Genomic DNA, 114,386 nt, shown 5'->3' with positions numbered 1-114,386 from the left:
CCTTCTGGACCGCGGGCGCCCACTGGCCCATCAGCTCCATGGCGGCCTTGCCGTCGCCCATCGTCGCGGCCTGGCCGCCCGGGTCGCCGTACGTCGCGCCGAGGTAGCCCTTCTGGAACGGCTGGAGATCGGCCAGTTCCTTGAGCTTCTGCCCCGCCTGCACGAAGGCGGGACCCGTGAAGTCCTTGCTCTCACCGGCCTGCTTGAGGGCGTCGAGGCCGCCGATCCGCATGGCGAGGTAGGCCCAGTAGTAGTGGCCCGGCCACTTGTCCTTGCCGCCGAGCGCGATCGGGGTGACCCCGGCGGCCTTCAGCTTCTTGACGTCGTCGATGAGCTGCGACCAGGTCCCCGGAGGCTCGGCGATCCCGGCCTTCTTGAACAGCGCCTTGTTGTACCAGAAGCCCACCATGCCGATGTCGTCGGGAATGGCGTACTGCTTGTCCTCGACCTTGTACGCCGACAGCGCGGCGTCCGTGAACGTGCCGAGCCAGGAGCCGGCGTCGGAGGTGAGGTCCTTGACCAGGCCCGCGTCCACCTGCTGGGCGAGCACGCCGCCGCCCCAGGTCTGGAAGATGTCCGGCGCCTTGCCGGACTGGGTGAGCGTCGTCAGCTTCGCCTTGAACGCCTCGTTCTCGTAGGGAACGCTCTTGATCGTGATGTTCGGGTGCGCGGCCTGGAAATCCTTGATCGCCTGAGCGCCGTAGCTCTTCAGGGGTTCGGTGGTCCAGATGTTCCAGAACTCGACGGTCACCTTGCCGCCGGCTGAGCTCTTGCTCTCGCCGGCGTCGTTCCCGGTACTACCACATCCCCCGAGGACCAGTGCCGACGCCGCTAGGAGCGCCGCACCTCGCCGACTCAACTTCACGGTGGTTTCCCTTCTGGATTCCGACCGAAACTTTCGGCACTCGCCCGATAGTTTCTGCGATGGGGCCGAGGTTACAGGGGGGTTAGGTTCATATCAACGGCTGTTGTGCACCTGTTACGCATGGTCGACGGCGAAGGAAAGTACGGCCGGTCCACGAGGCCCAAAAGGGACGGATGGGGAGCAATCAGGCGGCATTAACGGGCGGCCGAAACCGAACGGGCGCCCGCTCGGGCGCGGGCCGCGCGCGAACCGAGGTACGCAAACGCCACCCTGCCACGAAACGTAAATCGTACGCAACGGTAGAAAAGCCGCGCACGCCAAGAAACCCGGACACTCCCGGGTGAGGAGCCGGCGAAAGCGTCAGCGGGTGGCGGCGGTCGGGCGCTTGCCGTACGCGTGCTTGACGAGCTCGATCAGGACTTCCTTGCCCGACTCCCGCTTGCGCGCGTCGCAGAGCATGATCGGCACGTCCTGGCCGAGGTTGAGCGCGAGCTTGACCTCGTCCAGATCGAAGACCGGGGCGCCCTCGAAGCAGTTGACCGCGACGACGAAGGGCGTGCCGCGCCGCTCGAAATAGTCGACGGAGGGGAAGCAGTCGGCGAGCCTGCGGGTGTCGGCCAGCACGACCGCACCGAGCGCTCCCCGGGCGAGCTCGTCCCAGACGAACCAGAACCGCTCCTGGCCGGGGGTGCCGAAGAGATAGAGGACGAAGTCCTGCCCGATGCTGATGCGGCCGAAGTCCATGGCGACCGTGGTGGTCGCCTTCGCCTCGACCCCGGACAGGTCGTCCACGCCGACGCTGCGGTCGGTCAGCGTCTCCTCCGTGCGCAGCGGCCGGATCTCCGACACCGCGCCGACCATCGTGGTCTTGCCCACCCCGAAGCCTCCGGCGATCAGCAACTTGATCGCCGTGGGCATCTTCGGCGGGTTCTTCGCCGAATCAGAGCGCCCGAAGGCCATCGAGCACCGCCTTGTACATCCGCTCGTCGAGCACGTCCATCTCCGGTTGGGGCTGCTGCACGGCCACGAAGCCCCGGTCGAACAGGTCGCCGAGGAGGACCCGGACGATCCCGGCCGGCAGGTCCAGATGGGCCGCGATCTCCGCGACCGACAGCGGCCTGCGGCACAGCCGCACGATCGCCTGATGCTCGGGGTCCAGCCCGATCTCGGCTCCCGTGGTGGGCCGGATGGTGACCGCGAGCGAGATGAGGTCGAAGCGGTCCTGCGCCTCCGTACGGCCGCGTGCGATCACGTATGGCCGGATGGTCGGCGCGTCGAGTAAGCGCTCCTCGTCCGGGCCCCACTCGGCGTTCACCGGCGAACCTCGCTCCCGGTGGCCCGGTCCAGCGCGGCCCGGTCGATCGTGGTCCGGGCGGGCGAGGTGAGGTACTGCCCGACGCGCACGACGAGCATAGCCATCTCGTACGCCACCAGGCCGACGTCGGCGTCTCCCGAGCAGAGCACGGCCAGGCAGGCGCCCTGGCCCGCCACGGTCACGAGCAGGTAGGCCGACTTCATCTCCACGATGGTCTGCCGTATGGACCCGCCCTGGAAGCGCTCGCCGACTCCGCGCGCCAGGCTCTGCAGGCCGGAGGCGACGGCGGACAGGTGCTCGGCGTCCTCCACGCGAAGTCCCTGCGAGCCGGCCAGCAGCAGGCCGTCGGTGGACAGCACGATGCCGTGCTCGACCTCGCGGACCCGCGCGACGAGATCGTCGAGCAGCCACGCGAGGTCCGCGGAGGCCCCGGTCTTCTGCGTCACAGGTTGTCCTCCTCGTCACTCAGCAGCTTCGCGGCCTCGGATCTGCCGCGCCTCGTCCCCGACTGGAACGAGCCCATGATCTTGCGGATGTCGTCCGGCGATCGATCCTCCCGGTCCTCCGCCTCGTCCGCGTTCCTCGACTCCTCGGCGAGCGCGGGGGCGAGGTTGGCCTGCGGCACCCGGAAGGGCAAGCCTGACGGGGTGAACCCGGCCGAAGGCTCAGGCCTGTCCGGATCCGCGCCGCCGGGTGGTGGGACGCTCTGCACGGGCCTGGGCGGCTCGGGAGCCCTCGGCACGGGAACCACCTCCTGAACTGGTTCGGGCGCGCCGACCAGCGCGATCCTCCGGGAGCCGGGCTCCCGCCGCGGGAGGCCGGAAGCGGTCTCCTCCCCGGGCAGCTCCTCCCCGCCCTCGATGACGAGGTCGCGCGGCAGCAGCACGACCGCGGTCGTCCCGCCGTACGGCGACGCCTTGAGCGACACCCGGATCCCGTGCCGTTCGGCCAGGCGGCTGACGACGTACAGGCCGAGCCGGGCGGTGCTCGACAGGTTGAACTCGGGCGGGTCGGCGATCCGCTGGTTGGTCGCCTCCAGGTCCTCGGCGCTCATCCCGAGGCCGCGGTCCTCGATCTCGATCGCGTAGCCGCTGGCCACCGCCTGGCCGCCCACCTGCACCATCGTGTACGGCGGGGAGAACGACACCGCGTTCTCGATCAGCTCGGCGAGCAGATGGATGACGTCGCCCACCGCGCGTCCGATGAGCGCGGTCTCCCCCATCGGCATCACGGTGACGCGGGTGTAGTCCTCGACCTCGGCCAGCGCGCCGCGTACGACGTCGACCATCGGCACCGAGCGCCGCCAGGCACGGGCGGGGGACGCCCCGGACAGGACGATGAGGTTCTCGGCGTTGCGGCGCATACGGGTGGCGAGGTGGTCGATGCGGAACAGGTCCTTCAGCTCCGCCGGGTCCGACTCGCGCCGCTCCATCACGTCGAGCAGCGTGAGCTGGCGGTGCACCAGCGACTGCGTACGCCGCGCGAGGCTGAGCAGGATGTCGCGGATGCTCTGCCGGAGCTGGGCCTCCTCGACGGCGGTGCGGATGGCGGTCTCCTGCACGGTGTTGAACGCCGCGCCCACCTGGCCGATGACGTCGGGTCCGAAGTCGAGCGGCGGCGCCTCGGCCTTGACGTCGACCTTCTCGCCCTGGGCGAGGCGGGCGACCACTCCGGGCAGCCGCTCGTTGGCCAGTTCGAGCGCGGCCTCGCGCAGCTTCTCCAGCTGACGCACCAGGGCCCGGGCCGTGGTGACCGACAGGACGATCGACGCGATGACCGCCACGAGGCCGAGCACGCCGGCCAGCAGGAGGCGGGCGACGACCGCGACGGCGACCGGGATGGTCCGTTCGACCAGACGGTCACCGGCATCCAGGACCGTCTTCTGCAACTGGGCCAGGGCCGGTTCGGTCGCCGATCTCCACTGCTCCGCGCCGATCGGTGGCAGCCCCCCGGGCCGGGTGCTCTCCATGACGGTCTCTTCGAGCATCCGCAGGCGGGCGAAGGTCTGGCTCCGCTCCAGGCGGTCGAAGACGGCACGGTCGGCGTCGGGCAGCGCCTGCACGGCCTCGCTGCGGTGGAAGCGCTGGGCACCGACGATCTGGGAGAAGCGGGCGCGCTCCGACACCGTCAGCCGTCCCGACGACAGAGCGCCGGCAAGCAGGGCGTCCTCCTCCGAGAGCAGTTCCCGCGCCTGGCTCAGCTCGATGAGCGCCCGCGTGTCCTCGGCGACACCCTCGTCGTCCAGGGTGGCCAGGGCGTCGTACGTGCGATAGACCGAGTCGATGACGGTGGTGTAGCCGTCGAACGACTTGACGCGATCCATCTGCCCGCCGTCGACGAGACCGCGGTTCTTGCGCAGACCGTCCAGCTGGCGGATCATCTCGTCGATGCGCCGCTGAAGCACCTCGTCCGCGGCGAACTGCACGTCACCGCCTTTGGAGAGGCGGCGGAAGTCGGCGGCCGCGGCGTCGGTGCGCACGCGCTGGGCCGTCAGGGCGGCGCGGTCGGCGGACGAGGACTGAGCCAGGACGACGGCCGTCAACCGCCTCTCCTGCTGCAACTCGACCAGGAGCGTTTCGCTGGGCTGAGCCACTCCCTTGTCGTAGACCGCGACCCAGACGAGATTCAGACCCTCCCGTAGCGTCACCCACGCGGCGAACGCCCACAGCGCGGCAAGGGACACCAGCAATGCCGTCACCTTGGTCCGCACCCTGGAATTACGGAAGCGCATGAGACCACCTTGCGAAATCGGCGATACGCGAGGTTTTCGCGACGATTAACACTCGCACGACGTCATGGGTCGCAAGCGCTGCTCACCCCACACCCGCGCTATATCTCGGCCACCTTAGCAAAGGCGACGAAAAGCCCTCAAGTCGGGAATATAGTGGCGAAAAGGTCCACTTTTCCGAATTCGACGGATTTCCCGTGCCGAGATCATACTTGACTGATGGGCCTCACACCAAGTGATCGGGACTGTGCGAGATGGATCGCGGCGAGGACGGCCGCACGGACGACCGCCAGCGGCCGGTAGAGGTCCTTGTCGTGCCACAGCGGCGGCCCTTCGGCGACGTCCGCGACCCGAAGCAGGTAGGCGTACCCGCGCGCCGCCGCGTCCCGTACGCGTTCCCCGCTTCCGGCGAACATCAGGAGCTGCAGGGCGTAGGCCGTCTCCTCCGCCGTACCGGTCCACCGGCCCCATGACCCGTCCTCGCGCTGGGTGTCCAGCACCCATTCGACCGCGGCACGCACTGCCGGCACCGCTCCGGGGCCGCCGAACTCGTGCAGCGCGAGGGAGCATGACACGGTCGCGTAGTAGGGCGAGGCATGCCAGCGGTCGTCCCAGCTTCCGTCCTCCCGCTGCCGCTCAAGCAACCAGGCCGACAGTTTGCCGATCGCCGGGGCGTACCGCGCCGACTCGGCCGGCCGCACCGCGACGTACTGGCCGAAGGTGTCCAGCACGTGAGCGTTCACGCTGACCGAGGAGCCCTCCTCACCCTGCCAGGTGCAAAAGTGCGTCGGCGTCTCGAAGGCCCACAGGCTGTCCGGCTCGTACGGTACGCCGAGCAGCGCCAGCGCGTACAGCGCGACCGAGGTGGTGTCGGCGTCGGGTGGCAGGCCCGCGCCGGCGGGCGTGCCCTCGGGGCCGATCGCCGCGCGAAGGTCGGCCAGCATCTCGGGCGGCACGTCGAAGGGAATGCCCGCCCGGGCGAGCCAGCTCAGCACCCAGCCGCGCTCGAACACGGTGATCGGCAGCCCCACCGGCACCGGGCCGCCGTGCCTGCGCACGATGGCCTCCAGGTGCCAGCGGACGGGATGCCCGGGCTCGCTCGGCCCCCTGTCTCCCAGCCACGCCGCGCTCGCCGCCGGCGAGGCGCCGACCGTGCCGATCTCGGTCACGTGGACCACGGCCGCCCCGTTGGCCGCGTCACCGGCGATCTCCAGCGCGTGCAGGAGCTTCTGTGGGATCTCCGCCTCCGATGCCAGCCAGGCGCGGACCGCCTTCAGCGGTGCGGCGCTCATCCCCGCGGGCAGCGCCAGGGCGGCGCTCATCCCGTTCTCCTCGATGTGCTCGTTGATCAGCGTGACCAGGGACGGGACAATCAGTTCGATGGCCGGCATGTCGGGCAGCGACATCCGCGCGCCGCTGAGGCAGCGCGACAGCCGCCGCAGCCCGCGCGCCGCAGCCTCCCGCAACGTCTCTTCGTCCACGCCGGCGTCGTCGCCCCGGCGCAGCACCGACAGGAGGGCCTCGGTCGCGCTGAGGCTGGGCACGAGCCCGTAGCCGTCCGGGGCTCCCCAGCCGCCGTCGCTGCGCTGAGTGTCGATCAGCCAGCGCACGCGCTCGCCGTGCCCGGTGAGCCAGGGTGCCAACGTCACCAGACGGCCGGTCTCGTAGACGGACGGCGAGACCTGTCCCCAGGGCATCGACATCAGCCCGAGCACCAGGTCCTGAGCCGCACCAGTGACGTCGATGGCCGCCTGCGGGGCAAGGTCGTTCACGCTCAAAGTCCGCCCCAGTAGTCCGCGAGCCCGTAGAAGCCCGTGCTGTAACCGATCTGCCGTTCGAGGTACGCCGACTCGTCGGGACGGGTTGCCCACAGCGGCTCGAGCATGGCGTGGCATTCGCCGGTGAGGGCGGCGACGCGCGCGACCACCTCGTCCCGGGACACGCCGAGCATGAGGGCGTTCAGGTCCCCCCAGCCGACGTCGCGTTCGTACGTCGCGAGGTCGTTGAGCAGGCGCAGCACGCGCTGGACGGCGCCGCTCGCCCGGAGCAGTTCGTCCAGGTGGGGAACGAGGAGCGGATCGCCGGAGTGGATCCAGTGCCCGACGTTGACCAGGGTGGAGCCGAAGTTGTCGGCGTTGCCGAGATACTCCTCGAACGTCGGCAGCGCGGGCTCGCCGCCCTGCTTCCACTCCCACTCGCGCGCCATGGCGCCGAGCATGCGTTCGAGCTCGGCGCGCCAGACCGCGTGGAGGCTCGGGAACAGCGGGGACGCGGCGAGGTCGTCGCGGATGACGGCGAGGAACCGGGTGAGCGACGTGTCCGGGACGGCCCCGCGGCCGTCCGCCACCGCGAGGCAGCCCCGCACGATCTCGTCGATCTCTTCATGCGAGGCGGCCTCATGGTCGATCAGCCAGTCGACCGCGAAGATCCACAAGGACGTGCGGTTGGCGATCCTGAGCTGCTCCGCGGCCGCCCACGGAGAGCCGAACGCGTTGGCGAGGGAGACCGTGGCGAACAGCGTCGCGTCGAACGGCCCGGCCGAGAACAGCTCGGGGAATGCCTGCACGCATTCCTGCAGGTCTCGCTGGCAGCGCGCGGCGAGAGCGCTGGTCCTGCCACTTGCGGCCGCCGCCGCCAGGTGCGCGGCGTCGCGGCTTCGTGCCATGCTCATGCCGTGGCGCCCCCGGCGAGGGGGACCAGGCGCACCTCGACCAGCTCCTTGGGCCGCAGCGACGCCGCCGGGAACGGCGTGAGCGGGCGGGGAGCGCGCACCTGCGGGCGGAAGCGGGCCAGGAGGCCGGCCACCATCAGCGGCGCCTCCGCGTAGAAGAGGTGCTGGCCGATGCAGACGTGCGGACCCCCGCCGAACGGGAAGTAGGCGTACCGGTGCCGGCGTTCCTGGCCGCCCCCCTCGGCGAACCGCTCCGGGTCGAACTCCTCGGGACGGTCCCAGAACCCCTCGAGACGATGGGTGGCGAAAGGGCTGATCAACAGCGTGGAACCGGCCTCGATCGGCACATCGCCGAGCCGGCTCGGTTTCGCCGCCATCCGGGGCAGGATCCAGCCCGGCGGGTACAGCCGCAGCAGTTCGCTGAACACCGTCTTCATGTACGTGAGCCGGGGCAGGCACTCCGCGTCCACCGGCCCGCGTCCGACCACGGTCTCCACTTCCTCGTACATCCGGGCGGCGACCTCGGGATGGTCGTGGAGGGTCGGCCACAGCCAGGTCAGCGCCACCGCCGTCGTCTCCACGGACGCGCCGTAGATGCTGACGAGGTCGTCCCTGATCCGCCGTTCCGCCGCCGCGTCCTCCTCGTCGCGGCGGGCGCGGGCGAGCGCCGAGATGATGTCGTTGCCGTCCCCCGGCTCCCTGCGGGCCTGCCTGACCAGTGGCATCACGACCTCGTCGATCGTCTTCACCGCTCGCATGAAGGCTCGGTCTCCCGGCAACGGGATCCAGTCCGGCGCGAACGGCAGCAGCAGCCGGGAGGCGAACGAGGTCGCCGCGATCCCGTACGCCGGGCCGAGCCGCTCGGCGTCCGAGAGCGAGATCTTGCTGCCGAACAGGACGCGGATGACGGTCTTGCTCACGAGGCGGCTCATCTCCTCGTAGATGTCGATCCACCGCCCCGCCCGCGCGTACGGCTCCCACGCCGTGAGGCCCTCATTGATCGTCTCGGCCATGTCCCGGGTCAGGCTCGCGACGTATCTGGTGGTGAAGAGGGGCTGCATGATCCGCCGGGCGGACTCCCAGTCAGGGCCGTCGCTGATGATGCTCCTGCCGGCGAGCCGTTCCACCGGCTTCCACAACATCCCCTCGCGCGGATGGTTCTCCCAGTCATGGCGCAGGACGTGCTGGACATGGTCCGGATGGCTCACCAGGTAGGGACGGAACGGCCCGAGATTGAACCGGACGACCTCACCGCGCGCCTGCCGGGCGAAGCCGGCGAGCGCGTTGACGGGATCCCGCAGCAGAGGACGAAGGGTCCGGCGCAACGGCAGGGCGGAACGCCTCGCGACCCGGTGGATGTCGATCGCCTCGGAGGTCACGGCCGTCTCCCTCTCGCGGTACCCGTGTGGCCGGACGCCCCTCGCCAGGGCCTCGTCCAGCGACCACACCGAACATCACTCGCGGAGTATCACATGATCCGGTCGAAATGATCAAGATTCCGGCCTAGTGATACTTTTGTAGGCATTAGTCACCAGTTGAGACGTGAGTGGCGTTTAGGTTCCTGGCCAGGGCTGAGTTGCCGCACCGTGGCCGCACCGTGGGGAGCGAAAACAAAAGGGCCGGGCCTCCACGGCCCGGCCCTTCACGACGCGTCGTCAGGAGTGGCTGGTCACCAGCAGCGCGATGCCCACGAGGATGACGATGGGGATCAGCCACACCACGACCTCGCCGAGGAACTCCTTGTACATGGGGACCGAATCCTCTCGGTGACGTGCGGAAAGTTAATCCCGAGCAGCATATTCGCTCGTGCCCGGCGGCGGAACACGGCACCGTTCAGTGGCGTCGGACGGCAGGGGCTCCTGCGCCTGCGGAGACCGCACGCGCCGGAAGCGGCGCTCGCCCGCGCCGCAAGTCATCGGGTGAAACGTACATACATCCCCGCTGGTCAGGGCTTTTTCCGTGCCTCGCCCCTGGGCCGGGCGGCGGGCCGCTCTCTACCATCGCGCCGGACGGCACGAGGGAGAGACGCGATGTCGAAGAGAAGTGCGGTGATGGCCGCCCTGCTCGTGGTGCTCGGGCTGCTCGTCGCCCGCCCCGCCGAGGCGGCCGCGGTGCGGATCATGCCCCTGGGCGACTCGATCACCGGATCGCCCGGCTGCTGGCGGGCCCTGCTGTGGAACAAGCTGCAGAACGGCGGCTTCACCGACATCGACATGGTGGGGACGCTGCCCGCCCAGGGGTGCGGGGTGCCGTACGACGGCGACAACGAGGGCCACGGCGGCTTCCTCGTCACGAACGTCGCCGACCAGAACCAACTCCCGGCCTGGCTCTCGGCGACCCGTCCCGACATCGTGATGATGCACTTCGGCACCAACGACGTGTGGAGCAACAAGCCGACCGACACGATCCTCGCGGCGTACGGCAAGCTCGTGGACCAGATGCGGGCGAGCAACCCGAACATGAAGATCCTGGTCGCCCAGATCATCCCGATGAACCCGAGCACCTGCCCCGAGTGCGCCCAGCGGGCCGTCGCCCTGAACAGCGCGATCCCGGGCTGGGCCGCCTCGAAGACCACGGCGGCCTCCCCGATCGTGGTCGTCGACCAGTGGACCGGCTTCAGCACGAGCACGGACACCTACGACGGCGTGCACCCCAGCGACAGCGGCAACCAGAAGATGGCGGACAAGTGGTATCCCGCCCTGTCGGCCCTGCTCGGCGGCGCGCAGCCGTCCCCCAGCCCGAGTCACAGCCCCAGTCCGAGTCACAGCCCCAGCCCCTCGCCGACCCGGTGGCCCTCTCCGTCGCCCTCCCCCTCCCCCTCGCCCTCGTCCGGCCCCTCGGGCTGCGGCGCGACCTACACGATCACCAACCAGTGGGGCGGCGGCTTCCAGGGTGAGGTCACGGTCAAGAACACGGGCACCGCTCCCATCAGCGGCTGGACCGTGACCTGGACCTTCGCCGGCGGACAGCAGGTGACCCAGGCGTGGGGCGGCAAGGCCACGCAGAGCGGGGCGAGCGTGACCGTGAAGAACGAGAGCTGGAACGGCTCCCTCGGCGCCGGCGCGAGCACCACCTTCGGCTTCATCGCCTCCTGGGACGCCGCCAACCCCGCCCCCACGCCCGCCTGCGCGGCCGCCTGACCTCGATCGGGCCGGGCCTGCTATCGGCGCGGTCGGCCCGCCCGGCAGGCGTGCGTCCCCCGGTGTCCCCCGATGCCCCCTATGCGGGCCCGGGGGACGCGCGCTTACGGCCCGATGCACGTGTTCCGAACTGTTCGTGACAGCCGCCGTCTCGCGGCCGCCCACCGTGTTCCCTGGGACAAGTGATCCCCTCTGACCGGCCGTGGCCGGATATCGACGTGGTCGGCGCCGCCGTCCGCGACCCCGTCACCGTGTACGGCGGCACCGGCTCTGTGCGCGAACTCGCCCACGAAGGCAACCGCGTCCCCGACGTCGCCGCCCTCGACGCCCGCCGCCTCGTGGTCGCCTGGCGGGCCGGGGCCGCCGACCCGGTGGACCCCTCCCCCACCGACCAGGGCGCGATCATGTACGCCCGGTCCGGGGACGGCGGCCGCACCTGGACCACCGGCACGCTCGCGGCGGCCACCCCCACCCATCGCTACCACTACGTGGTGTTCCTCAAGGACGGCGACGCGCTGCTGGCGCTGCTCGGCCGGATCACGATCGCGGCCGACCGCGACGCCGAGGGGAACGTCGACGGCTTCCCGGTGACGATGGTCGCCAGGAGGAGCACCGACGGCGGCCGCACCTGGGCCGATCATCCCGTCTCCGTCGCCGTTCCGTCCAACTCCCGGGGGGTCGTCGTGGCCGGCAAACCCCTCAGCTATGAGGGCGTCTGGCTGGTGCCGTACTGGCAGGCGGCGGGTGGCACCACCAGGGCGGGCGTGCTGCGCTCGGCCGACCTGGTCACCTGGACGCCGGGCGCCCTGGCGGACAATCCGCCCGGCCTGTCCGTCGAGGAGCCGCAGGTCGTCGTGTCACAGGACGACCCGCGCACCCTGCTCATGGTCGCGCGCACGCTGCGCGGCGGCACCGCGGCGGACAAGGACGCCCACTACCGCACCCACGCCGCGTACGCCGCGACCGCGACCAGCACCGACGGCGGGCTGACCTGGTCCGCCTTCGCCGTGGACCCCGAGCTGCCGAACTACTACGTCAAGACCTTCTTCACAAAGGACTCCCTCGATCGCTACCTGACCGTCTACAACACCCTGGCCGGGCCGTTCACCGGCCCGGCGTCCGCCAAGCCCGACCAGTATCGCGAGGTCCTCCACTACAAGGTCAGACGTCCGGGTACGCCCTGGGGCCCGGGGCGGCTCTTCGCCGACGGCAGGCGGCTCACCCAGAACGCGGCCCGCGGCTGGGACGTCTACGCGTCGGCCGACGAGTACGAGCCGGGCCGGTTCTTCGTCGTCTGGGAGCACAATCAGGTCGAGATCAAGCTCGCCCGCCTCGACCTGGCCGACGTCTTCACCGGGGTCGCCCCCGGCTGGGGCGGGTGGACCGTGAGCGGCGGCGCCGAAGTCATCGGGTCATTCGGCGAAGGCGGCCCGGCTTCGGGAGGCTCCTCCCCCGATGACACCCGCGGTCTCCGCCTGACCTCCGGGCGGATCAGCCGCCCGTACGGACCGCCTGAGGGCTTCGTCCTGACCTTCCACGGCAGGGTGACACGCTTCCCGGGCTCCGGCGACGGCCTGGCGATCGAGGTGAACACGGGCGCGCGCCTCCTCAGGATGGCCGTACGGCCCGACGGCCCGCACGCCCTGACGGCGGGCGGATGGGTGCCCGTCCCCGGGGTGGGAGACCGGTGGCGGGTGATCGTCGACGCGGCGGGCACCGCGACCGCGCAGGCCGTCCCCCCGGCCGGCCCGCCCGGAGCGGGGTGGACGGTCCCGGCGGCGGACGGCTCGCCGGGCGTGTCGGTCGGCGGCGACGGGGAGGCCGTGCTGGAGCTGGTCGAGGTGACCGACCACGTGGCGGGCGGCTCCTGGACGGGATGGACACTCGACCGGGGGGCGACACTCACGGACGGCGGCCTGCGCCTGCGCAGCGCCACGAGCGGGGTCGTCTCGGCCGTGCTGCCCCTCGACGTGACCAGGGCGTGCGACTTCACCGTGGAGTTCCGGGGCCGGGTGATCGACGACAGCGCCCTGGACCCGCGGACCGGACGAGGGGTCAGCCTCGGGACGAAGGTCGCCAACGGCGCCCGGCGGCTCATGCTGACGGTGCAGCGGGGCGGCGTGTGGACGATGACGAAGGGATCCGGCACCTGGGAGAGGGTCCTCACGCTCCCCGAGGCCGGGAGACCCGCCACCTGGAAGGTGACCGTGGACAGCGCCGGAGTGGCCCGCCTGCACCGCGACGGCGCGGACACGGGCGCGACCTGGGTGGTGCCGGACAGCAGGGAGACGCCGCAGGTCGCGCACTGGGTGGCGGGGACGACGGGCGGCAACGCGGCCGAGGCTCACATCGACTGGACCCTGGTCACGGCCACCCTCGGCACCCGTTCGCCCCGGACCGGCTCTGTCATCGGTAGCCGGTGACGTCGGCGGGGCGGCCGGGGTCCTGGACCTCCACGAGATATCGCCAGCAGTCGGGGCGGCTGCCGTCCACGTCGGTGAAGCCGTACACCTGGGCCAGTTGGCCGCTGGACAGCGACTGCCCGTTCCAGCGGCTCACCTCCGGGTCGGCGGCCAGGGCCGCCACCGCGCGTCCGACGAAGGCCGGGGTCTCGGAGATGGCGAAATGCGGCACATTGGCCAGCGCGTCGCGCCAGTTGGCCTCCGTCACCCCGAAGTGCTCCAGCATGAGCTCAGAACGCAGCCAGCCCGGGGTGAGCGACACCGCGGTCGCGCCGTGCGGCGCCAGCTCCTTGGCCTGGGCGAACGCCATGCGGTTCACGGACGTCTTCGCGAGGTCGTAGAAGAACGAGACGCGGTAGTTGGCCGCGTTGTACTCCGCCGTGCCGTCGGTGACCTCGACCACCAGACCACCCGGCTTGCGGATCAGCAGCGGCAGCGCGTAATGGCTGGTGATGATGTGCGTGTCGATCGCCAGCCGCAGGATGCGCAGGCCGTCGTCGAGCGAGTGCTCCCAGAGCCGGTCGTTCCAGCTGAACAGCAGCTCGCCGCCCCAGATGTCGTTGACCAGCACGTCGAGCGCGCCCTGCTCGGCGTCGATCCGCTCCACGAGGGCCCGCACCTGCTCACGGTCGAGGTGGTCGACCGGCACCGCGATCCCCCGCCCGCCGGCGGCGGTCACCAGCTCGGCCGTCTCCTCGATCGTCTCCGGCCGGTTCATCTCCGAGCGCCGCTCGCGGGTGCTGCGGCCGGTCACGTAGACCGTCGCCCCCGCCGCGCCCAGCTGGACCGCGATGCCGCGCCCCGCGCCCCGGGTCGCTCCGGCGACCAGTGCGACCTTCCCTGTCAGGCTGCTCGTCATGAGACGGCATGGTGGCACACGCCACCGACAAAAACCGGGCCCTGCGGCTTGGCCGCGATCCCTGGGGGCAGCGCGTGCTTTCAGCTAGGGTGCTGATCGCGATTCCGGAGGAGGACGGCATGAGCGAATATGCGGCGACTTTTCAACTTATTGACACTGACGGGGACGGGCGGATCTCCGCCGAGGAGCTCGTACGCCTGATGGAGGTGCTCGGCCGGCCGCTCACACCGCAGGGAGCGCAGGGCGCGATCGACAGGGTCGACGCCGACCGCGACGGCCTGATCGATCTGGAGGAGTTCGGCGCCTGGCTGAGCAGCGCCGAGCAGCGCTGAGCAGCGTTCAGCGGGCGTTGAGCGGGCGTTGAGCGAACGCTGAAAGGCGACGACGAGTTCTGGGGCGCGGTGCCGGCGGGCGTCGCGAGGCTGCTGCGTCCCCGCATCGGCGACGTCGCGGACCGGATGATCAAGGAGATCCAGCGGCGGGTGCCCGAATACGCCCGCCCGGAGGACGAGATCTACATCAAGGTCCTGCGGCTGTCGGTCAACCAGGCGCTGCGGGGGTTCCTGGAACGCATCGAGAACCCGCGGGCGCCGTGGGACCCCGAGGTCTTCCGGACGATCGGCAGGGGCGAGGCCGCCGAGGGGCGCGACCTCGAGCCCTTCCAGACCGCGATGCGGCTGGGCGCGCGGGTGGCGTGGCGGCGGCTCACCGAACAGTCCGAGCAGCTCGGCCTCGACCCGCGGACGCTGTACGACCTGGGCGAGGCCATCTTCGTCTACCTCGACCAGCTCGCCGACGCGGCCGCGGAGGGCTTCGCCGAGGCGCGGGCGCACGCGGCAGGCGAGATGGAGCGCCGTCGCCGGCGGCTGCTCGACCTGCTGCTCACCCGTCCCGCGGCCTCGCCGGAGGCCGTCGCCGACGTGGCCAGGGCGGCCGGCTGGCGGCTTCCCCGCACGGTCGCCGGGGTGGCCCTGGAGGAACGCGACGGCGGTTCTCCCCTGCCGGTGCTGCCACCGGACGTGCTGACCGGGCTCGACCGCAACGTCCCGTGTCTCGTGGTGCCGGACCCCGGCGGCCCCGGGCGGGTGCAGGCGCTGGAGAACGCCCTGCGCGGCTGGCGGGCGGCGATCGGCCCCGCCGTGCCGCTCGCCGCCGCCGCGAACTCGCTCGGCTGGGCCAGGGAGGCCCTCGACCTCGGCACCCGCGGCGTCCTGCCCCGGCGGGGACTGCTGCGCTGCGCCGACCACATGGCCACGCTGGTCGTCTTCAAGGACGAGGACCTGGTGTCCGCCCTGGCGGAGGTGCGCCTCGCGCCCCTCGCCCACCTGCGCCAGAGCCAGCAGGACCGCCTGGCCGAGACCCTGCTCGCCTGGCTGCGTCACGGCAGGGGCGTCGCCGAGGTCGCCGCGGCGCTCCACGTCCACCCGCAGACCGTGCGGTATCGCCTGCGCCAGATCGAGCAGCTGTACGGCGACGCGCTCGCCGACCCCGACGTCCGGTTCGAGCTGGAGATCGTCCTGCGCGCCCGCCAGGCCCGCCAGGACCCGCCCGGCTAGTCCTCCCTACGGGATGGTGCCGCCGCTGGTGCGCAGGCCCCGGGCCGCCGGCCGCTCGTGCAGGCCGAACCGCGCCTCCGGCTCCCGCGCGCCGTCGAGGATCTCCGCCACGTGTCCGGCCAGGGCCGGGGCGTGCTTGAAGCCGTGCCCGGACTCGCCGCCGAGCAGCCAGACGCCGTCCTCGATCTCGGCGATGATCCACTCGGCGTCCCTGGTCAGCGCGTACTGGCAGACCTGGCTGAACACCACCGGCGCGCCCACCAGCGAAGGGAAGCGCCTGGCCAGGTAGGCGCGCGCCTGCTCCTCGGTGTGCCGCAGCACCCGCCTGCCGCCGCTCTCCGGGTCGTACGGCTCGCCCTCGGCGTCGCCGGTGACCTTCATCCCCATGCCGTCCAGGTCGCCGTGCCCGTACGCCGACAGGTCGTAGTCGCAGAACGCGGGTAGCGGCGGCGTGGTCCAGTCCCTGGGCACCCCGAAGTGGAAGGTGTCCTGCCGCGTCACCTCGACGTGTCCCGCCTCGTGCGGGAACAGCCGCGGCAGCCACGCGCCGCACGCCCACACCACGCGGTCCGCCGTCAGCACTTCGCCGTCCGCCACGACCCCGGCCCCGCGTCCGTACGGCACGGCCCGGGCGCGGACCTGCCGGACACCGGCCGCGCCGGCCAGGCGCGCGGTCACCTGCGTCGCCCGCCGGGCCCGCAGCACTCCGGCGTTCGGCTCCCACAGCACGAAGGCGAGGTCGTCGCCCCGCAGGCCGGGAAACCGCCGCGCCGCCTCGGCCGGGTCGAGCAGCTCGCAGGGGATGTCCAGCCGCTCGAGCACCCGGGCGCTGCGCGTCTCCCAGCCGTCCGGGTCGCGGGCGAACCACATCAGCCCCGACTCGACGTACAGCTCCTCGCCGGTCCGCTGTTCCAGCCGGCGCCAGGCGTCGCGGGCCTGCCAGGCCAGCCGGGGATACCAGTCGTCCGAGCCGTGCGCGCAGCGCAGCAGGCGGGTCTCCCCGGCGCTGGCCTGACGCACGTGACCCGGCGCGTACTGCTCGACGAGCGTCACCCGCCAGCCCTCGTCGGCCAGCCGCAACGCCAGCGACGCCCCCCAGATCCCCGCCCCCACGACGATCGCCGACTTCATCCACCACTCCTTGATCGCGGGCGAAACCTACATCCGACGTAGGCTACGTCGAATGGAGGTTTCGCCTACAGGCGCACCGGTGCGGCCATAATCAGAGCATGATGGCGGCCGAATCCGCGCAGACGCTCGAACGGGGCTTACGGCTGTTGCGACTGCTCGCCGACGCGAACAGGGGCCGCACGCCGACCGAGCTCGCCCAGGAGCTGGGCCTGAGCCGGCCGATCGTCTACCGCCTCCTGACGACCCTGCAGGCCGAGGGTTTCGCCCGGCGGGACGCGCACGGCCGCGTGCATCTGGGCTTCGGGGTGCTCGTGCTGGCCCAGGCCGTGCACCCCCTGCTGCGGGCGGCGGCGCTGCCGGCGCTGCGCGCGCTCGCGGAGCAGGCCGGGGCGACCGCGCACCTGACCGTGGCCGAGGGCGACGAGGGCCTGGCGGTCGCGGTGGTCGAGCCGTCGTGGACCGACTTCCACGTCGCCTACCGGGAGGGCTCGCGCCATCCGCTGACGCGTGGCGCGGCCGGGCTGGCGCTGCTCGCGCTGCGCGACGGCCGCGCCGAGCCGCCCCTGCACACGAGCAGCGGACACCTCCAGGAGGGCGCGCAGGGCATCGCCGCGCCGATTTCGGGCCTGCCGTGGCTGGAGGCGTCCGTCGGCGTCGTCAGCTTCGCCGACCTCGACGCGGACAAGGTGGGCCCGCTGGTCCTGGAGGCCGCCGGCCGCCTCACGTCCGCCCTGTCCGAGCCCCCGCGCTGACGGTCACCACCCCCTCGATAAGCGGTCGCATGGTGGTGCGGCGATCGGACGTCACCTGCTGCATCTCCTCGGGGTCCTGATCATCGTGCGGCCGTTCTCGTAAGCGGCCAAGCAAGGGTGAAACCACCTCATGCGGCAAACGTGACCCGTATGCTCGCTTACGGCGAGCGCCGCGCCTTGCCCTGATCACGCTCGCGGCCAATGCCGGAACCGGTCTTATTCGTGGACCGTCCAGGTCTTTTCCCGGCAGACCGGCGGATCGTACGTATACGTCTTTCCCGTCTCCGTGCGACCAGTCCGTCGTCCGGCTGAGGACTGGCGCACGCGCTGTCCGACACGCCGAAGCGCGTGGCCGAGTTCGGTGAAACAGTGGTGAAGGGCTGTTGATAGCGCTTCCACATCACCTCTATCGGCTCGCGGCTCCGGTTGACGACATGGAAGAAGTCACTGTCGACAGGTGTGCATCCAGAAAGGAGGAGCGTGAGCAGCCCCGCGAGCGCAGTCGCGTGGAGGCGCAAGGACCAGAACCTCGCCCTCTTTAGAACACGTCCGGCGCTTACGCGCGATGCCCGGTCAGCGATATGGAGACAAAGAGCACGCTCACCGTCACTCGGACGAGACTGCAGGAATGCTCGCCCCGACCTCCAGCCCCCGTCATCTGGGGTTCGCCCTGCTCAGCCGCGACAGACGACAGATACACCTACATCTACGACTGGACCTGTCCAGTGAACAGGTGTAACTCGGCTTCGGTTTGTTTAACGGCGGGTTGCTGACAGTCGGCCTTCGGTGGTGATCTCGAAGGCGTTCAGGGCGGCCTTCCATCGGTTCATCCAGCGTTTGCGGCCCTTGCCCGTCGGGTCCAAGCTCATGATCGCCATGTAGACGCACTTGAGTGCGGCCTGCTCGTTGGGGAAGTGGCCGCGGCCGCCCCGCGGGCCTTGACCGCCCGGCGGATCCGGGCGTTGACCGACTCGATCGCGTTCGTCGAGCAGATCACGCGGCGGATCTCCACATCAAAGGACAGGAACGGCACGAGCTCCGCAGGCTGGGACCACTACTACAGCACGTACATGCTCACTGTTTCCCTATCAGCCAGGATGTCCCCTTGCAGATCCGCGGGCCGTAGGTATAGATCTTTCCAGTCTCACTCGTCGCAATCAGGATCGCGTCCGGCTCCGGATTGGTGCAATCGCTGTCCGCGACGCCGTAGGGATATCCTTCCCCAGGATCGAGGGTCAGGAAAGAACCACCGTTCGACTTCCACCCAACCGTGACGGTTTCCTGACTGTAGTTGATGATGTGAAACATCGCCTCGGCGCGAGGTTGACAGGCACTCGAGGCCAGGGCGCCCACGATCACCAGCCCCACGGTCAACACCCGAGCTCTGGAGGTCGCGCAGGCTCCATCCGTATTTCGCATAATCACTCAGTCGCTCCGTACCCGCTCGATCTCTGGCCCTCCCAGCGTACGCCGGAAATGCCGATCTCAGGGGACCGGCCCTGGTACGCTCGCTCGTTCTCCGATCCGGCCGGCCTGCCAGTTCCGGCCGGATCGGAGGATCCGCATTTCTCGCGCCGCCCCGACTTATGGAAGCTTGGTGGCGACGAATTGACTCAGCGGAACGTCAACGAAGCGGGGGAACTGGTTGTCGGGGAACGAGTAGCCGCGCGTCCAGCAGCTCAGATTCACGGCGCTCGTGCTGACCGTATACGAGACGACTATCTTGCTAGGGTCCGAGAGCAGGCCCGGCTGCACCCTCGCTCCGTAGACACTGGAGTATTGAGGATTGGTCTTCGTCTCCGGGGGCGTGTACAGGTCCACCTGCTCGGAGCCGAATCCCCACGGGCTCTTGGCAGGCATGGCGACGATCTTCCCGGGCGCCTCGGACGCCGGCGTGTGCCGCACCAGCCAGAACAGGCCGTTGATCTGGACGACGCTGAAGTCGATTTCAGCCTTTGGTTGCAGCGGCTTCGATTGGGCACAGGATGCCGTCCACTGAGCGGATCCGTCGCCCCCCACACCGGCGTAGTAACGCCACTTGCTCTGGCCGACAAGGTCCGAGTCGTCGACCGTGCGTGCGAGGTAGACCGATTTTTCCGCGTCTGTTCCGCTCGCCTCCCAGCCGTATATGTAGGTGTACCCGCCGTAACTGAGGAGGGAGGAACCCCAGATGACAGGGGCCGGAGGCCGGGGCGAGCATTCCTGTAGTCTCGTCGGAGTGACGGTGAGCGTACTCTTCGCCTCCAGATCGCCGACCGGGAATCTCACGTAAGCGCCACGGGTGTTCTCGTCCCCTACTCCCTCGTAGTAGAACTTGACCACTTCATCTCCGTTGACGACCTTCGAGTCCCCGGTCCAGAACTGGCCGCCCTCGCCCACCGGAGTCTTCGCGTATCGCGACCAAAAATCGGTGCTCGTGTCCGTCTCCCGGCATGTGCTTCCCCCCGTGATGGTGCGTAGCGCGGACCCGTCCTGGATGACCACCGAGTTGCGGATGTAGCTGGTCTCGCTTCCGGTCTGCCGCTTGCTCGGGCTGCCGAGGAAGGTGTCGGAGAAGAACCATGCTCGCTTTCCCGAAGGGAGCTTCACGGCCTGGGCGGCGTCCCCGCCGCTCCAGTCGGCGCACCCGGCGTTGCTCGCGTATCCGCCCCACATTGCGTTCAGAGCAGTGTCCTGCTCCGCATCGGCCTCCTTCACCATTGAGGCGGTCCAGTTCACGGGCTGCTTTATGGAATCGTCATTCGGGATTGTCAGCGACAGCAGCCAGAGTTCCGGGCGAACCACGATCAGCGTCGCGACCTCCCCCGCGTTGATCTTTATGCTCAGGTCGCGTGGACCCTCCCCTTCTTTGGCCTCGACACCAGCCCACCGCAATGGCGTCCTCGACACCAGGTTGTCCCATGCGATGAGGAAGTAGTGCAGATTGGCCACTGTGGGCCTGCTCTGAGAGGGCGCGTCGACCCGGACGGACACCCTTCCGCTCCCGGTCGAGGATGGGGTCAACTCGATGTAGGAGGCGCCGCCGTGCCATAGCGCGGTGCTTCCATTGGCCGAGTCGCCCCAGCTCATGGTTCTCTCCGCCGATCGCCTGGGCCGCCTGACAGACGTGTCTTTGAGCTTGGCATTGTCACGCCAGAGAGTGGACGCGTGTGTGTGGGCATAGCCGTCCGCGCTGCCGATGAAGGCTGACAGATTCGCGGTCTTCCCGGTCAGCCGGTAGTTGGCCACCGCGAAACCCAGCAGCTCGTTTTTCAGATTGAGGCCGTAGCCGGCCAGAACCTGTTCGATCGCCTCGATCGGGTGCACGATGAGCGTGCTGTCAATCGCCTCCCAGGTCTTCCTGACGAAATCGACCGTACCGGTGCGCTCGGTCAGATATTGCGCGAGTATGAAGGCTCCATATTGTCGGCTTCCGGCCAGGCCGTCGCTCGAGTTCACCGCGCTTTCCGGATTGCTCAGAAACGCGTACAGGAGCCTGGCATAAGCCTTCCAACCCGGCCCTTGAGGGTCGTTCCGCTGGTACACGACATCAGCAGCCCACTCCGCGGTCGCCTCCATCCACCAGTTGACCGTGGTGAGGCTTCCGAGCAAGTTGAGGTTCGGAATGTAGTGGTATTGAACCGCATGGAACAGTTCGTGTCGGATAAGATAGGTGTACCAGTCCTCGTCGCGATAGGGATTGCCTTGGCCATCCACTTTCGCTGCAGGGTCTGTCGGCAGGAAGATGACCGCCCCGCCGTCAATTATGTCCCCGAAGGGGAAGGTCAGGCCAGGGTTGTTGTTGATATCGAAACCGATGTACACCTCGGTCTTGCTTCCGGTCAGGCCGTACCCCATCGACTGATATTGGGACCAGGCCACTCGCATTGACGACTCGATCTTGTCGATCGCGTCGGGAACGCCGTTCATCGGGGCCAGGTCGACGTCCGGAAGTCCGTCCATTGGCGTGCCATAGTCCGGATTCACCGAGAACCCGTCGATGTTGTAGTAGATATCAAACTGATGGTTCATTGAGAACGACCGTTTACAGGTGAACCAGTACGTGAACCCGGTATACGGTGTGGCGCAGTCGACCCAGGAGGAGGCCGACTGCGATGAGACGCGGCTTTCTCCGGGCCGGACGGCGAGACTCCGCACCCAGGCCTGCGTTTCCGGCGACGCCTGCTTAACCAGCGAAAGCGCATACGTTAGCGTCAGACCGTCCTCATGGGTCGTTTTCGCCTCCGACTTGAATCTCTTCGGGAGCCGGCTCGGATCCGCGACTCTGAGAATGGTGTCTCGGACGTACTCGTCGACGCCGATCTCTCCTCGAGACCAGGCCTTGGAGATTTTATCGTCATCGCCGAAGTCGGGTTTCCGGGTTTCCGGCTGCTTGCGTAGTTCGCTCTCTGGCCGCTCTACCGGTCGATAGGGCCGGGGCGACTCGTTGCCCAGGATCGGATCTGGTGTGGGCGAGACGGCCGCCGGTGTCGGAGCCGACATCGGCGTCTGGGCGCTTGAGGGCGTGGCCGACTGGAGAACCGATGCGAGTACGCCGATCACCGTCAGCGCCGCCAGCCGCATCAGGAGACGGTTTCGATGTGGAGGTAACAATGCTCCGCCTATCGTGGGACACGACGAACAGGTGAACTGGGCAGCCTTGTCGCAACGCAAGCTTCAGCCACGGCCTTCGCGGCTCCGTCGACTGACGTGTGCGTTTACGGACAGGTGGTCGGGAAGAAGGCCACGGCGTCGAAGACCACGCTCTCGTCTCCCACGCCCTCGCCGTTGAGCGTGCTCAAGGAGACCTTCGGCGTGCCGGAGAAGGCGAAGACGCCGAGGGACACCCAGCGGTTGGCCTGCTGCCCCGCATTCGCCTTCACCGGCCGCTGGGAGATGACCCTCGATCTGATGCCCTGGGCGGTGTGCACGTCATAGCGCGCCTGCCTGGTGTAGCCGTAGTGGTCCGGCAGATGCACGAACACCTGTGCCGGTCCGTTGATCTGCTGGTTCAGCGTCCAGGTGCCGATGACTCTCATCACGGCCCCGTTGTGGCTCGCGTTCCGCGCGTAGCCGAACCACTCGTGGCCGCCGAAGCCGTTGCCGAGTTGTTGGAAGTCCGCCTTGGCAGGCACGCGGCCGGCGGAATCACGGCCGAACTCGAGAGAGAAGGTTCCGGAGTTGGTCCAGCCGCTGTTGTCACAGCCTCCGCGGAACGCCGGCACCGTGCTGGGGACGTCATCGACGATCTTCGCGCCGGACGGTAGCCCTGGGGTCTGGCATGGATACCAGTAGTCCTGCGGGTCCTCTCGTTCAGTGCTCCTCCACTTGTCATCCGAGTAGCGGATCGTGCCCTCGTTCCCGCACTGCGTCGTGCAGTCGGACTTCCAGGTCTTCGGCATGTGCCACCAGCATTTGAAGTCCGCTCGCAGGCAGGTGCCCGCCGTACTGGTGGCGGGCGATTCATAGTTCGTGGTGCCGGGCTGACAGTTGTTATCCGCGGTGCAGAAGGCGTTGACGTCGACCGCGAACAGGTTCGCCTTCTGGATGACGGGGACGACGGCCGAGCGGTAGTCGTTGTGGTTCCACCACGCGGCGTTGTAGCCGGCCTGCTCCACTGTCTTGCCTTGGGCGGGGTCCCAGTAGGTCTTGGTGATGGGCCAGGCGGCCCAGCCGAGCACCTTCTCCTGGTAGGGCCAGTACTGCGGCGTCGCCGCGTCCGCGTACGTGTTCCCGTCGAGGAACGGATGCCGCCCCGGCTTCCAGTAGGAGTTGGAGGGGTTGTTGGTCCAGCCGAGTCCCCAGGCGCCGTTGTTCGGGTCGCCGTTGGCGTCGGTGCCGTTGGCCTCCTTCTCGGGATGCCAGCCCGAGTTGTAGGCCCAGATCGCGTAATACCAGTTCTCCAGCTTGGCCGCGTTGCCGTCGTTCGCCTTCATAGCGCCGCCGGTGTCGATCCAGATCTGGTTCCACTTCTCCGTCAGGGTGCGCAGCCCGGCGGCGATGTTGGTGACGTAGTCCAGGGCCACCGCCTTCTGCTTGTCCGCGGGCCACGCCGTCTCCCCGGGCCGTTCCGACCCGGCCTTGCGCATGTGGTCGGTCTGCTGCGATATGCCGTACCCGCAGTCCGCCTTCGAGAAGTCGATGGCCCAGTCGTTGGAGGGGTCGTCGTCGTAGATGTCGACCCCGTAGTAGTTGCCCACGAGAGGGTTGCCGAGTTCGCCTTCGGCGACCCTCCGCTGGGCCTGCCAGAGATTCGACTCCTGAGCGAGGATGCCAAGCATGATGTTCGTCGGCACCCGCCCTTTCCCCTCAAGGTCGTAGGCGGGGAACTCGGCCTGCGGAGACCAGTTGGTGAGCTTCAGGCTCTTCCAGTTGCTACGCGTCACCTGCAAGCGCTTCTGGACCAGCTGGTCGACCGCCCATTCCACCTGCCGCCAGTGCGGCTGATAGACCTGCAGGTTGGGATCATTACGCGGGACCGCGCAGGTGTACCCGTCGTCGATCGGGCTCTCCGCCGCCAGGGCCGCCCCACTCGCAGACGTCGCGGCCGGCTTCTCCGCCGCGCCGACGGTCTTCTTTGCCCTGCTTTTCGCGATGGCCGCGAGACGAGGGTTCAACACGCTTCCTGTACGGATCTCAGGGGCCTGCCTCGCCGCCGGTGAGACCTCGAAGTTCAGGTTGGCCTCTGTCGCCGGGACCTCTGCCGCCACGTCGATCGCTTCGGGTCCCCCGCTGTCCTTGCCAACGCCCGGGATGCGTGTGTCCCTCGGGTCACCGCGCAGTCCTTGCCTGAGGCCGCTCCGAGCCGCGCTCTTTACGACCAGCTTTCCGTCCGAAGAGATCTGCCCGGCGGCAGGGCCGGGCAGGAGGCTCGTCTTCCCCGGCAGGCTCCGGACCTCGTCCGTCTCTCCCAGAAGAAAGACCCGGCCGTCGCTCCCGGAACGGACCGATAACGCCCCGAGCGGGCCTTTGGCCAGCATGCGCGTCTTGCCTTCCGCGTGGTATCGGACGGTGACGTCTCCTGTGGCCTGCTCGGCGAACGCAACGCCTCCCTGTGCGTCCACGTGTACGTCGAAGGGCACGGAGGCCGCGACGGCCAGGCTCTTCATCTTTCCGGTAGTGGACAGCGACACCAGCGCATTACCCCGGGCGGCCACGAAGCCGTCCCGGTAGGGCACGGCCGAGGTGATCTGTCCGGGGATCACCACCGAATCGGTGACTTTCCCACCGCCGGTCTCCACCCGGAGAAGCCGGCTGGTCGGGTGCTCCTCATCCGCCCCCTGGGTCAGCGCGACCGTACCGTCCGCGCCGCAGCCCGGATTGAAGTACGCCAGCGTGACCTGATCCTTGAGCTTCGTCACCGCACCGCTGTCCACGTCGATGATCGCGGCGAAAGCTCCCCGGGCGAAGAGCTGAGGCCGGTTGGTGAAGTGCCGCGGTGCGTAGACGGCCATTACACGCTTCCCTGACCCCGTCAGACATGCGTTCCCAATCCATTGGTCGGTGTCCATGCCCGGCTCGCTGAGCGTGGCCAGCGTCCGCCACTGGTACCCGGTGCTTGCCTCGGCGACGAGCAGGTGGAACCCGGTCGAGTCTCCGGCGGTGGCTAAGGCCAGATCCTTCGACTCCTGCCATCCCTTCGGCAGTACGCGGTCGCGCTGTGATGCCTCCACAGACGAACGATCCGCCGTACCTCTGACCGGCTCCGCCACAGCTTGCATCGACGGCGGCGAATTGGTTCCCGCGCCGGATGCCGCAGTCTTCGCCTGCACCGCCTCCACCCCGCTCACGATCGAGGCGGCGATGACCACAGACATCACAAGAGCGGTACACGACAGTCGAGCGGTTGCCACTCGAACCTCCGTCTCCGTCGCTTCTACAGCCGCTAGGGAACAGGCGGGAGAGTCGCTGTTCGACACGCCCGCAGGAGGGCCTCTATGCGAGACCGTTCAGCTCGATTCCGGCATGGACCGGCCGGAGTGAGAAAACAGACGACTCTCCTTCTCCGGGAGACTCACCCGCAGATCAAATAGATGTGGGTTATGACAATTTGCGTCATCGGTGGAGGTCTTTTCGACCGTGTCATCAGCGGAGTTAATTTGAGAACTCGTTGCTCAAGGGCTCGGTTGATCGGGGCCGGACTCCGTGGCCACGGCAAAAGTGACGGTCAACAACGGAAGCACCAGCGAGACGAGGCCGTGATTCATGCGAGTAAAGGACCGCGTGTGATCGCTTATCCCCCCATCTTGGATTTCTAGCGGCTCAGCTTAAAATTTCGCGGCACCCATGAACGCTATTAGGAGCCGGATACCCTTAGCCACCGCGCGATTTCCAAGGGATAGCTAATAGTTGAGCCGCAGCAGGTGCTTTTATCGTGCGCGGTCGCCGCAACGACCCTGGCACCGGATCGCCTGTAGCTGCATAGCACGACACGCCGCGTATCGCAATATGCGCAGATTTCCTAGGCACTTGGGATTGGAAGACGGCCTTTACGCTACAAGATTTCACGGTGCATCAGATCGGATGCCACAGCAACAGTCATACAATGTGATCCAGCTCACATTACGGAGTGAATGCACCCGTGTAATTTGCGTGAGTAGCTCTCATGCCATCTCGCACAGAACGCTGGTCCGGACAGCGCCGGCACTCTACCCTCCCGCCAACCGGCCATCCATTGACGTCCCGGGCTTGACCGAACAGGACGGCAGCGTACACAAATGTCCAATAACCGTGCAGGGAAAGTCAAAAGACATCTCCCCCAGCTCACGTACGCTGCTCGAATATGGCAACTGAAATCGGAATCATCCGAGCGAGCGCCTCTTGGGGCGCCACCGTCATATGCCCGCCGTCAGGGCGTAGCTGCGCGAGGCCATCGGTATCTCGACCAACCACGGGCGACGACACGACGCGGGGCGCCCGGAGCCGACCGCCGATGCGGAGCGGGTAGGCCGAGTAGTTGTTTGACCCAAGGCAAAAACCGCTCACTTTGTAGGCGAGCTCGCCCGAACCAGCCAGCCAACCAGGTAAAGACCAAGTCAGGGTTCATTGCCGGCCACTGCCATGTAATTTATATCAACCAACGATCTTGATTGCCCCAACCGGTCACGTCTCAGACGCCGGAAAAGATTTCTTGCATCCAGCCATCCAATAAGTGACGATCATTCCGACGAACAATGGGCAGCGAAAGAAAGCGAGGCCGACTTGCGGCAAGCCGGAGTTGCGAGCAGAGCACTGTTCGCGTCACTGCTGGCCGTGGTGGCAGCTGTTTCTGTCACCACGCCGGCCAAGGCCGGGCATGACGGCAACTGTCGAATCGACTACGAGGACGGCGATCTCTGCCTCTACCAGGACATCAATAACGGCGGAGGCATGCTGGACTTCACGCGGACCGACAAGGATTACACGTCCGCGGCGGACTACTTCTACGAGCCGGGCCAACAGGGCCAACCCACGGGCTGGAATGTAAACGACGCGGCCAGTGCGCTGAAGAACCGAGAACTTACTTGCGAGTGGTATGTCTTCGAGGACATCGAATGGGGCGGAGATGGATTCCGCTACCCATACGGTCTGGATTTTCCGGATCTCCGTTATCTCAACATCGGAAACTGGAACGACCGGATCAGCTCACACTACAAATGGACTGGCACTCAGGAGTGCACGAACGGTTCCACCGGCCAATGAGCGCGGCATGTAGCGAGGAGATAGATTGGCTGCCAACAAGCGAGGATGGCGTTACACGACATTCTTCACGGCACTCGCCGTAGCCGCTGCGACGGTAGTGGGCGCTCCCCGACCAGCCCTGGCCGGCCACGACGGGTACTGCGATGTCGCGGCCGAGGACGGCAACCTGTGCCTGTACCGGGATTCGGACTACACGGGCGGCATGCTCGACTTCACCCGGACCGACCATAACTACACATCGTCAGCAGATGTGTTCTGGATAGATTTCTCGGAAAGCGGAATCAACATCAATGACCAGGTCAGCTCGATCGTCAACGCCGAGACCCGGTGCGTCTGGTACCTGTACCGCGACATCGAGTTTGGCGGCGGCGGCTTCTGGCTTCCGATAGGGACCAATATCAGTAACCTGGCCTTGGTCAGCGGCAACTACAATGACGCGATCAGCTCACACTATAAGTGGACCGGCACCAAGGAATGCACGAACGGATCCACCGGGCAATGAAGCGACGTAGAGCATGGAGAGTCAGATGAAGCAGACGTTGACGCGTCGTATGGCTCGCATCCTGGCGGCAGTCGCCCTGGGGAGCGCCACGGCGGTGCTATTGACCGCACCGGCGAAGGCTGGGCCGGCCGGCGCCAACGGATATTGCTTTGAGGGAGAGTTGTGCCTGTACCGGTTGCTGGCTGGCGGCGAGCGGGTGGACTATTACATTCCCGACTCCGATTTCACCGACGACAACTACTGGTACCTCAGCGGGTCCACTTGGGCTCAGTCGTATCTGACTGTCAACAACACCGCGAGCCGTGCGGAGAATCTCGACCTATCATGCAGCGCAGTGCTGTGGCAACTCGTCGGCGGAAGCGGGACCTCGGTCGTCATGTATCCGGGGATGCGTATCTCGGACATGGCCAACGTCGACTTCGACAACAAGGCGAGCGCCGTCACGTGGCGCTGCCCCTGAACCTGCGAGTTTCCCAAGGCTCTGCCCAGACGAGAAGAAAGGCAGCTAGGTGAGCATTCCTATCTCCGGTAAGGTGAAGGCCGCCGTCACGATTGGTTTCGTGTCACTGGCGACCGCATGCGGAAGTGCACAGGCCGCATCAGGAGCCCAGTCGGGCACCATGGAGGTGGCGGCCCGGCTGGACACGATTCAGAACTTCTCCTTCCCTTTGGATCAGTACAAGGAAACCCCCGCCCAGCGGGCCCAGCTCACGAATGGGCTGCGCTCGGCTCTCGGCAAGTGCATGGAGAGGTTCGGCTTCGCCAACCGCTTCACAGCGAAGGTTCCCGTTGGTACCGATCCCTTCCCTCGTGACCGGCGCTACCTGTTCATCGATCCCGATCTCACTGCCAAATACGGGTACGCCGGAATGCCGCAGAAGGACGACTCGGACAAGGACGCTCCCGACGCCGGCAAAGCACGCTCCGACTCCGCCCCCTCGCGCGCCCCCATGTCGGTCGAGGAACAGTCCCTGCTCACAGGACAGGGCCAGCAGACGGTGAACGGCAAGAGCATGCCCTCGGAGGGCTGCACGGGAGAGGCGCGGCGGGCGGTCTCCGCCAGCACCTCGGCGGACGACGAGTGGCTCCTCACCAAGCTGGAGAATCTCGCCTCCGATCAGTCCGAGCAGGCGCCGGGCGTCGTCGAGGCGACGAAGGCGTGGAGCCAGTGCATGCGGCGGGCAGGCTACGCCTACGACACTCCCCAGCAGGCATGGGAGGACCCCCGTTGGGGACCGCGCCGTGACGGCGGAGCACTGTCCAAGGAAGAGATCGACACGTCCACGACGGACATGAAGTGCAAGCTCGAGGTCAACTACCTCGGCCTGCGGGCACAGGCGGAGGCCGACGCGCAGCGTCGGCTCATCACCGAGAACCAGGAAGCGCTCCGCGCCTACCAGAAGAACCTTCAGATTAAGGTGCAGAACGCAGACAAGCTCCTGGCTGGGTGAACGGCTCACGCATCACGCGCTAGCAGGCGTGCATAACCCGATCAACCGCGGCAGCCGGTAGTACCGTCGGAACACCAGGAAAGGCGGCGCGCCGAAGCCAAGCGAAACCGCGATGTGCGAGCCAGGAACTCGACGGTGGAGCGGCTGATCTCGAGTGTGGCGGCGTATGTGACAAGGGTGGACGCCTGGAGTTCCTGGTAGCGAAGTTGATCCGTCCCAAGACACTTCCTGCCAGGGGCTCCACCCTTGCTGATCACCAGGGGGTGCACACCTCGACGATCATATCGGTCGCAAACGGCTATAGGACAAGGCCTCTTATGACAGCCTGCGATCAGTCCATCACCAATCACAATCTTGACTTTAATATGTCAATAAGAGATGATTTATCCTTAGCTTGTTGTCCAACCTGCCTGCCGACGGCGTTCACGCAACATGCCAGCGGGTGTGACGGTTTTGCCGACGTCAGGATGGTGAGCCGAGGTCCGGTTTCTCGACCCGGCGGTGGTCCAAGACCGGCCACGCTGTGGCGGGCAGGACGGGTCCCGGGCGGAGATTGCGAAACCCCTTGGGGACCTGAAGGACGCCGGCCGTCCCTGGTGACCCTTATGCGGTCGCGTCATGGATGTCTTGCCGGTTCTCCCTGGACCCGGTCGGTAAGCGGTCACCCTCCACCTTGACATCCGGCCACTCATGGCGAATCGTCGTACATATATAGGACACTGACGTCCGATTAACGGACAAGAAATCTAAAAGACGAGCAGAGGAGGCGTCATGCCGTACTACCGCGTGGTCGGTGAGGTGCCGCGCAAGCGCCACGTGCAGTTCCGCGCGCCCGACGGCGGGCTGTACAAGGAGGAGCTCATGGGAGAGGAGGGCTTCTCCTCCGACTCCTCGCTGCTCTACCACCGTCACGCGCCGACCGCCATCGTCAAGGCCGAGGCCGTGGACGCGGGCGCGCCCGGCCTCACGCCCAACCTGCCGCTGTCCCCACGCCATTTCCGCACCCAGGACCTGACGCCCGACGGCGACCTGGTCTCCGGGCGGATGCTGCTCGCGGGCAACTCCGACGTCCGCATCTCGTACGCCGCGACGCGGACGCCCAGCGAGCTGTACCGCGACTCGATGGGCGACGAGTGCGTCTACATCGCGCGCGGCAGGGCCCGGTTCGAGTCGGCGTACGGCGCGCTCGACGTGGCCGAGGGCGACTACGTGGTGATCCCGACCGGGACGATCCACCGGTGGGTGCCCGAGGGCCCGGTGACCGCGCTGGTGATCGAGGCGGCCGGGCACATCAGGCCGCCGAAGCGCTACCTGTCCCAGTTCGGCCAGTTCCTGGAGCACGCGCCCTACTGCGAGCGCGACCTGCGCGCGCCGGCCGAGCCGCTGCTCGTGGACGGCGAGGAGGTCCAGGTCCTGGTCAGGACACGGGGCGGGCTGACCAGGCTGACCTACGCCCACCACCCCTTCGACGTGGTGGGCTGGGACGGCTGCCTCTACCCGTACGCGTTCAACATCCAGGACTTCGAGCCGATCGTGAAGCGCACCCACGCGCCGCCGCCGGTCCACCAGACCTTCGAGGGCCCGGGCTTCGTCGTCTGCTCGTTCTGTCCCCGGCCGCTGGACTTCCACCCGGAGGCCGTGCCGATCCCGTACAACCACCACAACGTGGACTCCGACGAGTTCATGTTCTACGTGGGCGGCGACTACACGGCCAGGAAGGGGTCGGGCATCGACGTCGGCTCGATCTCGCTGCACCCGGCCGGCTTCACGCACGGCCCGCAGCCGGGCGCGGTGGAGGCCGCCGTCGAGGCCGTGCGCCAGGGGCACACCGAGACGACCGAGATGGCCGTCATGATCGACACGTTCCGCCCGCTCGACCTCGGCCAGGCCGCCCTCGCCTGCGAGGACACCGGCTACGCGTGGACGTGGGCGAGATGAGCTTCGGGCTCGACAACCTGCCGTACGGCGTGTTCTCCCGGCCCGGCGAGCCCCGCAGGGTCGGCGTCCGGGTCGGGGACCAGGTCCTCGACCTGGCGGCCGCCCTCGGCGGGGACGTCTACGCCGCGCCCAGCCTCAACCCGCTGCTGGCCCTGGGCCGTGCGGCCTGGCAGGAGACGCGGGCGCGGGCACGCGAGGCGGCGGCCACGGGCGACCACCTGATCCCGCTGGCGGAGGTGACCCTGCACCTGCCGGTCGAGGTGGCCGACTACGTGGACTTCTACGCCTCGCTCGAGCACGCGTCGAACCTCGGGCGGATGTTCCGGCCGGACGACGAGCCGCTGAAGCAGAACTGGCGGCACCTGCCCGTCGGCTACCACGGGCGGGCGGGCACCGTCGTCGTCTCTGGGACTCCAATCAGGCGGCCGTGCGGGCAGCGGCCGTCGTTCGGCCCCTCGCAGAAGCTCGACATCGAGGCGGAGGTCGGCTTCGTCGTCGGGGTGCCGACGCGGCTCGGCGAGCGCGCGGGCGCGTTCGAGGACCACGTCTTCGGGGTGGCGCTCGTCAACGACTGGAGCGCCCGCGACATCCAGGCGTGGGAGTACGTCCCGCTCGGGCCGTTCCTGGGCAAGTCGTTCGCCACCTCGATGTCCGCGTGGATCACGCCGCTCGACGCCCTGGAGGAGGCCAGGGTCGAGGGCCGGTCGCAGGAACCGGAGCCGCTCACCTACCTTCGCCGCCAGGCGCCCTGGGGGCTCGACCTCACCCTGCACGTCGAACTGAACGGCGAGACGGTCTCGACGCCGTCGTTCCGCGACATGTACTGGACGCCCGACCAGATGCTCGCCCACATGACCGTGAACGGCGCCAGTCTTCGCACCGGCGACCTGTTCGCGAGCGGCACGGTCTCGTCCCCCGGGCAGCCCGGCTCGCTCATCGAGCTGACCTGGAACGGCGCGGAGCCGGTCAAACTGCCCGGCGAGACCCGGACCTTCCTGGAGGACGGCGACACCGTCACGATCACGGCGTGGACCTCGCACGGCATCAGCCTCGGCGAGGTCTCGGGAAGGATCCTTCCGGCGACTTAGCGTGTTCTTGTCGTCACCCGTCGCTATCTTGGGTGCCCGTGAAGCCACGCACCCTGCCTCCCGCCGCCCGCGCCCTGCTCGCGGCGCTGCTCGTGGCCTGTCCCGCGCTTGTCGCGGGCTGCGCCGTCCGCGTGCCGCCCGCGCCGCGCATCACGATCAGCCCGGCCTCCGGCGCCGTGGCGGTCCCGCCGGATGCCGGGCTGGTCGTCAGGGCGGAGGGCGGCACGCTGACCAGCGTGCTGGCTTTCGCGGGGCGCGACCCGGTGCCCGGCGCCTTCGACCCGGCCCGCACCGTGTGGCGGTCGTCGCGGACGCTGCGCCCCGGCACGCAGTATGTCGTCAACGCGGTCGCGACCGGACCCCAGAATGTCACCGCCCAGGTCGCGGGGCGGTTCCGCACGCTCACCCCGCGCCGTGAGGTCGCCGTCGCCTCGATCGTCCCGTACGACGGGGAGACCGTCGGGATCGGCATGCCGATCATCGTGACGTTCACCAGACCGGTCGAGGAGCGCGCGGCGGTCGAGCGGGCGCTGGTGGTCCGGGGCCCGACCGAGGGCGCCTGGCACTGGGCGAGTTCCACCCAGGTCGTCTACCGGCCGCGGACGTGGTGGCCGGCCGGCGGCGAGGTGCGCGTCACCGCCCATCTCGCCGGCGTCCGCGCCGCCCCCGGCACGTACGGCTCCGCCGACCGGAGCGTGGCCTTCACCGTGGGGCGGGCCATGGTCAGCACGGTCGACACCCGCGCCCATCAGATGGTGGTGCGGCAGGACGGCAGGGTGGCCCAGCGCCTGCCGATCAGCGCCGGCATGGCGACCACCAGGGAGTACACGACCACGAGCGGGATCCACCTGACGATGGACAGGGGCAACCCCGTCCGCATGGTCTCGCCGGGCCGCCGCAAGGGCGACCCCGGCTACTACGACAAGCTCATCGACTACGCCGTGCGGATCTCCAACAGCGGCGAGTACGTCCACGCGCTGGACAACGTGTGGGCGCAGGGCCGGGCCAACGTCAGCCACGGCTGCGTGAACGTCCGACCCGACCAGGCGCGGTGGTTCTACGAGCACGCGCTGCGCGGCGATCCCGTCATCGTCACGGGCACCACACGCCACCTGGAGTGGAACAACGGCTGGAGCTACTGGCAGCTCTCCTGGCCCCGATGGCTCGCCGGCAGCGCCCTCCGGCACGACGCGGCCGAGACCCCTTCCGCCGTCTCTTGACAGAGATGGCCGCGTCCAAGTCAGCGTCCTGCATTACGGTCGAGTCATGGCAGTAGCAATTGATCTGACCCTTTACTGCGACAACGCGCGGCTCCTCGCCGAGTTCTGGAAGACGGCGCTCGGCTACGTCGACGAGATCCCGGCAGCCCGGTACGCGACCAGTGAGGAGTCGTTCGCGCGGTTCGACCTGCCGGCCGGCGGCACCGAGGACGACGGCGCCTGCCTCTGCGACCCCGAGGGGGTCGGCCCCCGGCTCTCCATCCTCCGGGTCCCCGAGCGGAAGACGGCGGAAAACCGGCTCCACATCGACGTCCGCGTGCCGGGGGACGGCACGGCCGCCGACCGGTGGGAGCGGATCAGGGCGGAGGCGGCCCGGCTGGTGCGCGCCGGCGGCACGATCCTGGAGGCGTTCGACGACCACATCCTGATGGCCGACCCGGAGGGCAACGAGTTCCGCGTCACCGCGTCCCCTGTATGAAACCCGGCGTGATACCGGGCTCTCTGGGAGACCGCGGCCGTACGCGTTAGGTTTGAGGAGGAGGAACCCGACCCGAGCGGTGTTCGTTCATTGCTATGGAGGCGGCAATGGACCCCTGGATCGTATGGCTCATCCTGGCGGCGGTGCTGGGTGCCGCGGAGATCTTCACGCTGACCGCGGCATTGGGCCTGCTGTCGGTCGCGGCCCTGCTCACGACCGTCGTCGCGGCCGTCGGGCTGCCGCCCGCGATCCAGCTCGCCGTGTTCGTCGTCGCCTCCGCCGCCGGCCTCGCCGGGGTGCGCCCGATCGCGCTCCGGCACATCAAGCAGCCGCCGCCGAAGCGCTTCGGGGTGTCCGCGCTCGTCGGCAAGTCCGCGTACGTGACCAAGGAGGTCACCGGCAGGGACGGCCGGGTGCGGATCGGCGGCGAGGAGTGGTCGGCCCGTGCCTACGACGAGACGCTCGTGATCCCGCCGGGGGCCACGGTCGACGTCATGGAGATCGAGGGCGCCACCGCCCTCGTGTACCCCCGGGAGTGAGCAATGGACGCAGCAGTGATCGCCGGAATCGTCATCGCGTTCGTCGCGATCCTGACGGTGCTGCGGGCGGTCCGGATCGTGCCCCAGGCCAGAGCCGGCAACGTCGAGCGCCTGGGCAGGTACTACCGCACGCTCGGCCCCGGCCTGAACTTCGTCATCCCCTTCATCGACCGGGTCCGCCCGCTGCTGGACCTGCGCGAGCAGGTGGTGTCGTTCAAGCCGCAGCCGGTCATCACCGAGGACAACCTCGTCGTGGACATCGACACGGTGCTGTATTTCCAGGTCACCGATCCCCGGGCGGCGGAGTACGAGATCGCCAACTTCATCCAGGGCGTCGAGCAGCTCACGGTGACGACGCTGCGCAACGTGGTCGGCGGCATGGACCTGGAGAAGACGCTCACCTCGCGTGACATGATCAACAGCCAGCTGCGCGGCGTGCTGGACGAGGCCACCGGCAAGTGGGGCATCCGGGTCAACCGGGTCGAGATCAAGGCGATCGACCCGCCGAAGACCATCAAGGACGCGATGGAGAAGCAGATGCGCGCCGAGCGGGACAAGCGCGCGGCGATCCTCACGGCCGAGGGCCAGCGGCAGTCGCAGATCCTCACGGCCGAGGGTGAGAAGCAGAGCGCGATCCTGCGCGCCGAGGGCGAGCGCACCTCGCAGATCCTCAAGGCCCAGGGTCAGTCGCAGGCGATCGACGAGGTGTTCCAGGCCGTGCACCGCAACGACCCCGACCCCAAGCTGCTCGCCTACCAGTACCTCCAGGTGCTGCCCCAGCTCGCCCAGGGCCAGGGCAACACGATGTGGGTGATCCCGAGCGAGGTCACCTCGGCGCTCAACACGCTGTCGAAGGCGTTCACCGAGTCGCTGCCCGCGAGCCGGGCCACCGTGACGGACGGCAGGGAGCACGAGCGGAGGACGGCGGGCAGCGAGGCCGTCGCGGAGGCCGAGCGCGCCGCAGCCGAGGCCAGGGCGGCGGCCGAGGACAGCGAGCTGGGACCGCGCCAGATCGAGGCCGGCCGCCCCGGCCTCGGCGCGGACGGCGTCCCCAACCCCGACCCGGCCCACGCCGTGCGCCCGGACGAGCGGCCGTAGCCCGGCGTCAGACCATGGCCAGGAAGGCGGCGAGCTCGTCGGCCGAGGACGTGGAGATCCCCACGTACCCGTCCGGCCGGACGAGGGTGTGCCGCTCGCCGCCGTACGGCCCGGCCGGCGCGTACGCGCGCGCCTCGGGACCGCCGGGGACGCGCGGAGCGGGGTCGGGGGACAGCAGGGTGAAGTGCGGGCCCCGCAGCAGGTCGAACATGCGGGCCCGCGTCCCGTCCGCCAGCGGGAGCGGGCCGTCCGGCACCCGGTCGCCGCCGCGCCGGGCGAGCGAGCCGCCCCGGTAGCTCAGCGAGAGCTGGTAGGTCTCCTCTCCGCGTTTGCAGGACTTCTTGTCGGCGAGATCCACGCTGAGGCCGAGCACCCGGGCGGCGACGGGCCTGCGCTCCTCCTCGTAGGTGTCCAGCAGCGCCTCCGGCGCCCCCGCGAGCACCCGGGCGAGCTTCCAGCCCAGGTTGTAGGCGTCCTGGACGCCGGTGTTGAGCCCCTGCCCGCCCGTCGGCGGGTGCACGTGGACGGCGTCCCCGGCCAGGAAGACCCGGCCGGACCGGTAGCGGTCGGCGAGGCGGATGTTCACCCGGTAAAGGGAGGACCACAGCAGCTCGGTCAGGCGCACCCGGCGCAGCATGGACCTCTCGGCGAAGATCCGCTGATATCCAGACAACGTCTGCTCCGGCGTGACCCCCGGCTTCAGCGAGGCGAGCATCTGGAAGGTGTCGGTGCCGGCCATCGGGTAGAGCGCCACCATCCCCCTGCCCGGCCGCACCCAGACGTGGATGTGGTCCCGGTCGAGCCCCTCGACCCGTACGTCGCCGAGGGCCATCCGCTCCTCCTCGCGGGTCTCGCCGATGAAGCCGATGCCGAGGGCCTTGCGCACCGGGCTCCTCCCGCCGTCCGCCGCCACCAGGTAACGCGCCCGCAGGCTCTCTCCCGTGCCGAGCCTGGCGGTCACCCCGTCCGTGTCCTGCTCGAAGCCGATCAACGCGCTGCTCTGCGCCACCTTCCCGCCCAGCCCGGCCAGGCGCTCGCGCAGCACCGCCTCGGTGCGCCACTGCGGGTGCATCAGCACCGTCGGGTACGGCACCGCGTCCGTGGCCGCGGCGGGCCTGTGCATGCGGGCCTGCCAGATCGGCACGGCGCCCATCCTGACCCGCAATGGCGGGTAGGGCGTCGCCGCCGCCAGGATCGGGCCGATCACCCCGAGGTCGTCGAAGACCTCCTGCGTGCGCGGTTGCAGGCCCTTGCCCTTGGAGCCGGCCGCGGGCTCGGGCGCCTCGTCCACGATGCGGAAGGCGACGCCCCGGCGGGCCAGGTCCACGGCGAGGGTGAGCCCGGTCGGACCGGCTCCGACGATCAGTACGTCCGTGTTCTCATGCATGTCCCGACCGTGACAGGCGGCTCTGCCAAACCCCTGTCAGGCTCCTGCCGCGCCAGATCCCTGTCAGGCTCCTGCCGCCTGATGTCGGGTCAGGACGCGGCGACGGCCACGCGGTCGGCGAAACGGGTGTAACGCGACAGCTCGTCGCGTGTCGGGGCGATGATCAGCTCTCCGGCGACCTGTTCGATGCCGGCGCGCAACGCCTTGGCGGCTCTGCGGGCCCTGCGCCGCCCTCCGGCCCAGGCGAACACCCGGCACAGTGCGGCGATCAGCACCCCGGCCAGCGCGCCGCCCAGCAGGAGCACGGTCGGCCACGGCGCCCGGCCGACCGTGGGGGTGGGAAGTCCGGGCAGCATGAGGTAGTCCAGCGCGAAGCGCACGAGCAGCCAGATCGCGCCCGCGGCCATCGCGGCGACGGTCAGCCACTGTGCGGTCCCCGCCACGCGCCACCACCGAGGGGCGCTGGAGACGCGGCCCGAGGTCGCCGCGGCGACCGTGCGGTCCAGGGCGTCCTTCAGCTCCTCCGACCGCGACCGCGCCGCGTGCCGTACGGCCGTCGCCCACGGCTCGGGCACCGAGGCCGAGGCCGCGGCACCGACGTCGCGCAGGGCGGTGTCCACGGCCGAGACCTCCACGACGGTGGCCGCGGGCAGCGAGGAACGGGCGCCCTTGGCCAGGTGGAGACGGCGCAGCGGATCGGGCCGCAGCCTGCGCAGCCAGCGCGTCACCGGCCAGCCCGTCGCGGCGATCGAGCGGTGCCGGTGCGACTTCGCGACGGCCTCGACCGCGGCAGGCACCCCCGCCGCCTGTGCCAGCGCCCGCGTCAGAGCCCTGTTCACGGCGACCTCCGGCACCGCGGCCTGTCCCGGCGCGGGCGGGGTGTCCGCCCAGAGCGCGGAGGCGGCCGAGGCCACGTCGGCGGCGAGCCGGGACGACCAGGCGCGGCGGAGGGAGACCTGACGGTCGAGCAGCGCCCGCAGTTCGGGGACGCCCTCGCCGGTGCGGGCGGAGACCCCGAGCACCGGAACCCCTTCGAGCCCGTCGGCCGCCAGCAGGCCGCGCAGGTCGTCGAGACAACGCTTGACGGACCGCTCAGGCAGCCGGTCCACCTGGTTGAGCACGACGACCATGACGTCCCGGTGCCGGGCGAGCGGGCCCAGGTAGCGCTCGTGCACGGCCGCGTCGGCGTACTTCTGCGGGTCGAGCACCCAGACCAGCAGGTCGACAGCGGCGACCAGGCGGTCGACCTCCCTGCGGTGGGACAGCTCGATGGAGTCGTGGTCGGGCAGGTCCAGCAGGATCAGCCCGGACGCGTCGCCCTCGACCCTGTGCCGCAACGGGACGTCGAGCCAGTCGAGCAGCGCTCCCGAGCCGTCCGGGCCCCACAGGGCCGCCTGCGCCTTGGCGGTCGTCGGCCGGGTCACCCCCACGGTCGCCAGCTCGGTCCCGGACAGGGCGTTGAACAGCGACGACTTGCCGCTCCCCGTCGCCCCGGCGAGGGCGACCGCGGTGTGCTCCACCGACAGGCCGCGCCGTGCGCCGGCCCGGGCGACCACACCGCGGCAGTGGTCCACGGCCTCCTGACCGAGCCGGCCCTCCGCCAGGTCGGCGGCCTCCGCGAGCGCCTCCAGGCGGTCGTCCAGCGACACCTCCGCCTTCCTGCGTGGGAGCTTCAAAGGACGCCTCTCTCCTGTACGGCCTTGGCGGCCTCCCGCAGCCGGTTCGCCGTCTCCGGAGCCGGGCCCAGCCCCTCCACCAGACAGGTGAATCGGGTGCGTTCCTCGTCGAGCAGCGCGCGGACGCGCCGCCGCAGGTCCTCACGCGCCTCCTGGGTCAGCGTGCGTACGGCCTGGTCGCCGAAGACGGCTTCGAGCAGCTTCTGGCTGAGCACGCCGGTGCCGCCGGCGATGCCCAGCTCGATGCCGGTGATCCCGCCGGTCGTGGAGAACACCGCCAGCATGATCAGCACGCCGAGGCTGTTCACGCCGAACGACGCCGCCCGGGCGAGCGTGCGCCGGTCGGCGCCCTCGGAGCGGACGAGGTCGAGCACGTGACCCTGCCAGTCGCGCACGGCCACGCCGGCCCGGGCGGGCAGATCGGCGGACGCGCGGCCGAGCCGCCCGGAGACGGCGACGCCGGACTTCTCCAGCAGGTCGCGCCCGGCGGGCAGGGCCAGCCACGCCTCTACGGCCCGCTCCGCGGCGGCGTCGGCGGTGGCGCGGATCAGCGACTCCACCCCGCTCTCCAGCGCGACCCGCAGCTCCCTGTCGGGCGCCGGGCGACCGCGGAAGGCGGCGGCGAGGCGGTCGCGCAGCCAGCCGATGCGGGACTCCAGGGCCCGCATGAGGTCGCCGGTGCCGACGAAGTCCTGCCAGCGGGCCAGCACCTCGCCGCGCAGCAGCCTGCCGTCGCGCATCCCCTCGTCGAACGCCGACATCGCCACGTCGTACGCCCTGCCCGCGATGTCGCGCAGCTCGGCGATCCCCGCCCGCTGGCGCTCCACCCGGTCGGCCAGGTCGGGCACCCGGGTGCCGAGGCTGTCCAGGGCGCCGGACAGGGTCCGCCGTACGACCTGGGCCCGCGCCTTGGCGTCCACGGACAGGTCGGCGAGCCAGGTCGCGATCGGCTGCACGACGTGGCCGGGCAGCCGGGCGCGCTCCGACGGCAGCTCCAGTTCGGGTACGGCGAACAGCGGTGTGCCGCCCAGGCCGTTCTCCCGCAGGAGCCGGGTCAGGTCGGCGGCCACGGGTTCGCGTGCCTCGGCCGGGACCCGCTGGAGGATCACCGCGAGTGCCGTGCTCCGCTCCCGGGCCAGGCGCAGGAAGCTCCACGGCACCTCGTCGGCGTACCGCGCGGCGGTCGTGACGAACAGCCACAGGTCTGCCGCGGCGAGCAGCTGCGCGGCCAGCTCGCGGTTGGCCGTGACGACGGAGTCGATGTCGGGGGCGTCGAGCAGCGCCAGCCCGGGGGGCAGGGCGTCCACGGGGGCGAGCCGCAGGGTGCCGGGCTCGCCGCGCCCCCCGCCGGCCGGCCCGCCCGTCACCCTCGCCAGCCCGGGCAGGACCGTCGTGGAGGTGAACCAGGCGGCGTCGGCGGGGTTGCACACCAGAGTCGGCGCGAGCGTGGTGGGCCGCAGCACCCCAGGCTCGGTCACGAGCATGCCGGCCAGCGAGTTGACCAGAGTGGACTTGCCCGCCCCAGTGGAACCGCCGACCACGGCGAGCAGCGGCGCATCGATGGCCGACAGGCGGGGCAGCAGGTAGTCGTCGAGCTGCCCGAGCAGCTCCCTCAGGACGCGCCGGTCCGCCGCGGCGTCCCCGATCTCCAGGGGGAACAGGTCCTGATCGAGGTGACGCCGCAGGCTCTCCAGGGCGGCCCGCAGCCTGTCGTTCCCCGCCATAATTCCGACCTTCCCTGTGGAAGGCCGCCGAATCAGCCGCTCCGGTCCGTCAGGCGGTGGGAGTGGGCGCGGGCAGCAGCACCTTGCACTTGTCGTACGCCTTGGCCGCCTTGGGGTCCGTCGTGGCGAGATCGCGCACACGCCCGTCCGCGGGCAGCTCGGCACCGTTGTCCTTCATGCAGGTGCGGAACGCCTGCATGGCCTGTGGATCGGCGCCGCGCCGGCCGCCGAACCCGCCCCGGCCGCCTTGCGGCATCAGGGCGCGGCACGCCTCGAACGCCTTGCTCATGGCGGGGTCCATCGACCGGAACCCGCCGAAGCCTCCACTCGGTCTGGCGGTCGGTCTACCGGTGGGCCTGCCGCCGGGCATCCCGGACGGACGCCCGGTCGGCAGCGTGACGCCGTTCTTGCGCAGGCACTCGGTGAACGCCGCCCGGGAGCCGGCGCTCGAACCGCCGCCGGCGGCGGCCTGCGGGGTGGTCGTGGCGGCGGTGTCGTCACCGCCGCCGCAGCCGGTCACCGTGACCGCCAGGGCCGCCGCGGCGACCGCGATGGACAGGTATCGCAAGGGGGATCACCCTAGCCTTTCTTCGGGAGCCTCTTGTCGAGGGGCCTCTTGCCGAGGGGCCTCTCGTGGAGGAGGGCACGCGGGGAGTCGGACGCGGAACACCGCGCCGCGGCCGGGCTCGCTGTCGGCCGTGATGGTGCCGCCGTGGGCCTGGACGAGGGCGGCGGCGATGGACAGCCCGAGCCCCGTGCCGCCGGAGTCCGACCGGCTGCGCGAGGGATCGGCGCGGTAGAACCTCTCGAAGACGCGCTCGGCGTCGCCGGGGGCCAGGCCGGGCCCGTCGTCGGCCACCTCGATCAGGGCCTGCGATCCGGACACGATCCCCACGCCGACGCGGAATGCGGTGCCCGCGGGGGTGTGCCGCAGGGCGTTGCTGACGAGGTTGCCGACGACCTGGCGCAGCCGCGCCTCGTCGCCGAGCACCCGCACCGGCTCGTCCGAGTCGTCCAGCCGCAGCAGGTCGATCTCCCGGTCGGGCGCGAGGGTCTGCGCGTCGAGCACCGCCCCGGCCGCGAGGCTGAGCACGTCGACCGGGCGGCGTTCGAGGGGGCGCTGCTGGTCCAGCCGGGCGAGCAGCAGCAGGTCGTCCACCAGCAGGCCCATCCGCACGGCCTGGTCCTCGATGCGGCGCAGCAGCAGGACGGGGTCCTGCGAACTCTGCTGCCGGTACAGCTCGGCGAAGCCGCGGATCGAGGTGAGCGGGGTGCGCAGCTCGTGGGAGGCGTCGGCCATGAACCGGCGCATGCGCTCCTGCGACGCCTCCCGTTCCCGGAACGCCGTCTCGATCTGCGTGAGCATGCCGTTGATGGACCGGCCGAGACGGCCCATCTCCGTGCGCCGGTGCCGGAGCGGGACGCGCCGCGACAGATCTCCGGCCGCGATCGCCTCCGCCGTCCGTTCGATCTCCCCCAGCGGGCGCAGGCTGCGCCGTACGAGCCAGTAGCAGGCGATCCCGAGCGCGACGAGCACCGCGAGGCCGACCCCCAGGACGATCACCACCAGCCGGGAGACCGTGCCGTCGATGTCGGCCAGGCTGATGGCCGCGACGCGGAAGCGGGTGCCGTCCTCCTCGCGTACGGCGATCACCCGCCACAGCGCTCCCGAGGGGCCCTCGACCGTGAACAGCCACTGCCCGCGGTCCTGCCTGGGCCTGGGCAGCGCGGGCAGCGGATCGGCGTTCGGCGGCTCCTGGACGGTGCGGACGACGCCGCCGTTCCGGTCGAGCAGGACGATGTAGAAGGAGCCGAACTGCCGCGGCGGCCGGGACCCGTTGCCCGTGGCCTGGAACGGAGGCGGCGGTTCCGCCGGGCGCCGGCCGACGGCCGTCAGTTGCCCGTCGACCCGGTCCACCAGATAGCCCCGCAGGAGCTGTACGGCGAAGCCGCCGGTCAGCGCGATCGCGAGCGCCACGAGCAGCAGCGTCCCCGCCACGAGCCGCAGCCAGAGCGGGGTCCTCGCGGCCCGCCGCCGCAGCTCGCGGATGCTCAGCAGGCGCAGCGCGCCCAGCGCGCGCGACAGCCGGGGCCACCGGCGGGTGCGGGTGGGCTCACCGGCCTTCGCACCGGCGTCGCGGGCCGGCCCGCCGGCGTGGAGCAGGTCACCGACGCGGCGCACGGAGGACATAGCCCACGCCGCGGAGCGTGTGGATCAGCTTCGGCTCGGCGGTGTCGATCTTGCGCCGGAGGTAGGAGACGTACGACTCGACCACGTTGTGGTCGCCGCCGAAGTCGTAGTGCCAGACGTGGTCGAGGATCTGCGCCTTCGACACCACCCGGCCCTGGTTGACCATGAAGTAGTGCAGCAGCTTGAACTCGGTGGGCGACAGCCGTACGGGGACGCCGTCCCGCCAGACCTGGCGGGAGTCCTCGTCGAGCTCCAGGTCGGCGACGTGCAGCCGCGCGGGGACGGCGTCGCCGCCGCGCGTGCGCCGCAGCACGGCCCGGATGCGCGCGAGCACCTCCTCGAGGCTGAACGGCTTGGTGACGTAGTCGTCGCCCCGGCCGAGCCCGGCGATCTTGTCCTCGTTCGCGTCCCTCGCGGTGAGGAACAGCACAGGGACCCGCCGCCCGGAGGCATGGAGCCGGTTGGAGACGGCGAAGCCGTCCAGATCCGGCAGCATGACGTCGAGCACGATCAGGTCGGGACGCACCTTGCCGGCGATCTGGACCGCCTCGCGGCCGGAGGACGCGGTGATCACCTCGAACCCGGCATACCGAAGGCTCGCCGACAGCAACTCCCTGATGTCGGGCTCGTCGTCGACGACCAGCAGACGGCCTTCCGCGATCACGATCCCGCCCTCCGGCCCATGGCCGAGCCCTCGGTGACGGATGTCGCCGCCACCTGGCCCTGGGCGTCGGCGGTCCCCGCGACGGTGACGAAGCTGCCCGGCTTGAGGTCGGAGACCTTCCCCGACCGGGTGACCCGCACCTTGGTGTCGCCCGAGGTCGTCACCGTGACCACGCCGCCGTTCACGGTCTGGACGTAGATCTTGTCGCCGTCGACCAGCTTGACCGTGCCGAAGGTCATGCCGCCGGGCCCCGCTCCTGCCCCCGCGCCCGCTCCTCCTCCTCTTCCCGCACCGCCGCCCGCGCCCGCGAAGCCGCCGCCCCCGCCCGCGTCTCGGGCGTACCCGCCGCCGAGCCCGCCGCCCGGTCCGCCACCCCCTGGGGCCTGACCGGCACCGGCGTACGCACCGGCACCGGCCGCGCGGGACGGGAACCGGCCCGGCGCGGAGCCGCCCAGGAGCTTCTGCACCTGGATGCCGAGGAGCAGCCCGGCCACGAGCAGGACGCCTCCGGCCAGGGCGAGCGTCAGCTTCGACCCGCCCGCGCGAGCGGGACGCGCCGCCAGCACCTCCTGGAGGTCGTCGTCGAACGGCGAGGTCTCCAGAAGCTCCTCGGTGTCGTGCCTGCTCACATCCATCTCCCTTCGATGGGGTCCGCCTCGATGGGTCCGGCCGTCATTCGAAGCGGAGGGCTTCGATCGGCCGCAGCCCGGCGGCGCGGTTGGCGGGGTAGCTGCCGAAGAACAGGCCGATCGCGACCGAGACGCCGAGCGCCAGCGCGATCGACGTGGGGACGATCACCGGCCGCACGCCCGCGATCGTGAACTGGGCGCCGATCACGGCGATCAGGACGCCCAGCAGGCCGCCGACGAGGCTGAGCATCGTCGCCTCGGCGAGGAACTGGCCGAGGATCGCGCCCTTGGGCGCGCCGATCGCCTTGCGGATGCCGATCTCCCTGGTCCGCTCGGTGACCGTGACGAGCATGATGTTGGTGATGCCGATGCCGCCGACGAGCAGGCTGATCGCGGCCACCGCGCCGAGCAGGACCGTGAACGTCCCGGTCGCCGCGCTGACCGTCTCCTGCAGGGTCGCCTGGTTGAGGATGCGATAGTCGGCGCTCGCGGAGCCGGTGATGCCGTGCCGCTGGTTGAGCACCTCGGTGACCTCGGTCTGCGCGGCGTCCACCGCCTCGGCGCTCTTGGCCTGGACGAGGATCTGCCCCAGCGGCCCGAAACCGGTCAGGCTCTGCTGCACGGCGGGCAGCGGGGCGACGGCCACGTCGTCGGCGTCCTGGAACCCGGACGAGCCGGCCTCCTTGAGCACCCCCACGACGGTGAACGGCACGCCCGACACGGTGATCTGCTTGCCGAGGGGATCGACCGTGCCGAACAGGTTCTCGGCCACCGTCTGCCCGATCACCACGACCTTGCGCGCGGCGAGCACGTCGTCGTTGTAGAAGTAGGCGCCCTTGACCACCGGCTTGTTGGACGCCTCGAAGTAGCTCGGGTAGGTGCCCACGAGCTGGCTGATCGAGTGGCTCGCCCCTTCGTACGTCGCGGTCTGGGACTGGGCCGTCACGACCGGCGAGACGCTCTTGACCGAGGGGGCGTTCGCCGGGTCGGCCAGCGCCCGCGCGTCGTCGACGGTCAGGTCCTTGGCCTGGATGCGCGGCCCGCTGTTCTGCCGCCCGGCCTGGCCACCGCCTCCCCCACCGCCTCCCCCACCGCCGAAACCGCGGGCGAAGCCCCCGCCGGGGCCGCCCCCGCCGCCCGAGGTGGACGGCGTGACGGTCAGCGAGTTGGCGCCGAGCCGCTGGATGTTCTGCTGGATCTGCTGGGAGGATCCCTCGCCGATCGCGACCAGCAGGATCACCGCGGCGACGCCGATCAGGATGCCGAGCATGGTGAGCGCGCTGCGCATCTTGTTGGCGGCCAGGCCGCGCAGGGCGAAACGCAGGACCTCCGCGGCGTTCACGAGGCCACCTCCGCGAGCCGCGGGGGCAGCCCGCCGACCGGCGTGGTGCGCACGTCCTCCACGATCTGGCCGTCCATGAGGCGGACGACCCGTTTGGCGTGCGCGGCGACCTCCTCCTCGTGCGTGATGACGACCAGGGTCCGGCCGCTCGCGCTGAGGCGGTCGAAGATGTTCATGACGTCCTCGCTGGACTTGCTGTCGAGAGCGCCCGTGGGCTCGTCGGCCAGCAGCAGGGTCGGCGCGGTGACGAGCGCGCGGGCCACCGCCACCCGCTGCTGCTGGCCGCCGGACAGCTCGTTGGGCTGGTGGTGGACGCGGTCGGCGAGCCCGACCCGGTCGAGCGCGGCCAGCGCCCTGCGGCGCCGCTCCGCGGCCTTGACCCCGCCGTACGCCAGGGGAAGCTCGACGTTGGCGACCGCGCTCATCCTGGGGATGAGGTTGAAGGACTGGAAGACGAAGCCGAGCTTGCGGTTGCGGACGACCGCGAGCCGTCGTTCGTCGAGCCGGCCGACGTCGGTGCCGTCGAGGCGGTAGGTCCCCCCGGACGGGACGTCGAGGCAGCCGATGATGTTCATCAGCGTGGACTTGCCGGAGCCGGAGGCGCCCATGATCGCCACGTAGTCGCCGCGCTCCACCCTGAGCGACACGCCGCGCAGCGCGCGCACTGTGGTCTCGCCCTCGCCGTACACCTTGGTGACGTGGCCGAGATCGAGTACCGGCGGCGGGCCGGCCCTCATCGGTTGCCTCCGCCGCCACCGCCGCCGAAGCCGCGGCCGAACCCGCCTCCGCCGCCGGGGAACTGGATGCCGCCGCCTCCGCCGGTCGTCGACGCCTGGGGCCGCACCACCTGGTCGCCCTCCTGGAGTCCCGACTTGATCTCGGTGGTGGTGTCGCCCTTCAGGCCGACCTCCACCCGCTTCACGACCTGCCTGCCGTTCTCCAGCACCGTCACCGTGGTCTGGCCGCCCGCCGTGGTGACCGCCGAGGACGCCACCGTGAGCACGTCGTCGGCCTTGCCCACGGTCACCTGGACCGTGGCCGTCTGGCCGAGCCGTACGGTGGACGGCACGTCGGTCAGCGAGATCGTCACGGCGTACTGGACGACGTTGTTGTTCGTCTGCGGCTGCGGGTCGACCACCGTCACCTTGCCGGCGGCGGTGACCCCGGTGAGTGCGTCGAAGGACACGGTCGCCGCCTGGCCGACCTTGATCCTGCTGACGTCGGCCTCGGTGAAGTTCCCCACGATCCGCAGGTGGGCGGGGTCCGCGATCTCGATGAAGCCGCTGGACCCGCCGGTGCCGCTCGACCCCGCGGACCCGCTCTGCGACTGCGCCTGGCCGCCCTGGGAGGACCCGCCGGATCCGCCGGACGCGCCCGAGGAGCCGCCCACGGCTCCGTTGACCGCCGTGACGACCCCGGCGAAGGGCGCCTTGATCACCGTGCCGGCCAGCGCCCGCTTGGCCGACCGGTAGGCGTTCCTCGCACTGATGTACTGCGAGTAGCCCGAGGCGGTCGAGGTGTCGGCCTCCTCGGCGGCGTCCAGGCTCGCCTGGGCCGCCTCCAGGCTCTCCCGGGCGGCCGTGTCATCGATGCGCGCGAGCGCCTGTCCCTTCTTGACCTTGTCGCCGCTCTCGACCAGGACGGACTCGACGGTGCCGTTCGCAGCGAAGTCGAGAGCGCGCGTCCTGGCGCTCTCGACGGAACCGGAGGCCGATACCGAGGCGAGCACGGTCCCGCGGGTCACCCGGGTCGTCAGCGGCACGGCGCCGTCTCCGGAGGAGTCGCCTCCCACGGACGCCCAGGCCGCCGCGATCCCGCCGAGCAGCAGTACCACCAGGACACCGTTGATGATCAGCGTCCTGCGCTTCGTCGACAGCTTCACGACGTCGAACCATGGCAAACCCCGCTTCGGGCAACCTAGGCCGATGCTGAGGATTTGCTGACAGTCCGTATCAGGACGCGCATCCACAGACAACTCTCAGGTACGGCCAAGCCACCGGTCACGTGGCGTCAGCAGGATGTCCGCCATGAGATCGAGCACTCCACTCAGCATCGGAGGGCTCGCGCTGGCGGGGATCGTCATCGCGAGCGTCGCCGTGGTCGCCGCCACTGGCGGCGACACCTCCGTGGCCGACCGGATAGCGCTCGCCTCGGTCAAGCGGGGCACGGTCGCGTCGTACGTCTCGGCCGCGGGCAACACGATCGACACCGGCGTGCGCGATCTCGCGTTCGGAGCGGAGGGCAGGGTCGAGAAGGTCTACGTCAAGGTGGGCCAGAAGGTCCGCCGCGGCAAGGTCCTCGCCCGGATCGACGACACCATCGCCAGGGAGAACTACGAGGCCGCCAAGGCCGCACTCGCCGCCGCCCAGGAGACCCTCGACGACGTCGAGAACGGCACCGCCACCACGAGCGGAGCCGCCGCGCCGAGTGCGGGTGGCTCCGGGGCCGGGGCGTCCACCGGCGGCTCCGGGGCTGGGATGTCAACCGGCGCGACCGGCTCCGGAGGCGCGGGAGGCGCGGGCGGGGCCAGGACCCCCGGCGGCGGAACGGGCGCTGGAGCGGGGTCGGGAAACGCGGGCGGCACCGGTGGCGAAGCCGGAGCGGGGAACACGGGTGGCACCGGCAGCGGAGCCGGAGCGGGGAACACGGGCGGCACCGGCAGCGGCGGCCCGGTCTCGTGTCCGGCCCCCTCCCCCCGGCCTTCCGGGCAGGCGTCCACGCGCCCCTCATCGCAGCCCTCGTCACGGCCTTCCGCGACCACCCGGCCTTCGAGCCGGCCTGCCGCCGCCGGGGCGAACAAGGGCGCGAGCGCGGCGAGCATCAGCCTCGTGGCGTACCGGGGTGGCGACCACGGAGGCTCCAAGCCCGAGCCCGGTCCGGCGCCCACGGTCACGCCACGCCCGCATCCACACCCGAAACCGTCCAGGCCGCACCCCCCGGCCCCCACGGACGGCGCGACCGCGCCGAACCCGGAGGTGAGCGTCTCGATCCTGCCCACGGCGCCGTCGCGGCAGCCGTCCGCCACGCCGAGCCCCTCCCCCGGCGGTTCCTCCTCCGCCTGCGCACCCGGACAGGGCGGCCAGGGACAGAACTCGCAGGGACAGAGCGGGCAAGGGCAGGGCGGACAAGGGCAGGGCGGCGGCGCGCAGGGACGTGCGGGCTTCGGCGGCGGCCAGACAGGACAGGCAGGACAGAGCGGGCAAGGCGGCCAGGGGGGCGGTGCCCGGCTCACCGAGGCACAGGCCGAGGCGCAGGTCAGCCAGGCGACGACCGAACTGGCCGAGGCCAAGGAGGCGCTCGCCGGCGTGAGGATCAAGGCTCCGGCGGACGGCACGATCCTGTCCGTCGCGGGGACCACCGGCTCCCGCTACTCCTCGGGGACCTTCATCACCCTCGGCGACCTCGACGACCTGCAGGTGCAGGCGATGTTCACCGAGTCGGACATCCGCTTCCTCAAGGTCGGTCAGGCGGCCACCGTGACGCTGCCCACGCAACCGGGGCAGGAGTACCCGGGAACGGTCGCCCACATCGACCCGACCGCGACCACCAGCAACCGCCTGGTCCGTTACGGCGTGACGATCGTCCTGAACAGCCGCCCCGCCCGGCTGCTGCTGGGCCAGAGCGCCACCATACGGGTGACGACCGGCGAGGCGGCGGACGCGCTCTACGTCCCCTCGCAGGCCGTACGCGCCCAGGGTGACGGCACGGCCGTGGTCACCGTGGCCGACGGCGGGACGCAGTCGCGCCGTACGGTCAAGGTCGGCGTACGCGGCGACAGCTACGTGGAGATCACGGGCGGCCTCTCCGAAGGCGACCAGGTCGTCCTGCCCGCCGCCTCCACCGCCTTCCCCGACGAAGGCTTCCCCGCCGCCCGCTGACCCCCGGCTTATGGCCCCCGTTCGCCGGCGACAGGCGTGTGGAGGAGGGGCAGCCGTTCGCTCAGCGCAGGAGAAGATCGCATGAACAGAACGTTGTAGTGCGGCAGCCCACCCGCGGAGCGGAGTCGCCCGAAGCGGTGCGCGTGAACCTGGTTCGTGGACGGCGACGACGTACACTGTGCCCATGACCGCGGCGCACGATTACGAGGATCTGCACGCTCTGGTGGACAGGCTGCGGCCCGAGCAGGTCCGCGATCTGCATGCGGTCGCGCTCCGGCTGGTCGAGGCCAACGAGAGCCCAGACAGGTCAGATGTGGAGCAAGAGGGCCGACGGCGGTTGTCGTTCATCGGCGCGATGAAGTCGGGAGTCGGCGATCTGGCGGAACGCCATGAAGAGGTGCTCCGCGAGGGGTTGAATCGTCCGATGTGACGATCCTTCTCGATACGGGCCCCCTGGTCGCAGCGCTCGACGCCGACGACAAGGATCACGCGCGGTGCGCCGATCTTCTACAGACCGCCCCGGGGCCGTTGCTGGTTCCAGTGACCGTGGTCGTGGAAGTGTGCTGGCTCGTAGAGAAGTACCGGGGTGCCTTGGCAGAGGCCGCCTTCCTGACTTCGATCGAGAGCGGCGATCTGGAGTTGATCTCCCTTGAGCAGAAAGACGTGACACGTATCGCGGAGCTGGTGCGGCTCTACAAGAATCTCCCGCTGGGCGCGGTGGACGCGTCCGTGATCGCCATCGCCGAGCGGCTCGGCCTGCCTGCGGTCGCCACGTTGGATCGGCGTCATTTCAGCATCGTGCGGCCCCGCCACGTCGCCGCTCTGCAACTGCTTCCGTGAAATTGCCGTCCACCGGTCAGGTGCGGGCCTCGGGGGCGAGGGGGAGGGTGACGCGGAAGGCGGCGCCGGCGCCGGGGGCCGTCTCCACGCCGACCTCGCCGCCGTGGGCCCGGACGAGGGACTCCACGATCGCGAGCCCGAGGCCGCTGCCGCCGGACGGCCGCGTACGGGAGGGGTCGGCGCGGTAGAAGCGCTCGAAGACCCGGCCGGCCTGCTCGGGGGTGAGGCCGGGCCCCTTGTCGGCCACCTCGATGAACGCCGTGCCGTCCTGGCTGCCGACGCGTACGGTGATCGGCGTTCCCTCGGGCGTGTGGGTCGTGGCGTTGCTCATCAGGTTGCCCACGACCTGCCTCAGCCGCACCTCGTCCCCCGAAACGATCAGCGCAGCGTCCCCCTCCACCACCAGCGACACCTCGCGGCCGGGGCAGAGGGTCCTCGCGTCGTGGACCGCGTCGGCCGCCAGGGCCAGCAGATCCACGGGCTGCGTGCGCAGCGGGCGCTGCTGGTCGAGCCGGGCGAGCAGCAGGAGGTCGTCCACGAGCAGGCCCATGCGGGCGGCCTCGCTCTCGATGCGCGACATCAGCCGCGTGGTGTCGGCGTCCGGCACCTGCCGGTGGAACTCGGCGAAGCCCCTGATCGAGGTGAGCGGCGTACGCAGTTCGTGCGAGGCGTCGGCCACGAAGCGGCGCATGCGCGCCTCCGACTCCCTGGCCGCGGACTCGGAGGCCGCCCGGGCCTGGAACGCGGCCTCGATCTGGGCGAGCATGCCGTTCAGCGCGCGGGCGAGCCGCCCGACCTCGGTGCGCGGGTCACGGTCGGGGATCCGGCTGCCGAGGTTTCCCCGGGCGATGGCCTCGGCGGTCGCCTCGATCTCCGCCAGGGGCCGCAGGCTGCGCCGTACGATCACGACGCCGACGACGGCGAGCAGGACCATCAGGGCACCGCCGACCAGCGCCTCGATGAGGGCGAGCCGGCCGGTGATCTGCCCGACCGAGGCCATGTCCACCGCGACGACGACCGTGCCGAAGCCCTCTACGGGCACCACCTGGGCCCGCCACTGGCCGTCACCCGACACGGCCGACACCGTTATGGGGTTCCGGGAGGTCACGGCGCCGGGACCCGGCAGAGTCTCCACACCCATGCCCGCCTGCGCGAGCAGCGTCCTGCCGGTGGCGTCACGGATCTCCACCCGGCCCTCGGGCGGCAGCCTGAGCCGTGCGAACGCCGCCGGACCCCGGTCGAGCCGTCTTTCGGCCTCGTGCGCCAGCAAGGCGACCTTCCGGTCGACCCGGCTGACCAGGTAGTCGCGCAGCACCGAGACGCTGCCCACGCCGATGACCGCGAGGGCGACCGCGACCAGCGCGAGCATGGCAGCGCTGAGCCGGATCCGCAGCGGCGTGCGCCCCGACACGGCTCAGGCGCCGCTGGGTGGTGTCCGCATGACGTAGCCGACGCCGCGCAGCGTGTGGATGAGCCGGGGGTGGCGCCGGGATTGGGCGGTGTCGAGCTTGCGGCGCAGCACGGACACGTACGACTCGACGATCCCGGCGTCACCGCGGAAGTCGTAGTCCCACACGTGGTCGAGGATCTGGGCCTTGGACAGCACCCGGCCGGCGTTGCACATGAAGTAACGCAGCAGCTTGAACTCCGTCGGCGACAGGGGCACGGCCCGGCCGCCGCGCCACACCTCGTGGGACTCCTCGTCCAGTTCGATGTCGGCGAAGGTCAACCGCGGCGGGGTGATCATCGGGTCTCCGGCGGTGCGGCGCAGCACGGCCCGGATCCGGGCGATGACCTCCTCGAGGCTGAAGGGCTTGGTCACGTAGTCGTCGCCGCCGAGCGTCAGGCCCCGGATCTTGTCCTCGGTGGCGTCCCGCGCGGTGAGGAAGACCACAGGGGTGTGGGTTCCACCGCCGCGCAGCCGACGCACGATGTCGAACCCGTCCATGTCGGGCAGCATGACGTCGAGCACGATCAGGTCCGGTCGGTGCCGCTGAGCCGCGGCGACCGCCTCGCCGCCGTTGGACGCGGTGTGGACCTCGAATCCGGCATACCGGAGGCTGGCCGCGAGCAGTTCGAGGATGTTCGGCTCGTCCTCGACGATCAGCAGCCGGGCTTCGGGAGATTCAGCGACCATGGCGGGAGCACTCTAGACCTAGAAAGTTAAGGGAACCGTTAAAGCGATGTGCCGTGCGATCGCCAGGCTGCTCGTCGCCGCAGGCGAGGGCGCGTTTCGCACCAGCACGATCCGCCCGCGCACGTCGATGACGAAGTCGTCGAGCAGCCTGCCGTCCCGCGCCACGGCCTGGGCCCGCACGCCGCCTCCGGCGCGTACGAGGTCGGCCGAGGCCAGCTCGGGCACATACTTCCGGGCGGCGGCCACGAAGGCCCGTTTGACCAGCGAGCCGTACACCTCGCGCAGGCCGGTGCGCCAGTGCTCGGCCGCCATGCGCCGGGCGCCCGGCCAGGCGACGATCCGCCGCAGGTCGCGCAGCGACGCCGACCGCCAGGAGTAGCCCTCCAGGGCGAGCGCAGGCACGGCGTTGGGCCCGACCAGGACCTCCCCGTCGATCCTGCGGGTCAGGTGGACGCCGAGGAAGGGGTAGCGGGGGTCGGGCACGGGATAGATGAGCCCCTTCACCAGGCCGCGTGCCGGGTCGGCGAGCCGGTAGTACTCACCACGGAACGGGACGATCCGCACGTCGCCGCCCGCTCTCGCCAGGTCCGCCACGCCGTCGGTGCCGAGGCCGGCGCAGGAGATCAGCCGGTCGAAGGTGAGCCTCTCCGGCCCGGCCGCCACCGCCACCCCGTCGGTGGTCTGCCTGATCGCGCGTACGGGACGCGAGAGCCGTACGGACCCGCCGGCCTCGGCCACGTCGGCGGCGAGGCGGCGCGCGACCGCGGAGAAGTCGGTGATCGCGGTGTGCGGCGAGTGGACGGCGGCGACCCCGACCGCGTGCGGTTCCACCTCCCGCAGGCCGATCGCGTCGAGCTCGGCGATGCCGGGCACGCCGTTCTCCCTGGCCCGCTCGGCGATGCGGCGCAGCCCGGGCAGTTCGGCCCGGGTGGAGGCCACGACGAGCTTGCCCGCCTCGTCGTACGGCAGGCCGTGCTCGGCGCAGTACTCGCGCAGCATGGCGGCGCCCTCCCGGCAGAGGGTCGCCTTGAGCGAGCCGGGCTGGTAGTAGATCCCGGCGTGCACGACCCCGCTGTTGTGCCCGGTCTGGTGGGCGGCGATCCGGGGCTCCTTCTCCAGCACGGTCACCTCGGCGCCCGCCCGCGCCATCTGCCGGGCCACGGCCAGACCGAGGATCCCGGCGCCGACGATCCCGATCCTCATGTCCGTGCGGTTGTCGACAGCATGCCGGACATTGTCGCAGCCGGAGCCGCTCCACGGTGATCGAACCTGTGTTCGGTACGATGGCGGCGTGTACGTGCCACCCGGCTGGCCACCGGAGGTGCGCCCTCCTGGCAGCCCCGACTGGGAGGTCTCGGCCGTGTCGTGGCTGCTCGACGCGGTGCCCCCGGACTACCGCGCGTACGGCGTGCTGCGCCGTCACCCGCTCGCGCTCGCCCGGATGGCCCGCCAGCAGGTGGCGGCCTCGATCCAGGCGGCCAGGGAGGGTTACCGGGGAGCGGCGGTGGACCTGAAGGAGCACCTGCCCCCGCACGCGATCGAGGCGGTCCTGGACGCCTACCGGCAGGAGGGCCCCCGGCTCGTACGGCTGGCCGAGTCGGTCGCGCTCGTGGAACGAGCCCTGCGCGGCGAGCACTTCCTACCTCGCCTGTGACCACGCTCTTATCTCCGGACAAATGGGGCATAACAGCCTAAAAGAGGGAATCGGGGGTTAGCCATGACCACAGAGGGAGTGAACAAGACCGCCGGCCAGGTCATGCACGAGGGCGCGGAATGCGTCGGCGAGCACGAGAGCCTGCGCAGGGCCGCGGAGATGATGCGGGACATGAGCGTCGGCGCCCTTCCCATCTGCGGGGACGACGACCGGCTCAAGGGCATCATCACCGATCGCGACATCGTGATCAAGTGCGTCGCCGAGGGCAAGGACCTCGACCAGACCACGGCGAGCGAACTGGCCCGCGGGCTGGTCTGGGTGGACGCCAAGGCCAACGTCGAGGAAGCCCTGGCGAAGATGGAGGAGCACCAGATCAAGCGCATGCCGGTGATCGACAACCACCGGATCGTCGGGATGATCACCGAGGCCGACCTGGCCAAGGAACTGCCCGACAGCAAGCTCGCGGAGTTCGTCCACCGCGTCTACGCGCGGGGCTGACTCTCGCGGCGATCTCCGGGCCGGGTGTCGCCGGGAACGGCGGCCCGGCCCTCCGTCTGCCCGCCCCCCGAGGTCGCCGGAGGGCCTTCAACGACCCGCGCGGTAGGCGATGAACGCGATGATCCCGATCGCCCCGAGAGCGACCGTCACCCATAACAGCGGCATCGGCACGCCGAACACTCCGTCGCCCGCGGTCGCCCCGCTCGTCGCCTTGACCGCCCTCGGCCGGGCGGAGGTCGGCGCCGGACTGGGCGAAGGAGCCGGCCGGGCGGCGGCGGGCAGCGGCACCCGGTAGACCGGGCTGTCCTTCCCCTCGCTCCCGGTGAGCAGGGCCGTGCCGTCCCGCGTGTACGCGATCGACTCGGCCTGGTCGAGCGGCGGCATCACGACGTGCGCGATCAGTTTGCCCGGCGAGCGGTAGACGGACGCCGAGAAGTACGTGCGGACGACGAAGCTCGACCCGTCGGGGGCGTACGCCGCGTCGGTGGCCATGAGGGGCGCGGACCCCACCCGGCGCAGGACGTTCACCTTATCGGTGCGCAGCTTCGCCGGGGCGGCGTAGACGCCGCCGGAGAACTCCTTGCTCACGATGTACAGACGGCCCGTGCGGGGATCGACCATCACCCCCTCGGCGTTGCGGGGGCCGTCGGCGTAGCGGAAGCGATACCGCACGGCCCGCAGCGTCGCGTCCTCCATCGTCCTGGGCTCGACGACCTTGTAGACGGACACGTCCGGCCAGGCGCCGTCCATGTTGTCCCCGATGTCGGCGATCCAGAGCACGCCGCGCCCGGTCGCGCGGTCGGTGGAGGCCGCGATGCCCTCCCAGTCCCTGGCCTCGGCGTCGCCGATCGTGAAGGTCGCCCGCGTGCGGCCGTCCGGGCCGATCGCGTAGATCTGCGGTCCGTGGCCGCTGTCGTTGTGCGTGTAAACGATGCCCTTGTGGGTGGGCGAGACGGCGAGGCCGCTCGACTCGCCGACGCGCTCGTCCCTGATCCGGAACAGCAGCCGCTCCCCGTCGTCCGCCCGCGTCGTTGCCGTCGCCGCCGTCACCGTCGCCGTCGCCGGTAGCACCGCGCCCGCGACCGCGAGGAACGCCAGGACCGCCCGCGGAATCCTGCTCGTCCGCGTTCGCCCCGTTGCGCTCCCCATGCGGTCATCATTCCCGATGCCCGCCCCGTGTGCGGCGGGCGACATGCCCTGGTCGTCCCGGAATCGGTCAGGAGCGGGTCTGCAGGCGGCCTGTCACCGCAGGGCCGCGTAGAAGTCGCGCAGGTCGGCGGCGAGCACGTCCGGCCGCAGGTGGGCGGCGTAGTGGCCGCCCGCGTCATAGGACCGCCAGTGGACGATGTTCTTGTGATCGCGCTCGGCGAAGGTGCGCATCGACACGAAGTCGCCCTCGAACATCGCCAGGCCGAGCGGGACCGTCGTCGGCTCCTTGGGATGCTCGGCGTGGGCGTCCTCGTAGTAGAACCGCGTGGCCGACGTGGCAGTGCCGGTCGCCCAGTAGAGCATCGTGTTGGTCAGGATGAAGTCGTCGTCGACGTCCTCACCGAACAACTGGGCGTTCCAGCCCAGCAGCCCGGCCGGCGAGTCGAAGATCCCGTACGACAACGTCTGCGGCTGCTGCGAGTGGACCATGTTGAACGACATCTTGTTCTCGTAGAACCACTGCAGCACCTCCAGTCCCTTCCGCTCCTCGTCGGTGAGGTTCGCCATCTCCGCCGGGTCGCCGGAGGGGAACGAGTAGATCTGCGTGACGTGGACGCCGACGACGTGCTCGGGGTCCACCCGGCCCACCTCGGGCGAGACGAACGAGCCGCCGTCGTTGCCCACCGCGCCGTACCGGTCGTAGCCGAGCCTGCGCATGAGCTCCGCCCACGCCCGGGCCGTACGGAACCGGTTCCAGCCCCGCTCCCTCGTCGGGCCCGAGAAGCCGAAGCCGGGCAGCGACGGGATCACCAGGTGGAACGCCTGCGCCGGGTCCTCGGGGTTCGTCAGCGGTTCGATGACCTTGAGGTACTCCACGATCGAGCCCGGCCAGCCGTGGGTGAGGATCAGCGGAAGGGCGTCCTCGTGCGGCGACCGCACGTGCAGGAAGTGGATGTCCTGCCCGTCGATCTCGGTGACGAACTGCGAATAGCGGTTGATCTCGGCCTCGTGGGCACGCCAGTCGTACCCGTCCCGCCAGTATTCGGCCAGCCGCTTCACGTACGCGACCGGTATGCCGTACTCCCACCCGGCGTCCGGGATCTCGTCGGGCCAGCGGGTCCGGCCGAGCCGGTCCTTCAGGTCGTCGAGGTCGGCCTGCGGGACGTCGACACGGAAAGGCCTGATCTGCGTGTTCTCGCTCATGGCACCGACATTACGGAGCCTTCAGGACAGGTTCTGTCCTGAAGTGCCGCCAGACTGAGAACATGCTGGAAACCTCGGCGCGGCTGCTGCGCCTGCTGTCGTTGCTCCAGGCCAGACGCGACTGGCCCGGCGTGATTCTGGCCGAACGGCTCGGCGTGAGCGAGCGGACGGTACGCCGCGACGTCGACCGGCTGCGCGAGCTCGGCTATCCGGTGGAGTCCTCCCGCGGCACGGACGGCGGCTACCGTCTGGTCGCCGGGGCGGCGATGCCACCCCTGCTCCTCGACGACGAGGAGGCGGTGGCCGTGGCGATCGGGCTGCGGGCCGCCGCCGGCGTGGCGGGCGTCGAGGAGGCGGCCGAGCGCGGCGCCGCCAAGCTCGAACAGGTGCTGCCGTCACGCCTGCGCCGCCGCGTCGGCGCCCTGCAGGCCTACACCGAACCGGTGCCGCCCGACCGGCCGGGTCCGGCGGTCGACCCCGCCGTGCTGAGTGTGCTGGCCGCGGCGTGCCGCGACCGCGAACGGCTGCGGTTCGACTACCGCGGCCACGACGGCTCCTCCGGCGTCCGGGTGGCCGAGCCCTATCGGCTCGTGTCCTGGGGCCGCCGGTGGTACCTCGTGGCCTGGGACGTCGACCGCGACGACTGGCGCACGTTCCGGGTGGACCGGATCGCGCCGCGCACTCCCACCGGCCCGCGCTTCCCGCCCCGTGACCCGCCGGAGGGCGGCGCCGCGGCCTACGTCGCCCGCGGCGTGTCGTCGGCGGCCTGGCGGCACCGCGCCCGGGTGCTCGTCCACGCCCCCGCCGAGGTGGTCGCCGCGCGGATCAACCCCGCCGTCGGCGTCGTGGAGGACGTCGACGGCCATACCTGCGTGCTCGCGACCGGCGCCGACACCGTGAACTCGCTCGCCGTCCACCTCGGCCTGCTCGACCTCGACTTCGAGGTCACCGGCCCGCCGGAACTGGTCGACCACCTGCGCGCCCTCACCGCCCGCTACGCCCGCGCGACCGCCACGGCGGCACAGGGGTCAGGCTGAGGCGCCGCCGTCGAGCACCAGGTCGAGCCCCACCGCGAAGCCGGCGTCGTCCGAGGCGAGCCAGAGCACGGTGCCGGTGATCTCCTCGAGGGCGCCGACGCGGCCGATCGGCAGCGCTTCCCGCACCCGGGCGGCCCGGTCGTCCTCGGTCTCGCCGGGGCGCATGGACATGCCGGTGTCCAGCGGCCCCGGGCTGACCGCGTTGATCCTCACACCTGCCCTGATGTTCTCCAGCGCGGCCGTGCGGGTCAGGGCGCTCACGGCGGCCTTGGACGCGGCATAGGCGCCCACCCCGGGTATCCGGATGTGAGCCCCGATGTTCGAGGCGATGTTCACGATCACGCCCGATCCCTGGGCGCGCATCGCGGCGATCTCGTGCTTCAGGGCGAGGAAGACGCCCGTCGTGTTGACCTGGAGGACACGCGCCCAGTCCTCCTCCCGCATGTCCACGACGGTCCCTCCCGCGAAGATCCCGGCGTTGTTGACCGCGACGTCGAGGCGGCCGAACCGGGTGACGATCTCCCTGACGAGCCTGGCCACAGCGGCCGAGTCGGTCACGTCGACCGTGAGCGCGGCGGCTCGGCCTCCCTCGGCCTCGATCACCTCGACGGTCTCCTCCAGCGGCTCCCGCCTCCGTCCGGCCGCCACCACGGTGGCGCCCTCCCGGGCGAACCCGCGGGCGACCGCCCGGCCGACGCCGGAACCCGCACCGGTGACCAGCACGACCTTGTCCGCGAACCTCATCTATCGCTCCTTTGTCCGGGCGAACGCGACGGCGACCGTCGCCGCCGCGAGAAGGAAGGCCGGGGCCATGGCGGTGAGGGCGAATCCGTAGCCCTCGGTCATGGCCCGGGCGCCACCGGCGGGCACGTCGCCCGCGCGGGCGGCGGCGAGCGCCACGAGCACGGCGAGGCCCACCGTCGGCCCCGCCTCCATGGCGGTGTTGACCAGTCCCCCGGCCGCCCCGGCGTCCTCGGCGCGTACGCCGTCGAGGGCCGCCACGGTGGCGCCGGAGAAGGCCAGCCCCGAGGCGACCGGGAAGACCAGCAGCCCGGCGAGCACGCTTCCCCCGGACGCGACACGGCCGAGCAGCAGCATCGACACCGCCGCGAGCAGTAACCCGGCGACCAGCACGCGCCGCACGCCGAGGCGGCGCAGCAGGCGGCCGCTCACCGGGCCCATCACGACGACCAGGAGGAAGGGCAGGAAGGCCAGGCTGGTGGAGATCGGCGACAGCCCGCGCACCTGCTGCATGTAGAGGCTGAGCAGGAACGTGGTCGTCGCACTGGCGGCCGCCGTGACGAAGACGACGAGCAGGGCGGCGCCCCTGCGGCGGTGCGTCACCAGCCGGAGCGGCAGCAGCGGATGCGGCGTCCTCGCCTGAAGGACGACGAACCCGGCCGTCAGCAGCAGGCCGGTGGCGGCGACGGCCGTCGCGCCCTCCAGCAGGCCGTAGGCGAACGCGACCAGCCCGGCCGTGGCGAGCAGCGCGCCGGGCACGTCGAGGCGGGCCGCCGTGCGAGGCGCGGGCGGCAGCAGGAAGACCCCGGCGGCCACGGCCGCGACGCCGACGGCGGCGGGCAGGAGGAACGACCAGCGCCACGAGGCCGCGGCGGCGACGAGGCCGGACAGCAGGCTGCCGGTGACGGCCCCGGTGACCGACAGGGTGCCCCACACCGCCAGAGCACGCTCGCGCTCCCGGACGTCCGGGCGGAGCCGCGTCACGAGTGAAACGGCCGCGGGGGCGGCCATCGCGGCGCCCACTCCCTGCGCGAAGCGCGCGGCGAGCAGGACGGCGTGGTCCGGAGCCAGCCCGCCCGCCGCCGACGCCAGCGCGAGCAGGGCCATCCCGGCGAGGAACACCTCCCGGGCGCCCCACCGGTCGGCGAGCCTGCCCCCGAGGAGCAGCAGCCCCCCGAAGGCCAGCCCGTACGCCGAGGTCAGCAGCGCCAGATCCCCCTGACCGAGGCCGAACTCCCGCTGGACGGCCGGCAGCGGCACGGTGAGAAGAGTGATCGCCGCGACCAGCGTGGCCTGCGCCCCGCCGAGCACGGCGAACGCCGCCATATTTCTGGATCGATCAGTCAAGAATGAGGGCATGAAAAAGCGCACTCCTCTTCCCATGGAGAGATCAGCGGAGCACCGCGAGGGCCTGCGTGGCGGCGTCTCGGAGGCGGGCGGGGTCGCCGTGCCCCTTCCCCATCACCCGCAGCCCCTGCAGGAAGACGAGCACGAACCGCGCCAGCGCCCGGGGGTCGGACTCGGCCGAGATCTCCCCTTGAGCGCGGGCGCGGATGAGAGCCGAGGTCAGCGCCGTCTCCAGGCCCGTCCAGCTGGCCTCGACGAGCCGGGCGACCGGCTCGTCGTCCGGGAGGAGTTCGGTCGCCGCGTTCACGATCATGCAGCCCCGCCGGTCGCGATCGCGGATCGAGTCCTCGGTGTAGCGCTCGACCAGGGTCCGTACGGCCGGCAGGGCGGGGCCGGGCTGCGACAGCAACTCGACGGGGTTCGGGTCGCGCATCTGCGCGTAGCGCTCCAGCGCCTTCACGTAGAGGTCGTGCTTGCCGCCGAAGGTGGCATAGAGGCTGGCGCGGCCGATGCCGAGGTGCTCGACCAGGTCGGTCATCGACGTGGCCTCGTAGCCGCGCCGCCAGAACAGATCCAGGGCCCGCTCCAGCACGACGTCGGGGTCGAACTCCTTGGTCCTCGCCATGCCCTCAACCGTAGACCAATCAGGAACGATCGGTCAATTAAGCCGCCACACGGTCGTCCCAGCTGATCCGGTAGTCGTGCATCCAGGCCAGCGCGTTCCGCTTCTCCACCTGCCGCATGATCACGGGAAGGATCAGGTCGCGGACGAAGGCCCCGCCGGCGCCCGGCGCCTTGCCGTCACCGTTGCGCTTGCCCTGCGCGACGACGCGCTCGACCCGCTCGCGCCGCAGCCGCTCGAACGCGGCGAACGCGTCCGCGGTGTCCGGCACGTCGCGCAGGCACTTGCCGAGCACCACGGCGTCCTCGATCGCCATCGACGCGCCTTGCCCGGAGGAGGGCGAGGTGGCATGGGCCGCGTCTCCGACAAGCACCATGCGCTCGTTGAACCACTTCGGCACGGTCGGGAAGTCGTAGGTGTTCCAGGCCGGCAGGATAAGCGGGGTCGCGGCGACGATCTCCCGCATCGGCCCGGCGTCACCCTCGAACAGGTCCATGAGCCTGGCCCGCCACTGCTCGGGAGTGATCGCCGCGAGCTCCTCGGCAGTCATCTCCCGGCGGCTCGGCGGGTTGGCGAACCACCACACCCGCCCCTCCGGGTGGATCATGTAGCCGAAGAAGCACCGCCTGCCGAAGATGAAGTAGCAGACCCCCGGCCTGCCCGGCACCCGTACTCCCTCGGCGAAGCCGCCGGTGTTCAGCAGCCCGACGTACCGGGCGCGGGGGGCGCCGGGGTCGATGAGGGCACGGGTGCGCGAGCGCAGCCCGTCGGCGCCCACCAGCAGGTCGCCCTCGACCTCGCCGCCGTCCGCGAAGACGGCCCGCACCCCGCCGGAGGTGGCCGAGGCGTCGGCGAGCCGCTTGCCGTAGTGGATCCGCACGCCCCGCCGTACGGCCTCGTCGCGCAGCGCCTGGTAGAGGTCGGCGCGCCTGAGCGTGCGGCTCGGCTGGCTCGTGGTCGCCAGCAGCCTGCCGCGCGCGTTGTACATCTCCATTACCGGCGTGTCCATGCCGAGGTCGCAGACGAGGTCGTGCAGGTCGAGCAGGCGCAGGGCCTCCAGCCCGTTGACCGCGAGCGTGAGGAAGGCGCCGACGCCCTCGGCGCCCCGGTCGTAGGCCTCAAAGACCTCGCTGTCGATTCCGGCGCGCTGCAGCGCCATGGCCGTCACGGGACCCGCGATCCCACCGCCGATGATCAGAGCTCTTTTGGTCATGGCATGACTATACATATTATGACTATGAAGCGGCAAGACCCTTATGATGGGCGCCATGTCGACACGGCGCTCTCCCCTGGCCACGGCCGTGCTCGCCCTGGTCTGCGAGTCGCCGATGCACGCGTACCGGATGCAGCAGCTGATCAAGGAGCGGCACCAGGACGACGTGGTCAACGTCGCGCAGCGCAACAGCGTCTACCAGACGATCGAGCGCCTGCTCCGCGACGGACTGCTGGCGGTCCGCGAGACCACCCGTGAGGAGAACCGGCCGGAGCGGACGGTCTACGAGGCCACCGAGACGGGCCGGGAGACGCTCAAGCAGTGGATGCGGACCATGCTGTCCACCCCGGCCAGGGAGTTCCCCGAATTCCCCGCCGCGCTCGCCTTCCTGCCCGTACTGACGCCGGAGGAGGCGCTGGCGGCGCTGCGGCAGCGCATCGCGGCGCTGGAGGCACGGCTGTCCGCGCTCGACGCCGAGATGGCCGACAGCCTGAGCTTCGTGCCCCGCCTCTTCCTCGTGGAGTCCGAGTATCAGCGGGCCCAGGTCGCCACGGAGCTGGAGTTCGCGCGCGGCCTCGCGGACGACCTGAGCGAGGGCCGCCTCACCTGGGACTTCCAGATCTGACGCGTGCCGGGCTCGCCTGGAGTCCACTCCAGGTACCTAGGGTGGAGGGCATGGAATACGGACACCTTGGCCGCACCGGCCTGCTGGTCAGCAAGCTCTGCCTGGGGACCATGAATTTCGGTCCGCAGACCACGGAAGAGGACTCCTTCGCGATCATGGATCGCGCCCACGAGCTCGGGATCAACTTCTTCGACACCGCCAACGTGTACGGCTGGGTGAAGGGCGAGGGGATCACCGAGAACATCATCGGCCGCTGGTTCGCCAAGGGCGGCGGCCGTCGTGAGCGTACGGTCATCGCCACCAAGCTGTACGGCTCGATGGGCGACTGGCCGAACGAGGAGAAGCTGTCCGCGCTGAACATCCGGCGGGCGGCGGAGGCCTCGCTGCGCCGGATGCAGACCGACTACATCGACGTCTACCAGGCCCACCACATCGACCGGGACACCCCGTTCGACGAGTTCTGGGAGGCCATGGACATCCTCAAGCAGCAGGGCAAGATCCTGTACGTCGGTTCGTCGAACTTCGCCGGCTGGCACATCGCCAAGGCCCAGGAGTCGGCCCGCCGCCGGAACACCCTCGGCCTGGTCAGCGAGCAGTCCCACTACAACCTGATCGTCCGCGCGCCCGAGCTGGAGGTCATCCCGGCCTGTGAGGACTACGGCCTCGGGCTGATCCCGTGGAGCCCGCTGGCGGGCGGCCTGCTCGGCGGCATCCTGCGCAAGATCGACAAGGGCCGCTCGGCGGCCGACCACATCGTCGCCCAGCTCGACAAGCACCGCGACAAGATCGAGCAGTACGAGGCGTTCTGCGACGAGCTCGGCGAGGACCCGGCCAACGTCGGCCTGGCGTGGCTGCTGCACCAGCGGGCGGTCACCGCGCCGATCATCGGCCCCCGCACGGTCGAGCAGCTCGACGGCACGATCCGGGCGCTGGAGATCGAACTGGACGACAAGGCGCTCGCCCGGCTCGACGAGATCTTCCCCGGCTTCAAGACCGCCCCGGAGGAGTACGCCTGGTGATCAGGCGTTGTTGAGCAACGCGCCGACGATCACGATGAGCACGAGCAGCGCGAGCACCGTGGGCAGCAGCCAGCGACGAGGACGATCCACGCCATGGAGCCTAGTCGCGGACTGCCAATGGGTACGCCTCGACCTGCTCGTACCGCACGCTCGCCCCGATGTGGCTGCGTACGAGGTGCACCGACGACACCTCCCAGCGCCGCCCGCCGAAGGCGCTCAGGGCGCCGACCAGGGAGCGCAGGTCGTCGCCGTGGCGTGACCGGGTCCTGGAGCGGGCCAGGGTGAGATGGGGATGGAACCGCTTGCGGTCCGTCTCCGCCGCCCCGGCCCGCCGGGCGCCGGCCGCCACCGACCCGGCGAGCCTCGTCAGGGCCGGTCCGGCCTCCAGGCCGATCCAGAAGATGCGTCCCCGGGAGGCGGAGGGGAAGGCCCCGGCGCCGCCGAACGAGACCGTCTCGGGGGAATACCGGGCGGCCGCGCGGGCCAGCCGTACGCGTAGCTCGGGCAGCACCTCGTCGGGCACCTCGCCGAGGAAGGCCACGGTCACGTGCCACAGCGCGGGATCGACCCAGCGCAGCTCCGTCCACTCGGCACGTACGGGCTCGACCGCCGTGGCGATCTCCGCCAGCGCCTCAGGCGGCGGCAGCAGCGCCACGAACAATCTGCTCACGTGCCGATTCTTCCCTGACCGCCACGCGTGCCGCGACCATCCGGGTCACCAGCACCGCCAGGCAGACGCCGCACATGCTCAGCACGCCGGCGGCCACGACCGAGACCCGGGGACCGGCCAGTTCGGCGAGCCAGCCCACCAGCGGCGCCCCGATCGGCGCTCCCCCGGTGAAGACCAGAACGTAGATGCCCATGACCCGGCCGCGCATCTCGGGCGAGGCGCCGAGCTGCACCATCGTGTTCGCGGTCGTGTTGACGGTGATCATCGCCATGCCCGCGGGGACGAGCATCAGCAGGAACGCCGCGTACGCGGGCGCGAGCCCGGCGACGACCTGGAACAGCCCGAAGCACAGCGCCCCGGCGATCAGGAACCTGCGGCTCGGCTTGACCCGCCGCGCGGCCAGCAGCGCCCCGCCGAACGCCCCGACGGCGAACGCGCTGGACGCCACGCCGAAGGAGGACGCGCCCGCGCCGAACGCCTGCTTGGCCATCAGCGCGATGCTGGTCGAGAAGCTCTGGGCGAAGATCGCCATGAACGCCACGAGCAGCAGCGGCAGCAGCAGGTCGGGCCGGCCGCCGACGTAGCGCAGGCCCTCCCGCAACTGGCCCTTGCCCCGCGGCACGGGCTCCGGCGAGCGCAGCTCGGACACCCGCATGAGCGCGATCCCGGTGATCACGGCGGCGAACGACGCGGCGTTCAGCACGAAGATCGGGCCGGTGCCCATCCAGGAGATCAGCAGGCCGGCCACCGCCGGGCCGACGACCCGGGCGAGGTTGAAGGTCGAGCTGTTCAGCGCGATGGCGTTCGGCAGGTCCCGCCGGCCCACCATCTCGACCACGAACGACTGCCGTGTGGGCACCTCGACACAGGACACCAGGCCGAGCGTGAACGCCATGGCGTACACGTGCCAGACCTGGGCCGTCCCCGTGAGGACCAGCACGCCCATGGTGAGCGCCAGCAGCCCCATGAGCGTCTGGGCCGCCATGAGGATCCGGCGCTTGGGGTAGCGGTCCGCGATCACCCCGCCGAACATCCCGAACAGCATCGTCGGCAGGAACTGCAGCGCCACGGTGACGCCGAGCGCCGAGCCGCGGCCGTGCGCGAGGTCGAGGACCAGCCAGTCCTGGGCGGTGCGCTGCATCCAGGTGCCGACGTTGGAGATCACGCCGCCGGAGGCGAACAGGCGGTAGTTGTAGTTCCGCAGCGAGCGGAACATGCCGCCTACATCGTGGACAGCTTCTCCAGGATCGGCGCCGCCGCTCGCAGCGTCGCCCTCTCCTCCGGCGTCAGGTCCTTGAGCCGCTGCGCCAGCCAGGCTTCCTTGGTTCGGCGCTCCTCCTTGAGCAGCGCCGCCCCCTGCGGCGTCACGCTCACCGTCACCTGCCGGCGATCGGTCGGATGAGGTTTGCGTTCCAGCAGACCCCGGGCCTCCAGCTTGGCGATCACGCGGGTCATCGAGGGCGGCTGCACCTTCTCGTGCTCCGCGAGCTCGCCGGGGGTCATTGCGGTGTGGCGCTCGACGGCGACGAGCGTCGCGAGCTGTGTGGGCGTCAGTGAGTGGTGCGCGGCCTGCTTGCGCATCCGTCGCGTCAGCCGGGCGAGGGACACGCGCAAGGCGGACGCGAGAGCGGCGTCGCTGCGCAAGTTCTGGGCGTTCGTTAGCATGACTCATTACCTTTGCTAACTATATGGCGCATGTCCGCATTCCTCCAAATGGTCCGGCCCTGCACGGGATCGCGACACACCGTACCGGCGCGATCCCGGCGATGGACGATCCCATGAACGATCAAGGCCCGGCCCCCACGTGGGGGCCGGGCCTCGTACGTGCGTCGCGTCAGGCGAAGTCCTCCGGCGTGAACTCCTTCGGCTCGACCAAAACGAGCCAGTTGCCCTGGTTGTCGCGGATGACCGCCTCCACCCCGTACGGCCGCTCCGAGGGCTCCTGCAGGATCGTCACGCCCTTGGCCGTGAGCTCCTCGCAGGTCTTGCGGCAGTCGTCCACGCGCAGCCCCAGGCCACCCGCCTGGCCCTTGTCGAGCTGCCTGCGGTAGAAGTCGGCGCCCTCGTCGTCGAGCGGCGGTCCCGGCTTCATCAGCGTGATCTCGAGTTCGGGGTGGTCCGGGTGGTTGATGGTGACCCAGCGGAACCCGTCCATCTGGATGTCGGTGTTGGAGACGAAGCCGAGGACGTCCACGTAGAAGTCCCGGGCCTCGTCCTGGTCGCTGCAGTAGAGCGTGATCAAGGAGACGTTCCGAATCATGCGGCAGACGCTACTGCGACCCCTCTGACCTGGGCTTCTCCAAAATTGCACAATCGTCGTCCCGCTTCGGCGCGCCCCCAAGGTGGAGCACTCCGTTCATGAACAGGTAGCAGCCGGGGACGCGGGGGCCGCCGCGCGCCGCCCACCGGTCGCGGTATTCGCTCGGACTCTCCCCCACCATCCGGCGGAACTTGGCCGAGAACGAGCCCAGGCTGCTGAACCCCACGGCCATGCAGACCTCGGTCACGGTCAGGTTGGCGAAACGCAGCAGGTCCTGGGCGCGCTCCAGCCGCCGCCGGGTGAGGTAGCGCATCGGCGTCTCGCCGTACGCCGCCTCGAAGCAGCGGACGAAGTAGAACTTGGAGACCCCGGCGACGGCCGCGAGCCGGTCGAGATCGAGCTCGCTCTGATAGTCGCGGTCCATGCGGTCCCTGGCCAGGCGCAGCCGCGACAGCAGCTCCACCGGCACCGTCCGCTGTCCCCTCACGGCCACATCACGACACTAGCGCTCGGCCCCGACAAATCGTCTCGGCCGCCGCGCGGCAGACCGCCGCGCCGTAGCCACCCACCCGCGTCCGGTCAGCCGGCGACACGTCTCGTCGACCTCACGTAGGACCGGCACATCTCTGCGAACAGCCCGATCACGACGATGCCGAGCACGCCGTGATACCACTTCCAGCCGACGCCCATGCCGACGAACCCGTCCAGGATCATGATGCCCGCGCCGCCTCCGACGGCCGCCAGCATCACGGCCAGCACGAGCAGCATCAGGGTCCGCGGCACCTTGCGGCCGAGCGGCGTGACCGTGGCGAGGGCGGCACACGCGCCCACCATGCCGGAGGCGGTCGCGAGCCACTGCGCGGTGGCGGCGTCCATGAAGTACCCCTGGGTCTCGGCGGCCGGCACGGGCGGGCCGCCCGGGAAGCCGAGCCGGTCCTGCAGGGCGAAGGCGGCCTTCCCCGCGGCGTAGCCGAGGAACAACACGGCCAGCGCGTACGCCGGCCAACGCCGTGGGTGAGCGGAATCGAGCATGGCTCGACCGTAGACACGGCGTGCCCGGCAGCACTCCCGTGTGTGAGGGAAACGCCTCCCCCCTGTGGGGGAGCGCCCCCCGAGGGTCACCGACGGCCGGCGCGCGAGAGGCCGCCGCGGCATCGCCACGGCGGCCTCCGTACGGCGCGGATCAGCTCAGGCCGAGCAGGCTCTTGAGGGGCTCCAGCGCGAAGTACACGACGAACAGCGCGCCCACCAGCCACATCAGGGGGTGGAGATCGCGCGCCTTGCCGCGGAACGCCTTGATGGCGATGTAGCTCACGAAGCCCGCGCCGATCCCGGCGGTGATCGAGTACGTGAACGGCATGAGCACGATGGTCAGGAACGCGGGGATCGCGGTCTCGAAGTCGCTGAAGTCGATCTCCTTGACCTGGGTCATCATGAGGAAGCCGACGACCACGAGGGCCGGGGTCGCCGCCTCGAACGGCACGATCTCCGTCAGCGGGGCGAAGAACATGGCGAGCAGGAACAGCACGCCGGTGACGATGCTCGCCAGACCGGTGCGCGCGCCCTCGCCGACACCGGCCGCCGACTCGATGTAGGTGGTGTTGGACGAGACGCTGGCCGCGCCGCCGGCCGCGGCCGCGAGCGAGTCGACGAGCAGGATCTCCTTGGTGCGCTCGACGGTCCCGTCCTCCTGGACCAGGTTCGCCTGGCGGCCCACGCCGACGATCGTGCCCATCGTGTCGAAGAAGTCGGCGAGCATGAGGGTGAAGACGAACATCACGGCCGCCAGGCCGCCGATCTTGGCGAAGCTGCCGAACAGGCTGAACTGGCCGAGCAGCGACAGGTCGGGCAGCTCGATGAAGTTCTTCGGCCACGCGGGCACGTTGAGCGACCACCCGTTGGGGTTGCTTCCATCGGGAGTCTGCGGCCCGACCTTGCCGATCGCCTCGACGATCATGGCGAGCACGGTGGTGCCGACGATTCCGAGCAGGATGGCGCCCTTGACCCTGCGGGCGACGAGGAAGGCCGTCACGAGCAGGCCGACGACGAAGACGAGTGTGGGCCACCCGGTCAGCGAGCCGTTGCCCAGCGCGCCGAGCTTGACCGGGACCGTGGTGCCGCTCGCGTCCGGCATGCGCCGGACGAAACCGGCGTCGACGAACCCGATCAGCGCGATGAACAGGCCGATGCCGACGCTGATCGCGGTCTTGAGCTGGGCGGGGATCGCGTGGAACACCGCCACCCGGAAGCCCGTCACCACGAGGATCGCGATGACGATGCCCTCGAGCACCACCAGGCCCATCGCGTCCTCCCACGACATCTGGCTGGCGATGCCGAAGGCGAGGAAGGCGTTCAGTCCAAGGCCGGTGGCCAGGGCGAACGGCACCCGGCCGAAGACGCCCATGATGATCGTGAGGATGCCGGCGGCGAACGCGGTGGCCGCGGCGACCAGCGCGATGTTGGGGTTCTCCCCGTCACCGAGGAACTGGCCCGTCTTGTCGGCGACGGTGCCGATGATGAGCGGGTTGAGCACCACGATGTAGGCCATCGTGAAGAAGGTGGCGAAGCCGCCGCGGACCTCCTGTCCGACGGAGGAACCACGGGCTGAGATGGAGAAGTATCGATCGAGAAAATTAGGGGTGTTCATGGGGTTCGCATTCACGCGCGCAGAGTCGCAGGCCCTTACCATCCGCGGAAAGAGCCAGGGGAGCAGCGTTGTCCTTTCGTGACTGGTTTGTCATGAAGATACCGGCTCGCTGCCGCGACCTTCTAAGCTGGCTGCCGTGAGCGAGCGCCGGCCGGACCCCATGCCTCTCAGGACGAGGGACACCCGCACGATCCTGGTCGGAACGGCCCTGTGGGCGATCGCCCTGGCCGTCGTGCTGCTGGTGGTCAGACCGGCCGATCCGCGGCCGGTCTGGGTCTGCGTGGCCGGGATCGGGCTCGGCCTGTTCGGGGTCCTGTACATCCGCCGCCGCGACGCCCGGCTGCGCGAGTCCGTCCCCGCCGCCGTCGAAGCCGACGAGTCAGAACCCCGCCGCCCCTGAGGGGCCCTCCCACCACGTCAAATGGGCGGTCGCCTCGGCCACCGGCTCGATGATCTCCCACGCCTCGGCGATCAGCCCGTCGTCGAGCCGCCAGATGTCGACGACCGCGATCTCCGGCCCGGCAGCGGGCAGCCGGCGCCGCGAGTGCATCACGACGTGATCACCGTCGGCCAGCACGTGCCGGATCTCCACCTGCATGCCGGCGAGCGGGACGAGCGCGCCGCGGACGGCGGCGAGCCAATCCGCCTTGGTCCTCGTCGCGTCAGGCCGGTGGTGGACGAAGTCGTCGCTCAGCGACGACGCGAGCGCGTCGACGTCACCGGTCGCGATCAGCGCCTCCAGCGCCTGTCGCACGATGCTCCTGTTGTCTGTGGTCATGTCCTTGGTCGGCATGGCCAGCAGTGTTTCCGCCGTTGGCGTGGATTGTCGATGAAGTGGCATTTCATCGGCGTACGGTCCGCCCAGGAGTAGCATCGGCGGCCATGCACACGGTCGGGGAACTGTTGCGGCGGTGGCGGCATCACCGGCGGCTCAGCCAGCTGGATCTCGCGATCGCCGCCGACGTCTCGGCTCGCCACGTCAGCCTGGTGGAAACCGGCAAGTCCCACCCGAGCGCCGACATGATCCTGCGGCTCGCCGAACAGCTCGACGTGCCGCTGCGCGAGCGCAACCGGCTGTTGCTCGCCGCCGGCTTCGCACCCCGCTACGCCGAGCGGCCGCTCGGCGGGGACGCGCTGTCGGCTGCCCGGAGTGCGATCGGGAGGGTCCTCCGGGCGCACGAGCCGTACCCCGCGCTGGTCGTCGACCGCCGGTGGAACATCGTGATGACCAACAGCGCCCTCGACCCGTTCCTCGCACACGTCGCGCCCGATCTGCTGCGGCCGCCGATCAACATGGTGCGGCTCGGGCTGGACCCGCGCGGGCTCGCTCCGCACATCGTCAACCTCGCCGAGGTGCGTGCGCTGCTCCGTATCCGGATCGGGCGTCAGCTCGTCGTCGCTCCCAGCGCCGAGCTGACCGCGCTCTACGAGGAGCTGCTGGCACCCGGTGCGGGCCGCGAGGACGCGCGGCACCCGGTCGAGGCCGAGATCGCCGTTCCGATGATCTTCCGCTTCGGCGGACGGGAACTGCGGCTGTTCTCGACCACCACCACGTTCGGCACTCCGATGGACGTCACCCTGGACGAGGTCGCGATCGAGTCGTACTACCCCGCGGACGCGGAGAGCGCCGCGTACTTCACCACGCCCGGCCACGCCTCCTTCGACGTCCCCGGGCACCCCGCCTAAATCGAGGCCGTGGGATCGAGGTCGGCCTCGGCGAGCAGCAGGGGGACCCGGGCGGGGTCGCGCAGGAGCGCCGCCACGGCGAGGCGGTCGCCCCACTGGCCGGCCGCCCAGGCGAGGCCCCTGGCCAGGCCGTCGACGCCGGTCGCGTGCACCACGCCCTCGAAGAACCGCCACGGCACCGGCCTGCCGTCCACCAGCAGCTCGTCGTGCTCGACGTACGTCACGGGGGTGCCGGGCAGCAGCGAGCGCACCTCGGGCGGCACGAGCTTCTCGGCGCCGGCCGAGGTGACCGCGCCGGTGACCACCTCACCGGCGAGCGACAGGTCGAGCACCTCCGACAGCGCCTCGGCGAGGTCGAACGGCGCGAGCACGAGCGGCCGGTCCTCGACCAGGGCGAGCAGGTCGGGCGCCTCCACCACGACCGGGCCGTCCTCGACGTCCGCGACCGTGACCGTGCCCTTCAGCACGGCGCGTACGGCCTCCGGCGGGCTCACCCGGGCGGGATCGACGGCCGCCAGCGCGATCCACAGGGACCGCAGCTGGGCCCGGTCGACCTCCAGCGACGAGTCGGCCAGCAGGTCGAGCAGCTCTTCCGGGCCGCCGTGCGAGTCGAGCAGTTCGGCGAGGGTGGAACGGACGCCGATCATCTTCAGCGCGTCCTCGTCGATCCCCGCCGGCGCCTCGCCGTACAGGCCGAACAGCAGCGGGTCGCCGGTCGGGAGCCGCAGCTCCGTCGGCTTACGCTCGCCGAGCACCGGGTGCCGCGACAGCCACCAGGCCGTGTACGACGGCACCTCGACCGTCTCCCCCGCCGCGAGCACCCGCATGGGCCGCAGGGCGGCGCGCAGCGGGGGCCGCGACAGCAGCGCGAGCGCGCTCGACCAGTCGGCGACGTACTCCAGGTCGCGTACGGCGGTGAACTCCCTGACCACCGGCGGCACGTCGAGGTCGGGGAGCAGGTCGAGCACGGCCTCCAGCCACTCGTCCTCGAGGTCGAGGTCGTGGTCGCACTCGGCGGGGTCGAGCAGCACGTCGGAATCGTTGACCACGGCGAAGCCGTCGAGCACCCCGGCCGCCGCCAGCACGTGCGGGCCGAACTTCTCCACCAGGTCGGGGGCGGCGACGCCGAACGGCACCTCGGGGTCGATGAGCCCGGCCAGGGAGCCCTCGGCCAGCAGCAGCTCGCCCGCCGCGTACAGCTCGCCGTCGGCGCCGCGCAGCGCCAGGTCGGCCAGCCACGGGGCCTCCCCCGCGGTCAGGCCCGCCGCGTCGACCAGGGCCAGCACGGCCTGGGCCACCGGCTCGGGGTCGGCGCTGTTCAGCGACTCGGACACGGCCGCGTGGGTGAGCGGGTCCTCCAGCACCGTACGCGGGGTCGCCTCTGCCGCGCCCAGCCGCAGCAGCAGCGGGTGGACGGCGTCCGGGTGGACGATCCGCAGCCCGAGCGGCGCGAGCAGGGCGGGGTCGAAAGTGCCTGACTCCTGCGACAGCACGAGCGTGCCGCGCGGGCCGCGCACCAGGCGGCCGTCGGCCAGCGGCACGGCGACGGCGCCGATCGCCTCCAGGTCGTCGGCGGGCAGCACCTCGTACAGCGACCGCCACCACGCCGGATCCTTGTCCTCCACCGCCTCGCCGGACAGCATGTCCACGACGTCGGCCAGGTCGACCCGGCGTACACCGAGCGTGGTCAGGGCCGGGTGCCGCGAGGCCCAGCCCGCCGGCAGCAGCCCGGGGACGATGCCGGCGATCTTCGCCAGGAACCCGGCCGTCCCGTCGACCGCCCGTGCCTGGTTGCCTGGTACTACGCCCTCGGAGATCGTCGGCAGCAGCGGCGTGTCCGGCAGCGCCTTGACGATCTCCCGCCTGATCGCCGCGTCGAGCGCGCCCTTGCCCATCAGGCCGGGCACGAGGTCGAGCAGGTCCGGGGTCGCCGGTAGCTCCCCCAGCAGCCGTACGTACGCCTCGGCGGCCCTGGCGACCAGGAAGTCGGTGAGCGGCCCGGGGGCGACGTGCCGCCGGTCGGTGGTCATCGGGAACGACGCGATCAGCAGGGCGGGCAGGTCGAGCGGCTCGTCGCTCGGCGTCGGCGCGTGCACCACCCTGGGGACGTCCCCGCGGCGGTCGCCGGGGACGGCCCAGCGGACCTCCCAGTAGGGCCGGGCCCGCTCCTCGGTCGGCCGGTCGGCGAACAGCTCGGCCACCTGCTCGGGGCCGAACGTGCCCGACTCGGCGACCACGTGCCAGCCCTCGGCCGAGATCGTGCGGGTCCGCCCGTCCATCTCGATCTCGACGCTCTCCAGCGCCGGCATCGACAGCGGCAGCGCGGGCCCCGCCTCCTCCAGCATCCGCCGTACGGCCTGCTCGGCGGCCTGGTCCCGCAGCGGAAGCCGGACGAGCGTGTCATACCCCTCGGGTACGTCGAGGGAGTCGTCGGAGAACGGCAGCCGCAGCAGCGGGACGTGCCCCTCTCGGCCCTGCAGCTCGGCCGCGAGCTCCGGCCGGGCCGCGACCAGCGCGGCGGTCTCCTCCCGGGACCAGCGCACTCCTCCGGTGGCGCGAGAGGAGACCGAAGGGGTGTCGGTGACCGACACCACGGCGGCGAAGCCGACGCCGAACCGGCCGGCCGCTCCCACCTCGTCCTTCTTGCCCGAGACACGCAGGGTGCACAGGCCCTCCACGCCGCTCTGGTCGAGCGGCGCCCCCACGTTGGCGGCCAGCAGCACGCCGTCGGCGAGCGTCAGCCGCAGGCGGCCCGGCACACCGGCCCGCAGCGCGGCGTCGGCGGCGTTCTGGGCGAGCTCCACGACCAGCCGGTCGCGGTAGCCGCCGAGGGCGAAGTCCTCCTCGGCGTTGGCGTCCTCACGGAAGCGGGCAGGCGAGGCCGTCCAGGCCGCGAGAACGGTGTCACGCAGGCGCGCGGTATCGAACATGATCAGGCGTGACCCAGGGGTTCGGAGCCGGCCTCGTCCACGGAGCCCGACTCGATGATGTCGTATCCCATGTCGTCCAGGATCGGGGGCGCCGGGTCCATGACCATCGAGGGCACGGTGGTCGCCTCGGAGTGCGCCCCGCAGCCGTGGTCGGCGGACACCACGCGGCCGTCGTCCGGCGCGTACTCGTTGGCGCAGACGCCGAAGCCGAGGCCCAGCGCTCCGGCGAGCGGCCAGTAGAAGCCGCAGGTGGAGCATTGCGCGGGGGCGGCGTGCGCGATCGGGGTGTGCGGTCCTGCCTCACCCGCGGCCCAGCGCCGCGCGGCGAGGTCGCGGCCGAGCACCGACAGGACGCGGGCGCGTCCCAGGCCCAGCTCGAAGATCGCCTGCTTGTCGATGTCCTCGTCGGCGGAGGCGAACCCGGGCACGAGCCGGTCGTCGTCGGCCTCGGCCGGCAACAGGTCGCCCACGCCGAGGTCACCCGGGCGCAGCCGCTCGTTCCACGGCACCCAAGCGGGAGCGAGCAGCGCGCCCGAGCCGGGCAGCAGCACGGTCTCGCTCACGGTCACGACGCGGGCGCGGGAGGCCCGGGTGACGGTGACCGCCCAGCGCCAGCCGCGGTAGGCGCGGTCGAGGCACTCGAAGTAATGGGTGACGACCCGGTCGCCCTCGTTGTCGAAGCCCAGGTGCTCTCCCACCTCCCCGGGGCGCGCGATGTTCTCCGCGGCCCGGCGGGCGAGGTCGACCGCCGCCGCACAGGCCTGGTCGACTGGAGTGCTACGGATTCGGGTACGACTCACACTCCATTTTCACCCACGCCGCGAGCGGACCGCACCGGCTCGATGGGCAAATCTTGGAAGGACCCTCGGTGCCTATGGTGAAGATTTGGGCGAAAGTTACGCGTGTTGTGAGAGCACCGGCGCGGGCGACGCGCCGGCTCACGCACGCCCAGGGAGCGGGCCGCACCGGCCTCGGCCACCTCATCGAGCTGACGGCCGCCCATTCCGCCGGGGACGCGCTGGTCACCGTGGCCCTCGCCGGGGCGCTGCTGTTCGGGCTGCCGGTCGGCCAGGCCCGCGGTCAGGTCGCGGCCTATCTGCTGATCACCATGCTGCCGTTCGCGGTGGTGGCGCCCTTCGTCGGGCCGGTGCTCGACCGGCTCCGCTCAGGCCGCCGCTACATCATGGCCGGCACCCTGCTCGCGCGGGGCCTGCTGTGCTGGGGGATGGCCGGCGCCGTCCACACCTCCGACGCGGTCACGCTGTTCCCTTCGGCGCTCGCCGTGCTGGTCCTGTCGAAGGCCTACAACGTGTCCCGGGCGGCGATCATGCCGAGCGTGCTGCCCGCCGACATCCCGCTGGTGACGGCCAACGCCAGGGTCGCCTTGTTCGCGCTGGTGTCGGCCGGCGTGGGCGCCGGGGTGGCCGCCGGCCTGTCGGCCGCCGCCGGGGCCGACTGGGTGCTGCGCGGCGCCGTGCCGCTGTTCCTGCTGTCCGGGGTGTTCGCCGTACGGCTGCCGCGGCACGTGGACGCGCCCGACCTGGAGGAGACCGAGCCACGCCCCCGATGGCGCACCGTGCTCAACCTGGGCCCTGTGGTGGGCGAGGCCATGGGCGCCAACGCCGCGATCCGGGTGCAGTCGGGCTTCCTCGTGTTCTTCCTGCTGTTCCTCGTCCAGGACGGCCACCTGCGCGGCGTGGACCCGAAGGTCGCGCTGGCGCTGCTGGCCGCCGCCGCGGGCGCGGGGGGCCTGGCCGGGGCCGCCGCCGGCTCCTGGTCCCGCTCCCGGTCGCCGCACCTGACCGTCATGGCCACGCTCGCGCTGGCCACGGTCGCGACCGTCGCGGCGGCGTTCTTCTTCACCGTGTGGACCGCCGCCGCCGTGGCCCTCGTGGGCGCGTTCGCCCAGGGCCTCGGCAAGCTCGCGTTCGACGCCATCGTGCAGCGCGAGATCGGCGAGGAGGTGCGCTCCTCGGCGTTCGGCGTCGCCGAGACGCTGCTCCAGATCGCCTGGGTCCTCGGCGGCCTGCTGGGCCTGGTGATGTCGCTGTTCGTGGCCGGCCCCGCCGGGTTCGGCGTGATGTCCGCCGCCCTCGCGCTCTCCTTCGGCCGCCTCGTCATGATCCGCCGCCGCAGGCTCGCCGCCCGCGCCGCCACGGCCACCTGAGCTCCCGGGCCCGCCGCCCGGACCCGGCCGGGCGGCGGGGGACGTACGGGATCTGCCAGGCGCTCAGGCGTCGAGGTCGTCGGCGACGGCGCGCAGCACGGTCGCGATCTTCTTGGCGTGCGCGGCGTCCGGGTGCTTGCCCCGCTGGTAGGAGTTCGAGATGTCGTCGAGCAGCTTGATCAGATCCTCGACGATCACGACCATCTCGTCGGGCTTCTTCCGCTTCGCCTTGCCCTTGGTGGCCTTGGCCAGCGTCGGCGGCTGGTCGATCACCCGCACCGAGAGCGCCTGCTGTCCGCGGCGGCTCTCGGCGACACCGAACTCGACCTTCTGCCCGGGCTTGAGCGCCTCGACTCCCTTGGGCAGGGCGGAGGAATGCACGAAGACCTCACCGCCGTCGTCGCGGGTGAGGAAGCCGAAACCCTTGTCGGCGTCGTACCACTTGACCTTGCCACTCGGCACAGGGGTGACCTCGTTCAGACTGTCGTGAAGGTGATGGATGTAGGTTATGCCCACAGACAGGCCCCGTGGACCCACCCAGAGGCGATTGAAGCGTCCCATGACCAGATTGGTGTGGATCTTCCGTCGCGGCGCCGCGCGAACGCGCGAAACCCCTGCCGTACGGGCGCTCCGGCGGCCGGATGAAGGCCCCGCCCTACCATGGAGAGAATGACGGGCACGGACTTCAGCGAGTGGCTGCGCGGCCGTTCCGACGAGCGGCTGCGGGCGCTCGTGGCGGCGCGGCCCGAACTCGTGACGCCCGTCCCCGCGCACATCGACGGGCTGGCCGCCCGCGCCTGCAGCCCCTCGGCCATCGGCCGGGCGCTCGACCGGCTCGACCGGTTCTCCCTCTCCGTGCTGGAGACGCTGGCCCTGCGGCCCGGCCCCGCCGATCGTGGGACGGTGCTGTCCCTGCTCCGCCGCGCCGTTCCCGCTGATCGGGACGACAAGGCCCTCGGGTCCGCCCTCGACGCCGCGCTCGACGTGCTGACCACGCGCGCCCTGGTCTACGGGCCCGACGACGCGCTGCTGCCCGCGCCGGGCGTGGCCGACGCGCTCGAACCCCCGGCCGCCCTGGGGCCGCCGGTCGCCGAGGTGTTCCGCCATCACCCGCCGGAACGGCTCGACGTGCTCCTGCGGGACATCGACCCGGCGTACGAGGGCGACGGCCGGGCCGGCGGTGAACGGCCGGACGGCGGACGGCCGGCCGGGGAGCGGCTCGCGGCGCTGCTGGCCGACTCCGCGACGGTCGCGCGCCTCGTCGGCGAGGTCTCCCCCCAGGCGCGGGCGGCCCTGGACGAGCTCGTCTGGGGCCCGGCGAGCGGACGGCTGCCGAACGCCCGCCGGGAGGTGGACGCCGCGAGCGCCCAGTCGCCCATCGAGCAACTGCTGGCCCGCGGGCTGCTCGGCGCGACCGGGGAGGAGACCGTCGCGCTCCCCCGTGAGGTCGCCCTCGTGCTGCGCGACGGCCGGGTGCACCGCGACCTGTCCCCCGGCCCGCCCGCTTTGGAGGGGCCCGTACGCGACCAGCACCTGGCCGACCGCACGGCCGCCGGGCAGGCGTTCACGTTCGTGCGCACGGTCGAGGAGCTGTGCGAGGTGTGGAGCGTGGACCCGCCGGGCGTGCTGCGCGCGGGCGGCCTCGCCGTACGGGACCTCAGGCGGACGGCCCAGCTCCTCGACCTGCCGGAGTGGGCGGCGGGGCTGGTGGTCGAGGTCGCCCACGCGGCCGGGCTGGTCGCGGCGGGCGAGGGGGAATGGCTGCCCACGGGCGGCTACGACGGCTGGCGGATCAAGGCCACCGAGGACCGCTGGGCCGTGCTCGCCGACGCGTGGGCCGCGATGGAACGCGCCCCCGGGCTGATCGGCGAACGGGACGACCGCGACCGGCCGCTGAACGCCCTCCACCCCGACCTGCGCAGGCCGGGAGCCGCACAGACGCGGGCGCGCACGCTCGCCGTGCTGGAGTCGGCCCCGCCCGGCCTCGCGCCGACGCCCGAGTCCGTGCTGGCCCGGCTCGCCTGGGAGCAGCCCCGCCGCCGCCCCGCGCTGCGCGACCGGCTCGTACGCTTCGCGCTGCGCGAGGCGGAGCACATCGGCGTGACCGGGCTCGGCGTGCCGGCCACGCACGGCCGAGCCGTGGCCCGAGGCGACGGCACGGCGGCAGGCCTGCTGGCGCCGCTGCTGCCGGAGCCGGTCGACCACGTGCTGCTGCAGGCCGACCTCACGGCCGTGGCGCCGGGCCCGCTGACCACCGATCTCGGCCGCAGGCTCGCGCTGACGGCGGACGTGGAGAGCAAGGGCGGGGCGACGGTGTACCGCTTCTCCGAACAGTCGGTCCGCCGGGCGCTCGACGCCGGTCATTCCGCCGACGACCTGCTCGCCGTACTGGAACGACACTCGGCCACGCCGGTCCCGCAGCCGCTGAGGTATCTGGTCACCGATGTCGCCCGCCGTCACGGCCGCATCCGGGTCGGCACGGCGTCGGCGTACATCCGGTGCGACGACCCGGCCCTGCTCGACGAGGTGCTCGCGGACAAGCGGGCCCACCTGCTGCGGCTGCGGCGGCTCGCGCCGACCGTGCTGGCTTCCAAGACGTCCAGGGCCGCGCTGGTCGACTCGCTGCGGGCGATGGGGTACGCGCCGGTGGCCGAGTCGCTGGAGGGCGACGTGGTCGTCGCCCGGGCCGACGCCCGGCGGACCGAGGGACAGCTCGCCGCCCGCGCGACCGCGAACACCGCGCCCGACCCGGAGGTGCTCGCCGCGGCCGTGCGGGCGATGCGGGCGGGGGACTCGCGGCGGCGGCCCGTGGAGGCGCCGGAGGGCCAGGTGCCCCGCTCCCCCGCGACCGCCACGATCAGCGCGCTGCAGGAGGCCATCCGGCAGGGGTCGCGGGTGTGGATCGGCTACCTCGACTCGCAGGGACACGCCACCAGCCGCATCCTCGAACCGGCCCGGATGGAGGGCGGCTACCTCACCGCGTACGACGAGACCCGGGCGACGGTCCACCGCTTCGCCTTGCACCGCATCACCGGCATCGCCGAGATCGGCCGATGACATATCCGTGGTAAATCTTGAGGTCTCCCGTAGTAAAGGATTTCAGGGTGACGACTCCAGAGCAGCCGGGGCAGGGACCCCAGGATTGGCAGACCCCGTCCAATCCCTATGGACCGCCGTCCGGCTCCAACCCCTACGGACAGCAGCAGTACGGGCCGTACGGCCCGCCACCGGGACCCGACCCCAACCAGCAGTACGGGCAATACGGCCAGTACGGGCAGCCGGGGCAGTACGGCCAGCCTGGCCAGTACGGTCAGCCGGGACCGAATCCGTATCAGCAGCAGCAGTACGGCTACTACCCGCCCGGCGGTTACCCGCCGAGGCAGGAGGGCCCGCGCACGCACGCGATCGTGGCCCTCGTCATCAGCCTCGTGCTGGCCTTGACCTGCTACATCTCCCTGGGCGGCATCGCCGGGGCGATCCTGTCCGGGATCGCGCTGAGCAAGGTGGACACCGCGCCGGACCAGTCCCGCAGGCTGCTGAAGTGGACGTGGATCGCCATCGGCATCAACGTCGTCCTGTTCGTGATCGGGATCGGCGCGCTCATCTGGGCCGGGGTCAACGGCTACCTCGACGACTGATTCCCGCGACTGGGACTGATTCCGCCCGGCCTCGTGTTTGATAGGCGGTAGCCGTACGAGGGGGAGCAGGCATTGAGTGACGGGCCTCTGATCGTCCAGTCGGACAAGACGCTGCTGCTGGAGGTCGACCACCCGAGGGCGGACGAGTGCCGCAAGGCCATCGCCCCGTTCGCCGAACTCGAACGCGCGCCCGAGCACGTCCACACCTACCGGATCACCCCGCTCGCGCTGTGGAACGCCCGGGCCGCCGGGCACGACGCCGAGCAGGTGGTCGACGCGCTGATCGGCTTCAGCCGCTATCCCGTGCCGCACGCGCTGCTCGTGGACGTCGCCGAGACCATGGCGCGGTACGGCAGGCTGCGGCTGGAGAAGCACCCCGTCCACGGCCTGGTGCTCACCAGCACCGACCGCGCCGTGCTGGAGGAGGTGCTGCGTTCCAAGAAGATCCAGCCGCTGGTCGGGGAGCGCTACGGCGCCGACAGCGTGGCCGTGCACCCCTCGGAGCGCGGCAACATCAAGCAGACGCTGCTCAAGCTCGGCTGGCCGGCCGAGGACCTGGCCGGGTACGTCGACGGCGAGCACCACCCCATCGACCTGCGCGAGGACGGCTGGTCGCTGCGGCCATACCAGAAGGAGGCGGCCGACGCGTTCTGGCACGGCGGCTCCGGCGTCGTGGTGCTGCCGTGCGGCGCGGGCAAGACGATCGTGGGCGCGGCGGCCATGGCGCACGCCCGCGCGACCACGCTGATCCTGGTCACCAACACGGTCTCGGCCCACCAGTGGAAGCAGGAGCTGCTCAAGCGCACCTCGCTGACCGAGGACGAGATCGGCGAGTACACCGGCACCAAGAAGGAGATCCGCCCGGTCACGATCGCCACCTACCAGGTCATGACGACCCGGCGGCAGGGCACCTACCGGCACCTCGAGCTGTTCGACGCCCGCGACTGGGGCCTCGTCGTCTACGACGAGGTCCACCTGCTGCCCGCGCCGATCTTCCGGATGACCGCCGACCTGCAGGCCCGCCGGCGCATCGGCCTCACCGCCACGCTCGTGCGCGAGGACGGCCGGGAGGGCGACGTCTTCTCGCTCATCGGGCCGAAGCGCTACGACGCGCCCTGGAAGGAGATGGAGAACCAGGGCTACATCGCCCCCGCCGAGTGCGTCGAGGTGCGGGTGACGCTCAGCGACGACGAGCGGCTGGCCTACGCCATGGCCGAGAGCGACGAGCGCTACCGGTTCTGCTCGACCACGCCGGCCAAGACGAGGGTGACCGAGGCGCTGGTGCGGCGGCACGCGGACGAGCAGGTGCTGGTCATCGGGCAGTACATCGACCAGCTCGACGAGCTGGGCGTGCACCTGGACGCGCCGGTCATCAAGGGCGAGACCAAGGTCAAGGAGCGCGAGCGCCTGTTCCAGGCGTTCCGCGACAAGGAGATCCGGGTGCTGGTGGTCTCGAAGGTCGCCAACTTCTCCATCGACCTGCCCGAGGCGGCCGTGGCGATCCAGGTCTCCGGCACGTTCGGCTCGCGCCAGGAGGAGGCCCAGCGGCTCGGCCGGGTGCTGCGCCCCAAGGCGGACGGCGGCGGCGCGCGGTTCTACTCGGTGGTCAGCCGCGACACGGTCGACCAGGAGTTCGCCGCGCACCGGCAGCGGTTCCTGGCCGAGCAGGGGTACGCCTACAACATCATCGACGCCGACGACGTGGGTGAGGAGGACCCGGCGCGCTGACCTCCTCGGGTCACGTACGGCGCCGGGCGCGGTAGGCGCTGGCCTTGGCCCGGTTCTGGCACGACAGGTCGCAGAAGCGGCGCGAGGCGTTGCGCGTGGTGTCGAAGAAGACCAGGGAGCACGTCGCGGCCTGGCACGCGCCGAGCCGCGCCCCCTGGCCGACCCCGATGACCATGGCCAGCGCGGTGCCCATGTCGGCGGCCCAGGCGTCCACGAGCGTCGCCTCCGGCCGGTGAAAGGACCTAGACAGTGAGGTTTGAGGGATGTCCGTACGCCTGGCCCGCACCATGTGGCATCAGATCGAGCCGGTCCACGCCACGCTCTACTACAGCCCGGAGGCATTCGAGGAGTCCGCCGCACTCGGCTACGACGTCACGACGCGCTGGCCGAGCTACTTCGCCTGGCGCACGGCGCCGCTGGGCGCGGCGGGACCCGCGCTGGTGGCCGCCGCCTACTACAGCTTCAGCCCGAGCATGATCGCGCAGTACGTGCCGGGCGTCTGGGAGACCGCGACGCCCGCACAGGTGCTCGACGCGCGGCTGCGGGCGATGGACCGGACGTTGCGCGGGCTCCTCGGCGACCGGATCGACGAAGGTCTCAAGGAGGCGGCCGAGCTGGCGATCAGGGCGGCGGAGAGCGTGGACGTCGCCCACCGGCCGCTCGCCGCGGCCAACCTCGACCTCCCCTGGCCGGAGGAACCGCACCTCGCGCTGTGGCAGGCGTACACGGTGCTGCGCGAGCACCGCGGCGACGGGCACCTGACGGCCCTGCACGCCGCCGGTCTGGACGCCTGCGAGGCCCTGGTCTCCTTCGCCGCGGTCGGGGCGGCCCCGGCGGAGAACTTCGCCGGGCGCGGCTGGAGCGACGAGGAATGGTCCGCCGCGCGCGACCGGCTCGCCGCACGCGGACTGATCGACGACGAGGGGACGGCCACCCCGGCGGGGCGGGCGCTGCGCGACCAGGTCGAGCGCATGACCGACGAGCTGGCGGCGAGCCCGTGGCGGGCGCTCGGCGAGGCGGGGGCCGAGCGGCTGGCCGAGCTCAACCGGCCGTTGCTCGGGGCCGTGTTCGAGTCGGGCCTGCTGCCCGCCGTCACCACGCTCGGCATCGGCAGGATCCAGGCTCCCGAGTAAGGGGTGGCCGGCCACGCACACGGCCGGCACTCAGCGCGGGGTGTCCGCGACGTCGGCCGGGCCGGTCACCATGCCGGAAGAAAGCTCCGGTCCTCGGCGAAGCCCGCTCCGCTCCCCGAGCCCGGTGAACGTGCGTGGACATGACCTAGGTCCAGGAGATGCCCTTGGGCCTTGTCACCACATCACCCCCTCGCGCCTTACCCTCACATGATGCAGTCGTGATGGCGGCAATACCCAGCAGACAAGACGAATCACGCAATATACGCATTTTTCGTCTTACTCCTGGTTTCTCGCTGCCCGTTATCTCGCCCGCCGGTGAGCGCTCGCGGCTCACATAACGCGGCACATCAGGACAAATCACCCCACTGCATACTGTTTCCCCGGCGGCCTGACGATGGAGCGCTCCATCGTCGCCGCAAAGCTTCACGTGCCGGTCATCGGGAGGCGGTCACTGGGCGGCCAGGCCGCCGACGAACAGCACCACCAGCGCGATGACCCAGGCCGCCACCGCGACGCCGTACAGGGACTCGCGCCTGGCGAGCCAGGCGACCCCGGTGGCGCACGCCGCGACCACCCCGACCATCACGGACAGCGCGATCACCGAGGCGATCCGGTCCGCGCAGTCCGGCGACGCTCCCAGGCTCGTCGTGCAGAAGGCCTGTCTGCTCCAGTCGCCGAAGACCGCGAACCCCCACAGCGTGGCGAGCAGCAGGCTCGCCGCCGCCGGGATCGCCGGAGGAACCACGGTGCGCGTCACCCGGGTACAGATACCCGCTCCGGGAAACGGCGACACGCGAGAGAAATACCGTTTCGGCATCGTGGTGCCCATCGCTAAGCTCTTGTGCTTCCCGCTTCCACCAGTCCTGTCCCCGTCATGCCCGGAGGAGCTTCCGCATGCCCGGAAATGTGCTCGAAGCCGAGCGCGCCCATCTCGCGGCCTCCCGCGCCGCACTGCGAGCGATGCGCGAGCACGCGCAGTCGCTGTCGGCGGACGCCGCCGGCGACTGGGTGTCCCAGCAGGTTCTGCAGGGCCTGCTCGACCAGCGAGTGGCCGCGCTGGCCGACCACCCCGACGCGCCGCTGTTCTTCGGCCGGTTGGACCGCGCGGCCGGCGACGACCTGCCGAGCACGGTCTACGTCGGCCGCAGGCACGTCCACGACGAGAGCAGCCGGCCCCTCGTGATCGACTGGCGCGCCCCGATCTCGCGCGCCTTCTACCAGGCCAGTCCCGCCGACCCCATGGGGGTGGCCCTGCGCCGCAGGTTCGGCTACCAGGGCGGCGACCTCACCGCGTACGAGGACGAACCACTCGACGGCAGGGCGCTCGGGCAGAGCAGGCTGCTGACCGAGGAGATCGAGCGGCCCCGTACCGGCCCGATGCGGGACATCGTGGCGACCATCCAGCCCGACCAGGACGAGATCGTCCGCGCCGACCTCGGCGTGACCGTCTGCGTGCAGGGCGCGCCGGGCACCGGCAAGACGGCCGTGGGCCTGCACCGCGCGGCCTACCTGCTGTTCACCCACCGCGAGAAGCTGTCGCGCTCGGGCGTGACGATCGTCGGGCCCAACCGGGCCTTCCTCTCCTACATCTCCTCGGTGCTGCCCGCGCTCGGCGAGGTGAAGGTCGACCAGACGACGGTGGCCGGCGTCCTGGGCGACCACGCCCATCCCGAGGACCCCGCAGCGGCGGCCGTGAAGGGCGACGCCCGCATGGCGGAGGTCGTCAAGCGGGCGCTGTGGCTGCACCTCACCAAGCCGGCCGAAGGGGTGCTGTTCACCAAGGGCATCAACCGCTACCGGGTGCCCGATCACGAGGTCCGTGAGATCGTCGCCTCGCTGCGCGGCACGACGAGGTACGGCCCGGGCCGCGCCACCCTGGCCCAGCGGCTCGCCCATGCCGTGCTCGTGCAGATGGAACGGCGCGGCGAGTCGCCCGACGACCGGGTGCAGGACGCGGTGGCCCGGTCGAAGCCGGTCAAGGCCGTGCTGGACGCCGTCTGGCCGAAGCTCACCCCCGAGCAGGTGCTGTTCCGGTTGCTGTCGGACCCCGAGTTCCTGGCCAAGGCGGCCCGGTCGGACCTCTCGCCGGAGGAGCAGCAGCTCATCGTGTGGCGCAAGCCGTACAAGTCGCACCGGTCGGCCAAGTGGACGGCCGCCGACGCGGCGCTGCTGGACGAACTCGGCGACCTGATCGAGCGGACGCCGTCGCAGGGACACCTCGTGGTGGACGAGGCGCAGGACCTGTCGGCGATGCAGTTGCGCGCGCTCGGACGCCGCTGCCGCACCGGCTCGGCGACCGTGCTCGGAGACCTCGCCCAGGGCACCACGCCCTGGTCGGCGCGTTCGTGGAAGACCGTGCTCGACCACCTCGGCCAGCCCTCGGGCGAGGTCACCGAGCTCACGCTGGGCTTCCGCGTGCCCCGCGAGGTCCTCGACTTCGCCGCGCGGCTGCTGCCCTCCGTCGCACCGGAGCTCGCCCCGCCGCGCTCGCTGCGTCCCGGCGCCGGCTCCCTGTCCGTGCGCCGGGAGAGCGACGTCGCCGCCGCCCTCCCCGAGGCCGTACGGCAGGCCCTCGCGCAGGAGGGCTCCATCGGGGTCATCGCGGCCGACCCCGGCCTTCCCGCGCTCGCTGCGGCCCTGGAGGCCGCCGCGGTGCCGCACACGGTGCTCGGCCCCGACTCGACGGGCGACGACCGGGTGCTGCTGGTGCCGGCGACGCTCGCGAAGGGCCTGGAGTACGACCACGTGATCGTGGCCGAGCCGGCCGCGATCGCGGAGGCCGAGGAGCGCGGCCTCGCCCGCCTCTACGTGGTCCTCACCCGGGCGGTAACGTCACTGACCGTCCTGCACAACCGCGACCTTCCCGAGGAGCTGCGATGACCTCCCCCGGCGTACGCGTCCGCCACGGAGCACTCGACGACGTCCCGGCCGTGCTCCGGTTCTGGCTGGAAGCCGCGGAGAACACCGACAGGCACGACGACTCCGGCAAGGTCGTGGCCCTGATCGAGCGCGATCCCGAGGCGCTGCTCATCGCCGAGATCGACGGCCTCATCGTCGGCACGCTCATCGCCGGGTGGGACGGCTGGCGCGCCCACCTCTACCGGCTCGCCGTGGACCCCGCCCACCGGCGCACGGGCATCGGATCGCTGCTGATCCGGGCCGCCGAGGAGCGGTTCCGGAAGTTCGGCGCGTTCCGTGCCGACGCGATGGTCCTGCACGACAACGCCCTGGCGCACCACGTCTGGACCTCGGCGGGCTACGCGATGCAGACCGACTGCGCCCGCTGGGTCAGGCGCCTCACCTGAGGCGCACAACGGGAAAGGGCGGCTCCCCCGCGGGGGAACCGCCCTTCCGTTGAGACGAAGCAGGCAGATGGATCAGAAGTCCATGTCGCCGCCGCCGGGCATGGCGGGGGCCTTCTCCTTCTCGGGCTTCTCGGCGATGACGGCCTCGGTGGTCAGGAACAGCGCCGCGATGGACGCCGCGTTCTGCAGCGCCGAGCGGGTGACCTTGGCCGGGTCGATGATGCCGGACTCGAACATGTTGACGTACTCGCCGGTCGCGGCGTTGAGGCCCTCACCAGCCGGGAGGTTGCGGACCTTCTCCACCACGACGCCGCCCTCGAGGCCGGCGTTGACGGCGATCTGCTTCAGCGGCTCCTCGAGGGCCTTGCGGACGATCGCGGCACCGGTGGCCTCGTCGCCGTTGACCTCGAGCTTGTCGAACGCGTTGGCGCCGGCCTGCAGCAGGGCCACGCCACCGCCGGGGACGATGCCCTCCTCGACCGCGGCCTTCGCGTTGCGGACGGCGTCCTCGATGCGGTGCTTGCGCTCCTTGAGCTCGACCTCGGTGGCCGCGCCGGCCTTGATGACGGCGACGCCGCCGGCCAGCTTGGCGAGGCGCTCCTGGAGCTTCTCGCGGTCGTAGTCGGAGTCGGTGCGCTCGATCTCGGCGCGGATCTCGTTGACCCGGCCGGAGATCTGCTCGGCGTCACCGGCGCCGTCGACGATCGTGGTCTCGTCCTTGGTGATGACGACCTTGCGGGCGCGGCCGAGCAGGTCGAGGGTGGCGTTCTCGAGCTTGAGGCCGACCTCCTCGGAGATGACCTGGCCACCGGTGAGGATGGCGATGTCGCCCAGCATGGCCTTGCGGCGGTCGCCGAAGCCCGGAGCCTTGACGGCCACAGACTTGAACAGGCCGCGGATCTTGTTGACGACCAGGGTGGCCAGGGCCTCGCCCTCGACGTCCTCGGCGATGATGACCAGCGGCTTGCCGGACTGCACGACCTTGTCGAGCAGCGGCAGCAGGTCCTTGTTCGCCGAGACCTTGGAGTTGACGATCAGGATGTACGGGTCCTCGAAGACCGCCTCCATGCGCTCGGGGTCGGTCACGAAGTAGCCGGACACGTAGCCCTTGTCGAAGCGCATGCCCTCGGTGAGCTCAAGCTCCAGGCCGAAGGTGTTGCTCTCCTCGACGGTGATGACGCCTTCCTTGCCCACCTTGTCCATCGCCTCGGCGATGAGGGCGCCGATCTCGGTGTCGGCGGCGGAGATGGAGGCGGTGGAGGCGATCTGCTCCTTGGTCTCCACGTCCTTGGCGAGCTTCGACAGCTCCTCGCTGACGCGCTCGACGGCGGCCTCGATGCCCTTCTTCAGCGCCATCGGGTTGGCGCCGGCGGCCACGTTGCGCAGACCCTCGCGGACCAGCGCCTGGGCGAGCACGGTAGCCGTCGTGGTGCCGTCACCGGCGACGTCGTCGGTCTTCTTCGCGACTTCCTTGACGAGCTCGGCGCCGATCTTCTCCCACGGGTCCTCGAGCTCGATCTCCTTGGCGATGGAGACACCGTCGTTGGTGATCGTGGGGGCGCCCCACTTCTTCTCCAGCACGACGTTGCGGCCCTTGGGGCCGAGGGTCACCTTCACGGCGTCGGCGAGCTGGTTCATACCGCGCTCGAGACCGCGCCGGGCGTCCTCGTCAAACGCGATCATCTTGGCTGCCATTAGGCTAGACCTCCCAGTAGCAGGGTGTCTTCAACGGACCGAGCCGACGCCCGCGACGGCGCGGACCCGCTATCCCTGCGCGGGCCCCATCGCCCCGATCCCGGTTGTTGTCACTCTCGACCTCAGAGTGCCAAACAAGTATTTAGCACTCTACCCCTGCGAGTGCAAGCGGAAGCCTCGCTGACCAGCTTGGACGTTATGTCCAGATCAGCGAGCCGGTGGCAAGCGGGAGACACCAGGCGAGCCCAGGGGCGCGCCTCCGGCACGACCCGGCGGGTGCGAGCGCCCCGATGGCGAAGCGGGCGACACGGCAAGCGGAAGGCCCGGCACGCGGGACGCGCGCCGGGCCTTCCAAGGTCGATGACGGGATCAGACGGCCCGTACGGCCTCCGCCTGCGGGCCCTTCTGACCCTGCGTGATGTCGAACTCAACCCGCTGACCCTGCTCGAGGGCCTTGTAGCCGTCCATCATGATTGCCGAGTAATGGACGAACACGTCCTTACCACCGTCTACCGCGATGAAGCCGTAGCCCTTGTCCGCGTTAAACCATTTGACGGTGCCCTGCGCCACTTCCGACTCCTCTTGCTGGGCTGGGGACCACACCCAAGAAGCCCCCGGTTTTGTCGATCGTCCTCGACCATACCCGTGTCAAGGCGTAGGACAACAGAGTCAATCCGCAAACTACTACTTGGCGTTCGCTCAAAGCAGGAACGAAGAATATTCACTTTGCTGTTGAATAGTTGAGAGCTGCACCATTTGTCATGGCCTCGCACGACTTCTTCATCGATAGAAGCGCATGTCAGGTGCTCGGCCCCGGCGCGGCGACTCAGCCTCCGGCGACGGCGGGGATGACCGAAATCTGCACCCCGTCCGGCGTGGCGGTGTCCAGACCATCGGCGAATCGGACGTCCTCTTCCCCGACGTAGACGTTGACAAAACGCCGGATCTTACCCGTCTCGTCCAGGATGCGCCCGCCGATGCCGGGGTAGTCCGCGTCCAGCTTCTGCAGGACCTCGCGGAGCGTTCCCCCCTCCCCGCTCACCTCCGCGGCGCCGTTGGTGTACGTCCGGAGAATCGTCGGAATCCGCACGGAAACGCTCATTGTTCGCTCGCTTTCGTTACTGCCGATGGACCTTTTGAAACGCTTTCAGTTGGCGAATGCCGCACGGAAGGCGTCGAGAGAGGGACGGATGACGGCGGCGGGGCGGGCGTGCTCGGCCACCGCGTCGAGCGTCTTGAGCCCGTCGCCGGTGTTCAGCACCACGGTCTCGGCGTCGGGGTCGAGGCGACCCTCGCGCACCAGCTTGCGCAGCACGCCGACCGTGACGCCGCCCGCGGTCTCGGCGAAGACGCCCTCGGTCCTGGCCAGCAGGCGGATCGCCTCGACCACTTCCTGGTCGTTCACGTCCTCCACCGCGCCGCCCGTCCGCCGCGCGATGTCGAGCACGTACGGCCCGTCCGCCGGGTTGCCGATGGCGAGGGACTTGGCGATGGTGTCGGGCCGCACCGGCTGCACGACGTCCTGCCCGGCCTTGAACGCCTGGGAGACCGGCGAGCAGCCCTCGGCCTGCGCCCCGAAGATCCGGTAGGGCCGCTCCTCGACCAGTCCCAGCTTGATCAGCTCACGGAAGCCCTTGTCGATCTTTGTGAGCTGCGAGCCGGAGGCCACCGGGATGACGATCTGGTCGGGCAGCCGCCAGCCGAGCTGCTCGGCGATCTCGTACGCCAGCGTCTTGGAGCCCTCGGCGTAGAAGGGCCGGAGGTTGACGTTGACGAAGCCCCACTTCTCGCCCAGCTCGTCGCCGATGAGCTCGGAGCAGAAGCGGTTGACCTCGTCGTAGTTGCCGTCGATGGCGACCAGGCGGCCGCCGTACACGGCGGCCATCGTGACCTTGGCCGGCTCCAGGTCGGCGGGGATGAACACGCAGGAGTCCAGCCCGGCCCGGGCGGCGGCCGCGCTCACCGCGCCGGCGAGGTTGCCGGTGGAGGAGCACGACAGGGTGTGGAAGCCGAAGTTGCGCGCTGCCTCCAGCGCGATCGCGACGACCCGGTCCTTGAAGGAGTGGGTCGGGTTGCCGGAGTCGTCCTTGACGTGCAGCGACCGCAGGCCCAGCTCGGCCGCCAGCCTGTCGGCCTTCACGAGTTTGGTCCAGCCGGGCTGGAGGTTGGGCTTGGCCGCCACGCCGGCGGGAACGGGGAGCAGGGAGCGGTACCGCCAGATGTTCGCCGGGCCGGACTCGATGTCCTCCCGGCGAACCTCGCCGAAGTCGTACGCCACCTCAAGGGGGCCGAAACACTCCGTACAGGCGAAGATCGGGCCGAGGTCGTAAAGAGCGCCGCATTCGCGACACGAAAGACCGGTGGCGGGGCCGAACTCGACGGTGTTCGCGGCAGTGCTGGTGTGCGCCATGAAGCGAGGCCTTTCCCTCATCTTCGCTCGCGACCACCCTGGCCGCGAGCCGGAATTGGCACCTGTCCCGGCCGGGCCTCGTGGACACGAGTTCGACACCGGGGAGGTTGCCGGGGCTTCGCAGGGCCGGTCCCTCCACCCCTCTGGATGAGCATGTTCAGTTGTAGGACCTTCCGAGAAAGGTCCTTAAGTGCCCCTCCTGCCGATCTTCGCTGGGCAAATCTCGTCAGTCGCGGCACTAGCACTGTACCCCGGCGTCCTTGGTGTCCGTTCCCGCGTCTCACATCGCGAGACGATCTGTATCAGCCGTACGCCTCGCCGAGGGCACTCTGCACGTACTTGCGCGCCTGGTGGATACGGGACTTGACCGTCCCGAGGGGGATCTTCAGCTGTTCGGCGACCTCCGCGTAGTCGAGCTGGCAGATGTCGCGCAGCACGAGCGCCTGGGCGAGGTCGGGCCGCTCGGCCTCGAGCGCCTCCATCGCGTCGAGCAGGTCGAGCCGCGACCCCGCGATGACGCTCACCCGCCGGGGGTCGGGCCGCTGCTCGGGCAGCTCCTCCGCCTGCTCCGACGAGCGCCGCTTGAGCGAGCGGTACGTGGTCCTGGCGCAGTTCACGGTCACGATGTGCAGCCAGGTGCTGAACTTGGCCCGCCCCTCGAACCTCGCGATGTTGCGCGCCACGGCGAGCAGCGTGTCCTGCGCGGCCTCCTCGGCGTCCTGCCGATACGGTAGAAGCCGCTCACAGTGCCGCAGCACGTCGGGCTCGATGCGCCGCAGCAGTTCGCCGAGCGCGCGATGGTCCCCCTGGGCAGCCGATCGGGCCAGGTCCTCGGTCGTGTCGTCCAGTGCCATGCCGTATCCAGCCCTTCCGCGATCGGTTGACATCCTATTGACGGAGGTCGGCTTTTATTAATCTTCCGGCATGCGCGCCCGCTCTGATCGAGGGAACCCCAAGATGAGCAGCACCGTTCTGATCGCGTCCAACCGGGGCCCGGTGTCCTTCACGCTGTCGGACGACGGCGGCCTGACCATGCGCAGGGGCGGGGGCGGGCTCGTCTCCGGCCTGTCCGAGGTGGTCAGGGACACCGACGTCCTGTGGGTCTGCGCGGCGCTGTCGGACGGCGACCGGGGCGCGGTGCGCCAGGCGCCCGGCGGGCGGCTCGACCGGGCCTTCGAGACGGGACCGATCCGCATGCTGGACATCCCGCCCGCGGTCTTCCACCGGGCCTACAACGCCGTGGCCAACTCGACCCTCTGGTTCGTCAACCACCTGCTTTACAACACGCCCTTCGCCCCCGAGTTCGGCACGCGGTTCCGCCGCGAGTGGGAGTCGTACCGCACGTACAACGGGGCCTTCGCGCTGGCCCTGGCGGAGGAGGCGGCCCACCGGGCGCGCGTCATGGTGCAGGACTACCACCTGACGCTGACGCCCGCGATGCTCCGGGTCGAGCGGCCCGACCTGCGCATCGCCCACTTCTCGCACACGCCCTGGGCGCCGCCCGAATATTTCGCGCTGCTGCCCGAGGACGTCGTGGCGGAGGTGCTGACCGGCATCCTCGGCGCCGACCACGCCGGATTCCTCACCGCGCGCTGGGCCCGCGCCTTCATGGACTGCTGCGAGACCCTGCTCGGGGCCCGGGTGGACCACGCCGCCCGTACGGTGACGCACGACGGGCGGACCACCAGGATCGGCGTCCACCCGCTCGGTGTGAACGGCGAGGCGCTGCTGGCCCGTGCGGCCGAGCAGGACGTCGAGTCGCACATGACCGTGATCAGGGACCTCGTGGGCGACCGCAAGCTGATCGTGCGCATCGACCGCACCGAGCTGTCCAAGAACATCGTGCGCGGCCTGCGGGCCTACCAGGAGTTCCTGGCCGCCCATCCCGAATGGCACGGCCGGGTCGTCCACCTCGCGTTCGCCTACCCCTCCCGCCACGACCTGCCGGAGTACCGCGAGTACACGGCGGCCGTGCAGCGCTGCGCCAAGGAGATCGAGGACGAGTACGCGACCGAGGACTGGGACCCGCTGATCCTCAACGTGAACGACGACTACCCGCGCTCGCTGGCCGCCTACCGGATGGCCGACGTCCTGCTCGTCAATCCGATCAGGGACGGCATGAACCTGGTGGCCAAGGAGGGCCCGATCCTGTCGCCCCGGTGCGCGCTGGTGCTGTCCCGCGAGGCGGGCGCGGCGGCCGAACTGGGGGCCGACTCCCTGCTCGTCAACCCCTACGACGTGTCCGGCACGGCGGCGGCGCTGCACGCGGCGCTGACGCTGCCGGAGCAGGAGCGGCTCACGCGCGGCCTGCGACTGCGGGAGGCCGCGACCGCCCTGCCGCCCCAGCGCTGGTTCGAGGACCAGCTCGCCGCGCTGCGCTGATGTCGAGCGCCATGGCGGGTGGTCGGCTCTCGTTCCGGATCATCTGCTGCGCTACCCTTGCCTGGTTTTGGACCGCAACATAAAGGTCACCAGGGACAGCCCCACCTGGTTGGTCTATCTCCAGCTCGCCACCTTCGCCACCTACCTCTACGGCCTCTCGGCCGCCCTGCCCCTCCTGCGCGCCGAACTCGGCGTATCCCAGGCCGTCGCCGGGTTGCACGGCACCGGGATGGCGCTCGGCGGCATCGCAGGCGGACTGGCCCTGCCCGCGCTGACCAGGCGCTTCGGGCGCCGTGTCGTCACCTGGGCCGGTTTGACCGGGATGAACGCCGGGGTGCTCCTCGTCGCGTTCGGGCACGCGCTCCCGTTCACGCTGACCGGTTTCACCCTCGCCGGCTGCTGCGGCTCGACGGCGCTGTACGTGATGATGGCGGTGCTCAGCGACCACCACGGCCCGGCGGGAGCGGCCGTCATCAGCGAGGCCAACGCGGTCGCCGTGACCGCCGGAATCGCCACCACCTACGCCTTCAGCGTGGTGGCCGAGTCGTCGGCCGGCTGGCGGCCCGCGCTGTTCGTGCCGGTGGCCTCCACCCTCCTGCTGGCCCTGCTCATGGGCCGGGTCTGGGTGCCGCCGGTGCCCGCCCCGCCGCCGTCGTCGTCGTCCCCGGGGAGGGCGGGAGGATCAGGCGGCAGGGTGCCGTACGGCTGGCGCTTCCACGTCGCCGGGGTGGTCCTGCTGTGCTGCGTGGCGCTCGAGTTCGCCTTCAACCTGTGGGCCGCCGAGTTGCTCTCCCAGCGGACCGGGCTGTCGCCCGGCGTGGCGGCGACCGGGCTGACCGCGATGCTGGCCGGCATGGCGGCGGGCCGGTTCGGCGGCGCCCGGCTGGCCCTGCGCTTCGCGCCGGGATCGGTGCTGCTGGGTTCGCTCGGGGTGGCCCTGGCGGGCTGGGCGCTGTTCTGGACCGGGACCTCGGCACCGGTCTGCTACGCCGGGCTCGCGCTCAGCGGGCTCGGCATCTCGGTGCAGTTCCCCTTGGGCCTCACGCGCATGATCGATGTGTCGGGAGGCCGGCCGGACCAGGCGTCGGGCACGGCCTCGATCTGGGCGGGCGTGGGCTCGGGCAGCGGGCCGTTCGTGCTCGGCGCGCTGGGCGACGGCTTCGGGACGCACACGGCGTTCCTGCTCGCGCCCGCCCTGATCGTGATGGCCGCGGGAGGAGCGGCCGCGTCCAGGACGCGTTCCTGAATGTCCGGGCCGCTCAGGAGGCCGCTCAGGAGGCCGCTCGGAAGACCGTTCGGAAGACCGTTCGGAAGGCCGGTCAGTTCCAGGTCGCGTTCTTGAGGATCGCGCCCAGCTGCGGGTGGTCCCACTGGTCGAGGACCAGGATCTTCGACGTGGGCAGATACCACTCGCGCTGGTTGTAGTGCAGCTTCACCCGCCACTTCTTGTCGACGCAGGTCGCCGCCCACTTGTGGTAGTCGGCCTTGTGGCCGGGCCCGACCTGCCGCAGCCCCTTGTCCGCGAGCTTCCACTCGCCCTTGTACAGCTTGTAGCTCTTGGGACAGATGCTGACGTCGGTCGCGGGGTCGTAGCCGTACTTCGACTTGTACGCCTGGAACGTGCGGAGCCCGATCTTGAGCGCCTTCGGGCCCAGCACCCAGAAGCTGTGGCATCCCCAGTCGCGGAACCCGAAGTCCTCGGTGCCGTAGGTGGGGCACGAGCCGGTGATGACCCGCACCCAGTCCTTGTCGTCCTTGGCCACCTTCCACGACTTGGGGATCGTGAGGGTCAGGCCGCTCCGCAGTCGGACCTGCTTGGTGCCGCCGCTTTCGCTCGCGAACGCCGCAGCCGGAGCCGTCAGGGTCGCCGCCAGCACGGCCAGGCCGGCCGCCGCGGCCGAGATCGTCTTTCTGAACATGCCCGGCACACTAGGCGCGGTCGCTTGCGGACGACTTGCGGCCCGATAGACAAGGGGTCACCAAACGCGCGTCAGCTCCACGTGGCGTTCTTGAGTATCGTGCTCAGGCCCGGCGTCCCCCACTGGTCGATCACCAGGATCTTCGACGTCGGCAGGTACCACTCGCGCTGGTTGTAGCGGGCCCTGACCCTGCCCGAGCTCATGGTCCCGCAGGTGCCCACCCAGTCTCGGTAGTACGCCTTGTGGCCCGGCCCGACCTGCCGCAGCCCCTTCTCGGCGAGCGTGGTCCGGTGGATCCAAAGGTTCTTCTTCACCGGGCAGGGCCCGACGTCGGTGGCCGGATAGAACGGGCCGTCCGGCATGTACTTCTGGAACAGCTCATGACCGATCTTGATGGCCTTGGGCCCCATGACCCAGAAGCTGTGGCAGCCCGAGTCGCGGAAGCCGTACATGTCCGTGCCCTTGGTCGGGCACGAGCCGGTGATGACGCGCAGCCAGTCCTTGCGGCTGTCGTCGACCTTCCAGGACGACGGGATCCTGAGAGTCAGGCCCTTGCGCAGGTGCAGCGGCTTGGTGGCCCCGCTGTCGTTCGCGAACGCCGCCGCCGGAGCCGCCAGGGACGCCGCGAGCACGGCCAGGCCGGCCGCCGCGGCCGAGATCGTCTTCCTCATGCCCGGGACCTTACGCCCGGTCGCTTGCAGACGGCTTGCCGAGTGTTGCCACGAGGTCGCCGAGGAAGGCCACGACGCCGTCGGGCCCGTCCACCACCACGTCGGCGCGCTCCGCCAAGGCGGTCACCTCCGTGGACCCGCTGCACACCCGTACGCCGGGGATCCCGGCCGACTCGACCGCGTCGAAGGCGGCGAGATCCCCCAGGTCGTCGCCGACGAACATGACCGAGCGGGCGTCCCGCTCGGCGAGGAAGGCCGACAGAGCCCTGCCCTTGTCCATTCCGGCCGGCCGCAGCTCCAGGACCATGCGGCCCGGCTCGACCGCCAGCCCGGCCTCCTCGGCCAGCGCCGCGACGGGCCCGCGCAGCGCCTCCAGCGCCCCCGCCGGGTCGGCGCACCGCCGGGTGTGCACGGCGACGGCCCGGTCCTTGTCCTCGATCCACACGCCGTCGAACCCAGCGCCTTCCAGTCCTGCCGCGAGCTCGGGCAGCCGGGCGCGGACGAGGTCCAGCCCAGGCGGCGGTGGCGGGGCCGTCAGGCGGCCGTCCTCCCAGCGTTCCAGTCCGTAGTGACCGAGGATCACCAGGCCGGGCACGTCGGCGAGGGACGGCCCGCCGGAGACCTCTCCGAGGGCGAGAGCCGTACGCGGCGGACGGCCGGTGACGATCACGACGGCGCGCACCAGCGGGGCGAGGGCGGCCAGCACAGCGGGCACGCCGGGATGCACGCGGGCGGCGGCCGGGTCGGGCACGATCGGGGAGAGCGTGCCGTCGTAGTCGAGCCCGATCACGGCGCCGGCCGGATCGGCGACGATCGCGTCGAGTCCTGCGTGCGCGGGCAGGGTCATGGCCATGGCCTCACTCCGAAGGGGGTCACGTGCGTACGCCTCGACGGCCTCATGCCCCAGGAACGGGGCTCATGCATGCGATGGGGAAAGCGAGGGGGTCAGGAGTTCAGTCCGAAGCGGCGGGCCGAGCGGTCGCGCCGCCGGCCGGCTCTCATCCGGCGCAGCCGCTTGACGAGCATCGGGTCGTGCTCCAGCGCCTCAGGCCGGTCGATCAGCTCTCCGAGTAACTGGTAGTACCGGGTCGCCGAGATGCCGAAGGCCTCCCTGATCGCCTGCTCCTTGGCGCCCGCGTAACGCCACCACTGGCGCTCGAACGCGAGCATCTCGCGGTCGCGGTCCGAGAGGTCGAGCTCGTCGCCGCCGGCCGGTTCGGTGTCCATCGGCTCCTCCTCGATCGGCTCGCGGGCCTGTCCCATGGTAATGCCAAGCCCGGGAGACGAACCCGGGGTGTTCAGGCCGGGCAGGACGGACGTAATGTCACGTGGTGTGAGCTCTGTAATCACGCTTCTGACCGACTACGGGCTGGAGGACGGGTTCGTCGCCGCGTGCCACGGCGTGATCGCGGGCATCGCTCCGCAGGCTCGGATCATCGACGTGGGTCACCTCGTCCCCGCCGGGGACGTACGGCGCGGCGCGGCCATCCTCGCGCAGGCCCTGCCCTACCTGCCGGCCGGCGTCCACCTCGCGGTGGTCGATCCCGCCGTGGGCGGAAACCGGCGCCCGGTCGCCGTGGAGGCGGGGGGACGGGTGTTCCTCGGCCCGGACAACGGCGTCCTGTCGTGGGCGGTCCGCGCCGCCGGGGGCGCCGAGGCCGCGTACGAGATAACGAACAAGGACCTGTTCCTGGCGAACGTCTCGCCGACGTTCCAGGGCCGGGACCTGTTCGCGCCGGTGGCCGCCCACCTGTGCACCGGACGCGCGGTCGCCGACGTGGGGCCGCCGATGCCGGTGGACCGCCTGGTGACCCTGCCCGCGCCGACCTGCCGGTTGCGGGACGGCGCGGCCGAGGGCGAGGTGCTGTCGGTGGACAGGCACGGCAACGTCCAGTTGTCGATCACCGCCTCCGACCTGGCCGAGCTCGGCGTACGCCTCGGCGACACCATCGCCGTGTGGCTCGGGCGCCGCCAGGTCGCCGTGCCGTTCCGGGAGACGTTCACCGCGGTGCCGCCCGGCGACCTGGTGGCGTTCGCCGACTCCGCCGGCCTGGTCGCGATGGCGATCAACGCCGGGGACGCCGCCGACCGCCTGGGTCTGCCCCCGGGCGCGCACGTACGGCTGTCGCCCGGGCGCTGACCCGGCCGGTCCTACTGGGCGTTCACCACGTCGCGGACCTCCGCGAAGTGGCAGGCGCTGGGGTGGTCGCTGCCCGGGCGCGCCTCGAGCGCGGGCGTCTGCTCGGCGCAGATGTCCTGCGCCTTCCAGCACCGTGTGCGGAAGTGGCAGCCCGAGGGCGGGTTGGCCGGCGAGGGCGGGTCGCCCTGCAGGATGATCCGCTGACGGGTCTCCCGGCCCTCGGGATCGGGCACCGGCACTGCCGACAGCAGCGCCTGGGTGTACGGGTGCGTCGGGCTCTCGTAGATCTCGGCGTCACGGCCCAGTTCGACGATCTTGCCGAGGTACATCACCGCGACCCGGTCGGAGATGTGGCGGACCACCGACAGGTCGTGCGCGATGAAGATGTAGGCGAGGTTGAACTCGTTCTGCAGCCGCTCCAGCAGGTTCATGACCTGGGCCTGGATCGACACGTCGAGCGCGGAGACCGGCTCGTCGCAGATGATGATCTCAGGCTGGAGCGCCAGACCGCGGGCGATGCCGATGCGCTGGCGCTGGCCGCCGGAGAACTGGTGCGGGTAGCGGTTGATGTGGTCGGGGTTGAGGCCGACCACCTCGAGAAGCTCCTGCACCCGGCGCCGCCGGCCGCCCTTCGGCACGACGTCCGTATGGATCTCGAACGGCTCCCCCACGATGTCGCCGACGGTCATCCGCGGGTTCAGCGAGGTGTAGGGGTCCTGCATCACCATCTGGATGTTGCGGCGCATCCGCTTGAGCTCGCCGCCCCTGGCCGTGGCGATGTCCCTGCCGTGGATGCGCACGGAGCCCGACGTGGGCCGCTCCAGTGCCATCAGCAGCTTGGCCAGGGTGGACTTGCCACAGCCCGACTCTCCGACGATGCCGAGCGTCTCACCGCGGTGCAGGTCGAAGGAGACCCCGTCGACGGCCTTGATCGCGCCGATCTGCCGCTTGACGACGATGCCCTGAGTGAGTGGGAAGTGCTTGACCAGGTCGCGGACTTCGAGGATCGACTCAGTGTTCGCCTTCATCGATGACCTCCCTCCAGTAGTGGCAGGCGCTGCCGCGGGTGCCACTGATCGTGTACAGCGGGGGCACGTCGGTCACGCAGTTGTCCCGCCGGTACGGGCACCGCGGGTGGAAGGCGCAGCCCGTCGGCATCTCCAGCAGGTTGGGCGGCAGGCCCTTGATCGCGTAGAGCTCCTGACCCTTGTGGTCCACCCTGGGGATGGACTCCAGCAACCCCTTCGAGTAGGGGTGGGCCGGGTTCTTGTACAGGTCGTGCACCGGGGCGTTCTCGACGATGCGCCCGCCGTACATGACCGCGATCTTGTCCGCGACGTCGGCGACGACGCCGAGGTCGTGGGTGATCAGGATCAGGCCCATGTTGCTGTCGCGCTGCAGCTCCGCGAGCAGGCCCATGATCTGGGCCTGGACGGTCACGTCGAGCGCGGTGGTCGGCTCGTCCGCGATCAGGATCTCCGGGTCGAGCGCGATCGCCATGGCGATCATGATGCGCTGTCGCATACCGCCGGAGAACTGGTGCGGGAAGTCGTTGACCCGGTCCTTGGCTGCCGGGATCCTGACCCGGTCCATCAGCTCGATGGCCTTCTTCTTGGCCTCCGCCCGCGACGTGCCGCGGTGCATGCGGAACATCTCGGCGATCTGCCAGCCGACCGGGAAGACCGGGTTCAGCGCGGACAGCGCGTCCTGGAAGACCATGGAGATGCCCTCCCCGCGGATCCTCCTGCGCTGGTCCTCCGGGAGCTTGAGCAGGTCGACGCCCCGGAAGCGGATCTCACCGCCGGTGATCTTCCCCGGGGGCATGTCGAGGATGCCCATGATGGTCTGGGCGGTGACGCTCTTGCCCGAGCCCGACTCGCCCAGCACGGCGAGCGTCTCTCCGGCGTCCACGCTGTAGGTCACGCCGTTGACGGCCTTGGCCACGCCCGCCCGGGTGCGGAACTCGACGTGGAGGTTGTCCACCTCCAGCAGGGCGCCGCCGTGGGAGCCTCTGCCCACCTGCTCGGAAAGCACTTCCGTCACTCGCTGTGCCTCCTCATCGAAGCTTCGGGTCGAGGGCGTCGCGTACGGCTTCGCCGAGCATGACGAAGGTCAGCACGCACAGGGACAGGAACCCGGCCGGGAAGAACATGGCGTGCGGCGCGGTCCTGATGTACGAGGCGTGGTCGGCGATCGCGATGCCCCAGGAGATGACCGGCGAGCGCAGGCCGATGCCGAGCAGCGACAGCGTGGCCTCGGCGCCGATGTAGCTGCCGATCGTGATCGTCGAGTACACGAGGATCGGCGCCAGCGAGTTCGGCAGGAGGTGCTTGAAGATGATCCGGAGGGGTCCGGCTCCCAGCGCCCTGGCGGCCTGCACGTAGTCCTGGTGCTTGGCCTGGATGACGGCCGAGCGGGCGATGCGCATCAGGATCGGCCAGCCCAGCAGGGCGAGCACGATGATGACGACCGCCATGATCGTCGCCTTGCCGGGGTTCGACTGGGCAGGCGCGACGGTGCCGAGGATGATGATCGCACCCAGCACGTACGGCAGGCCGAGGAACATCTCGCCGACTCGGGAGATGATCGCGTCGAGCCAGCGCCCGAAGTAGGCCGCGAGCACGCCCGTCAGGCCGCCGAGCAGGACCGTGGCCAGCGTGGCCAGCACACCGACGATGATCGAGGTGCGGGCGCCGTACACGGCGCGGGCGTAGACGTCGCGCCCCTGCAGGTCGTAGCCGAACCAGGCGTCCGCGCTCGGCAGCTCCATGCTCTTGGCGAGCGTGGCGTACTCCGGGTCCTTGTGTGTGAACAGCGACGGGAAGGCCGCCATCAGGAGGAACACGACCAGCATCACGAGCGAGATCCAGAAGATCTTGCGCCGCTTCAGGATGTCCCAGGTGTCACGCCACAGGCTGCGCTGACCGCCCCGGACCGCGACCGGGCTCGCGGCCGGCTCGTCCGCTCCCTTGATCAGGTCTTGCGTCGCGGTCGGGTCACTCATAGCGGATCCTCGGGTCGAGCACGCCGTAGAGGAGGTCGACGAGCAGGTTGGCGAGCAGGTAGACGAGCACGAGCAGCGTGGCCACCGGGACCACGACCGTGTAGTCCTGGTCCAGGATCGCCCGCCACAGCAGGCCGCCGATGCCGTGGATGTTGAAGATGCCCTCGGTGATGATGGCGCCGGACATCAGCGAGCCGACCTCGGTGCCGAGGAACGTCAGCACCGGGATGAGCGAGTTGCGCAGCAGGTGGATCGCGACCACCCGGCGGTTGCTCAGTCCCTTGGCCACGGCCGTCCGCACGTAGTCGGCGCGCAGGTTCTCCACGATGCTCGTACGGGTCAGCCGCGCGGTGAACGCCATGTTGAGGCTGGCCAGCACCAGCGCCGGGACGATCAACTCGGGGACCGTCGCCTCGTCCGTCACCGTCGGGGTGATGACACCGAGCTGCACGCCGAGAAGCCACTGCAGCAGGTAGCCCGTGACGAAGATGGGCAGCGACAGCAGGAACAGCGTGGAGATCGTCACCACGTTGTCGATGAAGCCGCCGCGCTTGAGGCCCGACAGCACGCCGGCGCCGATCCCGATGACGGCCTCGAAGAGCACCGCCATCAGTGCGAGCCTGATGGTGATCGGCCAGGCGTCGCCGAGCTCGCTCGCCACCGACACGCCGTTGAAGTTGACGCCGAGGTTGCCCGTGAGCAGGTTCTTCAGGAAGTTCCAGTACTGCACCAGCAGCGGCTGGTCCAGTCCGAACTGGTCGCGCATGGCGGCGACGTAGCTGTCCGGACAGGGCCGCTGGCCGCATCTCCCGGCGAACGGATCACCCGGGAGCTGCCAGACCATGTAGTTGATGATGAAGGTCGTGCCCAGCACGACAGGCACGAGTTGCAGCAGGCGCCGGATCGCGTATCGGCCCATGCGCACCTCCGATCTGACGCTAAAGGTCGTACATGCGCCCCCCGTGGGTCAACACGGGAAGTCGCGAATGGACAGCCCACGAGGCCGGCCCCGGTGGGGAACCGGCCTCGGGGGGTTCACCTACGAGCTGTCCCTACGCTTCCTTGATCGCGATCGACAGCGGGTCGAGCACGCCGAAGGGGGTGACCTTCACGCCGGTCACCCACTTGGAGGTGCCGGCCTGCAGACCGTACGACCACAGCGGAATCGCGGGCATGTCCTGCTGCAGCATAGCCTCGGCCTCCTGGTAGAGGGCGTTGGCCTGCGCGGGGTCGGTGGCGGTGTCGGCCTCGTGGAGCTTCTTGTCGAGGTCCTTGTTGCTGTAGAGACCGTCGTTGGAGGAGGCGCCAGTCTTGTACAGCGGGTTGAGGAAGTTCTCGATGTGCGGGTAGTCCATCTGCCAGCCGGTGCGGAACGCGCCCTTGATCTTGTGCTGGGTGATGGTGTCACGCAGCTCGGCGAAGGTGGGCATGTCCTTGTGCACGAACTTCACGCCGGCGTCGGGACCGAAGGCCTGGTTGATGCTGTTGACCGTGGCCTCGATCCACTCCTTGTGAGTGCCGTCGGCGTTGGACCAGATCGGGAACTCGGCCGGCGGGGTGTAGCCCTCGGCCTTGGCCTTGGCGAGGTACTCCTTGGCCTTGGCGGGGTTGTAGGTGCACAGGTCGCCGCAGGCCCCGTCCTTGAAGCCCTCGACGATCGGGGAGACCCAGCCGTTGATGGGCACACGGCCCTTGTTGAAGATCTTGTCGGTGATCGTCTTCCGGTCGATCGCGTACGACACGGCCTTGCGGAAGTCCGCGTTGCCGCCGAACTCCTTGTCGTACAGCGGGAAGGTGACCGTCTGGATGACGCCCTGCTGGCCGTCGATCGCGCGGTCGCCGAGGTCGGTCTTCCACTTGTCGCCGGCGAGGGCCGACGGCGGGATCAGCTCGGTGAAGTCGAGGTTGTTGGAGACCAGGTCCGCGTACGCCGCGTTGTCGTCCTTGTACATCTTGTAGACGATCTTCTTGACCTTGGGCTTCTCCGGCCCGGGGTAGTCGGGGTTCGCCTCGACGATGATCTGCGAGTTGTGGTCCCACTGCACGAACTTGAAGGGACCGTTGGTGACCGGCTTCTGCGCGAAGCCCTTCGGGTCCTTGAAGAAGGCCTCGGGCAGCGCCGCGAAGGTCGTGTAGCCGAGCTTGGTGCGGAACACGGCGACGGGCGCGGACAGCGTGACCTTGAAGGTGAGGTCGTCGACGACCTCCAGGCCCTCAAGCTTGTCGGTCTCCGGCTTGGGCGCCTCCTTCGGCCCGTCGGGGCCGTCGGGGTCGGCGGTGTTGACCTTGTCGAAGCCCACGATGTCACCGAACCAGAAGCTGCCGAGCTGGGCGTTCGGCGAGTAGGCGGTGTAGTTCCAGGCGTCGACGTAGTTCTTCGCGGTGACCGGCGTGCCGTCGGTCCACTTCAGACCGGGCTTGAGCTTGATCGTCCACACCTTGTTGTCGGTGGTCTCGATCGACTCCGCCTGGTCGAGCTCGGGAGCGGCCGTGTCCGAGTTGTACTTGACGAGTCGGCTGTACACGAACTCGTTGATCGTGCCACCGCAGGTCTCGTTGATGTTTCCGGGGACGAAGCCGGTCTGCGGCTCACAACCACGGATGTAGACGGTTCCCGTGGCGGCCCGGGGGTTGTCCCCGCCGCCGCTACTGGATCCGCCGCCCCCGCCGCACGCGGCGACGCCGAGCGCAAGCAGCGCGGTGCCGGTGGCGATCTTCGCGCCCTTAGTCACGCGCATAGTGGATTGGTCCTCCCTCTAAGGATGGGCGTTCGCGCTGGTTAGCACCCGGTTTGCCGGGCATCGTCAAACCAGCTGACGTCCTGCCAGTCGTCCGGAGCATCCCTCACCGGACGCACCAGAGGAGTCTCCGGCACGTTGCAGTTCGGTCACACGTGCGTCAGTCGGGCGTCACACACATTCCTGTGAGCCCAACCTTAAATGCCCAGTACGGCATCAAACTCCCCTTTAGAGTACATATACCGACAGACGGTCAGTCCTTTGGCCGAGGATGGAGGCGACACCCGTGCCCCGGTCCCCGGATCAGGATGTCCTGGGCTACCTTTGACCAGTCGCAGCCACGTTCGGTGCGACAGCCGTCCCACCGACCTCCATCCAATAGAGTCCATGCCATGAGCCAGCCGGAATCCGCGCTCGCGGAGGCCCAGGGTGGCGGCCGAGCCCCGGAGTCGCTGGCCGCGCTCGCCGAGCGTCACGGACTACGACGCGCCATCGCACGCCCCAGCATGCCCGCCTACCTGCGCCAACTGTGGGACCGGCGGCACTTCATCCTCACGTACGCCACCTCGCGCAACGTCTCCAAGTATTCCGAGTCGATGCTCGGGCAGCTCTGGCAGGTGTTGACCCCGCTGCTCAACGCCGCGGTGTACTGGCTGATGTTCGGCGTCATCCTCGGGCAGAGCAAGAAGATCGACAACTACCCGGCGTTCCTCATCACCGGGGTCATGGTATTCACCTTCACCCAGCGCACGGTGATCAGCGGGGCGAAGTCCATCTCGTCGAACCTGTCCCTCATCCGGGCGCTCCACTTCCCCCGGGCCGCCCTCCCGCTGGCGTACACGATCCAGGAGCTCCAGCAGCTCGGCTACTCCATGGCCGTGCTCGTCCTCCTGGTGCTCGTCACCGGAGAGCCGGTGAGCTGGCTCTGGCTGCTGATCCCCGTCGTGCTGCTCATGCAGCTCGTCTTCAACATCGGCACCGGCATGTTCATGGCCCGCCTCGGCGCGTTCATGCGGGACATGAACCAGCTGCTTCCGTTCATCACCCGCACCTGGCTGTACGCCTCCGGCGTCTTCTACGCGATCGACGACCGCACCAAGGATCTGCCGGACTTCCTCAGGTGGGCGCTGGAGTTCAACCCGGCCGCCGCCTACATCGAGTTCATGCGCGACCTGCTGATCTACCAGCGGTTCCCCGAGCGCTGGGCGTGGGTTACCTGTCTATTCTGGGCAGTGTTCGCACTGATCGTCGGCTTCTGGTACTTCTGGCGGGCCGAGGAGAGGTACGGCCGTGGCTGAGCTGACCAAGGAGCTGTCGCAGGTGGCGCCGCAAACCCCAGAGACGCAGACCCCAGAGACGCAGACCCCGCAGAATCCCAAGACCGGAAGCCCGACCGTCATCGTCGACGACCTCCACATCGTCTACAAGGTGTACGGCGCCGCCGGCGAGTCCGAGAAGGGCAACGCCGCCAACGCGCTGATGCGCATCCTGCGGCGGCAGGGCCGGCCGCAGATGAAGGAGGTCCACGCCGTCAAGGGCGTGAGCTTCGTCGCCCACCACGGTGACGCCATCGGCATCATCGGCCGCAACGGCTCGGGCAAGTCGACGCTGCTGCGCGCGATCGCCGGCCTCCTTCCCCCGCACAAGGGCGCCGTCTACACCAACGGCCAGCCGTCCCTCCTCGGCGTCAACGCGGCCCTCATGAAGGAGCTGACGGGCGAGCGCAACATCATCCTCGGCTGCTACGCGATGGGCATGTCGCCGAGCGAGGTGCGCGAGAAGTACGACGAGATCGTGGACTTCTCCGGCATCGGAGACTTCGTCCAGTTCCCCATGTCGACGTACTCGTCCGGCATGGGCGCCCGGCTGCGCTTCGCCATCTCCTCCGCCAAGACGCACGACGTGCTGCTCATCGACGAGGCCCTCGCGACCGGCGACCGCGAGTTCAAGAAGAAGAGCCAGCAACGCATCAAGCAGATGCGCGACTCCGCCGGCACGGTCTTCCTGGTCGCCCACAACCTCGACGTGATCGAGGAGACGTGCAACCGGGTGATCTGGTTGCACAAGGGGAAGATCAGAATGGAAGGCGACCCCCAGGAGGTCCTGGAGGCGTACAACAAGGCCTGAGAGAAACGGAGGGGTGACCGTGCCGACGCCGCCACCGATCCCGTACGACCATCTGCCCGAGGTGCCCGCGCTGACCGTCGAGAGCGACGACGTACGCGACGGCGAGAGGCTCCCCGAGGCCCACGTGTTCAACGACTGGGGCATGGGCGGGCAGAACGTCTCCCCGCATCTGCGCTGGTCGGCCGCCCCCGAGGGCACCAAGAGCTACGCCGTCACCTGCTTCGACCCCGACGCGCCCACGGGCAGCGGCTTCTGGCACTGGGTGCTGTACGACATCCCGGCCACCGTCACCGAACTGCCGGCCGGCGCGGGCAACGGCCCCGACTTCAAGGGGCTGCCGGAGGGCGCCAAGCACGCGCGCAACGACTTCAGCACCAAGGAGTACGGCGGGGCGGCGCCGCCCCCCGGCCACCCGCACCGCTACCTGTTCGCCGTGCACGCCCTGAGTGTGGAGTCCCTGGGCGTGGACACCGACACGCCGCCGGCCGTGGTCGGCTTCAACATCACAGCCAACAGCCTCGCCCGCGGTTATATCGCACCTGTGTACGAAACCTGATGCGGGCGGGCCGCTCGTTCCACTATGATTCGAACGGAGATTCGACATAGGGGAGGGCGGATGAGCGACCTGGCGACGGCGATCGACAATCTGGCCGCCGAAGATCCCTCGGAGCTTCCCGTCGGGCTGATCGCCGAGCAGCTCATCGAGCTGCACTGGCAGATGGCCCGCCTGCAGGCCCAGATCGCCAGGCGCACCCACCTGCGCACCCGGTTCGACTCGCCGGCCTCGCCCAACTAGGGGTCGGCTGAGCCCTGTCGCATGCGCCCGGGCGCCTGCCGCCCTGGCGCGTATGCTCTGCGACGCGCACCTTCGTTCGACGCCGGACGGCCGGCGCCCCTCGGGGGCGCCGGCCGTTTTCGTCATCGACGTCTTTCCGATGGTCCCGCCGTACACGTGAACTGATGCCGCTCGGCAGGTCGTCGCGACGGCGACGGAGGCCCTCAGGCGTGGCTCACCTGCCGTACCCACCCTGGCGCGCGGTCGGCGCCACGTCGGCCGCCGCGCCCGGGGCGGACGAGACCGCGCTCGACGCCGCCGCGTCGGCCGTGGCCGACGCGGAGGTGGCGAGGTCGGCCGCGGCCCCCGTCGTCGCGGCGGCTCCCTGCGCCGGTGCGTCCGTGGTGTTCCGGACGGTGCTGGTGACCGCGTGGGCGTTGGCGTCGGCCTGGGCGGCGGCATCGGCGGCCGTCGTCTGGGTGCTGCTCATGGCGCGGTCCGCCGGAGTGTCGCACGGCACCAGCGCCAGCAGGCCGCCCGCGCTGCCGGCGGTCGCCGCGACGGCGCCCTTGAGGCTGAGCAGCGCGTTGAGCCTGGCGGTGACGTTGAGCCCGGCGCGGACCGCGGCCCCCGCGGTGGCGACGGCCGCCGCCGAGGCGTCCACGGCGGCGGCGGTCTGGCCGGAGACGGCGACGACCGGCTTGCCGACCTGGGCGACGACGTCCGCGGCGACGTTCGCCTTGGCGACGAGAGCCGCGTTGACGTCCGCGACCGCGACCAGGGCGGCCGACAGGTGGGCCTCCAGCCGGGCGACGACGTTGGCCTCGACGGTGACGGCGGCGTCGGCCACGATGTCGGCCGCGATGTCGGCGGCCGCGCTGATCTGCGCGTTCGCCTCGGCGGACAGGCCGGCTGTCACGGTGCCGCTGAGCCGCGCGACCGCGACGAGGTCGGCCCTGATGTCAGCGGTCAGGTTCACCGCCACCTCGGCGGCCGCGTCGGCCTGCGCGACGACGCCTGCCGTCGCCCCGCCGACGGCCGTGCCCTGCAGATCGGCCAGAAGCCTCGCCAGCGTCGTGACCCGGTGCTCCGTGCACTTCTGCGCGCACACGTCGGCCTGCGCGGGCGCGGCCAGCATGCCGGCGATGCCGATCGTGACGGCGACGACGGCTGTCCTAACCACTCGTTTCATTGACTTGCCCCCGGTTCATATTCCTTTTCACGAGAGTGGGAATGACGAACCCAAGAACCCCCGTGCGTCGGCGAGCACGCCGACAAAGACGTCGGCATTTCTATCACTGCCGATCACGGCGGAAAGCCCTGCTGACCAGGGGATGCCCGGCGGGCACCCCGCCGGGAAAGTCGGTATATCGAGCACCGGACGACCACTTCGCGGTCACCCCAATCCCGCCTCCGGAGAAAGCGACGGTAAACACGGCGCCCAGGCCCGGCGGCAGATCTTTCCGCTCACTTTTAGCGACGCGCCGACGGACGTCGCGACTCGGCCGGGCCGGGGCCGCCCACCAACCCGCCCTATCGCGACATATCTCGATAAGGGCTACGCTGGCGAGGTGACCTCCCTCACACCGTACGCGGGCGACGATCCCGCACAGCGCGCTTCGGACCTCGACCGCGACCGGGTCGCGGCCGTCCTCGGCGAGGCGCTGGCCACCGGCCGTCTGACGAGCGTCGAACACGCCGACAGGCTCGACGCCACCTACAGCGCCGTGACCGTCGGCGACCTGGCGCCCTTGACCAGGGACCTGCCCGACGCGGCCCACCCCCCGGCCGCGCTCTCCACCGAGAGGCACCGGGTCTCCGCGGTGTTCAGCAAGATCATACGTCGCGGGCGCTGGGTCGCCGGGCGGCACACCGAACTGAGCTCGGTCTTCGGCGCGCTGATCGTGGATCTCAGCGACGCGGTCCTGCCCGGCCGTGAGGTGACGCTGGAGCTGAACTCCTTCTGCGGCAAGCTCATCGTCACCGTGCCGGCCAACGCCAGGGTGGTCGACGAGGGCAGCGCGGTCTTCTCGAAGCGCTCGGTGACCGGAGGGCACGGCGACGGCGACGGCCCGCTGATCCGCGTCACCGGCAACGCGCGCTTCGGCAAGATCGTGGTCTACCGCGGGACCAGTCGCTGACGGCCTACGATGCGGCCATGCAGCCCACCGGCCGTGCGCTGCCCGTGGCCCTCGACGCCATGGGCGGCGACAACGCGCCCGGGGAGATCGTCGCGGGAGCCGTACAGGCCGTGCGGGAGCGGGGCGTGCCCGTCGTGCTCGTCGGCCATCCCCGCGTGCTCTACCAGGAGCTCGCCCGGCACGACGCGGTCACCGAGATCCCCATCGTGCGCGCCGAGGAGGCGCTGGCGATGGACGAGGGCGCGCTGGCGAGCCTGAGACGGCCCCGTTCCAGCATCGCCATCGCCTGTCATCTCGTACGGCGCGGCGACGCCTGCGCGGTCGTGTCCGCAGGCTCGACGGCGGGCGTCGTCGCGACCGGCCGGCTGCGGCTACGGGCCCAGCAGGGAGTCGTACGCCCCGCGATCGCGGTCGGCCTGCCGACCCTGCCCCAGCCGACCGTGCTGCTCGACGCGGGCGCCACGGCCGACGCCAAGCCGGAGATGCTGGTGCAGTTCGCCCACCTCGGCGTGGCGTACGCCGAGACGGCACTCGGCATGCGTCGTCCCCGTGTCGGCCTGCTCACGATCGGCGCCGAGGTCGAGAAGGGCAACAAGCTCGCCAAACGGGCCCACGAACTGCTCGCCGCCACGCCCGGCATCGACTTCGCCGGCAACATCGAGGGGCACGACCTGCTCACCCGGAAGGTCGACGTGGTCGTCACCGACGGGTTCACCGGCAACGTGGCGCTCAAGACCGTCGAGGGCACCGTACGGTACGCCTTCGAGCAGCTCAGGGAGACGATCGCGGAGAGCCGGGTGGCCAAGCTCGGCGGGATGCTGCAGCGGGCCCGGCTCCGGGAGCTGGCCGGCCGGCTCGATCCGGAGGCGCACGGCGGGGCCGTGCTGCTCGGCCTCAACGGCACGGTGGTGATCGCCCACGGCTCCTCGCGGGCACGCGGCGTGGCCGCCGCCTGCGAGCTCGCGGCCCGCCTGTCGGCCCAGGGCATCATCGCCAGGATCGGCGAGCGGATCGCCTCCACCAACAAGTCGCACCGCCGCTGGTGACCGCCGGACATGGAACGGCGGGCAGAAGGCACACGCCGATAAGCTTGGTGCATGACCGACCCGCAGCTCGTGCTCACCGAGCGGGTCCAGCAGGCGCTGGGTTCCGCCTTCGGTCCGGAGTACGCCACTGAAGACCCGCTGATCAGGCCCTCCCAGTTCGCCGACTACCAGGCGAACGTCGCGCTCAGCCTGGCCAAGCGGCTCCGACGTGCCCCGCGGGAGGTCGCCCAGGCCATCGCCGGCCACCTCGACACGGCCGACGTGAGCGTGGAGGTCAGCGGGCCCGGATTCCTCAACCTGACGCTGCGCGACGGCTGGATCGCCGAGCGGGCCGCGGAGCGGCTGCTCGACGAGCGCATCGGCGTGCCGCAGCCGGCCCCGCAGACCGTGATCGTCGACTACTCGGCGCCGAACGCCGCGAAGGAGATGCACGTCGGCCACCTGCGCACCACGATCGTCGGCGACACCCTCGCGCGCACCCACGAACACCTGGGCAACCAGGTGATCCGGCAGAACCACCTCGGCGACTGGGGCACGCAGTTCGGCATGCTCATCGAGCACCTCCTCGACATCGGCGAGGAGGAGGCGCTCGGCATGCTGGCCGCGGGCGACGGCAACGCCTTCTACCAGGCGGCGCGGCACAAGTTCGACAACGACCCCGAGTTCCAGCAGCGGTCCCGCCGCCGGGTGCCGCTGCTGCAGGGCGGCGACCCGGAGACCCTGCGCCTGTGGCGCGAGTTCATCGAGTACAGCAACCGCTACTTCCGGAAGGTGTACCGGACGCTGGGCGTCACGCTCACCGACGAGGACATCGCGGGCGAGAGCATGTACAACCCCATGCTCCCGGACGTATGCGACGAGCTGGAGCGCACGGGCGTGGCCGAGATCAGCGAGGGCGCGCTGTGCGTGTTCCCGCCCGGGTTCAAGGGCCGCGACGACCAGCCGCTGCCGCTCATCGTCCGCAAGAGCGACGGCGGGTACGGCTACGCCACGACCGACCTCGCCGCGATCCGCTACCGGGTGCGCGACCTGAAGGCCGACCGCATCCTGTACGTCGTGGGCGCCACCCAGTCGCTCCACTTCCAGATGGTCTTCGCCGCGGCGCGGACGGCCGGCTGGCTGCACGACGACGTCAAGGCGGAGCACGTCCAGATCGGCAGTGTGCTCGGCAGCGACGGCAAGATGTTCAAGACCCGCAGCGGCGCCTCGATCAAGCTCACCGAGCTGCTGGACGAGGCCGTCGTGCGTGCCGAGGCCGTCATCGCCGACCGCGGGTACGACACGGAGGCCCGCCGGCAGATCGCGCGCCAGGTCGGCATGGGCGCCGTGAAGTACGCGGACCTGTCGGTCAGCCACGACAGCGAGTACGTGTTCGACTTCGACCGCATGCTCGCCCTGACCGGCAACACCGGGCCGTACCTCCAGTACGCCACCGCCCGCATCCGGTCGATCTTCCGCAACGGCGCGATCGACCCGGAGTCGGTCACCGGCCCGATCACGCTGGGCCATCCGGCCGAGCGGGCGCTCGCGCTGGAGCTGCTCGGTTTCGGCTCGGTCGTCGCCGCCGTCGCCCAGCTGTCCGAGCCCCACCGGCTGTGCAACTACCTGTTCGACCTGGCCCAGGCGTTCACCTCGTTCTACGAGAGCTGCCCGGTCCTCAAGGCCGAGGAGGAGTCCGTACGGCAGTCGCGTCTGGCTCTGTCGGCGCTCACCCTGCGTGTGCTGCTGCGCGGGCTCGACCTGCTCGGCATCGAAGTCCCCGAGCGAATGTGAGCGAGGTGCCGGATTCCGCTTCGGCGGACACGGGAGACGGCGTCCCCGACTCCGGCGACGCCGTTCCCGAGGCCGGGGACGGCTCCCCCGTCCGAGCACGGCGGGCCGCCCATACCGTCGCTCTCCGATCCAGGGCGGCCCGGGCTATCGGTTTCCGCGGGTCAGGCGCGTCCACGGCGCGCCTCGCCCGTGACTGTCGCACCAAGCGTCTAGTCTGGCGCGGTCAAGGGAGTGCCAGCCGACCCCTCGGGGAGCGTTCCGCGTGAGCATGGACCTGACCACGAGTCCGGACCCTGGAAACCTGGCCGAGGCCACGGAGCTGCACCGCTACGCCGAGGCGCTGATCGTCAGCCTGGCGGCCGACGGCACCGCGCCCGACCTGCCGCCGGGAATCACCGACGTGCCGGGCTACTGGCTGGGGCCCGCCGTCGAGGCCCTCGTCCTCATCATGTCCGGCAAGGACGCCCTGGAGCCGCTGGCCCTGGCCAACCAGTTGGACGAGCGGCGCACCGCCCTGTTCCTGTGCCTGGCCCTCGCCGTCTGCGGCCACGGCGACCGAATCCACGCCTCCTGGCTGGGCACCGCCTTCGGCGGCCTGTCCGAGGACCGTCCGGTGACATCCGGCCAGCGGGCGCTGTGGCTCGCCGCCGCCCGCGGGGCGTACGGACCGGTCGGCAAGATCTTCGTATTGCGCAAGCTCGACGCGGTGAACGTGCCGGCCACCGACGACCGGTGGTTGAAGATCCTCGTGCCCACTCTGCCGGAGACGTCCGTGCCCGCCTCTCTTGAGGCGTTCCCGGAACTGGCGAAGGTCGCCGAGATCGAGCGGTCGCTGCGGGCGTCGGTCACCCTGCGCCGTCTGCGCGAGCGCTGCACCGAGATCACCTCCACCCGGCAGGCCGGTGAGGTCACCAAGGTCGTACGCGGCACCGTATGGGCCGAGGACGAGCCGCTGGCCGTGCTCCGCGCCCTGGCCGGCCAGGGCGGCCAGGAAGGGCCGCTCAGCTCGCTCACCGGGCATCTGCTGCAGGACCTGGCTCCAGACGCCGATCCCCACATGGCCGCGCTCGCCCTGCACGTGGCGGCGCCGGCGGTCAGGACGGCGGCGGAGTCCCTCGTCGAGGTGGTGCGCGAGCCGCCGCCCGACACCCTGGACGTGCCGATCCTCGGTTATCCGATCACGCTCAGGCCCGAGGGCCCCGAGCAGGAGTCGATGGCGGCCGCCGAGCAGCGGCTCGTCACCGAGTGCGTGCCGAAGCGCACCCGGCCCTGGCCCGGATACGTCCTCCTGGTCCTCGCCGTCGTCGTCTTGGCCGCGGGGTTCGTGGTCTCGCCGCCGCTCGCCCTCGTCGGCCTGTTGGTCGCCGCCGTGAGCGGGCATCTGCTGTGGCGGCATCGCGTCCGGGAACACTCCGACGTGCGCTACGTCCAGACACGGGCGGGCAAGCTCGCCGACCTCGCCGACAAGGCCGTCTGGGCCCTGCACGAGTACGCCAGGGAGTCGGAGGAGCGCGCCTCTGACGCCGCCCGGGACCTGGCTGAGGTGTCCACGCTCCTGCGCCGGGGCCCGCGGGCCGCATAGGAACGCCTGCGCCAGGCCTGCGGACCACCTGAGACGCTCGGCTCCTCACGCCATGGCCCGCGTGAGACGCTCGGCGCCTCGCGCCGTGACTCGCGAGCCATGAAGGACGTCGACACTTGCGCCCGGGACCTGCTGGTTGCGTAAGAGCCGGCTGGTTCCGTAAGAGCCGGCTCCGCGCACGACTGTGCCCGCCGCCCGAGTGGGCGGCGGGCACAGGATCGGAGTCGGACCAGCCGGGTCAGGCGGTGGAGACCTCCACCGTCGCCGGAGTGATCAGAAAGACCTTGTCCGCGATCCGCTCGATACGTCCCTCACAGCCGTAGGCCAAGCCCGCGGCGAAGTCCACCATTCGCGTGGCCTCCGCCGTCGACATGCTCGCCACGTCCATGACCACCGTGTGGCCCTCGCGGAAGTGCCGGCCGATCGTCAGGGCGTCGTCATACTTCTGCGGGCGGACCATGACGATACGGGCCGGGTCGGCATTGGGCTGCCAGCGCTTGGCGGCACGCTCGGCCGCCGGCATCCAGTCGTCCTCGTACTCGTCCTCGGCGTAGGTCTCGTCGTCGTACTGCTCTGCCCCACCCAGGCCAAGGTAGCTCGCCACCTTGCGCACAGCCCCCATCGGTTCGTCCTTTTCCGGCTTGTCCTTTTCCGGGCTCGTCCCGATACACGGGACCGTAATCGACGATTCAGCGAACCCCCGCCGACACGCCCGGCCGTTTAAGTGTTGTTGGCTGGATAATGTGGAGGCCGGGTAAGTGTGTCTTCATCGTCAATTCCGTCAGCCCTTCCAGGGTAACTCGCGAACCCGTCTACCCCATGGAACCCTTCGCAAACATTTCTCACAGTCACCTCGAACGACGGCACGCCTTCAGTAGATCACAACGGACGCCGCCGATGCCGGGTTCCCGAAATACGATCTTGCTGGTAGGGCCCGGTATGCCGCCACCGAGAGGCGCGAATCGAGGCGACGGCAATGAAGATCGAAATATGGGCAGAGGTGCCCCCGAATTCATATTTCGAAAACACTTTCGATAGTGGGGGATGTGCCTGATCATCGCTCTCAGATGGCCGCTCCACGCACGGCAGAGGCCGCAATTGGGGGAACAGCCAGGAGAAACTCTTTCCTCGCAGCGCCTCCTGCGAGATCGATATCGAGCACCATTTCGACCAGCCTCCGGCTTTCGAAGCGACGCAGACCCGCATGTTGCTGACCTGCCACGAGGGCAGCAGGGAGATGCCGGAGAAGGTTGTGAAGCCGGTGGAAACGGAGAAGCCGCGCCGCATGTCTGAGCTCGCGGCCGACGGGAGACACCGGCGACGCCGCGGGCTGGTGGCAGGTGCCGGCTCTCGGCGAGCAGACCGTACGGGAGGCCGTCCAGCCCAGTGCGGTAGCTGCGGTCGAGAACGGCAGGCGACAGTCACCCGCACGTTCTCAGGCCGGGAGCGGCGTACCCACAGCCGTGATCTCTCCAGAAGCACCCGCCGATTCTCTCGCGCGTGCACTGGCCCGGTCGATGGCCCCCGCCCCTGAATTTCCGAGCACGACAACGGCGCGTCGGCTCACGGCGTCTTGTGGGCGCCGCACAAAGGCCGAAGAGCCCTCACGCGCCTGGATCGGGATACCGGACAGGTTGCTTGCGGGCGCAGGAAGGCCGGCCTCCGCTTGCCGAACGCGAGCATGCACTCGGCTACCGGTTCCAGCGCCTCGCCGGCCGCCGTGGAGGACCGCCTGTGGGTCGTGGTAGAGGCCGCCCGTCGGGTCTCTCTGTTCGCGCGTACACCGTAGAGCGTGTGATCGCATGCTGGGGCCCGCTGCGAGGGGCAGAGGTGGGTTGTGGCGCCACGGCGTCAGCGTGAAGGCGTCGCAGTGAGGGCGCGATCATGGTTTGTTGGAAGGTCGCTGCACCCGGGGCGAGGCCTCTCGTGGTGGGGGTGTTCGGTCGGGCGGGTCGGGTCGGTGGGGTTGGGGCGTCCCGCGTCCCGGGCGGGAGGACTTGTGGTGGGGCGTGGTGGGGCGTGGTGGCCGGGTGGGTTGAGTCGGTGAAGTTGGCATCGGTGGAGTTGAGGCGGTGAGGTCGGGGGCGAGTGGGGTTGGGGTCGAGTGGGGTGGGTTGGGACGTCACTGCGCCGGTCGGAAGGTCCGGTCCTCGCGAAGCCCGCTCCGCTGGGCCTTCGCTGCGGTCCTCCCTCCCGCCCGCTCCGCTCCTCCCCGCCGCTGCTCGCGCCCACCCCGGGGGGGCCGGCCCCTCGCCCCTCCTTGCCCGGCACCCCTCCTCGGCCTTCGAGCCGGGCGGCGGGCCGGGCGGCTACCCGTATCGGGCCCAGCCCGCTGGCAGCGCGCGGCCGCACCCCCCGGGGGCACCACCGACCGCACCCCACTCAGGCAACCGGACCCCACTCAGGCCAGCAGGCCACGCAGGCCGCGCAGGCCAGGGCGCCAGGCACGCCACTTCACTCCACGCCCGGGGAACACCCCACACGCCCCCGCGGCCGACCCTTGGACATGCGAAAGCCCCGGCCAACCACAGCCGGGGCACCCCACACCACCCACACACCACCGCCACACCACGCGCATGCCGTCCGTGGCACCCGCACAAGCCGACGCTTCCACGCCGGCACACAGGGGAACCCCCCAGAAATGCGGAAGGGCCACCCCAACAGGGGTGGCCCTCCACAAAAGATTGTCCGGCGGTGTCCTACTCTCCCACACCGTCCCCGGTGCAGTACCATCGGCGCTGACAGGCTTAACTTCCGGGTTCGGAATGTAACCGGGTGTTTCCCTGCCGC

Annotated in this window: 105 protein-coding genes, 1 rRNA gene, 1 pseudogene and 1 riboswitch (1 of these 108 running past the window's edge); of the genes and pseudogenes, 43 read left to right on the top strand and 64 right to left on the bottom strand. The window is 70.5% G+C overall.

The annotated features are described in order from the left end of the window. The 8 genes from FH610_RS31490 to FH610_RS31455 form a co-directional block, all read right to left on the bottom strand. On the bottom strand, window positions 1-751 hold the 5' portion of the coding sequence (locus tag FH610_RS31490) for an extracellular solute-binding protein (RefSeq protein ID WP_240809316.1). 422 nt of this gene lie to the left of the window's left edge; the window shows 751 of its 1,173 coding nt (coding positions 1-751); its start codon is at window positions 749-751; its stop codon lies off the left edge, out of view. A gap of 474 nt (window positions 752-1,225) precedes the next feature. Next, window positions 1,226-1,825 (bottom strand): GTP-binding protein, encoded by a 600-nt coding sequence (locus FH610_RS31485; RefSeq protein ID WP_139578827.1) that lies wholly within the window; start codon window positions 1,823-1,825, stop codon window positions 1,226-1,228. Then, entirely contained in the window at window positions 1,806-2,180 is a 375-nt protein-coding gene (locus FH610_RS31480) for a DUF742 domain-containing protein (RefSeq protein ID WP_139578825.1), read from the bottom strand. Before FH610_RS31480 ends, FH610_RS31485 begins: the two co-directional genes overlap by 20 nt. Next, window positions 2,177-2,626: a roadblock/LC7 domain-containing protein gene (locus FH610_RS31475; RefSeq protein ID WP_139578822.1), complete on the bottom strand. Its 450-nt coding sequence runs from the start codon at window positions 2,624-2,626 to the stop codon at window positions 2,177-2,179. The genes FH610_RS31480 and FH610_RS31475 overlap by 4 nt, the downstream gene beginning before the upstream one ends. Continuing rightward, a complete protein-coding gene (locus tag FH610_RS31470; RefSeq protein WP_139578820.1) occupies window positions 2,623-4,911 on the bottom strand; it encodes a nitrate- and nitrite sensing domain-containing protein in 2,289 nt (762 codons plus the stop codon). The genes FH610_RS31475 and FH610_RS31470 overlap by 4 nt, the downstream gene beginning before the upstream one ends. A gap of 203 nt (window positions 4,912-5,114) precedes the next feature. Continuing rightward, on the bottom strand, window positions 5,115-6,680 hold the full coding sequence (locus FH610_RS31465; protein WP_167538801.1) for a prenyltransferase/squalene oxidase repeat-containing protein: 1,566 nt from the start codon (window positions 6,678-6,680) through the stop codon (window positions 5,115-5,117). A 2-nt stretch (window positions 6,681-6,682) separates the two neighbouring features. Further along, window positions 6,683-7,579, bottom strand: a complete 897-nt coding sequence (locus FH610_RS44760) for a terpene synthase family protein (protein ID WP_139578813.1) — start codon at window positions 7,577-7,579, stop codon at window positions 6,683-6,685. Next, the gene (locus FH610_RS31455) at window positions 7,576-8,958 is read right to left on the bottom strand and encodes a cytochrome P450 (protein WP_139578809.1); all 1,383 of its coding nucleotides are present in this window, start codon (window positions 8,956-8,958) and stop codon (window positions 7,576-7,578) included. The genes FH610_RS44760 and FH610_RS31455 overlap by 4 nt, the downstream gene beginning before the upstream one ends. A gap of 651 nt (window positions 8,959-9,609) precedes the next feature. On the opposite strand from FH610_RS31455, the gene FH610_RS31450 reads away from it, so the two are divergent. After that, window positions 9,610-10,719: a cellulose binding domain-containing protein gene (locus tag FH610_RS31450; RefSeq protein WP_139578807.1), complete on the top strand. Its 1,110-nt coding sequence runs from the start codon at window positions 9,610-9,612 to the stop codon at window positions 10,717-10,719. A 182-nt stretch (window positions 10,720-10,901) separates the two neighbouring features. Further along, a complete protein-coding gene (locus tag FH610_RS31445) occupies window positions 10,902-13,142 on the top strand; it encodes a sialidase family protein (protein WP_139578804.1) in 2,241 nt (746 codons plus the stop codon). On the opposite strand, the gene FH610_RS31440 is transcribed toward FH610_RS31445, so the two are convergent. Beyond that, window positions 13,126-14,040, bottom strand: coding sequence for an SDR family oxidoreductase (locus FH610_RS31440; protein WP_139578800.1), 915 nt, complete (start codon window positions 14,038-14,040; stop codon window positions 13,126-13,128). The genes FH610_RS31445 and FH610_RS31440 overlap by 17 nt on opposite strands. An 8-nt stretch (window positions 14,041-14,048) precedes the next feature. Here FH610_RS31440 and FH610_RS31435 point away from each other — a divergent pair, with 8 nt between their 5' ends. After that, the gene (locus tag FH610_RS31435) at window positions 14,049-14,372 is read left to right on the top strand and encodes an EF-hand domain-containing protein (RefSeq protein ID WP_338104599.1); all 324 of its coding nucleotides are present in this window, start codon (window positions 14,049-14,051) and stop codon (window positions 14,370-14,372) included. A 69-nt stretch (window positions 14,373-14,441) separates the two neighbouring features. Beyond that, a complete protein-coding gene (locus FH610_RS31430; protein ID WP_240809315.1) occupies window positions 14,442-15,596 on the top strand; it encodes a PucR family transcriptional regulator in 1,155 nt (384 codons plus the stop codon). A gap of 6 nt (window positions 15,597-15,602) precedes the next feature. Here FH610_RS31430 and FH610_RS31425 read toward each other — a convergent pair whose 3' ends face one another. Further along, the gene (locus tag FH610_RS31425; protein WP_139578798.1) at window positions 15,603-16,727 is read right to left on the bottom strand and encodes an NAD(P)/FAD-dependent oxidoreductase; all 1,125 of its coding nucleotides are present in this window, start codon (window positions 16,725-16,727) and stop codon (window positions 15,603-15,605) included. Window positions 16,728-16,825: 98 nt separating this feature from the next. On the opposite strand from FH610_RS31425, the gene FH610_RS31420 reads away from it, so the two are divergent. Then, entirely contained in the window at window positions 16,826-17,479 is a 654-nt protein-coding gene (locus FH610_RS31420) for a helix-turn-helix domain-containing protein (RefSeq protein WP_240809314.1), read from the top strand. 755 nt (window positions 17,480-18,234) lie between these two features. Here the strand turns inward: FH610_RS31420 and FH610_RS31415 are convergent. From FH610_RS31415 to FH610_RS31400, 4 genes and pseudogenes are all read right to left on the bottom strand, one after another. Next, window positions 18,235-18,518, bottom strand: a pseudogene (locus tag FH610_RS31415) (transposase); the annotation flags it as partial. 35 nt (window positions 18,519-18,553) lie between these two features. Beyond that, entirely contained in the window at window positions 18,554-18,847 is a 294-nt protein-coding gene (locus FH610_RS31410) for a hypothetical protein (protein ID WP_139578795.1), read from the bottom strand. 216 nt (window positions 18,848-19,063) lie between these two features. Beyond that, window positions 19,064-22,042 (bottom strand): hypothetical protein, encoded by a 2,979-nt coding sequence (locus tag FH610_RS31405; protein WP_139578792.1) that lies wholly within the window; start codon window positions 22,040-22,042, stop codon window positions 19,064-19,066. A 134-nt stretch (window positions 22,043-22,176) separates the two neighbouring features. Further along, the gene (locus FH610_RS31400; RefSeq protein ID WP_139578788.1) at window positions 22,177-25,131 is read right to left on the bottom strand and encodes a golvesin C-terminal-like domain-containing protein; all 2,955 of its coding nucleotides are present in this window, start codon (window positions 25,129-25,131) and stop codon (window positions 22,177-22,179) included. A gap of 1,528 nt (window positions 25,132-26,659) precedes the next feature. On the opposite strand from FH610_RS31400, the gene FH610_RS31395 reads away from it, so the two are divergent. From FH610_RS31395 to FH610_RS31350, 10 genes are all read left to right on the top strand, one after another. After that, window positions 26,660-27,139: a peptidase inhibitor family I36 protein gene (locus FH610_RS31395; RefSeq protein WP_139578785.1), complete on the top strand. Its 480-nt coding sequence runs from the start codon at window positions 26,660-26,662 to the stop codon at window positions 27,137-27,139. A gap of 25 nt (window positions 27,140-27,164) precedes the next feature. Further along, entirely contained in the window at window positions 27,165-27,641 is a 477-nt protein-coding gene (locus FH610_RS31390) for a peptidase inhibitor family I36 protein (RefSeq protein ID WP_139578782.1), read from the top strand. Window positions 27,642-27,666: 25 nt separating this feature from the next. Continuing rightward, entirely contained in the window at window positions 27,667-28,101 is a 435-nt protein-coding gene (locus FH610_RS31385) for a hypothetical protein (protein WP_139578779.1), read from the top strand. Window positions 28,102-28,150: 49 nt separating this feature from the next. Next, on the top strand, window positions 28,151-29,092 hold the full coding sequence (locus FH610_RS31380) for a hypothetical protein (RefSeq protein ID WP_139578777.1): 942 nt from the start codon (window positions 28,151-28,153) through the stop codon (window positions 29,090-29,092). A gap of 771 nt (window positions 29,093-29,863) precedes the next feature. After that, on the top strand, window positions 29,864-31,030 hold the full coding sequence (locus tag FH610_RS31375) for a homogentisate 1,2-dioxygenase (RefSeq protein WP_139578775.1): 1,167 nt from the start codon (window positions 29,864-29,866) through the stop codon (window positions 31,028-31,030). Then, window positions 31,027-32,118, top strand: coding sequence for a fumarylacetoacetase (gene fahA / locus FH610_RS31370; RefSeq protein ID WP_139578932.1), 1,092 nt, complete (start codon window positions 31,027-31,029; stop codon window positions 32,116-32,118). The genes FH610_RS31375 and fahA overlap by 4 nt, the downstream gene beginning before the upstream one ends. A gap of 38 nt (window positions 32,119-32,156) precedes the next feature. Next, window positions 32,157-33,338 (top strand): L,D-transpeptidase, encoded by a 1,182-nt coding sequence (locus tag FH610_RS31365; RefSeq protein ID WP_240809313.1) that lies wholly within the window; start codon window positions 32,157-32,159, stop codon window positions 33,336-33,338. A 46-nt stretch (window positions 33,339-33,384) separates the two neighbouring features. Beyond that, a complete protein-coding gene (locus tag FH610_RS31360) occupies window positions 33,385-33,816 on the top strand; it encodes a VOC family protein (RefSeq protein WP_139578773.1) in 432 nt (143 codons plus the stop codon). Between the two features lie 107 nt (window positions 33,817-33,923). After that, entirely contained in the window at window positions 33,924-34,355 is a 432-nt protein-coding gene (locus tag FH610_RS31355; RefSeq protein WP_079319517.1) for an NfeD family protein, read from the top strand. 3 nt (window positions 34,356-34,358) lie between these two features. Further along, the gene (locus tag FH610_RS31350) at window positions 34,359-35,453 is read left to right on the top strand and encodes an SPFH domain-containing protein (protein ID WP_139578770.1); all 1,095 of its coding nucleotides are present in this window, start codon (window positions 34,359-34,361) and stop codon (window positions 35,451-35,453) included. Between the two features lie 7 nt (window positions 35,454-35,460). On the opposite strand, the gene FH610_RS31345 is transcribed toward FH610_RS31350, so the two are convergent. The 10 genes from FH610_RS31345 to FH610_RS31300 form a co-directional block, all read right to left on the bottom strand. Next, the gene (locus FH610_RS31345; RefSeq protein ID WP_139578767.1) at window positions 35,461-36,840 is read right to left on the bottom strand and encodes an FAD-dependent monooxygenase; all 1,380 of its coding nucleotides are present in this window, start codon (window positions 36,838-36,840) and stop codon (window positions 35,461-35,463) included. A gap of 89 nt (window positions 36,841-36,929) precedes the next feature. Further along, window positions 36,930-38,516 carry a YfjP family GTPase gene (locus FH610_RS31340; RefSeq protein ID WP_139578765.1) on the bottom strand — a complete coding sequence of 529 codons (1,587 nt, stop codon included), beginning with the start codon at window positions 38,514-38,516 and terminating at the stop codon, window positions 36,930-36,932. After that, the gene (locus tag FH610_RS31335) at window positions 38,513-40,240 is read right to left on the bottom strand and encodes a P-loop NTPase family protein (RefSeq protein WP_139578763.1); all 1,728 of its coding nucleotides are present in this window, start codon (window positions 40,238-40,240) and stop codon (window positions 38,513-38,515) included. The genes FH610_RS31340 and FH610_RS31335 overlap by 4 nt, the downstream gene beginning before the upstream one ends. A gap of 49 nt (window positions 40,241-40,289) precedes the next feature. Next, window positions 40,290-40,808 carry a hypothetical protein gene (locus tag FH610_RS31330; RefSeq protein ID WP_139578760.1) on the bottom strand — a complete coding sequence of 173 codons (519 nt, stop codon included), beginning with the start codon at window positions 40,806-40,808 and terminating at the stop codon, window positions 40,290-40,292. Between the two features lie 6 nt (window positions 40,809-40,814). Next, window positions 40,815-42,431: a sensor histidine kinase gene (locus FH610_RS31325; protein ID WP_139578758.1), complete on the bottom strand. Its 1,617-nt coding sequence runs from the start codon at window positions 42,429-42,431 to the stop codon at window positions 40,815-40,817. After that, on the bottom strand, window positions 42,406-43,092 hold the full coding sequence (locus tag FH610_RS31320; RefSeq protein ID WP_420813744.1) for a response regulator transcription factor: 687 nt from the start codon (window positions 43,090-43,092) through the stop codon (window positions 42,406-42,408). The genes FH610_RS31325 and FH610_RS31320 overlap by 26 nt, the downstream gene beginning before the upstream one ends. Beyond that, entirely contained in the window at window positions 43,092-43,724 is a 633-nt protein-coding gene (locus tag FH610_RS43010; RefSeq protein ID WP_161628119.1) for a hypothetical protein, read from the bottom strand. Before FH610_RS43010 ends, FH610_RS31320 begins: the two co-directional genes overlap by 1 nt. A gap of 43 nt (window positions 43,725-43,767) precedes the next feature. Further along, window positions 43,768-45,066, bottom strand: coding sequence for an ABC transporter permease (locus FH610_RS31310; RefSeq protein ID WP_139578751.1), 1,299 nt, complete (start codon window positions 45,064-45,066; stop codon window positions 43,768-43,770). Beyond that, window positions 45,063-45,803 carry an ABC transporter ATP-binding protein gene (locus tag FH610_RS31305; RefSeq protein WP_139578749.1) on the bottom strand — a complete coding sequence of 247 codons (741 nt, stop codon included), beginning with the start codon at window positions 45,801-45,803 and terminating at the stop codon, window positions 45,063-45,065. Before FH610_RS31305 ends, FH610_RS31310 begins: the two co-directional genes overlap by 4 nt. Further along, window positions 45,800-46,948, bottom strand: coding sequence for an efflux RND transporter periplasmic adaptor subunit (locus tag FH610_RS31300; RefSeq protein ID WP_139578747.1), 1,149 nt, complete (start codon window positions 46,946-46,948; stop codon window positions 45,800-45,802). The genes FH610_RS31305 and FH610_RS31300 overlap by 4 nt, the downstream gene beginning before the upstream one ends. Before the next feature lie 145 nt (window positions 46,949-47,093). On the opposite strand from FH610_RS31300, the gene FH610_RS31295 reads away from it, so the two are divergent. The 3 genes from FH610_RS31295 to FH610_RS31285 all read left to right on the top strand — a co-directional run bounded on the left by FH610_RS31295 (window position 47,094) and on the right by FH610_RS31285 (window position 49,784). Next, window positions 47,094-48,944, top strand: coding sequence for an efflux RND transporter periplasmic adaptor subunit (locus FH610_RS31295; protein ID WP_161628118.1), 1,851 nt, complete (start codon window positions 47,094-47,096; stop codon window positions 48,942-48,944). Between the two features lie 184 nt (window positions 48,945-49,128). Continuing rightward, a complete protein-coding gene (locus FH610_RS31290; protein WP_139578741.1) occupies window positions 49,129-49,374 on the top strand; it encodes a hypothetical protein in 246 nt (81 codons plus the stop codon). Continuing rightward, entirely contained in the window at window positions 49,371-49,784 is a 414-nt protein-coding gene (locus tag FH610_RS31285; protein WP_139578739.1) for a type II toxin-antitoxin system VapC family toxin, read from the top strand. Before FH610_RS31290 ends, FH610_RS31285 begins: the two co-directional genes overlap by 4 nt. Window positions 49,785-49,800: 16 nt before the next feature. Here the strand turns inward: FH610_RS31285 and FH610_RS31280 are convergent, their stop codons facing one another. Genes FH610_RS31280 through lhgO form a run of 3 tightly spaced genes read right to left on the bottom strand, consistent with a single transcriptional unit; the run spans window position 49,801 to window position 53,124 of the window. Then, on the bottom strand, window positions 49,801-51,195 hold the full coding sequence (locus tag FH610_RS31280; protein ID WP_276607715.1) for a sensor histidine kinase: 1,395 nt from the start codon (window positions 51,193-51,195) through the stop codon (window positions 49,801-49,803). 3 nt (window positions 51,196-51,198) lie between these two features. Continuing rightward, window positions 51,199-51,921: a response regulator transcription factor gene (locus FH610_RS31275; RefSeq protein WP_139578737.1), complete on the bottom strand. Its 723-nt coding sequence runs from the start codon at window positions 51,919-51,921 to the stop codon at window positions 51,199-51,201. A gap of 18 nt (window positions 51,922-51,939) precedes the next feature. Continuing rightward, complete coding sequence (gene lhgO, locus FH610_RS31270) at window positions 51,940-53,124, bottom strand: L-2-hydroxyglutarate oxidase (protein WP_139578735.1); 1,185 nt, start codon at window positions 53,122-53,124, stop codon at window positions 51,940-51,942. Between the two features lie 88 nt (window positions 53,125-53,212). Here lhgO and FH610_RS31265 point away from each other — a divergent pair, with 88 nt between their 5' ends. Further along, the gene (locus FH610_RS31265) at window positions 53,213-53,575 is read left to right on the top strand and encodes a hypothetical protein (RefSeq protein WP_139578732.1); all 363 of its coding nucleotides are present in this window, start codon (window positions 53,213-53,215) and stop codon (window positions 53,573-53,575) included. Window positions 53,576-53,638: 63 nt separating this feature from the next. Next, window positions 53,639-54,073 (top strand): CBS domain-containing protein, encoded by a 435-nt coding sequence (locus FH610_RS31260; RefSeq protein WP_139578729.1) that lies wholly within the window; start codon window positions 53,639-53,641, stop codon window positions 54,071-54,073. An 87-nt stretch (window positions 54,074-54,160) separates the two neighbouring features. Here FH610_RS31260 and FH610_RS31255 read toward each other — a convergent pair whose 3' ends face one another. Then, on the bottom strand, window positions 54,161-55,222 hold the full coding sequence (locus FH610_RS31255; RefSeq protein ID WP_139578726.1) for a hypothetical protein: 1,062 nt from the start codon (window positions 55,220-55,222) through the stop codon (window positions 54,161-54,163). A 93-nt stretch (window positions 55,223-55,315) separates the two neighbouring features. Continuing rightward, window positions 55,316-56,425: an epoxide hydrolase family protein gene (locus FH610_RS31250; protein ID WP_139578725.1), complete on the bottom strand. Its 1,110-nt coding sequence runs from the start codon at window positions 56,423-56,425 to the stop codon at window positions 55,316-55,318. A 62-nt stretch (window positions 56,426-56,487) separates the two neighbouring features. On the opposite strand from FH610_RS31250, the gene FH610_RS31245 reads away from it, so the two are divergent. Next, the gene (locus FH610_RS31245; RefSeq protein ID WP_139578723.1) at window positions 56,488-57,462 is read left to right on the top strand and encodes a helix-turn-helix transcriptional regulator; all 975 of its coding nucleotides are present in this window, start codon (window positions 56,488-56,490) and stop codon (window positions 57,460-57,462) included. Here FH610_RS31245 and FH610_RS31240 read toward each other — a convergent pair. Genes FH610_RS31240 through FH610_RS31225 form a run of 4 tightly spaced genes read right to left on the bottom strand, consistent with a single transcriptional unit; the run spans window position 57,454 to window position 61,385 of the window. Further along, window positions 57,454-58,206: an SDR family NAD(P)-dependent oxidoreductase gene (locus tag FH610_RS31240; RefSeq protein ID WP_139578721.1), complete on the bottom strand. Its 753-nt coding sequence runs from the start codon at window positions 58,204-58,206 to the stop codon at window positions 57,454-57,456. The two genes, FH610_RS31245 and FH610_RS31240, sit on opposite strands and share 9 nt — an antisense overlap. Next, window positions 58,207-59,562 (bottom strand): MFS transporter, encoded by a 1,356-nt coding sequence (locus FH610_RS31235; RefSeq protein WP_139578720.1) that lies wholly within the window; start codon window positions 59,560-59,562, stop codon window positions 58,207-58,209. It abuts the gene before it with no gap. A 31-nt stretch (window positions 59,563-59,593) separates the two neighbouring features. Then, entirely contained in the window at window positions 59,594-60,175 is a 582-nt protein-coding gene (locus tag FH610_RS31230) for a TetR/AcrR family transcriptional regulator (protein ID WP_139578717.1), read from the bottom strand. A 37-nt stretch (window positions 60,176-60,212) separates the two neighbouring features. Next, window positions 60,213-61,385 carry an FAD-dependent oxidoreductase gene (locus FH610_RS31225; RefSeq protein ID WP_139578716.1) on the bottom strand — a complete coding sequence of 391 codons (1,173 nt, stop codon included), beginning with the start codon at window positions 61,383-61,385 and terminating at the stop codon, window positions 60,213-60,215. Window positions 61,386-61,440: 55 nt separating this feature from the next. On the opposite strand from FH610_RS31225, the gene FH610_RS31220 reads away from it, so the two are divergent. Continuing rightward, entirely contained in the window at window positions 61,441-62,010 is a 570-nt protein-coding gene (locus FH610_RS31220) for a PadR family transcriptional regulator (protein ID WP_240809312.1), read from the top strand. Window positions 62,011-62,060: 50 nt separating this feature from the next. Continuing rightward, window positions 62,061-63,029: an aldo/keto reductase gene (locus FH610_RS31215; RefSeq protein WP_139578715.1), complete on the top strand. Its 969-nt coding sequence runs from the start codon at window positions 62,061-62,063 to the stop codon at window positions 63,027-63,029. Window positions 63,030-63,129: 100 nt separating this feature from the next. Here FH610_RS31215 and thpR read toward each other — a convergent pair whose 3' ends face one another. From thpR to FH610_RS31180, 7 genes are all read right to left on the bottom strand, one after another. After that, window positions 63,130-63,699 (bottom strand): RNA 2',3'-cyclic phosphodiesterase, encoded by a 570-nt coding sequence (gene thpR, locus FH610_RS31210; protein ID WP_139578714.1) that lies wholly within the window; start codon window positions 63,697-63,699, stop codon window positions 63,130-63,132. Beyond that, entirely contained in the window at window positions 63,662-64,915 is a 1,254-nt protein-coding gene (locus FH610_RS31205; protein WP_139578713.1) for an MFS transporter, read from the bottom strand. The genes thpR and FH610_RS31205 overlap by 38 nt, the downstream gene beginning before the upstream one ends. 5 nt (window positions 64,916-64,920) lie before the next feature. After that, the gene (locus FH610_RS31200; RefSeq protein ID WP_139578712.1) at window positions 64,921-65,364 is read right to left on the bottom strand and encodes a MarR family winged helix-turn-helix transcriptional regulator; all 444 of its coding nucleotides are present in this window, start codon (window positions 65,362-65,364) and stop codon (window positions 64,921-64,923) included. A 169-nt stretch (window positions 65,365-65,533) separates the two neighbouring features. Further along, the gene (locus tag FH610_RS31195) at window positions 65,534-65,959 is read right to left on the bottom strand and encodes a VOC family protein (protein WP_139578711.1); all 426 of its coding nucleotides are present in this window, start codon (window positions 65,957-65,959) and stop codon (window positions 65,534-65,536) included. A 10-nt stretch (window positions 65,960-65,969) separates the two neighbouring features. Beyond that, the gene (locus FH610_RS31190; protein WP_240809311.1) at window positions 65,970-66,452 is read right to left on the bottom strand and encodes a helix-turn-helix transcriptional regulator; all 483 of its coding nucleotides are present in this window, start codon (window positions 66,450-66,452) and stop codon (window positions 65,970-65,972) included. Between the two features lie 86 nt (window positions 66,453-66,538). Then, the gene (locus FH610_RS31185; RefSeq protein ID WP_139578710.1) at window positions 66,539-66,991 is read right to left on the bottom strand and encodes a hypothetical protein; all 453 of its coding nucleotides are present in this window, start codon (window positions 66,989-66,991) and stop codon (window positions 66,539-66,541) included. Window positions 66,992-67,142: 151 nt separating this feature from the next. Further along, on the bottom strand, window positions 67,143-68,606 hold the full coding sequence (locus FH610_RS31180; protein WP_205826207.1) for an NCS2 family permease: 1,464 nt from the start codon (window positions 68,604-68,606) through the stop codon (window positions 67,143-67,145). A 136-nt stretch (window positions 68,607-68,742) separates the two neighbouring features. Here FH610_RS31180 and FH610_RS31175 point away from each other — a divergent pair, with 136 nt between their 5' ends. After that, window positions 68,743-69,006 (top strand): DUF2530 domain-containing protein, encoded by a 264-nt coding sequence (locus FH610_RS31175; RefSeq protein WP_240809310.1) that lies wholly within the window; start codon window positions 68,743-68,745, stop codon window positions 69,004-69,006. Here FH610_RS31175 and FH610_RS31170 read toward each other — a convergent pair. Next, window positions 68,986-69,399 (bottom strand): nuclear transport factor 2 family protein, encoded by a 414-nt coding sequence (locus FH610_RS31170; RefSeq protein WP_240809309.1) that lies wholly within the window; start codon window positions 69,397-69,399, stop codon window positions 68,986-68,988. The two genes, FH610_RS31175 and FH610_RS31170, sit on opposite strands and share 21 nt — an antisense overlap. A gap of 89 nt (window positions 69,400-69,488) precedes the next feature. Here FH610_RS31170 and FH610_RS31165 point away from each other — a divergent pair, with 89 nt between their 5' ends. Then, complete coding sequence (locus FH610_RS31165) at window positions 69,489-70,292, top strand: helix-turn-helix transcriptional regulator (protein WP_139578708.1); 804 nt, start codon at window positions 69,489-69,491, stop codon at window positions 70,290-70,292. On the opposite strand, the gene FH610_RS31160 is transcribed toward FH610_RS31165, so the two are convergent. Beyond that, window positions 70,289-73,222, bottom strand: a complete 2,934-nt coding sequence (locus FH610_RS31160) for a sacsin N-terminal ATP-binding-like domain-containing protein (RefSeq protein WP_139578707.1) — start codon at window positions 73,220-73,222, stop codon at window positions 70,289-70,291. The genes FH610_RS31165 and FH610_RS31160 overlap by 4 nt on opposite strands. Before the next feature lie 2 nt (window positions 73,223-73,224). Next, window positions 73,225-74,022, bottom strand: a complete 798-nt coding sequence (locus tag FH610_RS31155) for a DUF3027 domain-containing protein (RefSeq protein WP_139578706.1) — start codon at window positions 74,020-74,022, stop codon at window positions 73,225-73,227. Between the two features lie 107 nt (window positions 74,023-74,129). Here FH610_RS31155 and FH610_RS31150 point away from each other — a divergent pair, with 107 nt between their 5' ends. Beyond that, window positions 74,130-75,389 carry an MFS transporter gene (locus FH610_RS31150; RefSeq protein ID WP_240809308.1) on the top strand — a complete coding sequence of 420 codons (1,260 nt, stop codon included), beginning with the start codon at window positions 74,130-74,132 and terminating at the stop codon, window positions 75,387-75,389. 63 nt (window positions 75,390-75,452) lie between these two features. Here FH610_RS31150 and FH610_RS31145 read toward each other — a convergent pair whose 3' ends face one another. After that, window positions 75,453-75,851 carry a cold-shock protein gene (locus tag FH610_RS31145; RefSeq protein WP_139578704.1) on the bottom strand — a complete coding sequence of 133 codons (399 nt, stop codon included), beginning with the start codon at window positions 75,849-75,851 and terminating at the stop codon, window positions 75,453-75,455. A gap of 207 nt (window positions 75,852-76,058) precedes the next feature. Here FH610_RS31145 and FH610_RS31140 point away from each other — a divergent pair, with 207 nt between their 5' ends. The 3 genes from FH610_RS31140 (at window position 76,059) to FH610_RS31130 (ending at window position 80,755) form a co-directional block, all read left to right on the top strand. After that, complete coding sequence (locus tag FH610_RS31140; protein WP_139578703.1) at window positions 76,059-78,446, top strand: helicase-associated domain-containing protein; 2,388 nt, start codon at window positions 76,059-76,061, stop codon at window positions 78,444-78,446. A gap of 47 nt (window positions 78,447-78,493) precedes the next feature. Further along, a complete protein-coding gene (locus FH610_RS31135) occupies window positions 78,494-79,027 on the top strand; it encodes a hypothetical protein (protein WP_139578702.1) in 534 nt (177 codons plus the stop codon). Between the two features lie 72 nt (window positions 79,028-79,099). Beyond that, window positions 79,100-80,755 (top strand): DNA repair helicase XPB, encoded by a 1,656-nt coding sequence (locus FH610_RS31130; RefSeq protein ID WP_139578701.1) that lies wholly within the window; start codon window positions 79,100-79,102, stop codon window positions 80,753-80,755. 10 nt (window positions 80,756-80,765) lie between these two features. On the opposite strand, the gene FH610_RS31125 is transcribed toward FH610_RS31130, so the two are convergent. Next, the gene (locus FH610_RS31125) at window positions 80,766-80,969 is read right to left on the bottom strand and encodes a CGNR zinc finger domain-containing protein (RefSeq protein WP_240809307.1); all 204 of its coding nucleotides are present in this window, start codon (window positions 80,967-80,969) and stop codon (window positions 80,766-80,768) included. Window positions 80,970-81,018: 49 nt separating this feature from the next. Here FH610_RS31125 and FH610_RS31120 point away from each other — a divergent pair, with 49 nt between their 5' ends. Then, window positions 81,019-81,888 carry an SCO6745 family protein gene (locus FH610_RS31120; RefSeq protein WP_139578699.1) on the top strand — a complete coding sequence of 290 codons (870 nt, stop codon included), beginning with the start codon at window positions 81,019-81,021 and terminating at the stop codon, window positions 81,886-81,888. A gap of 448 nt (window positions 81,889-82,336) precedes the next feature. Here the strand turns inward: FH610_RS31120 and FH610_RS31115 are convergent, their stop codons facing one another. After that, window positions 82,337-82,645 carry a hypothetical protein gene (locus FH610_RS31115; RefSeq protein ID WP_139578698.1) on the bottom strand — a complete coding sequence of 103 codons (309 nt, stop codon included), beginning with the start codon at window positions 82,643-82,645 and terminating at the stop codon, window positions 82,337-82,339. Window positions 82,646-82,782: 137 nt separating this feature from the next. Between FH610_RS31115 and FH610_RS31110 the strand changes: the two genes are divergently transcribed. Together FH610_RS31110 and FH610_RS31105 are read left to right on the top strand one after the other, a co-directional pair. Next, complete coding sequence (locus FH610_RS31110) at window positions 82,783-84,768, top strand: HelD family protein (RefSeq protein WP_139578697.1); 1,986 nt, start codon at window positions 82,783-82,785, stop codon at window positions 84,766-84,768. Further along, entirely contained in the window at window positions 84,765-85,193 is a 429-nt protein-coding gene (locus FH610_RS31105; protein ID WP_139578696.1) for a GNAT family N-acetyltransferase, read from the top strand. Before FH610_RS31110 ends, FH610_RS31105 begins: the two co-directional genes overlap by 4 nt. Before the next feature lie 72 nt (window positions 85,194-85,265). Here the strand turns inward: FH610_RS31105 and groL are convergent, their stop codons facing one another. The 5 genes from groL to FH610_RS31080 form a co-directional block, all read right to left on the bottom strand. Next, window positions 85,266-86,888, bottom strand: coding sequence for a chaperonin GroEL (gene groL, locus FH610_RS31100; protein WP_030509191.1), 1,623 nt, complete (start codon window positions 86,886-86,888; stop codon window positions 85,266-85,268). Between the two features lie 369 nt (window positions 86,889-87,257). Beyond that, the gene (locus FH610_RS31095; protein ID WP_030509192.1) at window positions 87,258-87,458 is read right to left on the bottom strand and encodes a cold-shock protein; all 201 of its coding nucleotides are present in this window, start codon (window positions 87,456-87,458) and stop codon (window positions 87,258-87,260) included. Between the two features lie 256 nt (window positions 87,459-87,714). Continuing rightward, complete coding sequence (locus tag FH610_RS31090; RefSeq protein ID WP_030509193.1) at window positions 87,715-87,990, bottom strand: MoaD/ThiS family protein; 276 nt, start codon at window positions 87,988-87,990, stop codon at window positions 87,715-87,717. 45 nt (window positions 87,991-88,035) lie between these two features. After that, window positions 88,036-89,298: a threonine synthase gene (gene thrC / locus FH610_RS31085; protein ID WP_139578695.1), complete on the bottom strand. Its 1,263-nt coding sequence runs from the start codon at window positions 89,296-89,298 to the stop codon at window positions 88,036-88,038. Between the two features lie 14 nt (window positions 89,299-89,312). Then, window positions 89,313-89,452: riboswitch (SAM riboswitch) on the bottom strand. Between the two features lie 148 nt (window positions 89,453-89,600). Further along, entirely contained in the window at window positions 89,601-90,152 is a 552-nt protein-coding gene (locus FH610_RS31080) for an RNA polymerase sigma factor (RefSeq protein ID WP_139578694.1), read from the bottom strand. Window positions 90,153-90,255: 103 nt separating this feature from the next. On the opposite strand from FH610_RS31080, the gene FH610_RS31075 reads away from it, so the two are divergent. Together FH610_RS31075 and FH610_RS31070 are read left to right on the top strand one after the other, a co-directional pair. Next, window positions 90,256-91,680 (top strand): alpha,alpha-trehalose-phosphate synthase (UDP-forming), encoded by a 1,425-nt coding sequence (locus tag FH610_RS31075; RefSeq protein ID WP_139578693.1) that lies wholly within the window; start codon window positions 90,256-90,258, stop codon window positions 91,678-91,680. A 67-nt stretch (window positions 91,681-91,747) separates the two neighbouring features. Further along, window positions 91,748-92,926 (top strand): MFS transporter, encoded by a 1,179-nt coding sequence (locus FH610_RS31070; RefSeq protein ID WP_161628116.1) that lies wholly within the window; start codon window positions 91,748-91,750, stop codon window positions 92,924-92,926. A 73-nt stretch (window positions 92,927-92,999) separates the two neighbouring features. Here FH610_RS31070 and FH610_RS31065 read toward each other — a convergent pair whose 3' ends face one another. The 4 genes from FH610_RS31065 to FH610_RS31050 all read right to left on the bottom strand — a co-directional run bounded on the left by FH610_RS31065 (window position 93,000) and on the right by FH610_RS31050 (window position 95,497). Beyond that, window positions 93,000-93,599 (bottom strand): hypothetical protein, encoded by a 600-nt coding sequence (locus tag FH610_RS31065; RefSeq protein ID WP_139578691.1) that lies wholly within the window; start codon window positions 93,597-93,599, stop codon window positions 93,000-93,002. A gap of 71 nt (window positions 93,600-93,670) precedes the next feature. Beyond that, window positions 93,671-94,270, bottom strand: a complete 600-nt coding sequence (locus tag FH610_RS31060; RefSeq protein ID WP_139578690.1) for a hypothetical protein — start codon at window positions 94,268-94,270, stop codon at window positions 93,671-93,673. Between the two features lie 10 nt (window positions 94,271-94,280). Next, window positions 94,281-95,117 carry a trehalose-phosphatase gene (otsB, locus tag FH610_RS31055; RefSeq protein ID WP_139578925.1) on the bottom strand — a complete coding sequence of 279 codons (837 nt, stop codon included), beginning with the start codon at window positions 95,115-95,117 and terminating at the stop codon, window positions 94,281-94,283. A 98-nt stretch (window positions 95,118-95,215) separates the two neighbouring features. Beyond that, on the bottom strand, window positions 95,216-95,497 hold the full coding sequence (locus FH610_RS31050) for a DUF3263 domain-containing protein (RefSeq protein ID WP_205826206.1): 282 nt from the start codon (window positions 95,495-95,497) through the stop codon (window positions 95,216-95,218). A gap of 106 nt (window positions 95,498-95,603) precedes the next feature. Between FH610_RS31050 and FH610_RS31045 the strand changes: the two genes are divergently transcribed. Then, window positions 95,604-96,410 (top strand): SAM hydrolase/SAM-dependent halogenase family protein, encoded by an 807-nt coding sequence (locus tag FH610_RS31045; RefSeq protein ID WP_240809306.1) that lies wholly within the window; start codon window positions 95,604-95,606, stop codon window positions 96,408-96,410. An 11-nt stretch (window positions 96,411-96,421) separates the two neighbouring features. On the opposite strand, the gene FH610_RS31040 is transcribed toward FH610_RS31045, so the two are convergent. From FH610_RS31040 to FH610_RS31020, 5 genes are all read right to left on the bottom strand, one after another. Then, window positions 96,422-97,438 carry an ABC transporter ATP-binding protein gene (locus tag FH610_RS31040; RefSeq protein WP_139578687.1) on the bottom strand — a complete coding sequence of 339 codons (1,017 nt, stop codon included), beginning with the start codon at window positions 97,436-97,438 and terminating at the stop codon, window positions 96,422-96,424. Further along, a complete protein-coding gene (locus FH610_RS31035; RefSeq protein WP_205826205.1) occupies window positions 97,422-98,453 on the bottom strand; it encodes an ABC transporter ATP-binding protein in 1,032 nt (343 codons plus the stop codon). The genes FH610_RS31040 and FH610_RS31035 overlap by 17 nt, the downstream gene beginning before the upstream one ends. A 13-nt stretch (window positions 98,454-98,466) precedes the next feature. Beyond that, on the bottom strand, window positions 98,467-99,414 hold the full coding sequence (locus FH610_RS31030) for an ABC transporter permease (protein ID WP_139578686.1): 948 nt from the start codon (window positions 99,412-99,414) through the stop codon (window positions 98,467-98,469). Continuing rightward, complete coding sequence (locus FH610_RS31025; protein WP_139578685.1) at window positions 99,407-100,333, bottom strand: ABC transporter permease; 927 nt, start codon at window positions 100,331-100,333, stop codon at window positions 99,407-99,409. Before FH610_RS31025 ends, FH610_RS31030 begins: the two co-directional genes overlap by 8 nt. A 133-nt stretch (window positions 100,334-100,466) precedes the next feature. Further along, the gene (locus FH610_RS31020; protein WP_139578684.1) at window positions 100,467-102,152 is read right to left on the bottom strand and encodes a peptide ABC transporter substrate-binding protein; all 1,686 of its coding nucleotides are present in this window, start codon (window positions 102,150-102,152) and stop codon (window positions 100,467-100,469) included. A gap of 392 nt (window positions 102,153-102,544) precedes the next feature. On the opposite strand from FH610_RS31020, the gene FH610_RS31015 reads away from it, so the two are divergent. Genes FH610_RS31015 through FH610_RS31000 form a run of 4 tightly spaced genes read left to right on the top strand, consistent with a single transcriptional unit; the run spans window position 102,545 to window position 105,075 of the window. Continuing rightward, window positions 102,545-103,450 (top strand): ABC transporter permease, encoded by a 906-nt coding sequence (locus FH610_RS31015; RefSeq protein WP_139578683.1) that lies wholly within the window; start codon window positions 102,545-102,547, stop codon window positions 103,448-103,450. 22 nt (window positions 103,451-103,472) lie between these two features. Beyond that, window positions 103,473-104,279 carry an ABC transporter ATP-binding protein gene (locus FH610_RS31010; protein WP_139578923.1) on the top strand — a complete coding sequence of 269 codons (807 nt, stop codon included), beginning with the start codon at window positions 103,473-103,475 and terminating at the stop codon, window positions 104,277-104,279. A gap of 19 nt (window positions 104,280-104,298) precedes the next feature. Then, window positions 104,299-104,835 carry a YbhB/YbcL family Raf kinase inhibitor-like protein gene (locus FH610_RS31005; protein WP_139578682.1) on the top strand — a complete coding sequence of 179 codons (537 nt, stop codon included), beginning with the start codon at window positions 104,299-104,301 and terminating at the stop codon, window positions 104,833-104,835. Between the two features lie 60 nt (window positions 104,836-104,895). Next, complete coding sequence (locus tag FH610_RS31000) at window positions 104,896-105,075, top strand: hypothetical protein (RefSeq protein ID WP_139578681.1); 180 nt, start codon at window positions 104,896-104,898, stop codon at window positions 105,073-105,075. 214 nt (window positions 105,076-105,289) lie between these two features. On the opposite strand, the gene FH610_RS30995 is transcribed toward FH610_RS31000, so the two are convergent. Beyond that, window positions 105,290-106,237, bottom strand: coding sequence for a hypothetical protein (locus tag FH610_RS30995; protein WP_139578680.1), 948 nt, complete (start codon window positions 106,235-106,237; stop codon window positions 105,290-105,292). Between the two features lie 388 nt (window positions 106,238-106,625). On the opposite strand from FH610_RS30995, the gene FH610_RS30990 reads away from it, so the two are divergent. The 4 genes from FH610_RS30990 to FH610_RS30975 all read left to right on the top strand — a co-directional run bounded on the left by FH610_RS30990 (window position 106,626) and on the right by FH610_RS30975 (window position 111,596). Then, a complete protein-coding gene (locus tag FH610_RS30990) occupies window positions 106,626-107,195 on the top strand; it encodes a DUF1707 SHOCT-like domain-containing protein (protein ID WP_240809305.1) in 570 nt (189 codons plus the stop codon). A 17-nt stretch (window positions 107,196-107,212) separates the two neighbouring features. Beyond that, window positions 107,213-108,241, top strand: coding sequence for a phosphate acyltransferase PlsX (plsX, locus tag FH610_RS30985; RefSeq protein ID WP_139578679.1), 1,029 nt, complete (start codon window positions 107,213-107,215; stop codon window positions 108,239-108,241). Window positions 108,242-108,292: 51 nt separating this feature from the next. Further along, a complete protein-coding gene (gene argS, locus FH610_RS30980) occupies window positions 108,293-110,014 on the top strand; it encodes an arginine--tRNA ligase (RefSeq protein ID WP_139578678.1) in 1,722 nt (573 codons plus the stop codon). A 268-nt stretch (window positions 110,015-110,282) separates the two neighbouring features. After that, entirely contained in the window at window positions 110,283-111,596 is a 1,314-nt protein-coding gene (locus FH610_RS30975) for a hypothetical protein (protein WP_139578921.1), read from the top strand. Window positions 111,597-111,834: 238 nt separating this feature from the next. On the opposite strand, the gene FH610_RS30970 is transcribed toward FH610_RS30975, so the two are convergent. The 3 genes from FH610_RS30970 to rrf all read right to left on the bottom strand — a co-directional run. After that, on the bottom strand, window positions 111,835-112,218 hold the full coding sequence (locus tag FH610_RS30970) for a cell division protein SepF (protein ID WP_139578677.1): 384 nt from the start codon (window positions 112,216-112,218) through the stop codon (window positions 111,835-111,837). A 257-nt stretch (window positions 112,219-112,475) separates the two neighbouring features. Continuing rightward, complete coding sequence (locus FH610_RS30965; protein ID WP_139578676.1) at window positions 112,476-112,883, bottom strand: hypothetical protein; 408 nt, start codon at window positions 112,881-112,883, stop codon at window positions 112,476-112,478. Between the two features lie 1,399 nt (window positions 112,884-114,282). Next, window positions 114,283-114,386: ribosomal RNA gene (gene rrf, locus FH610_RS30960) — 5S ribosomal RNA — on the bottom strand; the annotation flags it as partial.

Origin of the sequence: Microbispora catharanthi, from assembly GCF_006334915.2 — a bacterium.
GTDB classification, from domain to species: domain Bacteria; phylum Actinomycetota; class Actinomycetes; order Streptosporangiales; family Streptosporangiaceae; genus Microbispora; species Microbispora catharanthi.
The sequence above is the reverse complement of the archived record's forward strand: the minus strand, read 5'-3'. Positions and strand labels throughout refer to the sequence as shown.

Excerpts from the sequence above, each read along its gene's own strand:
- FH610_RS31030 (WP_139578686.1), bottom strand. The coding sequence starts at position 99,414 with ATGAGTGACCCGACCGCGACGCAAGACCTGATCAAGGGAGCGGACGAG.
- FH610_RS31140 (WP_139578703.1), top strand. The coding sequence starts at position 76,059 with ATGACGGGCACGGACTTCAGCGAGTGGCTGCGCGGCCGTTCCGACGAG.
- fahA (WP_139578932.1), top strand. The coding sequence starts at position 31,027 with ATGAGCTTCGGGCTCGACAACCTGCCGTACGGCGTGTTCTCCCGGCCC.
- FH610_RS31255 (WP_139578726.1), bottom strand. The coding sequence starts at position 55,222 with ATGGGGAGCGCAACGGGGCGAACGCGGACGAGCAGGATTCCGCGGGCG.
- FH610_RS31200 (WP_139578712.1), bottom strand. The coding sequence starts at position 65,364 with ATGCTAACGAACGCCCAGAACTTGCGCAGCGACGCCGCTCTCGCGTCC.
- FH610_RS31060 (WP_139578690.1), bottom strand. The coding sequence starts at position 94,270 with ATGAGGAAGACGATCTCGGCCGCGGCGGCCGGCCTGGCCGTGCTCGCG.
- FH610_RS31160 (WP_139578707.1), bottom strand. The coding sequence starts at position 73,222 with ATGTTCGATACCGCGCGCCTGCGTGACACCGTTCTCGCGGCCTGGACG.
- FH610_RS31235 (WP_139578720.1), bottom strand. The coding sequence starts at position 59,562 with ATGCCCTCATTCTTGACTGATCGATCCAGAAATATGGCGGCGTTCGCC.
- FH610_RS31075 (WP_139578693.1), top strand. The coding sequence starts at position 90,256 with ATGAGCAGCACCGTTCTGATCGCGTCCAACCGGGGCCCGGTGTCCTTC.
- FH610_RS31385 (WP_139578779.1), top strand. The coding sequence starts at position 27,667 with ATGAAGCAGACGTTGACGCGTCGTATGGCTCGCATCCTGGCGGCAGTC.
- FH610_RS31325 (WP_139578758.1), bottom strand. The coding sequence starts at position 42,431 with ATGTCCTCCGTGCGCCGCGTCGGTGACCTGCTCCACGCCGGCGGGCCG.
- FH610_RS31205 (WP_139578713.1), bottom strand. The coding sequence starts at position 64,915 with ATGTTCCGCTCGCTGCGGAACTACAACTACCGCCTGTTCGCCTCCGGC.
- FH610_RS31170 (WP_240809309.1), bottom strand. The coding sequence starts at position 69,399 with ATGCCGACCAAGGACATGACCACAGACAACAGGAGCATCGTGCGACAG.
- FH610_RS31195 (WP_139578711.1), bottom strand. The coding sequence starts at position 65,959 with ATGATTCGGAACGTCTCCTTGATCACGCTCTACTGCAGCGACCAGGAC.
- FH610_RS31250 (WP_139578725.1), bottom strand. The coding sequence starts at position 56,425 with ATGAGCGAGAACACGCAGATCAGGCCTTTCCGTGTCGACGTCCCGCAG.
- FH610_RS31335 (WP_139578763.1), bottom strand. The coding sequence starts at position 40,240 with ATGGCGGGGAACGACAGGCTGCGGGCCGCCCTGGAGAGCCTGCGGCGT.
- FH610_RS31470 (WP_139578820.1), bottom strand. The coding sequence starts at position 4,911 with ATGCGCTTCCGTAATTCCAGGGTGCGGACCAAGGTGACGGCATTGCTG.
- FH610_RS30965 (WP_139578676.1), bottom strand. The coding sequence starts at position 112,883 with ATGCGGCGCGGCTTCTCCGTTTCCACCGGCTTCACAACCTTCTCCGGC.
- plsX (WP_139578679.1), top strand. The coding sequence starts at position 107,213 with ATGCAGCCCACCGGCCGTGCGCTGCCCGTGGCCCTCGACGCCATGGGC.
- FH610_RS31080 (WP_139578694.1), bottom strand. The coding sequence starts at position 90,152 with ATGGCACTGGACGACACGACCGAGGACCTGGCCCGATCGGCTGCCCAG.
- FH610_RS31000 (WP_139578681.1), top strand. The coding sequence starts at position 104,896 with ATGAGCGACCTGGCGACGGCGATCGACAATCTGGCCGCCGAAGATCCC.
- FH610_RS31015 (WP_139578683.1), top strand. The coding sequence starts at position 102,545 with ATGAGCCAGCCGGAATCCGCGCTCGCGGAGGCCCAGGGTGGCGGCCGA.
- FH610_RS31345 (WP_139578767.1), bottom strand. The coding sequence starts at position 36,840 with ATGCATGAGAACACGGACGTACTGATCGTCGGAGCCGGTCCGACCGGG.
- lhgO (WP_139578735.1), bottom strand. The coding sequence starts at position 53,124 with ATGAGGATCGGGATCGTCGGCGCCGGGATCCTCGGTCTGGCCGTGGCC.
- FH610_RS44760 (WP_139578813.1), bottom strand. The coding sequence starts at position 7,579 with ATGAGCATGGCACGAAGCCGCGACGCCGCGCACCTGGCGGCGGCGGCC.
- FH610_RS31180 (WP_205826207.1), bottom strand. The coding sequence starts at position 68,606 with ATGAACACCCCTAATTTTCTCGATCGATACTTCTCCATCTCAGCCCGT.
- FH610_RS31040 (WP_139578687.1), bottom strand. The coding sequence starts at position 97,438 with ATGAAGGCGAACACTGAGTCGATCCTCGAAGTCCGCGACCTGGTCAAG.
- FH610_RS31350 (WP_139578770.1), top strand. The coding sequence starts at position 34,359 with ATGGACGCAGCAGTGATCGCCGGAATCGTCATCGCGTTCGTCGCGATC.
- FH610_RS31185 (WP_139578710.1), bottom strand. The coding sequence starts at position 66,991 with ATGCTCGATTCCGCTCACCCACGGCGTTGGCCGGCGTACGCGCTGGCC.
- FH610_RS31225 (WP_139578716.1), bottom strand. The coding sequence starts at position 61,385 with ATGACCAAAAGAGCTCTGATCATCGGCGGTGGGATCGCGGGTCCCGTG.
- thrC (WP_139578695.1), bottom strand. The coding sequence starts at position 89,298 with ATGGCGCACACCAGCACTGCCGCGAACACCGTCGAGTTCGGCCCCGCC.
- FH610_RS31290 (WP_139578741.1), top strand. The coding sequence starts at position 49,129 with ATGACCGCGGCGCACGATTACGAGGATCTGCACGCTCTGGTGGACAGG.
- FH610_RS31485 (WP_139578827.1), bottom strand. The coding sequence starts at position 1,825 with ATGGCCTTCGGGCGCTCTGATTCGGCGAAGAACCCGCCGAAGATGCCC.
- FH610_RS31065 (WP_139578691.1), bottom strand. The coding sequence starts at position 93,599 with ATGTTCAGAAAGACGATCTCGGCCGCGGCGGCCGGCCTGGCCGTGCTG.
- FH610_RS31440 (WP_139578800.1), bottom strand. The coding sequence starts at position 14,040 with ATGACGAGCAGCCTGACAGGGAAGGTCGCACTGGTCGCCGGAGCGACC.
- FH610_RS31295 (WP_161628118.1), top strand. The coding sequence starts at position 47,094 with ATGAGATCGAGCACTCCACTCAGCATCGGAGGGCTCGCGCTGGCGGGG.
- FH610_RS30975 (WP_139578921.1), top strand. The coding sequence starts at position 110,283 with ATGGACCTGACCACGAGTCCGGACCCTGGAAACCTGGCCGAGGCCACG.
- FH610_RS30970 (WP_139578677.1), bottom strand. The coding sequence starts at position 112,218 with ATGGGGGCTGTGCGCAAGGTGGCGAGCTACCTTGGCCTGGGTGGGGCA.
- FH610_RS31020 (WP_139578684.1), bottom strand. The coding sequence starts at position 102,152 with ATGCGCGTGACTAAGGGCGCGAAGATCGCCACCGGCACCGCGCTGCTT.
- FH610_RS31105 (WP_139578696.1), top strand. The coding sequence starts at position 84,765 with ATGACCTCCCCCGGCGTACGCGTCCGCCACGGAGCACTCGACGACGTC.
- FH610_RS31220 (WP_240809312.1), top strand. The coding sequence starts at position 61,441 with ATGTCGACACGGCGCTCTCCCCTGGCCACGGCCGTGCTCGCCCTGGTC.
- otsB (WP_139578925.1), bottom strand. The coding sequence starts at position 95,117 with ATGACCCTGCCCGCGCACGCAGGACTCGACGCGATCGTCGCCGATCCG.
- FH610_RS31420 (WP_240809314.1), top strand. The coding sequence starts at position 16,826 with ATGATGGCGGCCGAATCCGCGCAGACGCTCGAACGGGGCTTACGGCTG.
- FH610_RS31230 (WP_139578717.1), bottom strand. The coding sequence starts at position 60,175 with ATGGCGAGGACCAAGGAGTTCGACCCCGACGTCGTGCTGGAGCGGGCC.
- FH610_RS31305 (WP_139578749.1), bottom strand. The coding sequence starts at position 45,803 with ATGAGGGCCGGCCCGCCGCCGGTACTCGATCTCGGCCACGTCACCAAG.
- groL (WP_030509191.1), bottom strand. The coding sequence starts at position 86,888 with ATGGCAGCCAAGATGATCGCGTTTGACGAGGACGCCCGGCGCGGTCTC.
- FH610_RS31215 (WP_139578715.1), top strand. The coding sequence starts at position 62,061 with ATGGAATACGGACACCTTGGCCGCACCGGCCTGCTGGTCAGCAAGCTC.
- FH610_RS31245 (WP_139578723.1), top strand. The coding sequence starts at position 56,488 with ATGCTGGAAACCTCGGCGCGGCTGCTGCGCCTGCTGTCGTTGCTCCAG.
- FH610_RS31355 (WP_079319517.1), top strand. The coding sequence starts at position 33,924 with ATGGACCCCTGGATCGTATGGCTCATCCTGGCGGCGGTGCTGGGTGCC.
- FH610_RS31110 (WP_139578697.1), top strand. The coding sequence starts at position 82,783 with ATGCCCGGAAATGTGCTCGAAGCCGAGCGCGCCCATCTCGCGGCCTCC.
- FH610_RS31405 (WP_139578792.1), bottom strand. The coding sequence starts at position 22,042 with ATGCGGCTGGCGGCGCTGACGGTGATCGGCGTACTCGCATCGGTTCTC.
- FH610_RS31425 (WP_139578798.1), bottom strand. The coding sequence starts at position 16,727 with ATGAAGTCGGCGATCGTCGTGGGGGCGGGGATCTGGGGGGCGTCGCTG.
- argS (WP_139578678.1), top strand. The coding sequence starts at position 108,293 with ATGACCGACCCGCAGCTCGTGCTCACCGAGCGGGTCCAGCAGGCGCTG.
- FH610_RS31240 (WP_139578721.1), bottom strand. The coding sequence starts at position 58,206 with ATGAGGTTCGCGGACAAGGTCGTGCTGGTCACCGGTGCGGGTTCCGGC.
- FH610_RS31050 (WP_205826206.1), bottom strand. The coding sequence starts at position 95,497 with ATGGACACCGAACCGGCCGGCGGCGACGAGCTCGACCTCTCGGACCGC.
- FH610_RS31165 (WP_139578708.1), top strand. The coding sequence starts at position 69,489 with ATGCACACGGTCGGGGAACTGTTGCGGCGGTGGCGGCATCACCGGCGG.
- FH610_RS31450 (WP_139578807.1), top strand. The coding sequence starts at position 9,610 with ATGTCGAAGAGAAGTGCGGTGATGGCCGCCCTGCTCGTGGTGCTCGGG.
- FH610_RS31375 (WP_139578775.1), top strand. The coding sequence starts at position 29,864 with ATGCCGTACTACCGCGTGGTCGGTGAGGTGCCGCGCAAGCGCCACGTG.
- FH610_RS31120 (WP_139578699.1), top strand. The coding sequence starts at position 81,019 with ATGTCCGTACGCCTGGCCCGCACCATGTGGCATCAGATCGAGCCGGTC.
- FH610_RS31260 (WP_139578729.1), top strand. The coding sequence starts at position 53,639 with ATGACCACAGAGGGAGTGAACAAGACCGCCGGCCAGGTCATGCACGAG.
- FH610_RS31360 (WP_139578773.1), top strand. The coding sequence starts at position 33,385 with ATGGCAGTAGCAATTGATCTGACCCTTTACTGCGACAACGCGCGGCTC.
- FH610_RS31435 (WP_338104599.1), top strand. The coding sequence starts at position 14,049 with ATGGTGGCACACGCCACCGACAAAAACCGGGCCCTGCGGCTTGGCCGC.
- FH610_RS31025 (WP_139578685.1), bottom strand. The coding sequence starts at position 100,333 with ATGGGCCGATACGCGATCCGGCGCCTGCTGCAACTCGTGCCTGTCGTG.
- FH610_RS31275 (WP_139578737.1), bottom strand. The coding sequence starts at position 51,921 with ATGGTCGCTGAATCTCCCGAAGCCCGGCTGCTGATCGTCGAGGACGAG.
- FH610_RS31090 (WP_030509193.1), bottom strand. The coding sequence starts at position 87,990 with ATGAGCGTTTCCGTGCGGATTCCGACGATTCTCCGGACGTACACCAAC.